The 113,532-nt window shown below is 71.1% G+C and carries 103 protein-coding genes and 2 riboswitches (1 of these 105 cut by a window edge); of the genes, 60 read left to right on the top strand and 43 right to left on the bottom strand.

Annotation, left to right across the window (positions count from 1 at the left end; translation table 11 throughout):
* Positions 1 to 115: 115 nt before the first annotated feature.
* Positions 116 to 1,663: a leucyl aminopeptidase gene (locus ACIREI_RS04950; protein WP_403327425.1), complete on the bottom strand. Its 1,548-nt coding sequence runs from the start codon at positions 1,661 to 1,663 to the stop codon at positions 116 to 118.
* A gap of 529 nt (positions 1,664 to 2,192) precedes the next feature.
* Between ACIREI_RS04950 and ACIREI_RS04945 the strand changes: the two genes are divergently transcribed.
* From ACIREI_RS04945 to ACIREI_RS04925, 5 genes are all read left to right on the top strand, one after another.
* On the top strand, positions 2,193 to 4,247 hold the full coding sequence (locus tag ACIREI_RS04945; RefSeq protein WP_403327423.1) for a hypothetical protein: 2,055 nt from the start codon (positions 2,193 to 2,195) through the stop codon (positions 4,245 to 4,247).
* A 102-nt stretch (positions 4,248 to 4,349) separates the two neighbouring features.
* Positions 4,350 to 5,882, top strand: a complete 1,533-nt coding sequence (gene pelF / locus ACIREI_RS04940) for a GT4 family glycosyltransferase PelF (RefSeq protein ID WP_403327421.1) — start codon at positions 4,350 to 4,352, stop codon at positions 5,880 to 5,882.
* Entirely contained in the window at positions 5,879 to 7,387 is a 1,509-nt protein-coding gene (locus ACIREI_RS04935) for a hypothetical protein (RefSeq protein WP_403327419.1), read from the top strand. Before pelF ends, ACIREI_RS04935 begins: the two co-directional genes overlap by 4 nt.
* Complete coding sequence (locus ACIREI_RS04930) at positions 7,384 to 8,034, top strand: spherulation-specific family 4 protein (RefSeq protein WP_403327417.1); 651 nt, start codon at positions 7,384 to 7,386, stop codon at positions 8,032 to 8,034. The genes ACIREI_RS04935 and ACIREI_RS04930 overlap by 4 nt, the downstream gene beginning before the upstream one ends.
* Positions 8,031 to 8,831, top strand: a complete 801-nt coding sequence (locus ACIREI_RS04925) for an endo alpha-1,4 polygalactosaminidase (protein WP_403327415.1) — start codon at positions 8,031 to 8,033, stop codon at positions 8,829 to 8,831. The genes ACIREI_RS04930 and ACIREI_RS04925 overlap by 4 nt, the downstream gene beginning before the upstream one ends.
* A gap of 3 nt (positions 8,832 to 8,834) precedes the next feature.
* On the opposite strand, the gene ACIREI_RS04920 is transcribed toward ACIREI_RS04925, so the two are convergent.
* Entirely contained in the window at positions 8,835 to 9,632 is a 798-nt protein-coding gene (locus tag ACIREI_RS04920) for an adenosylcobinamide-GDP ribazoletransferase (protein ID WP_403328043.1), read from the bottom strand.
* Positions 9,633 to 9,705: 73 nt separating this feature from the next.
* Here ACIREI_RS04920 and ACIREI_RS04915 point away from each other — a divergent pair, with 73 nt between their 5' ends.
* Complete coding sequence (locus ACIREI_RS04915) at positions 9,706 to 10,464, top strand: hypothetical protein (protein WP_403327413.1); 759 nt, start codon at positions 9,706 to 9,708, stop codon at positions 10,462 to 10,464.
* On the opposite strand, the gene ACIREI_RS04910 is transcribed toward ACIREI_RS04915, so the two are convergent.
* Positions 10,410 to 11,105: a hypothetical protein gene (locus tag ACIREI_RS04910; RefSeq protein WP_403327411.1), complete on the bottom strand. Its 696-nt coding sequence runs from the start codon at positions 11,103 to 11,105 to the stop codon at positions 10,410 to 10,412. The two genes, ACIREI_RS04915 and ACIREI_RS04910, sit on opposite strands and share 55 nt — an antisense overlap.
* Positions 11,106 to 11,202: 97 nt before the next feature.
* Complete coding sequence (gene cobT, locus ACIREI_RS04905) at positions 11,203 to 12,327, bottom strand: nicotinate-nucleotide--dimethylbenzimidazole phosphoribosyltransferase (protein ID WP_403327409.1); 1,125 nt, start codon at positions 12,325 to 12,327, stop codon at positions 11,203 to 11,205.
* Positions 12,328 to 12,543: 216 nt separating this feature from the next.
* Here cobT and ACIREI_RS04900 point away from each other — a divergent pair, with 216 nt between their 5' ends.
* Positions 12,544 to 13,359: a class I SAM-dependent methyltransferase gene (locus ACIREI_RS04900; RefSeq protein WP_403327407.1), complete on the top strand. Its 816-nt coding sequence runs from the start codon at positions 12,544 to 12,546 to the stop codon at positions 13,357 to 13,359.
* Positions 13,360 to 13,407: 48 nt separating this feature from the next.
* On the opposite strand, the gene ACIREI_RS04895 is transcribed toward ACIREI_RS04900, so the two are convergent.
* Entirely contained in the window at positions 13,408 to 14,610 is a 1,203-nt protein-coding gene (locus tag ACIREI_RS04895; RefSeq protein WP_403327405.1) for a bifunctional adenosylcobinamide kinase/adenosylcobinamide-phosphate guanylyltransferase, read from the bottom strand.
* A 113-nt stretch (positions 14,611 to 14,723) separates the two neighbouring features.
* On the opposite strand from ACIREI_RS04895, the gene ACIREI_RS04890 reads away from it, so the two are divergent.
* Positions 14,724 to 14,936, top strand: a complete 213-nt coding sequence (locus ACIREI_RS04890; protein ID WP_403327403.1) for a hypothetical protein — start codon at positions 14,724 to 14,726, stop codon at positions 14,934 to 14,936.
* 52 nt (positions 14,937 to 14,988) lie between these two features.
* Here the strand turns inward: ACIREI_RS04890 and ACIREI_RS04885 are convergent, their stop codons facing one another.
* From ACIREI_RS04885 to ACIREI_RS04875, 3 genes are all read right to left on the bottom strand, one after another.
* Positions 14,989 to 16,074, bottom strand: a complete 1,086-nt coding sequence (locus ACIREI_RS04885) for a trypsin-like peptidase domain-containing protein (RefSeq protein ID WP_403327401.1) — start codon at positions 16,072 to 16,074, stop codon at positions 14,989 to 14,991.
* A 170-nt stretch (positions 16,075 to 16,244) separates the two neighbouring features.
* Complete coding sequence (locus ACIREI_RS04880) at positions 16,245 to 16,946, bottom strand: class I SAM-dependent methyltransferase (RefSeq protein ID WP_403327399.1); 702 nt, start codon at positions 16,944 to 16,946, stop codon at positions 16,245 to 16,247.
* A gap of 83 nt (positions 16,947 to 17,029) precedes the next feature.
* Positions 17,030 to 17,659, bottom strand: a complete 630-nt coding sequence (locus ACIREI_RS04875) for a DUF3043 domain-containing protein (RefSeq protein ID WP_403327397.1) — start codon at positions 17,657 to 17,659, stop codon at positions 17,030 to 17,032.
* A gap of 292 nt (positions 17,660 to 17,951) precedes the next feature.
* Here ACIREI_RS04875 and ACIREI_RS04870 point away from each other — a divergent pair, with 292 nt between their 5' ends.
* The 6 genes from ACIREI_RS04870 to ACIREI_RS04845 all read left to right on the top strand — a co-directional run bounded on the left by ACIREI_RS04870 (position 17,952) and on the right by ACIREI_RS04845 (position 26,927).
* Positions 17,952 to 18,728 (top strand): PspA/IM30 family protein, encoded by a 777-nt coding sequence (locus ACIREI_RS04870; protein ID WP_302003819.1) that lies wholly within the window; start codon positions 17,952 to 17,954, stop codon positions 18,726 to 18,728.
* A 46-nt stretch (positions 18,729 to 18,774) separates the two neighbouring features.
* Positions 18,775 to 19,053 (top strand): hypothetical protein, encoded by a 279-nt coding sequence (locus ACIREI_RS04865; protein WP_403328041.1) that lies wholly within the window; start codon positions 18,775 to 18,777, stop codon positions 19,051 to 19,053.
* 183 nt (positions 19,054 to 19,236) lie between these two features.
* Positions 19,237 to 20,409, top strand: a complete 1,173-nt coding sequence (locus tag ACIREI_RS04860) for a sensor histidine kinase (protein WP_403327395.1) — start codon at positions 19,237 to 19,239, stop codon at positions 20,407 to 20,409.
* Between the two features lie 84 nt (positions 20,410 to 20,493).
* Positions 20,494 to 21,177 (top strand): response regulator, encoded by a 684-nt coding sequence (locus ACIREI_RS04855; RefSeq protein ID WP_403327393.1) that lies wholly within the window; start codon positions 20,494 to 20,496, stop codon positions 21,175 to 21,177.
* 180 nt (positions 21,178 to 21,357) lie between these two features.
* Complete coding sequence (locus ACIREI_RS04850) at positions 21,358 to 24,489, top strand: efflux RND transporter permease subunit (RefSeq protein WP_403327391.1); 3,132 nt, start codon at positions 21,358 to 21,360, stop codon at positions 24,487 to 24,489.
* A gap of 122 nt (positions 24,490 to 24,611) precedes the next feature.
* The gene (locus ACIREI_RS04845) at positions 24,612 to 26,927 is read left to right on the top strand and encodes a PQQ-binding-like beta-propeller repeat protein (RefSeq protein ID WP_403327389.1); all 2,316 of its coding nucleotides are present in this window, start codon (positions 24,612 to 24,614) and stop codon (positions 26,925 to 26,927) included.
* Positions 26,928 to 26,948: 21 nt separating this feature from the next.
* On the opposite strand, the gene nadA is transcribed toward ACIREI_RS04845, so the two are convergent.
* Entirely contained in the window at positions 26,949 to 28,133 is a 1,185-nt protein-coding gene (gene nadA / locus ACIREI_RS04840) for a quinolinate synthase NadA (RefSeq protein WP_403327387.1), read from the bottom strand.
* Between the two features lie 328 nt (positions 28,134 to 28,461).
* On the opposite strand from nadA, the gene ACIREI_RS04835 reads away from it, so the two are divergent.
* On the top strand, positions 28,462 to 28,818 hold the full coding sequence (locus ACIREI_RS04835; RefSeq protein ID WP_403327386.1) for a HesB/IscA family protein: 357 nt from the start codon (positions 28,462 to 28,464) through the stop codon (positions 28,816 to 28,818).
* A gap of 69 nt (positions 28,819 to 28,887) precedes the next feature.
* On the opposite strand, the gene ACIREI_RS04830 is transcribed toward ACIREI_RS04835, so the two are convergent.
* Both ACIREI_RS04830 and ACIREI_RS04825 read right to left on the bottom strand, forming a co-directional pair.
* Positions 28,888 to 30,612 (bottom strand): hypothetical protein, encoded by a 1,725-nt coding sequence (locus ACIREI_RS04830; RefSeq protein ID WP_403327384.1) that lies wholly within the window; start codon positions 30,610 to 30,612, stop codon positions 28,888 to 28,890.
* Between the two features lie 151 nt (positions 30,613 to 30,763).
* Positions 30,764 to 30,973 carry a hypothetical protein gene (locus ACIREI_RS04825; RefSeq protein ID WP_302001302.1) on the bottom strand — a complete coding sequence of 70 codons (210 nt, stop codon included), beginning with the start codon at positions 30,971 to 30,973 and terminating at the stop codon, positions 30,764 to 30,766.
* 131 nt (positions 30,974 to 31,104) lie between these two features.
* On the opposite strand from ACIREI_RS04825, the gene ACIREI_RS04820 reads away from it, so the two are divergent.
* Positions 31,105 to 32,079 (top strand): carbohydrate kinase family protein, encoded by a 975-nt coding sequence (locus ACIREI_RS04820; protein WP_403327382.1) that lies wholly within the window; start codon positions 31,105 to 31,107, stop codon positions 32,077 to 32,079.
* Positions 32,080 to 32,099: 20 nt separating this feature from the next.
* Here ACIREI_RS04820 and ACIREI_RS04815 read toward each other — a convergent pair whose 3' ends face one another.
* Complete coding sequence (locus ACIREI_RS04815; protein WP_403327381.1) at positions 32,100 to 33,476, bottom strand: cysteine desulfurase/sulfurtransferase TusA family protein; 1,377 nt, start codon at positions 33,474 to 33,476, stop codon at positions 32,100 to 32,102.
* 289 nt (positions 33,477 to 33,765) lie between these two features.
* On the opposite strand from ACIREI_RS04815, the gene coxB reads away from it, so the two are divergent.
* The 4 genes from coxB (at position 33,766) to ACIREI_RS04795 (ending at position 38,253) form a co-directional block, all read left to right on the top strand.
* Positions 33,766 to 34,731 carry a cytochrome c oxidase subunit II gene (coxB, locus tag ACIREI_RS04810; protein ID WP_403327379.1) on the top strand — a complete coding sequence of 322 codons (966 nt, stop codon included), beginning with the start codon at positions 33,766 to 33,768 and terminating at the stop codon, positions 34,729 to 34,731.
* Positions 34,728 to 36,464: a cytochrome c oxidase subunit I gene (gene ctaD / locus ACIREI_RS04805; RefSeq protein WP_403327377.1), complete on the top strand. Its 1,737-nt coding sequence runs from the start codon at positions 34,728 to 34,730 to the stop codon at positions 36,462 to 36,464. Before coxB ends, ctaD begins: the two co-directional genes overlap by 4 nt.
* Entirely contained in the window at positions 36,461 to 36,859 is a 399-nt protein-coding gene (locus ACIREI_RS04800) for a cytochrome c oxidase subunit 4 (protein WP_128429252.1), read from the top strand. Before ctaD ends, ACIREI_RS04800 begins: the two co-directional genes overlap by 4 nt.
* 131 nt (positions 36,860 to 36,990) lie before the next feature.
* Positions 36,991 to 38,253: an Ig-like domain-containing protein gene (locus ACIREI_RS04795; RefSeq protein WP_403327374.1), complete on the top strand. Its 1,263-nt coding sequence runs from the start codon at positions 36,991 to 36,993 to the stop codon at positions 38,251 to 38,253.
* A 21-nt stretch (positions 38,254 to 38,274) separates the two neighbouring features.
* Here ACIREI_RS04795 and ACIREI_RS04790 read toward each other — a convergent pair whose 3' ends face one another.
* The gene (locus ACIREI_RS04790) at positions 38,275 to 38,676 is read right to left on the bottom strand and encodes a hypothetical protein (RefSeq protein WP_403327372.1); all 402 of its coding nucleotides are present in this window, start codon (positions 38,674 to 38,676) and stop codon (positions 38,275 to 38,277) included.
* Positions 38,677 to 38,821: 145 nt separating this feature from the next.
* On the opposite strand from ACIREI_RS04790, the gene ACIREI_RS04785 reads away from it, so the two are divergent.
* The 6 genes from ACIREI_RS04785 (at position 38,822) to ACIREI_RS04760 (ending at position 46,043) form a co-directional block, all read left to right on the top strand.
* Positions 38,822 to 39,442 (top strand): heme-copper oxidase subunit III, encoded by a 621-nt coding sequence (locus tag ACIREI_RS04785; protein ID WP_019756799.1) that lies wholly within the window; start codon positions 38,822 to 38,824, stop codon positions 39,440 to 39,442.
* Between the two features lie 80 nt (positions 39,443 to 39,522).
* On the top strand, positions 39,523 to 40,335 hold the full coding sequence (locus ACIREI_RS04780) for a c-type cytochrome (RefSeq protein WP_403327371.1): 813 nt from the start codon (positions 39,523 to 39,525) through the stop codon (positions 40,333 to 40,335).
* The gene (locus tag ACIREI_RS04775; protein ID WP_403327370.1) at positions 40,332 to 41,381 is read left to right on the top strand and encodes a Rieske 2Fe-2S domain-containing protein; all 1,050 of its coding nucleotides are present in this window, start codon (positions 40,332 to 40,334) and stop codon (positions 41,379 to 41,381) included. The genes ACIREI_RS04780 and ACIREI_RS04775 overlap by 4 nt, the downstream gene beginning before the upstream one ends.
* A complete protein-coding gene (locus tag ACIREI_RS04770; RefSeq protein WP_403327368.1) occupies positions 41,378 to 43,015 on the top strand; it encodes a cytochrome bc complex cytochrome b subunit in 1,638 nt (545 codons plus the stop codon). The genes ACIREI_RS04775 and ACIREI_RS04770 overlap by 4 nt, the downstream gene beginning before the upstream one ends.
* Positions 43,016 to 43,280: 265 nt before the next feature.
* Positions 43,281 to 44,345 carry an anthranilate phosphoribosyltransferase gene (gene trpD, locus ACIREI_RS04765; protein WP_403327366.1) on the top strand — a complete coding sequence of 355 codons (1,065 nt, stop codon included), beginning with the start codon at positions 43,281 to 43,283 and terminating at the stop codon, positions 44,343 to 44,345.
* 84 nt (positions 44,346 to 44,429) lie between these two features.
* Positions 44,430 to 44,546, top strand: a riboswitch (SAM riboswitch).
* Between the two features lie 129 nt (positions 44,547 to 44,675).
* On the top strand, positions 44,676 to 46,043 hold the full coding sequence (locus ACIREI_RS04760; protein ID WP_403327364.1) for an aminotransferase class V-fold PLP-dependent enzyme: 1,368 nt from the start codon (positions 44,676 to 44,678) through the stop codon (positions 46,041 to 46,043).
* On the opposite strand, the gene ACIREI_RS04755 is transcribed toward ACIREI_RS04760, so the two are convergent.
* From ACIREI_RS04755 to ACIREI_RS04725, 7 genes are all read right to left on the bottom strand, one after another.
* On the bottom strand, positions 45,998 to 47,197 hold the full coding sequence (locus ACIREI_RS04755) for a glycerate kinase (RefSeq protein ID WP_403327362.1): 1,200 nt from the start codon (positions 47,195 to 47,197) through the stop codon (positions 45,998 to 46,000). The two genes, ACIREI_RS04760 and ACIREI_RS04755, sit on opposite strands and share 46 nt — an antisense overlap.
* Before the next feature lie 8 nt (positions 47,198 to 47,205).
* Positions 47,206 to 48,621 carry an SLC13 family permease gene (locus ACIREI_RS04750; RefSeq protein ID WP_403327360.1) on the bottom strand — a complete coding sequence of 472 codons (1,416 nt, stop codon included), beginning with the start codon at positions 48,619 to 48,621 and terminating at the stop codon, positions 47,206 to 47,208.
* A gap of 57 nt (positions 48,622 to 48,678) precedes the next feature.
* On the bottom strand, positions 48,679 to 49,341 hold the full coding sequence (locus ACIREI_RS04745; protein WP_403327358.1) for a response regulator transcription factor: 663 nt from the start codon (positions 49,339 to 49,341) through the stop codon (positions 48,679 to 48,681).
* A gap of 16 nt (positions 49,342 to 49,357) precedes the next feature.
* The gene (locus ACIREI_RS04740; RefSeq protein WP_403327356.1) at positions 49,358 to 50,845 is read right to left on the bottom strand and encodes an ATP-binding protein; all 1,488 of its coding nucleotides are present in this window, start codon (positions 50,843 to 50,845) and stop codon (positions 49,358 to 49,360) included.
* Positions 50,781 to 51,074, bottom strand: a complete 294-nt coding sequence (locus ACIREI_RS04735) for a small secreted hydrophilic protein (protein WP_403327354.1) — start codon at positions 51,072 to 51,074, stop codon at positions 50,781 to 50,783. The genes ACIREI_RS04740 and ACIREI_RS04735 overlap by 65 nt, the downstream gene beginning before the upstream one ends.
* Positions 51,075 to 51,174: 100 nt before the next feature.
* Positions 51,175 to 51,456 (bottom strand): Lrp/AsnC family transcriptional regulator, encoded by a 282-nt coding sequence (locus ACIREI_RS04730; protein WP_031483291.1) that lies wholly within the window; start codon positions 51,454 to 51,456, stop codon positions 51,175 to 51,177.
* A 42-nt stretch (positions 51,457 to 51,498) separates the two neighbouring features.
* Positions 51,499 to 52,275, bottom strand: coding sequence for a rhomboid family intramembrane serine protease (locus ACIREI_RS04725; RefSeq protein WP_403327352.1), 777 nt, complete (start codon positions 52,273 to 52,275; stop codon positions 51,499 to 51,501).
* 160 nt (positions 52,276 to 52,435) lie between these two features.
* Here ACIREI_RS04725 and ACIREI_RS04720 point away from each other — a divergent pair, with 160 nt between their 5' ends.
* The 5 genes from ACIREI_RS04720 (at position 52,436) to ACIREI_RS04700 (ending at position 57,795) form a co-directional block, all read left to right on the top strand.
* Positions 52,436 to 52,675, top strand: a complete 240-nt coding sequence (locus ACIREI_RS04720; RefSeq protein WP_403327350.1) for a hypothetical protein — start codon at positions 52,436 to 52,438, stop codon at positions 52,673 to 52,675.
* Positions 52,676 to 52,712: 37 nt separating this feature from the next.
* Positions 52,713 to 54,056, top strand: a complete 1,344-nt coding sequence (locus ACIREI_RS04715) for an NYN domain-containing protein (RefSeq protein WP_403327348.1) — start codon at positions 52,713 to 52,715, stop codon at positions 54,054 to 54,056.
* Positions 54,057 to 54,267: 211 nt separating this feature from the next.
* A complete protein-coding gene (locus tag ACIREI_RS04710; RefSeq protein WP_403328039.1) occupies positions 54,268 to 55,302 on the top strand; it encodes an NlpC/P60 family protein in 1,035 nt (344 codons plus the stop codon).
* Positions 55,303 to 55,533: 231 nt separating this feature from the next.
* Positions 55,534 to 56,547 carry an NlpC/P60 family protein gene (locus ACIREI_RS04705; protein ID WP_403327346.1) on the top strand — a complete coding sequence of 338 codons (1,014 nt, stop codon included), beginning with the start codon at positions 55,534 to 55,536 and terminating at the stop codon, positions 56,545 to 56,547.
* Between the two features lie 54 nt (positions 56,548 to 56,601).
* Complete coding sequence (locus ACIREI_RS04700; protein ID WP_403327344.1) at positions 56,602 to 57,795, top strand: hypothetical protein; 1,194 nt, start codon at positions 56,602 to 56,604, stop codon at positions 57,793 to 57,795.
* On the opposite strand, the gene ACIREI_RS04695 is transcribed toward ACIREI_RS04700, so the two are convergent.
* Positions 57,783 to 58,313: a PadR family transcriptional regulator gene (locus ACIREI_RS04695; protein ID WP_403327342.1), complete on the bottom strand. Its 531-nt coding sequence runs from the start codon at positions 58,311 to 58,313 to the stop codon at positions 57,783 to 57,785. The two genes, ACIREI_RS04700 and ACIREI_RS04695, sit on opposite strands and share 13 nt — an antisense overlap.
* Positions 58,314 to 58,402: 89 nt before the next feature.
* Here ACIREI_RS04695 and ACIREI_RS04690 point away from each other — a divergent pair, with 89 nt between their 5' ends.
* Positions 58,403 to 59,719, top strand: a complete 1,317-nt coding sequence (locus ACIREI_RS04690) for an MATE family efflux transporter (RefSeq protein WP_403327340.1) — start codon at positions 58,403 to 58,405, stop codon at positions 59,717 to 59,719.
* On the opposite strand, the gene ACIREI_RS04685 is transcribed toward ACIREI_RS04690, so the two are convergent.
* Positions 59,680 to 60,954 (bottom strand): glycosyltransferase 87 family protein, encoded by a 1,275-nt coding sequence (locus ACIREI_RS04685; RefSeq protein WP_403327338.1) that lies wholly within the window; start codon positions 60,952 to 60,954, stop codon positions 59,680 to 59,682. The two genes, ACIREI_RS04690 and ACIREI_RS04685, sit on opposite strands and share 40 nt — an antisense overlap.
* A gap of 81 nt (positions 60,955 to 61,035) precedes the next feature.
* Between ACIREI_RS04685 and ACIREI_RS04680 the strand changes: the two genes are divergently transcribed.
* A complete protein-coding gene (locus ACIREI_RS04680) occupies positions 61,036 to 62,178 on the top strand; it encodes a glycosyltransferase family 4 protein (RefSeq protein WP_403327336.1) in 1,143 nt (380 codons plus the stop codon).
* Positions 62,179 to 62,378: 200 nt separating this feature from the next.
* Complete coding sequence (locus ACIREI_RS04675) at positions 62,379 to 63,965, top strand: GMC oxidoreductase (RefSeq protein ID WP_403327334.1); 1,587 nt, start codon at positions 62,379 to 62,381, stop codon at positions 63,963 to 63,965.
* Positions 63,966 to 63,984: 19 nt separating this feature from the next.
* On the opposite strand, the gene ACIREI_RS04670 is transcribed toward ACIREI_RS04675, so the two are convergent.
* Positions 63,985 to 65,781, bottom strand: a complete 1,797-nt coding sequence (locus ACIREI_RS04670; protein ID WP_403327332.1) for an AMP-dependent synthetase/ligase — start codon at positions 65,779 to 65,781, stop codon at positions 63,985 to 63,987.
* A 296-nt stretch (positions 65,782 to 66,077) separates the two neighbouring features.
* On the opposite strand from ACIREI_RS04670, the gene ACIREI_RS04665 reads away from it, so the two are divergent.
* The 6 genes from ACIREI_RS04665 to ACIREI_RS04640 all read left to right on the top strand — a co-directional run bounded on the left by ACIREI_RS04665 (position 66,078) and on the right by ACIREI_RS04640 (position 71,844).
* A complete protein-coding gene (locus ACIREI_RS04665) occupies positions 66,078 to 66,875 on the top strand; it encodes a metallophosphoesterase (protein ID WP_403327330.1) in 798 nt (265 codons plus the stop codon).
* A 143-nt stretch (positions 66,876 to 67,018) separates the two neighbouring features.
* Entirely contained in the window at positions 67,019 to 67,459 is a 441-nt protein-coding gene (locus ACIREI_RS04660; protein ID WP_403327328.1) for an SRPBCC family protein, read from the top strand.
* 649 nt (positions 67,460 to 68,108) lie between these two features.
* A complete protein-coding gene (locus tag ACIREI_RS04655) occupies positions 68,109 to 69,287 on the top strand; it encodes an ArsA family ATPase (RefSeq protein ID WP_403327326.1) in 1,179 nt (392 codons plus the stop codon).
* A gap of 57 nt (positions 69,288 to 69,344) precedes the next feature.
* Positions 69,345 to 69,845, top strand: a complete 501-nt coding sequence (locus tag ACIREI_RS04650; protein ID WP_403327324.1) for a DUF5304 domain-containing protein — start codon at positions 69,345 to 69,347, stop codon at positions 69,843 to 69,845.
* Positions 69,846 to 69,958: 113 nt separating this feature from the next.
* Positions 69,959 to 70,912, top strand: a complete 954-nt coding sequence (locus ACIREI_RS04645) for an ROK family glucokinase (RefSeq protein ID WP_403327323.1) — start codon at positions 69,959 to 69,961, stop codon at positions 70,910 to 70,912.
* 173 nt (positions 70,913 to 71,085) lie between these two features.
* Positions 71,086 to 71,844, top strand: a complete 759-nt coding sequence (locus ACIREI_RS04640) for an endonuclease/exonuclease/phosphatase family protein (protein WP_403327321.1) — start codon at positions 71,086 to 71,088, stop codon at positions 71,842 to 71,844.
* Here the strand turns inward: ACIREI_RS04640 and ACIREI_RS04635 are convergent.
* Both ACIREI_RS04635 and ACIREI_RS04630 read right to left on the bottom strand, forming a co-directional pair.
* A complete protein-coding gene (locus ACIREI_RS04635; protein ID WP_403327319.1) occupies positions 71,841 to 72,494 on the bottom strand; it encodes a hypothetical protein in 654 nt (217 codons plus the stop codon). The two genes, ACIREI_RS04640 and ACIREI_RS04635, sit on opposite strands and share 4 nt — an antisense overlap.
* The gene (locus ACIREI_RS04630) at positions 72,487 to 73,266 is read right to left on the bottom strand and encodes an alpha/beta hydrolase (RefSeq protein ID WP_403327317.1); all 780 of its coding nucleotides are present in this window, start codon (positions 73,264 to 73,266) and stop codon (positions 72,487 to 72,489) included. Before ACIREI_RS04630 ends, ACIREI_RS04635 begins: the two co-directional genes overlap by 8 nt.
* Positions 73,267 to 73,471: 205 nt before the next feature.
* Here ACIREI_RS04630 and ACIREI_RS04625 point away from each other — a divergent pair, with 205 nt between their 5' ends.
* From ACIREI_RS04625 to ACIREI_RS04605, 5 genes are all read left to right on the top strand, one after another.
* Entirely contained in the window at positions 73,472 to 74,233 is a 762-nt protein-coding gene (locus tag ACIREI_RS04625) for a lysophospholipid acyltransferase family protein (RefSeq protein ID WP_403327315.1), read from the top strand.
* Positions 74,234 to 74,277: 44 nt separating this feature from the next.
* On the top strand, positions 74,278 to 75,507 hold the full coding sequence (gene macS / locus ACIREI_RS04620; protein WP_403327313.1) for a MacS family sensor histidine kinase: 1,230 nt from the start codon (positions 74,278 to 74,280) through the stop codon (positions 75,505 to 75,507).
* Positions 75,504 to 76,196 (top strand): response regulator, encoded by a 693-nt coding sequence (locus ACIREI_RS04615; protein ID WP_403327311.1) that lies wholly within the window; start codon positions 75,504 to 75,506, stop codon positions 76,194 to 76,196. Before macS ends, ACIREI_RS04615 begins: the two co-directional genes overlap by 4 nt.
* A gap of 138 nt (positions 76,197 to 76,334) precedes the next feature.
* Positions 76,335 to 77,363 carry a 6-phosphofructokinase gene (locus ACIREI_RS04610; RefSeq protein WP_403327309.1) on the top strand — a complete coding sequence of 343 codons (1,029 nt, stop codon included), beginning with the start codon at positions 76,335 to 76,337 and terminating at the stop codon, positions 77,361 to 77,363.
* A gap of 61 nt (positions 77,364 to 77,424) precedes the next feature.
* Positions 77,425 to 78,420: a 2-hydroxyacid dehydrogenase gene (locus ACIREI_RS04605; RefSeq protein WP_403327307.1), complete on the top strand. Its 996-nt coding sequence runs from the start codon at positions 77,425 to 77,427 to the stop codon at positions 78,418 to 78,420.
* Here the strand turns inward: ACIREI_RS04605 and ACIREI_RS04600 are convergent.
* Together ACIREI_RS04600 and ACIREI_RS04595 are read right to left on the bottom strand one after the other, a co-directional pair.
* Positions 78,372 to 80,279: an anthranilate synthase family protein gene (locus ACIREI_RS04600; protein ID WP_403327305.1), complete on the bottom strand. Its 1,908-nt coding sequence runs from the start codon at positions 80,277 to 80,279 to the stop codon at positions 78,372 to 78,374. The two genes, ACIREI_RS04605 and ACIREI_RS04600, sit on opposite strands and share 49 nt — an antisense overlap.
* A gap of 115 nt (positions 80,280 to 80,394) precedes the next feature.
* On the bottom strand, positions 80,395 to 80,451 hold the full coding sequence (locus tag ACIREI_RS04595) for a trp operon leader peptide (RefSeq protein ID WP_071528813.1): 57 nt from the start codon (positions 80,449 to 80,451) through the stop codon (positions 80,395 to 80,397).
* Positions 80,452 to 80,547: 96 nt separating this feature from the next.
* Here ACIREI_RS04595 and ACIREI_RS04590 point away from each other — a divergent pair, with 96 nt between their 5' ends.
* Both ACIREI_RS04590 and ACIREI_RS04585 read left to right on the top strand, forming a co-directional pair.
* A complete protein-coding gene (locus ACIREI_RS04590; protein WP_403327303.1) occupies positions 80,548 to 81,900 on the top strand; it encodes a class II 3-deoxy-7-phosphoheptulonate synthase in 1,353 nt (450 codons plus the stop codon).
* Positions 81,901 to 82,056: 156 nt separating this feature from the next.
* Entirely contained in the window at positions 82,057 to 82,281 is a 225-nt protein-coding gene (locus ACIREI_RS04585) for a bacterioferritin-associated ferredoxin (protein WP_403327301.1), read from the top strand.
* A 22-nt stretch (positions 82,282 to 82,303) separates the two neighbouring features.
* Here ACIREI_RS04585 and bfr read toward each other — a convergent pair whose 3' ends face one another.
* Positions 82,304 to 82,780, bottom strand: a complete 477-nt coding sequence (gene bfr, locus ACIREI_RS04580) for a bacterioferritin (protein ID WP_030051286.1) — start codon at positions 82,778 to 82,780, stop codon at positions 82,304 to 82,306.
* 176 nt (positions 82,781 to 82,956) lie between these two features.
* On the opposite strand from bfr, the gene ACIREI_RS04575 reads away from it, so the two are divergent.
* Entirely contained in the window at positions 82,957 to 83,589 is a 633-nt protein-coding gene (locus tag ACIREI_RS04575; RefSeq protein ID WP_403327299.1) for a sulfite oxidase-like oxidoreductase, read from the top strand.
* 19 nt (positions 83,590 to 83,608) lie between these two features.
* On the opposite strand, the gene ACIREI_RS04570 is transcribed toward ACIREI_RS04575, so the two are convergent.
* The 6 genes from ACIREI_RS04570 to thiO form a co-directional block, all read right to left on the bottom strand.
* The gene (locus tag ACIREI_RS04570) at positions 83,609 to 84,094 is read right to left on the bottom strand and encodes a DUF4396 domain-containing protein (protein ID WP_403327297.1); all 486 of its coding nucleotides are present in this window, start codon (positions 84,092 to 84,094) and stop codon (positions 83,609 to 83,611) included.
* A 77-nt stretch (positions 84,095 to 84,171) separates the two neighbouring features.
* Positions 84,172 to 85,065, bottom strand: coding sequence for a deoxyribonuclease IV (locus ACIREI_RS04565; RefSeq protein WP_403327295.1), 894 nt, complete (start codon positions 85,063 to 85,065; stop codon positions 84,172 to 84,174).
* Between the two features lie 83 nt (positions 85,066 to 85,148).
* Positions 85,149 to 87,092 carry a Stk1 family PASTA domain-containing Ser/Thr kinase gene (gene pknB / locus ACIREI_RS04560; protein WP_403327293.1) on the bottom strand — a complete coding sequence of 648 codons (1,944 nt, stop codon included), beginning with the start codon at positions 87,090 to 87,092 and terminating at the stop codon, positions 85,149 to 85,151.
* Positions 87,093 to 87,211: 119 nt separating this feature from the next.
* A complete protein-coding gene (locus ACIREI_RS04555) occupies positions 87,212 to 88,006 on the bottom strand; it encodes a thiazole synthase (RefSeq protein WP_403327292.1) in 795 nt (264 codons plus the stop codon).
* Positions 88,007 to 88,009: 3 nt separating this feature from the next.
* Entirely contained in the window at positions 88,010 to 88,231 is a 222-nt protein-coding gene (gene thiS / locus ACIREI_RS04550; RefSeq protein ID WP_403327290.1) for a sulfur carrier protein ThiS, read from the bottom strand.
* On the bottom strand, positions 88,228 to 89,394 hold the full coding sequence (thiO, locus tag ACIREI_RS04545) for a glycine oxidase ThiO (protein ID WP_403327288.1): 1,167 nt from the start codon (positions 89,392 to 89,394) through the stop codon (positions 88,228 to 88,230). Before thiO ends, thiS begins: the two co-directional genes overlap by 4 nt.
* Positions 89,392 to 89,503, bottom strand: a riboswitch (TPP riboswitch). It overlaps the preceding gene by 3 nt.
* A gap of 52 nt (positions 89,504 to 89,555) precedes the next feature.
* Here thiO and ACIREI_RS04540 point away from each other — a divergent pair.
* The 6 genes from ACIREI_RS04540 to ACIREI_RS04515 all read left to right on the top strand — a co-directional run bounded on the left by ACIREI_RS04540 (position 89,556) and on the right by ACIREI_RS04515 (position 95,148).
* Positions 89,556 to 89,906: a hypothetical protein gene (locus ACIREI_RS04540; RefSeq protein WP_403327286.1), complete on the top strand. Its 351-nt coding sequence runs from the start codon at positions 89,556 to 89,558 to the stop codon at positions 89,904 to 89,906.
* A 32-nt stretch (positions 89,907 to 89,938) separates the two neighbouring features.
* A complete protein-coding gene (locus ACIREI_RS04535; protein WP_403327284.1) occupies positions 89,939 to 91,180 on the top strand; it encodes an NAD(P)/FAD-dependent oxidoreductase in 1,242 nt (413 codons plus the stop codon).
* Positions 91,181 to 91,257: 77 nt separating this feature from the next.
* Complete coding sequence (locus tag ACIREI_RS04530) at positions 91,258 to 91,629, top strand: Rv2175c family DNA-binding protein (protein ID WP_058925820.1); 372 nt, start codon at positions 91,258 to 91,260, stop codon at positions 91,627 to 91,629.
* Positions 91,630 to 92,265: 636 nt separating this feature from the next.
* Positions 92,266 to 92,928, top strand: a complete 663-nt coding sequence (gene thiE, locus ACIREI_RS04525; RefSeq protein ID WP_403327282.1) for a thiamine phosphate synthase — start codon at positions 92,266 to 92,268, stop codon at positions 92,926 to 92,928.
* A gap of 255 nt (positions 92,929 to 93,183) precedes the next feature.
* Entirely contained in the window at positions 93,184 to 94,107 is a 924-nt protein-coding gene (metF, locus tag ACIREI_RS04520; protein WP_403327280.1) for a methylenetetrahydrofolate reductase [NAD(P)H], read from the top strand.
* 57 nt (positions 94,108 to 94,164) lie between these two features.
* Positions 94,165 to 95,148: a hypothetical protein gene (locus tag ACIREI_RS04515; RefSeq protein WP_403327278.1), complete on the top strand. Its 984-nt coding sequence runs from the start codon at positions 94,165 to 94,167 to the stop codon at positions 95,146 to 95,148.
* Positions 95,149 to 95,189: 41 nt separating this feature from the next.
* Here ACIREI_RS04515 and ACIREI_RS04510 read toward each other — a convergent pair whose 3' ends face one another.
* The 5 genes from ACIREI_RS04510 to ACIREI_RS04490 all read right to left on the bottom strand — a co-directional run bounded on the left by ACIREI_RS04510 (position 95,190) and on the right by ACIREI_RS04490 (position 101,369).
* Positions 95,190 to 96,701 (bottom strand): phytoene desaturase family protein, encoded by a 1,512-nt coding sequence (locus ACIREI_RS04510; RefSeq protein ID WP_403327276.1) that lies wholly within the window; start codon positions 96,699 to 96,701, stop codon positions 95,190 to 95,192.
* A 67-nt stretch (positions 96,702 to 96,768) separates the two neighbouring features.
* Positions 96,769 to 97,383 (bottom strand): DUF4126 domain-containing protein, encoded by a 615-nt coding sequence (locus ACIREI_RS04505; protein WP_403327274.1) that lies wholly within the window; start codon positions 97,381 to 97,383, stop codon positions 96,769 to 96,771.
* 461 nt (positions 97,384 to 97,844) lie between these two features.
* A complete protein-coding gene (locus ACIREI_RS04500; protein ID WP_403327272.1) occupies positions 97,845 to 98,474 on the bottom strand; it encodes a TetR/AcrR family transcriptional regulator in 630 nt (209 codons plus the stop codon).
* A gap of 23 nt (positions 98,475 to 98,497) precedes the next feature.
* On the bottom strand, positions 98,498 to 100,582 hold the full coding sequence (locus tag ACIREI_RS04495; RefSeq protein ID WP_403327270.1) for a YhgE/Pip family protein: 2,085 nt from the start codon (positions 100,580 to 100,582) through the stop codon (positions 98,498 to 98,500).
* Entirely contained in the window at positions 100,554 to 101,369 is an 816-nt protein-coding gene (locus tag ACIREI_RS04490) for an ATP-binding cassette domain-containing protein (RefSeq protein ID WP_403327268.1), read from the bottom strand. The genes ACIREI_RS04495 and ACIREI_RS04490 overlap by 29 nt, the downstream gene beginning before the upstream one ends.
* Before the next feature lie 166 nt (positions 101,370 to 101,535).
* On the opposite strand from ACIREI_RS04490, the gene ACIREI_RS04485 reads away from it, so the two are divergent.
* From ACIREI_RS04485 to ACIREI_RS04475, 3 genes are all read left to right on the top strand, one after another.
* A complete protein-coding gene (locus ACIREI_RS04485) occupies positions 101,536 to 102,108 on the top strand; it encodes an SAV_6107 family HEPN domain-containing protein (protein WP_403327266.1) in 573 nt (190 codons plus the stop codon).
* 263 nt (positions 102,109 to 102,371) lie between these two features.
* A complete protein-coding gene (locus ACIREI_RS04480) occupies positions 102,372 to 103,199 on the top strand; it encodes a methyltransferase (protein ID WP_403327264.1) in 828 nt (275 codons plus the stop codon).
* Positions 103,200 to 103,491: 292 nt separating this feature from the next.
* Positions 103,492 to 103,884: a DUF3040 domain-containing protein gene (locus ACIREI_RS04475; protein WP_302001368.1), complete on the top strand. Its 393-nt coding sequence runs from the start codon at positions 103,492 to 103,494 to the stop codon at positions 103,882 to 103,884.
* 731 nt (positions 103,885 to 104,615) lie between these two features.
* Here the strand turns inward: ACIREI_RS04475 and ACIREI_RS04470 are convergent.
* From ACIREI_RS04470 to ACIREI_RS04455, 4 genes are all read right to left on the bottom strand, one after another.
* The gene (locus ACIREI_RS04470; RefSeq protein WP_403327262.1) at positions 104,616 to 107,000 is read right to left on the bottom strand and encodes a DUF3488 and DUF4129 domain-containing transglutaminase family protein; all 2,385 of its coding nucleotides are present in this window, start codon (positions 106,998 to 107,000) and stop codon (positions 104,616 to 104,618) included.
* The gene (locus ACIREI_RS04465) at positions 106,997 to 108,370 is read right to left on the bottom strand and encodes a DUF58 domain-containing protein (protein WP_403327260.1); all 1,374 of its coding nucleotides are present in this window, start codon (positions 108,368 to 108,370) and stop codon (positions 106,997 to 106,999) included. Before ACIREI_RS04465 ends, ACIREI_RS04470 begins: the two co-directional genes overlap by 4 nt.
* On the bottom strand, positions 108,370 to 109,410 hold the full coding sequence (locus ACIREI_RS04460; protein WP_403327258.1) for an AAA family ATPase: 1,041 nt from the start codon (positions 109,408 to 109,410) through the stop codon (positions 108,370 to 108,372). The genes ACIREI_RS04465 and ACIREI_RS04460 overlap by 1 nt, the downstream gene beginning before the upstream one ends.
* Positions 109,411 to 109,669: 259 nt before the next feature.
* Complete coding sequence (locus ACIREI_RS04455) at positions 109,670 to 110,281, bottom strand: beta-class carbonic anhydrase (protein ID WP_403327256.1); 612 nt, start codon at positions 110,279 to 110,281, stop codon at positions 109,670 to 109,672.
* Between the two features lie 365 nt (positions 110,282 to 110,646).
* On the opposite strand from ACIREI_RS04455, the gene rsmH reads away from it, so the two are divergent.
* The 3 genes from rsmH to ACIREI_RS04440 all read left to right on the top strand — a co-directional run.
* Complete coding sequence (gene rsmH / locus ACIREI_RS04450) at positions 110,647 to 111,648, top strand: 16S rRNA (cytosine(1402)-N(4))-methyltransferase RsmH (protein WP_403327254.1); 1,002 nt, start codon at positions 110,647 to 110,649, stop codon at positions 111,646 to 111,648.
* A 78-nt stretch (positions 111,649 to 111,726) separates the two neighbouring features.
* Positions 111,727 to 112,296: a septum formation initiator family protein gene (locus ACIREI_RS04445; protein ID WP_403327252.1), complete on the top strand. Its 570-nt coding sequence runs from the start codon at positions 111,727 to 111,729 to the stop codon at positions 112,294 to 112,296.
* Positions 112,297 to 112,301: 5 nt separating this feature from the next.
* Positions 112,302 to 113,532, top strand: partial view of a peptidoglycan D,D-transpeptidase FtsI family protein gene (locus ACIREI_RS04440; RefSeq protein WP_403327250.1) — the 5' portion only. 719 nt of this gene lie beyond the right edge of the window; 1,231 of the gene's 1,950 nt are visible here — the first part of the coding sequence; its start codon is at positions 112,302 to 112,304; its stop codon lies beyond the right edge, outside the window.

The raw sequence follows: 113,532 nt of genomic DNA, 5'->3' as shown, positions 1-113,532 counted from the left end.
CCACACCGAACGAGACGCCGGGCCGGTGTGTGAGACGCCCCACGTTCAGTTGAGCGGGCACGGCAGAGGGGGCTCCGCCCTACCCGCGCGCGGAGCCCCCTCATGCGGAACGACGTCAGCCCAGGTCGCCGGCAGCCGTCAGTTCGGCCAGCCGAACCAGCGTCCGCACCGCGGACCCCGTACCACCCTTCGGCGTGTACCCGAAGGGACCACCCTCGTTGAACGCGGGACCGGCGATGTCGAGGTGCGCCCAGGTGACGCCCTCACCCACGAACTCGCGCAGGAACAGACCGGCGACGAGCCCACCGCCCATCCGCTCACCCATGTTGGCGATGTCGGCGGTCGGCGAGTCCATCCCCTTGCGCAGGTGCTCCGGCAGCGGCATCGGCCAGGACGGCTCGCCGACCTCCTCGGCCGCCTCCACGATCGCGGAGCGGAAGGCGTCGTCGTTGGCCATGACACCGAACGTCCGGTTGCCCAGCGCCAGCACCATCGCCCCGGTCAGCGTCGCCACGTCGACGATCGCGTCCGGCTTCTCCTGCGACGCCGCCCACAGCGCGTCCGCGAGCACCAGCCGGCCCTCGGCGTCCGTGTTGAGCACCTCCACGGTCTTGCCGCTGTACATGCGCAGTACGTCACCCGGACGCACGGCGGACCCCGACGGCATGTTCTCGGCGAGCGCCAGCCAGCCGGTGACATTCACCTCCAGACCGAGGCGCGCGGCGGCGACGACGGCGGCGAACACGGCGGCCGCGCCGCTCATGTCGCACTTCATCGTCTCGTTGTGCCCGGCCGGCTTCAGCGAGATGCCGCCCGAGTCGTAGGTGATGCCCTTGCCGACGAGGGCGAGGTGCTTGGCCGCCTTGGAGCTCGTGTACGTCAGCTTCACCAGCCGCGGACCGGCCGCCGACCCGGAGCCGACGCCCAGGATGCCGCCGTAGCCGCCCTTGGTCAGCGCCTTCTCGTCGAGCACCTGCACCTTGATGCCGTGCTCCTTGGCCGCCGCCGTGGCGATCGCGGCGAAGGACTCGGGGGTGAGGTCGTTCGGCGGGGTGTTGATCAGGTCGCGGGCGCGGTTGAGCTCCTCGGAGACGGCGATGGCGCGCTCGATCGCCGCCTTGTGCGCCTTGTCGCGGGGCTTGGCGCCGAGCAGCGCGGCCTCGGCGAGCGGCGCCTTGCCGTTCTTCTTGTCCTGGGCGTTCTTGCCGTTGCCCTTGTAGGCGTCGAAGGCGTACGCCCCGAGCAGCACGCCCTCGGCGACGGCGCCGACGTCACCGGCGTCGCCCAGCGGCAGCGCGAAGGCGGCCTTCTTGGAGCCGGCGAGGGTGCGGGCGGCGACACCGGCGGCCTTGCGCAGCGCCTCGCCGTCGTAGGCCCCGTCCTTGGCGTCCTCGGGCTCGGCGCCCAGGCCCACCGCCACGATGAGCGGGGCCTTGAAGCCGGCGGGCGCGGGGAGCTTCGTCACCTCGCCCTCGGCGCCCGAGGCGCCGAGGGTCTCCAGGACGCCGGCGAGCTTGCCGTCGTACGCCTTGTCCACCGCCTCCGCGCCCGGTGCGACAACCAGTGCCCCGGACGTGGACGCGGCGCCCTTGGCGACACCGATCACGATCGCGTCGGCCCGCAGGCCGGGCGCCGCGGCGGTGCTGAGAGTGAGAGCAGTCACGGTGGTGAAATCTCGCTTCCGATGTGAAGTTTGCGATGGCCGAATGGTGTGGGTCGACCGGGCCCGACGGCCGACCCGCAGGGTCGGTCGGCAATCTCCCGCCTGCCCGGCGGCGTCTGGCACGCGCATCTGCCGCGTTGTCGTCGGTCGCCGACGCTCCGCGTCGACTCCCTCCTCCGCCTTGCAGCTGCACGCACCAGACGCCGCCGGGCCCGCCCTCCGGGCGGACGGCGGGAGATTGCCGACCGACCCTAGTTCCGACCTACGGGTGCGGTAGCAGCGGGGCCTTCCCCGGTACGGCGAACACTCGGGATGAGCCTACGCTCGTGTGAGCGTTCGCTCATTCCTGCGGGCGTTCACCTGTCGGTGGCGTCGTGGTCATTTCTTGATCCACGCCCTCGGTGAGCTGAGTCACACTCGTCTGGTTCCGGTGAGCGATCGGCTTGCCGCTTTGCATGATTTCCACGAATCCCCCGCCGATTCGTCGCAAGCGGCCATAAGGGGATCTTCTGGGGGAAGGGGCACGTCAATGGCGCGCAGTGCGCACCGATGGAGAAACCGCAGAAACGTCGTCGCCGCCCTGGCGGCCGCGGGTCTGCTGTCCCTGGGCCTGGCGGCCCCGGGCGCCGCGGCGGCCGGGGCGCCGCGCATCGATCTCAGGGTGCTGGTCGTGGACAACGGCGACAGCCCGGTCCGGGCCATCACCGCCCAGCTGAAGAGCACCGGCATCCCGTACACCACCGTCGACCTGACCGACGCGAACCGCCCGACCATCACGGCCGCGTTCCTCAGCGACACGGTGAACGGCACCCCCCGGGCCAAGTACCAGGGCGTCGTCCTGCCCAACGAGGCGCCCTTCGGTGCGGGCTCCGCCGAGCAGACCGCGCTGGAGAGCTACGAGCGGACCTACGGCATCCCGCAGGTCGACGCCTACACCTGGGCCCACCCGGGCGTAGGCCTCGACTACACCAGCGAGGGCGGCTGGGCCGGCACCCTCGACGGGCGGGCGGCAGCCGTCACCACCGAGGGCAGGGCGGGGTACTTCGGCTATCTCGACGGCGCCTTCACGTTCGAGGACAACGACGCCTCCGTCCAGGAGAGTTACGGCTTCGCCGCCAGGCCCCGTACGGGCTTCACCAGCTATGTCGACATTCCCGTGCCCGCCGGCTCCGGGCGCGGCAGCCTGATCGGCGAGTACAGCCACGACGGGCGCCGCGAACTGGTCGTGACCTTCGCGTACAACCAGTACCAGCAGCAGTTCCGGGTCCTTGCCCGCGGCATCGTCGAATGGCTGACCCAGGGCGTGCACCTGGGGCAGGCGCGCAACTACTTTGCCGTGCACGTCGACGACGTCTTCGCGCCGGACAGCCGCTGGGACACCGAGCACAACTGCACCCCCGGTGACTTCGACTGCGTAGGCGGTGACGGCGAGGGGACCACGCCGATCCGTATGACGGCCGAGGACGCGGTCCACGCCGCCAAGTGGCAGCGGGAGCACGGCTTCACGCTGGACATGGTCTACAACGCCGGCGCCGGTGAGCAGTGGAAGAGCGAGAACGGCGGCACGGACGCGCTCACCGGCCAACTGCTGGCCGACAAGGCGCAGTACCGCTGGATCAACCACACCTACACGCACCCGTTCCTCGGCTGCGTCCAGGACACCTCGACCGTGCCCTGGAGCTGCGCCGAGAACGCCGACGGCTCGACGCGGTACATGAGTCGCGCGGACATCTCGGCCCAGATCCGCGACAACCACGACTGGGGCGTCGCCAAGGGGCTCCCGCTCGACCGCACGGAGCTGGTGACCGGCGAGCACTCGGGCCTGAAGACCCTGCCCCAGCAGCCCGACGACAACCCCAACCTGGCCGGCGCCCTCGCCGACAACGGCGTCAAGTGGACCGCCTCCGACAACTCCCGTGAGCCCGACCAGCGTGCGGTCGGCGCCGCGCTGACCGTGCCCCGGCACCCGATGAACGTGTACTACAACGTGGGTACCGAGGAGGAGATGGTCGACGAGTACAACTGGATCTACACCTCCCAGGCCGACGGCGGCAGCGGCGTCTGCGAGACCAACCCCGCCTCCACCTGCCTGGCCGACCCGCTGGACCCGGCCACCGGATACGACGAGTACATCGTCCCGCTGGAGGCCCGCACCGCCCTCGGACACGTGATCGGCAACGACCCGCGCCCGCACTACGCCCACCAGTCCAACCTGGCCGAGGACCGGACGCTGTACCCGGTCCTGGACCAGGTGCTCGCCGACTACCAGGCTCTCTTCGCCGACAACACCCCGGTGCAGAACCTCGCGCAGCGCGCCCTCGGCACCGAGCTGCAGCGCCGCGCCGCCTGGCAGACAGCTCTCGCCAACGGCTCCGTCACGGCGTACCGCATCGGCGACGCCGTCACCGTCAAGGCCCCGTCCGGGACCCAGATCCCGGTGACCGCGCCGGAAGGGACCACCAAGCAACTCCTCCTCGGCACCACGGCGTTCGGGACGCCGTACGCGGGAGAGCGCTCGGGCTGGACCACGCCCGCGCCGCTCCAGACCGCTCTCAAGCTGAAGCTGCCGTCGTCAGTGTCGTAAGCACAGCGCCACGGCGCACCCCGGTCACCTCACGACCGACCGACCCACCGGGGTGTGCCTCCGGCCGTAGCACCACCTTTTGTTCCACAGGGGGGAACCCGCATGATGCCCACGGGCCGTCATGTCACCATGCTCACCGAAGGCACCTATCCGCATGTCCACGGCGGGGTCAGCACCTGGTGCGACCAGCTCGTCAAGGGCATGCCGGAGGTCGACTTCCACATCGTGTCGCTCACCGGGACCGGCCGCGAACCCGTCACCTGGGAGCTGCCGCCCAACGTCTACCGGCACACCTCCGTACCGACCTGGGGCCCGCGTCCGGGACGCAGAAGGGCGCCGTACGGCAGGGCCCGGCGCCGTTTCACCGACGCCTACGAGCGTTTCCTGCTCTCCTTCCTCGATCCCGCGGGTCCCGAGTCCCACACCGACTTCGGCGAGGCCCTGTACGCGCTGGCCGAACTCGCCCGCGACGGGCGCCTGTCGGCGGCGTTGCGCACCGAGTCGGCGCTGCGGTCGCTGATGTGGATATGGACGATGCCGCATCTGCCGACCGCGGCCGCCCGCCCCACCGTCCACGACGCCCTGACCGCCACCGACCTGCTGGAACACGCCCTGCGCCCCCTCGGCGTCCGCATCCCCGAGGACTCCGTCGCCCATGCGGTGAGCAGCGGCCTCGCCACCCTCCCCGCGCTCGCCGCACACCAGTTGGACGGCGTGCCCTTCCTCCTCACCGAGCACGGCATCTATCTGCGCGAGCGCTATCTCGGTTACCGCAGCGACGCCCAGCGCTGGCCGGTGAAGGCGTTCATGCTCGGCTTCTACCGTGAGCTGAACTCACTCGGGTACCGGGCGGCCGACCTGATCACCCCCTGCAACCAGTACAACCGCCGCTGGGAGGAGCGCGGCGGCGCCGACGCCGACAAGATCCGCACGGTCTACAACGGCGTCGACCCGCACGCCTTCCCGCACGCCGGTCCCGAGCCCGAGGTCCCCACCCTCACCTGGTGCGGCCGCGTCGACCCCATCAAGGACCTGGAGACCCTGCTGCGGGCGTACGCCGATGTCCGCGCCGAACTCCCCGAGACCCGCCTGCGCCTGTTCGGGCCGGTCCCGCCCGGCGGCGAGGCCTACCGCACCAAGCTGGAGAAACTCGCCGCCGAACTCGGCGTCACGGACGGCCTCACCTTCGAGGGCCGCATCAGCGAGGTCTGGCGCGCCTACGCCGCCGGCCACGTCGTCATGCTGTCGTCCATCTCCGAGGGCTTCCCGTTCTCCATCATCGAGGCCATGTCCTGCGGCCGTACGACGGTCTCGACGGACGTCGGGGGAGTGCGCGAGGCCGTCGGCGACACCGGTCTGGTGGTCCCGCCGCGCGAGCCGGAGAAGATGGCGGCCGCCGCGCTGGCGTTGCTCAGGGACGACGAACGGCGCCGCGAACTGGGCGAGTTGTCCCGCCAGCGCGTGATCGACCGCTTCACGCTCCGCCGCTCCGTGGACAATTTCCGGACGATTTACCAAGAGCTCGCGGGCAGCCCCGAGGTGTACGAGCCCACGCTGGAGACGGTCACCGACTGGACCCTCGAACTGCGCGACCCCTGGTACGAGAAGGTCGCGACGGACGGAACCGGCTGGTGAGCGGAAGCCTCTGGATGCCGCCCGGCTCCCGCCCCGACACCCTGCCCGCGATCCCGCGCCAGCGCACCGCACCCAGCTGGGCGCAGCCCGACCCCATCGACGAACTCGCCGAACGCCTCGACGACTTCATCGCCGCCGCCGTCCACCCCGACGAGATCGCCGCGCTGCTGGAGTCCGACGGCCTGTCGGACGACCAGATACGCGAGCGCTACGGCGTGAAGAACTCCTTCGCGCTGGCGGAGGAGCTGTACGAACGGGTCGAGCGCCGTTATCCGGAGCCGGAAGGGCCGGTCCACGACCCCTGGCAGGTGGGCCTGCTCGGCTGTCTGCTGAGGGGTGTCGTCTTCGCCCTCCCGGGCCTCGGCTACGTCCTCGGCGCACCCCTCCTCGCCGGCTCGCGGGACGACTTCGGCCTCCCCGCCGGCACGGTCCCGCTGCTGGCCGGGGCCTTGGCCGGCTGGACCTGGAACCAAGGGCTCGCCCACCGGGCGTACTCCTGGCTGGGGCTGGGCGACCGCCCCGCGAGCCGCCGCTCACTGCTGCGGGGAGCACCGGCGGGCGCCTTGCTGGGCTCCCTGGTCGCGTTCGCCGTGGCCGGTACGGATCAGCTGGTGGCGGTCGCCTTCGCAGCGGGCCAGTCCGTGTACCTGGGCGCGGCCACGGTGCTGCTGGTCATGGGCCGCGAACGGGCCCTGCTGGCCGCCCTGTTGCCGATGGCGGTGGGCGCGGTCTTCGCCATGATGGAACCCATGCCGGACGCAGCGAGGCCGGTTCTGCTGTTGGGTTCGCTGACGGTGGTGGTGCTCCTCGGCCTACGCGAGGTAGCGCCCCTGAAGGGGCGCGGGGCTGTATCGACATGCGACTCCGCCGCGGGGCGCGACCAGCCACAACGCACCCGCAGACGACCGACGGCAACGGGCCCCCGTCTCTCCGCATCCCTCCCGTACGCCGTCTTCGGCCTGGCCACAGGGGTCCTGGTCCTCTACGCAGCCCTGGGAGACGTCCTCGTCGGCGAGCAGCACAGCGCGATCGCTGCGCCCGCCGCGGTCGCCCTGACCCTCAGCATGGGCCCCGCCGAATGGCTCCTTTACCGCTTCCGCAGCAGCGGCCTCGCGGGCCTGCGCTCCAGCAGCACACCGAGGGCGTTCCGGCGTACCACGGTGATCACCGTCCTGAAGTGCCTCTCCGGCTACCTGATCGCCCTGCTCGCCCTCAGCCTCACCACCTCGGCCCTGTGGCCGCACGCCCCCGGCATCACCGGCGTCCGCCTCGCCGGACTGCTCCTGCTGGGCGTGGTCCTGTGGACGGGCCTGCTCCTGCAATCCTTCGGCGCGGTGCTCAGTGCCGCGACGATCTGCTGCGGGGCCGCGCTCGCCCAGACGGTGGCCGTGGTGACGCACTCGGGCAACCCGCACTGGGTCGGCCTGATCGTGCACGGGGCGGCGGCGGTGGCCCAAGCGGCCCTCGTCTGCGCCCTGTTGGGGAGGGCGACCGCCCACCGATGAGAGACCTGCTGATCCCCTATTACGAGCACCCGTCCGTCCGCCCCGCCGAATGGGACGCGATCATCAAGGCCGCGCCCCGCCTGTACGGGGTCGTCCTCAACCCGGCCAGCGGCCCCGGCGAGACGCCCGACCCGGCGTTCGCCGAGGTCGCGGCCAGGTTGCGCGGCGCGGACGTGCGGGTGCTCGGCTACGCCGACACCGACTACGGCCGCAGGCCGACCGCCGACGTCGTACGCGACATCGCCCGGCACCGCGACTGGTACGCCGCGGACGGCGTCTTCCTCGACCAAGTCGCCGCGGGCCGCGAGGAGTTCGCGTACTACCAGCGGCTCGCGACGGCGGCCTGGGGCGCCGGCTGCGGCACGCTCGCCCTGAACCACGGCACGGCACCGCACCCGTCGTACGCCAGGATCGCCGACCTCCTGGTCACCTTCGAGGGCACCTGGGAGTCGTACACCCGGCTCGGTCCCCAGCAGTGGCGGGGCGACGGCGGAGTGCGCCTGTGCCATCTGGTGTACGGCGTCCCGGCCGGGGTCGACCTGGCGGAGCCGGCCCGCGCCCGCGGGGCCACCGTGCACTGCGCGGTACCGGGGATGGGCGATCATCCTTGGGGTACGTTGCCGCACACTCTGGAGCCCGCTCGGTGAGACGCCTCATTCCGCTGGTCGTTCTGCCTCTTCTCCTCCTCGCGGGCTGTACGTCGGCCCCTGACGGCGCCGAGGACGCCGAGGGCGGTCCGAGCGGCTCGCGCTGGCAGCCGCGGCCGGGCACGGCCTGGCAGTGGCAGCTGCGCGGCCGTATCGACACCGGCGTCGACGTGCCGGTCTACGACATCGACGGCTTCGACCAGTCCGAGAAGACCGTCGCCGCGCTGCACCGCGAGGGCCGCAAGGTCATCTGCTACCTCTCCACCGGCGCCTGGGAGGACTGGCGCCCCGACGCCGGGAAGTTCCCCAGGTCGGTGATCGGCAAGGGCAACGGCTGGGAGGGCGAGCGCTGGCTCGACATCCGCCGCCTGGACGTCCTGGAACCCCTGATGGCGGCCCGTATCGACATGTGCCGTGACAAGGGCTTCGACGCGGTGGAGCCCGACAACATGGACGGCTACAAGAACCGCACGGGCTTCCCGCTGAAGGCCCGCGACCAGCTCCGCTACAACCGTCTGATCGCCACGCTGGCCCACGAGCGGGGCATGGCGGTCGGCCTGAAGAACGACCTGGACCAGATCCCGGAGCTGGTGGACGACTTCGATTTCGCGGTCAACGAGCAGTGCGCGCAGTACGGGGAGTGCGCGGCCCTGAGCCCCTTCGTGAAGGCCGGCAAGGCGGTGTTCCACGTCGAGTACGAGGTCCCCACGCGCAGCTTCTGCGCCGAGTCGCGTCGCCTGAAGCTGAGTTCGATGCTGAAGAAGTACGAGCTGGGGGTGTGGCGACGGGCGTGCTGAGGCTCAGGTGCCCAGGGTCAGCACGACGAGCGCGGTCGTCGCCGCCGTCTCCGCGAGCCCTCCGAACACGTCCCCGGTGACGCCGCCGAAGCGGCGCGTGCAGTGCCGCAGGAGCAGCTCGGCGGCGGCGAGCGCGGCGAGGACCGCGAGGGCGGTGCGCGCGATGTCGTACGCCCCCAACAGCGCTCCCGCCGCGGCGGCGACGCCGGTGACGGCCAGGGCGACGGCCACCGCGCTCCGTACGGGGACGACGCCGGCCACCGCGGCCCCCAGCCCCTCCGGGCGCGCGGCGGGCACCCCGGCGCGGGCGGCCAGGGTGAGCGCGAGGCGGGCGGCGACGGCCGAGACGACGGTGGCGAGGGCGCCCCGGGCCCATGAGGCGCCGTACAGCTGGGAGAGGGCGGCCACCTGCGCGAACAGCGCGAACACGAGCGTGAGGACGCCGAACGGCCCGATGTCCGACTGCTTCATGATCCGCAGCGCGTCCTCGGCGGGCTTGCCGCTGCCGAGCCCGTCGGCGGTGTCGGCGAGCCCGTCGAGGTGCAGCCCCCGGGTGAGTACGGCCGGGACGGCGGCGGCGACGACGGCGGCGAGGAGGGGACCGGCACCGAGGAACAGCAGCACCAGCGCGACGCACGCGGCACCGCAGCCGAGGGCCACGCCGACGAGCGGGGCACACAGCATCCCGCCGCGCGCCGCTTCCCGGTCCCAGCGGCTCACCTTGACGGGGAGCACGCTCAGGGTGCCGAAGGCGAAACGGAGACCGTGGACACGGAGTCCGTGCGGGGGCGGCGGGGTCATGGACACGCCCGCAGACTAGCCCGGACGCCGTACCCGCCAGGCGGCCCACCCCTGCCCCCGACACACTGAGACCATGGGTGACTGGTGGCAGCGCAACATCATCGAACCGGGCAAGCTCCCCCTGCTCCTGGCGCTGACCGCCTTCGTGGTCACCTTCCTCGTCACCCGCCTCATCACCCGCCTCATCCGCGCGGGCAAAGGGCCCTTCCGCAACATCGAGACCGGCGCCGTCCACATCCACCACGTCGTCCCCGGAGTCGTCCTCACGGTCCTCGGCGGCTTCTGCGCGGTCGCCGGCGGACAGCGCGGCTTCGGTGCGGCCGTGGCCGCCGTGGTCTTCGGCATGGGCGCCGGTCTGGTCATGGACGAGTTCGCGCTGATCGTGCACCTGGACGACGTCTACTGGACCGAGGCGGGCCGCAAGAGCGTGGAGGTGGTCGTCCTCACCGCCGCCCTGGCCGGCCTGTTCCTCCTCGGCTTCGCACCCTTCGGGGTCAACGACCTCAGTGACGACGAGCTGCAGGACCGCGGGTCGGTGATCAGTACGGTCCTGGTGAACTTTCTCTTCGCCCTGATCGCCCTCGCCAAGGGCAAGGCCCGCATCGCGATCTTCGGGATGATCGTCCCCTTCATCGCCTTGTTCGGAGCCATCCGTCTGGCCCGCCCCACCTCCCCATGGGCGAAACGGTTCTACCGCCGCCGCCCGCGCGCCCGCGCCAAGGCGCAACTGCGCGCCTTCCACCACGACCGGCGCTGGGCCGGCCCCAGCCGCAAGGTTCAGGACTGGATCGGCGGCGCGCCCGACGCGGACCGGGCCCTGGAACGCCGCTGACGCGTCGCCGACCACGCGCACAGCACCAGCACCGCCGCGATCGCCGCCAAGTGCTCCTTGCCGGCGAGGTTCTCCTCCAGCGCGACCTCGACCACCATCGCCACGATCACCGCGGCGCCCGTGACATACGCGCCGTAGCGCCATCCGAGGAACACGGCGAGGCCCACCACCGCAGCCGACGGACCCGTGTCCACCACCCGGGCGTCCGAGGCGGGCAGCCCGATCGGGTGGCCCGGGCCGAGCGCGATGCCCACGCGCGCGTACAGGGTTCCGGCGACGGTCGCGACGTACGCGATGACGAGCGTCCGCCACCGGCCCAGACAGAGCTCGGCGATCCCGAACACGAGCAGGATCTGCGCGAGCGCACCCCACACCGGCAGGTCGAGGGCGGGTACGAACAACGACAGTGGCGTCCGCAGGAGCGCCTGCCACAGCGGATCCTCGGCCCGCACCGCCCCGAGGTCCTGTACGACCCGGTATCCCCAGGGCTGGTTCTGCACGACCTGCACGAGCCCCGTCAGGCACACGGCCCCGACGGTCATCGGCACGGCCCGCCACCGCCGCTCCGCCCACGGCCCGCGCACGGCGAGGTACAACGCCCCCCACTCGGCACGGGCCCAGCGGCCGAGGGTGTTCCTCATGGGTGGGGATCATAGGGCCACAACCGCGACGAACCGCCCTTTTACGTTCCGTCGCGACCGCGCAGCCCGGCGGTGCCGAACCGCGCGCGCACCACCGTCACTCGGCCACCGGCTCCTCGGCTTCCCGCGTCCCCGAACCCTCCGGCGTCCCCGAATCCTCCACCGGCTCTGGGTCCTTCGGCTTCTCGGGCAGCTCCGCGGCCAGCGCGGCGGCGGCCTGCACCATGGGGAGCGCGAGCAGTCCTCCGGCCCCCTCCCCGACCTTCACGCCCGGGTCGAGCAGCGGCTCCAGGGCCATCCGGTCCAGCGCCTTGGCCTGTCCCGGCTCCCCGCTGTTGTGCGCGGCCAGCCACCAGTCCGGCGCCCGGAACGCGATCCGCTGCCCCACCAGCGCACAGGCGGCGACCACGACCCCGTCCAGCACGACCGGCATCTTCCGCACCGCACTCTGCAGCAGGAATCCGGTGATCGCGGCGAGATCGGCCCCGCCCACCGTCGCGAGCAGCTGCAGCTGATCCCCGAGCACGGGACGCGCCCGGCGCAGGGCGTCCCGGATCGCCGCGCACTTGCGCATCCACACCAGGTCGTCGATGGCCAGGCCGCCGCGCCCGGTGACCACGGAGGCATCGGTCCCGCACAGCGCCGCCACCAGCACCCCGGCCGCCGTGGTGCCGCCGACGCTCACATCGCCGAGCACCACCAGATCCGTACCGGAGTCGGCCTCCTCGTCGGCCACCGCCACCCCGGCCCGGAAGGCGGCCTCCGCCTCCTCCAGGGTCAACGCGTCCTCGACGTCGATACGACCACTGCCGCGCCGCACCCGATGCCGTACGACGGCCTCCGGCAGCGACTCCGGGTCGCAGTCCAGCGCCATGTCGACGACCCGTACCGGAACCCCGAGCCGCCGCGCGAGCACGGACACCGGCCGGCCGCCCTCGAGGATCTCCCGCACCAACTCCACGGCGCCGCCCGCAGGTCGGGCCGAGACGCCCAGCTCGGCGACGCCGTGGTCAGCGGCGAACAGCACGACCCGCGGCTGCTCGATCGGCCGCACCGGTACGGCGGACTGTGCCGCCGCCAGCCACTCACCCAGGTCGTCGAGGCGGCCCAGTGCCCCGGGCGGCACGATCTGACGCTCACGGCGCGCCTCGGCGTCACGGCGCACCCCACCGTCGGGGCGCTCGATCAGATCACTGAAGTCGTCGAGATTAAGCGAGCTCATTCGCCGAACAGTACCGGCACCGGTCGAACAGAACGGCGCCACATGGTCACCAGGGCCTCCGCCACGTCACCGCCGCATCCGCGTGACGTCGTTGCACCCAAGATCGCCATCCCATACGTTCCGTTTTGCAGTGGATTGTCGGGGCATGCTCGCACCGTCCTGCCGTATGCCCCCCGTACGCCCCCGCCCTACGCCCTCGCGCCCGGGAGCCGCCCCATGACCGCGACCGCACCTCCCGAAAGAGCGCGCGCCGAATGCGCGTTCACCCTCGCCGCATGCCGGGAGCAGCCCTACGTCCCCCGGCACCTGGGGCTCACGCGGCTGCCGTCCCGCCGGCTGAGGGCAGCGGCCCGCGCGGCGCTCGCCTTCCCCGAGCCGGAGAGCTGGCTGGACGTGGGCACGGGGTACGCCCGCTTCCCGGAGGTGGCGAAGGAGCTCTTCCCGTACACGGCGTTCGACGGCCTGGACCCGACCTACCGCGTCCTGCACGCGCGCGTGGCCGAGCGCGTGGAGGAGGCCCACGTCGGCAATCTGACGGACGCCCGCATCAGGGCCCGGCTGCGCGCCCGCTACGACATCGTCAGCATGTTCCGCCACCTGGAGCACACCCCGGACCCCCGCGAGGAGCTCCGCGCCGCCCTCACGGTCCTGCGGCCCGGCGGCCACCTCATCCTCGAACTCCCCGACCCGCGCTGTGTGTTCGCCGTGCTGCTCGGCAGAGGGTGGACCCCGCACAGCCGCCCCGGCCACCTGCACCTGCTGCCCCTGGAAACGCTCCGCCAGGAACTGGAGGCCCTGGGCTGCACGGTCCTCTCCACGGACCGCCGGACCCCGCACATCCCGTACGACCTCGCGGCCACGACCTCGCGGACGCTGGCGTTCTTCCTGCCCTCGCCGCTGTCCCGGATGTGCGCGCCCCTGGTGGCCGTGGCCTGGGCGCTCGACCACCTCCTGGCCCCCGTACTACGCCACACCCGCTTCTCGAACACGTACCGCGTCATCGCCCGCAAGGAGCCCACCGCACGGACCTGAGGCCCGGTCATCGAAACCCCGCCCGACCGGCCCCCGCGGCCGCAGGGCCTAGCCCCGCAGCACCAGCGCCTGCCCCGCCACCACCAGCACCACCTGCTCGCACTCCCCGGCGAACGCGGCGTTCAGCCGGCCCAGCTCGTCCCGGTAGCGCCGCCCCGACGCCGTGGCGGGCACGATGCCCGACCCCACCTCGTTCGATACGGCGACCACGGTCCGCCGAGTTGAGCGCACCGCCTGTGTCAACTCCCGTACCCGCTCCCGCAGCGCGCGCTCCCCGCCGTCCGCCCACACCGCGTCGTCCCACGCCCCGACGGAGTCCATGGCGTCCGTCAGCCACAGGGACAGACAGTCGACGAGCAACGGCGCCCCGGCCTCGGCCAGTAGCGGCACCAGGTCGCACGTCTCGGCCGTACGCCACGACCCCGGCCGCCGCTCCCGGTGCGCGGCGACCCGCGCCGCCCACTCGTGGTCGCCGCCCCGCGTGCCCCCGGTCGCCACGTACAGCACGTCCGGGAAGGCCTCCAGCCGCCGCTCCGCCTCCACCGACTTCCCGGACCGGGCCCCGCCCAGCACCAGCGTCCGCCGCGGCACATCCGGTACGTCCTCGTACGCCCCCACCACCAGCGTCGCCCCGTCCGGCACCGCCCGCGCACCCGCCGCGGCCAGCCGCCGCCGCAACTCGGCGCCCGGCGGCACGTCATGGTCCAGATGGACGGCGACCACATCCGTCGTCGGCCCGATCGCGCCCACCGCCCGCAGCTTGGCCAGGGCGTCCGGCCGCCCCACGACATCGGCGACCACCATGTCGTACATCCCGACGGACCCCTCCTCGAGGCCGGCCGGCGCACCCCCCGGCGGCAGGTACAGCAGCCGCTGCCCGTCCGGCCCGGTCACCGCGTACCCGGTGCCCGGCGAGTCCATCGCCACCGCCCGCACCCGATGCCCCGTCAGCAGCGCCAACTCCCGCCCGTCCGGCACCCGCCCGGGCTGCGGCACCCCCGCCGGCACCTCGACGGCGGGCCCGTCGTGCGGATGCGACAGCAGCACCTGCCGGACGCCCGCCAGGGAACGCCCCGCCCGAGCCGCCGCGAAGGCCGCCCCGGGCGTCAGATCGAGCAACAGCCCCCCGTCCACGAGCAACGCGGTGGCCGCCCGCGCGTCATCGCCGAGCGCGCCCGCACAGGCCGCACACGGACAGTCGGGGCGGGGGAGTCCCGCGGGGGCACCGGTGCCGAGCAGAGTCAGTTCCACAGAACCGATTTTCGCGTGTCCCCGCAGGTCTCGCGCATCCGACTAGGCTCAGGGCAGCAGCCGGACCATGATCCGGCTGCTGCTCTGCACGTGCTGACACCTTGGAGGCGTACATGGCGGCATGGACGTGGCGGTTCGAGAAGGCCGACGGGGCTGAGGTCCAGCCCGCGGTGCAGCCCGAGGAGTTCACCACCCAGGGGGACGCCGAGTCCTGGGTGGGGGAGAACTGGAAGGCGCTGCTCGAAGGCGGCGCGGACCAGGTACGGCTGTTCGAGGACTCCACCGAGATCTACGGGCCGATGAGCCTGCACGCCGAGCAGGCCTAGGCGCGGAGGGGGCGAGGGCCACACGCTCGTCCGGCCCTCGCCCGCCCTCCCGTCACTGCTCACCCAACGTCACATCCACCGTCTTCTCATCGCCGTCGCGCGTGTACGTCACCGTCGTCCGCTCACCCGGCCTGTCGGAGGCGAGCTCCTCGGCGAGCGAGTTGATGGTGGTGATGTCCGTGTCACCGAGCCGGGTGATGACGTCCCCGGGCTCGATTCCGGCCTTGTCGGCCGGCCCGCCCGCCATCACCTCGACCACGGCGACGCCCGCGACCTGGTAGTCGTCGTCCACGACGGTACGACCCGTGATGCCGAGCGCCGCCCGGCCCGATTCGGTGACCCTGCCGTCCCTCACGATCTGGTCGGCGATGGTCCGCACGGTCGACGCCGGGATCGCGAACCCGATGCCGGGCGCCGCGCCCTCGCCTCCGCCGGGTTCGGTGGCCGCGAGGGTCGGGATGCCGATGACCCGGCCGTCGAGGTTCACCAGGGCACCACCGCTGTTGCCGGGGTTGATGGCGGCCGACGTCTGCACCATGTTGGCGATCGTCGCGCCCGTACCGCCCTGGCTGCGGCCCTCGGTGACGGTCCGTCCGGTCGCCGAGACGATGCCCTGTGTCACGCTGGACGACAGCCCCAGCGGCGAGCCCATGGCCAGTACGATCTGCCCGACCTCGACCTTCGCCGAGTCCCCGAACGCCGCCGCCTTCAGCCCCTGCGGCGCTTTGTCGAGCTTGATGACCGCGAGGTCCTGCTGCGGGTAGGAGAAGACGAGCCGTGCCGTGAAGGTGTTCTCGCTGTTGGCGGTCGTCACCCGGAAGCTGTCCTCGTTGCCCACGACATGCGCGTTGGTGACGATGTGCCCCTGGCCGTCGTAGACGACGCCCGAGCCCAGATCGTTCCTGGCCTGGATCTGGACGACCGACGGCAGCACGTCCTTGATCACCTTCAGGTAGCCGTCCTGCAGATCGTCGACCGCCCGCGGGGCGACGGCCTGCGCGGCCTGCGTGGTCGAGCCCTCCTCCTCGCGCGAGCGCGAGGACGGGGAACCGGAGCACGCGGAGAGAAACCCGAGGCAGCACAGCACGGCGACGGCCGCGACGACCGGCCGCAGGGCACGGAAACGGCGAGCATCCATGCCCCGAGTCTCACCGCGGAACCAGGCTCCGGCCTGTGATGCTCACCCGAACGAGCCCGGTCCCCGTCTTACCCGGGCCCTGTCGTTCGGATTAGCCCGGCGTCGCGGGCTCTGGCACGCGCTCCCTCAGAGGGGGCTCGGCTCGGCTTGGCCGGTCCGCCGGACAGGCCCTAGCCGCGCACTCCGCACAGATGCAGCAACGCCGCGACGCTCCGATACGGATCCGTCTTCCCGGCCCGCTCCTCGACCGCCAGCAACGCCTCCACGTCCGCCGGGATCTCCGCCCCGTCGACAGCCGTGTCGGTGAACACCCGCACGCCGTACCAGGTCTGCAGCGGCGCCCCGATGCCGGCGAGCGTCGCCGTCAGCTCGGCGAGCCGGTCGGCGCGGACGTCGAGCCCCAGCCGATTCCGGTACGCGGTGGTGTCGAAGGCGTCCAGCGCCGCCGCCCAGTCGCCGGCGAGTCCCGGCCGCATGGCCAGCGCGTCGCCGTTGCGCACGAGCAGCGACAGCAGCCCGCCCGGCGCGAGCATCCGGGCCAGCCCGGCCAGCAGCGGATCGGGCTCCTCGATGTACATCAGCACGCCGTGGCACAGCACGACGTCGAAACTGCCCGGCAGGAAGTGGACGCCGGTGTCCCGCCCGTCCCCCTGGACGATACGGACCCGCTCCCGGATCCCCTCGGGCTCACCGGCGAGCTCTTCGCGGGCCGCCGCGATCATCTTCGGGTCCTGCTCGACGCCGGTCACCTGATGCCCGGCCCTGGCCAGGCGCAGCGCCTGCGTGCCCTGGCCCATCCCCACGTCGAGCACCCGCAGCCGCTGCCCGACCGGGAACCGCCCGGCTATCTGCTCGTCGAGCTGCCGGGCCACCAGCTCCTGTCGTACGACATCACGCAGCCCGCCCAGCTTGCTCAGCCACGCGTCGGCCGCACCCCCGGTGAAAGCAGCTGTGCTCAGGGCCGCTCTCCGCGCTTGACCTGCGGCTTCGGCAGCCGAAGCCGGCGCATCTGCAGCGAGCGCATCAGCGCGTAGGCGACGGCACCGCGCTTGTGCTCGTCCGGGAAGCGCTCGGCGAGCCGCTTCTTCAGACGGACGCCGGTGACGACCGAGTCCAGCACGATGAGCACGATCACGATCAGCCACAGCAGCAGCGCGATGTTCTGCAGCGCGGGCACCTGCACCATGCTCAGCACGAGGATGACCACGGCCATCGGCAGGAAGAACTCCGCGATGTTGAAGCGCGAGTCGATGAAGTCACGCGCGAACTTGCGGACCGGGCCCTTGTCGCGGGCCGGCAGATACCGCTCGTCGCCCCCGGCCAGCGCCTGGCGCTGCTTCTCCAGGGCGGCCCGGCGCTCTTCGCGCTGGCGCTTGGCGGCCTCCTTGCGCGTCATCGACGTGTTGGCCACGCTGCGACGCTGCGACTGGGCCTCACTGCGCTTGGGCGTGGGGCGGCCCTTCGGGGCCTCGGGGTGACGGGTCTGATTGGAGTCGGTCACCAGCGCCTTGTCGGCGGCCTGGGCCTTCTCTTCCTTGGCACGGCTACGGAACACAAAACCCAAGGGTACGGGGTGGCGGCGCATGGACGTCAGTCCGGTGGGGAACGATCCGGCAACACCAGTCGTCGTAGGGGGACAGAGGGGACGTTGCAGACGGTTCGTCCGGCGGCCATCGGGAACCACCCATGAGCCACCCGGGAGTCACCTACTCCTTACGCCGGAGCGGGAGCGTCAGCAGTCGTCCTTGGGGATGAGCGCATCCGTCCCCGAACAGTGCGTCAATGGATGCAGGGCCCGTACTGTGGGTTCTGTCGCAGAGCTGGAGCTGGACGTCAGAAGGGGGCGCGCGAAGCCCATGAGCGGTGTCATGAAGCGTATGGGGATGATCTTCCGCGCGAAGGCGAACAAGGCCCTTGACCGGGCCGAGGACCCGCGCGAGACCCTCGATTACTCGTACCAGAAGCAGCTGGAGCTGCTCCAGAAGGTCCGCCGCGGCGTCGCCGACGTGGCCACCTCGCGCAAGCGCCTGGAACTCCAGCTCAACCAACTCCAGCAGCAGTCGTCGAAGCTGGAGGACCAGGGGCGCAAGGCGCTCGCGCTGGGCCGTGAGGACCTGGCCCGGGAGGCGCTGTCCCGCCGCGCCGCCCTTCAGCAGCAGGTGACGGATCTGGAGACGCAGCACTCGACGCTGCAGGGCGAGGAGGAGAAGCTCACCCTCGCGGCCCAGCGCCTGCAGGCGAAGGTCGACGCCTTCCGCACCAAGAAGGAGACGATCAAGGCGACGTACACGGCGGCCCAGGCCCAGACCCGCATCGGCGAGGCGTTCTCCGGCATCTCGGAGGAGATGGGCGACGTCGGCCTGGCGATCCAGCGCGCCGAGGACAAGACGGCACAGCTTCAGGCCCGCGCCGGCGCGATCGACGAACTCCTCGCCTCCGGCGCCCTCGACGACCAGTCCGGCATGCACAAGGACGACATCCAGGCCGAGCTGGACCGGCTCTCCGGTGGTACGGATGTAGAGCTGGAGCTGCAGCGCATGAAGGCGGAGCTGGCGGGCGGTTCGTCGGGCGGCCAGCAGGCCATCGAGGGCGGCAACGGCCAGTCGCAGTCCCAGCAGCAGCCGCAGGACACCCCGCGCTTCGACAAGCAGTAACCGAGCCGACGGCGGGGCCCACGCCGAGGAGGCCGAGATGGGCGACATGATCGTCCGGATCATGGGTGAAGGGCAGGTGAAGCTGTCCGACAGCCACCTGCCCGAGCTGAACAAGCTCGACGACGAGCTCCTGGTGGAAATGGAGAACGGCGACGGCCCCGGCTTCCGCCGCACCCTCGACGCCCTCCTCGCCAAGGTCCGCGAACTCGGCGAGCCCCTGCCCGACGACTCCCTGGAGCCGTCGGAACTGATCCTCCCGTCTCCGGACGCGACCTTGGAGGAGGTCCGGGAGCTGCTGAGCGACGACGGCTTGATCCCGGGTTGAGCCACATCAGCCCGTCCGGCGTTTGAGGACGAGGCCCGTCAGGGCCGAAGCGGGGGCCTGGGGGCGGCAGCCCCCAGCAGACGCGCACTGCGACGCCGGGCACACACCACAAGGAACCCCCAGTTGGCCCCCGTCCCAAGCCCCGCAGGGAATCGCGTTCGGCGGCACCTCAAGGCGCACCCCATGGCGCTGGACGCCGCGTTGGCGGTGGGCGTGCTGGCCTGCATGGTGGCCGGCTCCTTCGTGGACCCGCACGGGAAGAACGGGGTCACCTGGGGCCTGCGCACCCCGGACGTGCTCAGCCTCCTGCTCATCACCCTCGGCGCCGCGGCCCTGGTCTTCCGCCGCCGCGCCCCCATGATCGTCCTCGCCCTCACCGGCACCTTCTCCCTCATCGAATGCGTCAGCGGCGACCCCCGCGCCCCGGTCGCGATGTCCGCGGTCATCGCCCTCTACACCGTCGCCTCGACCACCGACCGCACCACCACCTGGCGTGTGGGCCTGCTCACCATGACCGTCCTGACCGGGGCCGCGATGCTCGCCGGCACCCTGCCCTGGTACGCCCAGGAGAACCTCGGCATCTTCGCCTGGACCGGCATCGGCGCCACCGCGGGCGACGCGGTCCGCAGCCGCCGTGCCGTCGTCGCCGCCATCCGTGAGCGGGCCGAACGGGCGGAGCGCACCCGTGAGGAGGAGGCCCGCCGCCGTGTCGCCGAGGAGCGCCTGCGGATCGCCCGGGACCTGCACGACGTCGTCGCCCACCACATCGCCCTCGTCAACGTGCAGGCCGGCGTCGCCGCCCACGTCATGGACAAGCGCCCCGACCAGGCCAAGGAAGCCCTCGCCCACGTACGTGAAGCGAGCCGCTCAGCGCTCAACGAACTGCGCGCGACGGTCGGCCTGCTCCGCCAGTCCGGCGACCCCGAGGCCCCCACCGAACCGGCCCCCGGCCTCGCCCGCCTCGACGAGCTCGCGGGCACCTTCCGCAGCGCGGGCCTCCAGGTGGAGGTCGCCCGCGCTGACCAGGGCACCACGCTCCCCGCCGCCGTCGACCTGGCCGCCTACCGCGTCATCCAGGAGGCCCTCACCAACGTGCAGAAGCACGCGGGGCCGGAGGCGAAAGCCGAGGTCAGCGTCGTCCGCGTGGGGCCGAACATCGAGATCACCGTCCTCGACGACGGCGCCGGCGAGGACAGCGCCCCCGACGGCGGCGGCCACGGCCTGCTCGGCATGCGCGAGCGCGTCACCGCCCTGCGCGGCACCCTCTCCACGGGCCCCCGCTACGGAGGCGGCTTCCGCGTCCATGCGATCCTGCCGGTCAAGAGCCGCACCCGCGCCGCGGAAGACGCCGGATGACGACGCCGCGGGGAACTCACCCGCACCCCGCGGCAGTTCTCGTATGACGAAGCCGTTCACCTCGTGCCCCGCGGAGGACCCCGCATGACCATCCGCGTCCTGCTCGCCGACGACCAGGCCCTTCTCCGCAGCGCCTTCCGGGTGCTGGTCGACTCCGAGCCCGACATGGAGGTCGTGGGCGAGGCGTCCGACGGGGCGGAGGCGGTGCGGCTGGCCAAGGAGGAGCGGGCGGACGTCGTCCTGATGGACATCCGGATGCCCGGTACCGACGGCCTCGCCGCCACCCGCATGATCAGCGCCGACCCGGCCCTCGCCCATGTCCGCGTCGTCATCCTCACCACCTTCGAGGTCGACGACTACGTCGTGCAGTCGCTGCGCGCCGGCGCCTCCGGTTTCCTCGGCAAGGGCTCCGAACCCGACGAACTGCTCAGCGCCATCCGCGTCGCGGCCGGTGGCGAGGCCCTGCTGTCCCCGGCCGCCACCAAGGGGCTGATCGCCCGCTTCCTCGCCCAGGGCGACGGCGCCGACGGCGATGGTGACCCCGCCCGCGCCGAGCGGCTAGACGCGCTCACCGTCCGGGAGCGCGAGGTCCTGGTCCAGGTCGCCGGCGGGCACTCCAACGACGAGATCGCCGAGCGCCTGGAGGTCAGCCCGCTGACCGTGAAGACGCACGTCAACCGGGCCATGTCCAAGCTCGGCGCCCGCGACCGGGCACAGCTGGTGGTGATCGCGTACGAGTCGGGGCTGGTACGCCCAAGGGTGGAGTGACCTCCGCCCGGGTGTACTGCGCCCGGAGTATGCGCCGGATAAGGAAATGGACCTGGGGCCTAGGAAACCGGGGTCCCCGATGGCTCAGGGTGTAAGGGCGGGCGCTCACATGTGCGCCACAGACGCCCCTACCACGTCCGCTGCCCACTTCTGCGCTCAACAGAAGAGAGACCCTGACCCATGTCCTGGCTGTCGAGATTCAGCCTCGCCCAACGTGCCCTGATCGGCCTGATGTCGATCATCGCGATCGCCTTCGGCGCCATCGCGATACCCCAGCTCAAGCAGCAGCTGCTGCCCTCCATCGAACTGCCCATGGTGTCCGTGCTGGCGCCGTACCAGGGCGCCTCACCGGACGTGGTCGAGAAGCAGGTCGTCGAGCCGATCGAGGACAGCCTCGAAGCCGTCGACGGCATCACCGGCGTCACCTCCACCGCCAGCGAGGGCAACGCCGTGATCATGGCGTCCTTCGACTACGGCCCCGACACTCAGCAGCTCGTCGCCGACGTCCAGCAGGCCGTCAACCGGGCTCGCGTCCAACTGCCGGACGATGTGGACCCGCAGGTCATCGCCGGTTCCACGGACGACATCCCGACCGTCGTCCTCGCCGTCACCTCCGACCAGGACCAGCAGGCCCTGGCCGACCAGCTCGACCGTACGGTCGTGGCGGAGCTGAAGGACATCGACGGCGTCGGCCAGGTCACCGTCGACGGCGTACGTGACCTCCAGGTCACCGTGGAGCCGGACGACGCGAAGCTGGCCAAGGCGGGCCTGACCTCGGCCGCTCTCTCCCAGGCCCTGCAGGCGGGCGGCGCCACCGTCCCGGCCGGCTCCTTCGACGAGGGCGGCGACAACCGCACGGTCCAGGTGGGCGGCGGCTTCACCTCGCTGGAGCAGATCAAGGACCTGAGGGTCACCGGCGAGGGAACCTCCGGGAAGAAGCCGGTCCGCCTCGGTGACGTGGCCACCGTCAAGCAGGAGCAGGCCCCGGCCGACTCCATCACCCGCACCGACGGCAGGCCGTCCCTCGCGCTCGCGGTCACCATGGACCGCGACGGCAGCGCGGTCGCCATCTCGGACGCGGTGCGCGACAAGCTGCCGGAGCTGCGCAAGGACCTCGGCTCGGGCGCCACGCTCACCGTGGTCAGCGACCAGGGCCCGGCCGTGAAGAAGTCCATCGACGGCCTGACCACCGAGGGCGCGCTCGGCCTGCTCTTCGCGGTCCTCATCATCCTGGTCTTCCTGGCGTCGATCCGCTCGACGCTGGTGACCGCGGTGTCCATCCCGCTGTCGGTGGTCCTGGCGCTGATCGTGCTGTGGACCAGGGACCTCTCCCTGAACATGCTGACGCTCGGCGCGCTGACCATCGCCATCGGCCGCGTCGTCGACGACTCGATCGTGGTCCTGGAGAACATCAAGCGCCACCTCGGCTACGGCGAGGAGCGCGAGGAGGCCATCCTCAAGGCGGTCCGCGAGGTGGCCGGAGCGGTCACCTCCTCCACCCTCACCACGGTGGCCGTCTTCCTGCCCATCGGCCTGACCGGCGGCATGGTGGGCGAGCTGTTCGGCTCGTTCAGCCTGACGGTGACGGCCGCGCTGCTGGCGTCGCTGCTGGTCTCCCTGACGGTCGTGCCGGTGCTGTCGTACTGGTTCCTGCGCGCCCCGAAGGGCACGCCCGAGGACGCCGACGAGGCCCGCCGCAAGGCCGAGGAGAAGGAGGCCAAGAGCAGGCTCCAGCGCTTCTACGTCCCCGTCCTGCGGTTCGCGACCCGCCGCCGCCTCACCAGCGTGCTGCTCGCGATCGTCGTCCTCATCGGCACGTTCGGCATGGCGCCGCTGCTGAAGACGAACTTCTTCGACCAGGGCGAGCAGGAAGTCCTCACCGTCAAGCAGGAGTTGAAGCCGGGCACCAGCCTGGCGGCGACCGACGAGCAGGCGAAGAAGGTCGAGAAGCTGCTCGCCGACACCCAGGGCGTCAAGGACTACCAGGTCACGGTCGGCTCGTCCGGCTTCATGGCCGCCTTCGGCGGCGGCACCGACACCAACCAGGCGTCGTACCAGGTGATGCTGGCGGACTCGGCGTCGTACGACGAGGTGCAGGACCGCATCGAGGCGGGCCTGAAGAAGCTCGACGGCATCGGTACGACCACCATCGCGGCCGGTGACGGCTTCGGCGCCCAGGACCTGAGCGTCGTCGTGAAGGCGGCCGACGCGGGCGTCCTGCGCACGGCGGCCGAGCAGGTCCGGGAGGCGGTGGCCGGCCTGGACGACGTCACGGACGTGACCAGCGACCTGTCGCAGAGCGTGCCGCGCATCTCGGTCAAGGCCAACGACAAGGCGGCCGCGGCGGGCTTCAACGACCAGACGCTCGGCATGGCGGTGGCCCAGGCGGTCCGCGGCAACACGGCGGCCCAGGCCACCCTCGACGACACCGAGCGGGACATCGTCATCAGGTCGGCGAAGCCCGCGAAGACGCTGAAGCAGCTTCAGGACCTGTCTCTGGGCCCGGTGAAGCTGGGTGACATCGCGGACGTGAAGCTGGTGGACGGCCCGGTCTCGATGACCCGGATCGACGGTCAGCGTGCCGCCACGATCAGCGCCAAGCCGACCGGCGACAACACCGGCGCGGTGAGCGCGGACCTTCAGGCCGAGATCAACGGGCTGACGCTCCCGGCGGGCGCGACGGCCGAGATCGGCGGTGTCTCACAGGACCAGGACGAGGCGTTCGCCAACCTGGGCCTGGCGATGCTCGCGGCGATCGCGATCGTCTTCATGCTGCTGGTGGCGACCTTCCGCTCGCTGGCCCAGCCGCTGATCCTGCTCGTGTCCATCCCGTTCGCGGCGACCGGCGCGATCGGCCTGCTGGTGGCGACCGGCACCCCGATGGGCGTCCCCGCGATGATCGGCATGCTGATGCTGATCGGCATCGTGGTGACGAACGCGATCGTCCTGATCGACCTCATCAACCAGTACAGGAAGCAGGGTTACGGCGTCGTGGAGGCCGTGATCGAGGGCGGTCGGCACCGGCTGCGCCCGATCCTCATGACGGCCCTGGCGACGATCTTCGCCCTGCTCCCGATGGCCGCGGGCGTCACCGGCGAGGGCGGCTTCATCGCCCAGCCGCTGGCGGTGGTCGTCATCGGCGGCCTGATCACCTCGACCATGCTGACGCTGCTCCTCGTCCCGACGCTCTACACGATGCTGGAGCTCCGCAAGGAGCGCCGGGCGAAGAAGCGGGCGGCGAAGAAGGCCAAGAAGGCCGGGACGCCCGCTCAGCCGAAGGAATCGGGGGAGCCCGAACCCGCGGGCGTGTGACGTCCCTTGTCGTACGGCGGCCGGGCCCCTGATCCACGGAGATCGGGGACCCGGCCGCTGCCGTACCCGGGGTTACGTATTCTGTGGCCTCGAACTGATCTGCGGCGGAAGGGGATTCGCGCGTGCCGCTGCACAGGGACGACCCGAAGTCGGTCGGCGGCTACAAGCTGGTCGACCGGCTCGGGGCCGGAGGCATGGGAATCGTCTACCGGGGCAGGGCGCGCTCGGGCCGCGAGGTCGCCGTCAAGGTGGTGCACGCCCAGTACGCCGAGGACCCCGTCTTCCGCACCCGCTTCCGGCAGGAGATCGAGGCCGTCCGCAAGGTGAGCGGCGCCTTCACCGCACCGGTGGTGGACGCCGACCCGGAGGCGGTACGGCCCTGGATGGCGACCCAGTACGTGCCCGGCCGCTCGCTCGCCGACCGCCTGCGCGAGCGGGGCCCGCTGCGCGGTACCGAACTGCGGCAGCTCGCCCTGGGGTTGGTGGAGGCGCTGCGGGACATCCACCGCGCCGGGGTCGTGCACCGGGACCTGAAGCCGGCCAACGTCCTGATGGCCGAGGACGGCCCCCGCGTCATCGACTTCGGCATATCCCGGGCGGCGCAGAACCACCAGACCCTGACCGAGACCGGCCAGATGATCGGCACCCCGCCCTTCATGTCCCCGGAACAGTTCACCGACGCCCGCACGGTCGGCCCCGCCTCCGATGTCTTCTCGCTCGGGGCGCTGCTGGTGTACGCGGTCACCGGGCGCGGCCCCTTCGACGCGGACAGCCCCTACCTGACGGCCTACCGGGTGGTCCACGACGAACCCGTCCTGGACGGGCTGGCGCCGCAGCTGCGCGCCGTACTGGAGCGCTGCCTGGCCAAGGACGTGCCGGACCGGCCCGGACTCGACGATCTGGCACGGGAGTTCGCGGCCGTCCTGCCCGAGCCGGCGGACGGCGACCCGCAGACCATGTCCCTGCGCCTGGACACGCTGAGCGCGCTGCGCGAGCCGGACGCACGGGGCGCGGGCGGGGAGACCGGCCCCGGCAACGGCACCGACACGACGGCCGGCCCCGGCTCCAAGAGCCTGTTCGGCCGGGCACACGGCACCCGCTTCGGCCGCCGCAGGCGCATGCGTCCGCTGTGGGCCGCGACCGGCACGGTCGGCGCCCTCGCCCTGGGGCTGACCGGGTATGCGCTGGTCGGCCCGGACTGGGAGGACAGCGGCGGCGGGGCCCTACTCGAATCGTCCGCGTCCTCTGCGCCGTCCTCGTCCTCCTCCCGCTGGCCGGCGCCGCCCGACGGCTGGCGGGCCTGGCAGACGACGGTGAACGAGACGGCACCGCTCGGCACGCCCAAGGCGATCGCGGACACCACTTTCGAGGGCGACTCCGCCTGTGTGCTGCACGACCTCGCCGCCTACTGCGCGGGCCAGGGCGTTCTCCCGGTCCGCCTGGACGGCCTGACCGGCAAGACGGTCTGGCGCGCCGACCTCGCACCCGCCGGCGTTGACGGCGCGGAGTACTGGGCCCAGCTCCTCGGCGTCCGCGAGGGCGCGCTGCTCGTCCGGCAGAGCATCTCCAGAATGGACAGCACGACCGAAACGACCCACGTGGTCGCCCTCGACACCAAGACCGGCGCCAAGCTGTGGTCCCGCGAGGTGAACGACGACAACGTCGACCTGACCCTCTCCGGCGACCTGGTCCTGACCGCCGAGGCCGACGGCCGGACGATGACGGCCCGGTCGCCTCGCACCGGCGCCGCGCGCTGGACCATGAAGGTGCCCGACGGCTACTTCTGCGAGTTCTCGACGGTCGACACGGACCTGTACGCCCACTGCACCCTGGACGATCCCGAGAAGGCCCTGCTCCTGGCGGTGGACCGGACCGACGGCTCGGTACGGCGCATCGAGGTGCCGTACGCGAGCCGCCTCCTCGGGGGCGTCGACGGCCGGCCCGCCGTGCTGGTGTGGGCCGACGACAGCGAGCCGGCCTCGGGGGGCTCGGCGCACGGCCGGCTCCTGCTGATCGACCCGGAGACGAACACCCGCAGCACGACCAAGCTGGCCAAGGCCTACGACGGAGAGCCGACGCTGGCGGGCGGCACCCTGTGGATCGTGTCGGCCAACGGCCGGGTGACCGCCGTGTCGGCCCGCACGGGCAAGGAGCTGTGGCAGACCCCCACCAGCCTGGAATCGGCGGGCAAGGCGGCGTACGACACCCGCACGCGCACCCTGTACATGTCCAGCAGCAGCGGCCGGGTGGCGGCCCTCGACGGGCGCAAGGGCACGCTGCTGTGGGAGACGCTGCCGCGGGTCACCCACGTGTACTCCGGCGGCACCGTCGGGCCCGAGGTGCTGCTCAACGAGGGCTCGCTCGTCGTCACCGCGCCCGACGGCACCGTCTTCGGTCTGGACCCCGCGCACCCCGAGCGGGAGCCGGCTTCGGGGTGAGCACAAGGTCCACGGCAGTGGTTACGGCAGCGCCAGCATCCGCTCCAGCGCCAGCTTCGCGAACGCCTCGGTCTCCTTGTCGACCTCGATCCGGTTGACCAGGTTGCCCTCGGCGAGGGACTCCAGGGTCCACACCAGGTGGGGCAGGTCGATGCGGTTCATCGTCGAGCAGAAGCAGACCGTCTTGTCGAGGAAGACGATCTCCTTGCCCTCCGGCGCGAAACGGTTCGCCAGGCGGCGTACGAGATTCAGCTCGGTCCCGATGGCCCACTTGGAGCCGGCCGGGGCGGCCTCCAGGGCCTTGATGATGTACTCGGTCGAACCGACGTAGTCCGCCGCGGCGACGACCTCGTGCTTGCACTCGGGGTGGACGAGGACGTTCACGCCCGGGATGCGCTCGCGCACGTCGTTCACCGAGTCCAGGCTGAAGCGGCCGTGCACCGAGCAGTGACCGCGCCACAGGATCATCTTCGCGGCGCGCAGCTGGTCGGCGGTCAGCCCGCCGTTCGGCTTGTGCGGGTTGTAGACGACGCAGTCCTCCAGGGACATGCCCATGTCCCGCACCGCGGTGTTGCGCCCGAGGTGCTGGTCGGGCAGGAAGAGCACCTTCTCGCCCTGCTCGAAGGCCCAGTCCAGGGCCCGTTTCGCGTTGGACGAGGTGCAGATCGTGCCGCCGTGCTTGCCCGTGAACGCCTTGATGTCGGCGGACGAGTTCATGTATGACACCGGGACCACCTGCTCGGCTATTCCGGCCTCGGTCAGCACGTCCCAGCACTCGGCGACCTGCTCGGCCGTCGCCATGTCGGCCATCGAGCAGCCGGCCGCGAGGTCGGGCAGGACCACCTTCTGGTCGTCGGAGGTCAGGATGTCCGCCGACTCCGCCATGAAGTGGACGCCGCAGAACACGATGTACTCGGCTTCCGGGCGCGCGGCCGCGTCCCGGGCCAGCTTGAAGGAGTCGCCGGTCACGTCCGCGAACTGGATGACCTCGTCGCGCTGGTAGTGGTGGCCGAGCACGAAGACCTTGTTCCCGAGCTTCTCCTTGGCCGCGCGGGCGCGCTCGACCAGGTCCGGGTCGGACGGCGAGGGCAGGTCGCCGGGACACTCGACGCCGCGCTCGCTCCTGGGGTCGGCCTCACGGCCGAGGAGCAGCAGGGCGAGGGGCGTCGGCTGGACGTCGAGCTCCGTGGTCTGGGCGGTGGTCACGACACGCACCCTTTCTGTTCTGCGGCTCGCCGGGACCGGAAGATCCGGACCCGGCGGGTCATGCGGGACACCTTCATCGACTTCTCGTCGAATTGACGCTATCTATCATAACCGGTTCACGTCAGTTTGACGATGGCCATCATGTCGATGTGACGTGAATCCCGATGACGGGTCCGCGTATTCCCCATTGAGGCGTTTTCCGCTTCGCGCGCCGTGTGCGAGCATGAAGAAGGACCGATAAGACAAGCGCCCGGCCCGGAATGAATCCGCGGCCCCGCCGGTTGCAACCGTCGGCAAGCAGTCTCCGTACAACCCGGGAGAGATGTAGATGTCCGTATCGGACGAGACCAGCACCGTCACCGACGGCATCGTCCTGACCGACGCCGCCGCGTCCAAGGTCAAGGCCCTGCTCGACCAGGAAGGCCGTGAAGACCTCGCCCTGCGCGTCGCCGTCCAGCCCGGCGGCTGCTCCGGCCTGCGCTACCAGCTCTTCTTCGACGAGCGTTCCCTCGACGGCGACGTGGAGAAGGACTTCGGCGGTGTGAAGGTCGTCACCGACCGCATGAGCGCCCCGTACCTGGGCGGCGCCACCATCGACTTCGTGGACACGATCGAGAAGCAGGGCTTCACGATCGACAACCCGAACGCGACGGGCTCCTGCGCCTGCGGCGACTCCTTCAGCTGAGCCCAGCCGAAACGCAGAAAGGCGGCGACCCCCTCCGACGGGGCCGCCGCCTTCCCGTATCCGCGGCCCTTACCGGGCCCCGGACGTCTGCGGTGCGTCCGGGATCCGTGCCCCGGGCTTCTCCAGGGGGATCGCCTGGCCGTCCGTGCCGACCACCTTGCGGTCACCGAGCGGCTCGTCCAGCTGCACCGTCTTGTGGAACACCTTGGCGATCAGGATGCAGACCTTGTCCGGCTGCGAGGTCTCGGTCACCCGGACCGTCACCTCGTCGCCGCTCTCGCTCGCCGTCACCTTGTAGTCGGCGCACACCCCGCCCGTGAAGGCGACGGTCAGCTCCGAGCCCTCGGCCGTGTAGCCGTCCACCGTCACGTTCCGCGTGACCGGCGCCGAGGTCGGCTCGTCCTTCGGCTCGGTCGGCCGCGGGGTCGGCTGCCCGCTCGGCTCCCCGGACGGCGTGGCGGAGACCAGGTACTTCGGGTCGACCGCCGGATACGTCACCGTGAAACCGTCCCGCGCGCCCGGTGCCCGCACCTCGAACAGCCAGGACGGCACCAGCGTCTGCCGCGTGTCCACGGAGTGCGAGGCCAGCCCGAACACCGCCTTCTCGACCATGACGGTGTCCTTCGCCGGCGCCCCGGTCGAGGCCTCCGACCCGCAAGGCGCCTCAAGGCGGTCCTTCAGCGGTACGGGGCTGGCGCAGCCGCCGATGCCCATGCGGTGGTCGGTCCCCGGCGCCGCGTTCATCAGCCCGAGCGTCTTCTCGGCATCCAGCACGGGGTACGTGTCACCCTTCACCGGCGCCTTCAACTGGCCGCTCCCGCCGACCACTTCACCCTGGGCGCTCACCGTGATCCCGGTCGTCCAGCCGTACGTGGGCAGCCCGCCGATCAGGGGGCTGGCGTTCACGACCCGCTGGGCGCCCATGAGCTGGCTCGCGTCGAGCTTCGCGTCGTCCTGACCCACCGCCTTGAGGACCGGCGCGGCGGCCTTCTTCGCGGCGGCCTCGCTCACCGGGTCGGCGGCCGGATCCGCGGCGCCCTTGTCGCAGACGGTGGTGCTCTCGCAGTTGTCGGTGCCGGGGGCGTACCGGTAGAACGTCCAGGTCCCCGGCGCCTGCTTGTTCACCTGCAGACTGGGCCCCGCCCCGTCCTGCGCCCCGACCTTCCAGGTCTGCCCCTGCACCACCGGCTTCCCGTCCACCCCGAGCGCCTGGGCCAGCCGGGCCACCTCGTCCGCACCGACCTCACCCTGAGCCCGGTACACCGGCGCCGACCTGGGCCCGTCCGCCAGCTCCCCGTCGGCCTTGTAGGTGACGCCGTACGGGTTGGGCTCCCCGGGGGCTATGCCGCCGATATCGCCGGTGCCGCCCTCGGTGTAGCCGTCGAGGTGGAGCGGCGGGGGAGTGCCGTCGCCGGACGCCCCCGACGCCGTACCCCCGTCCGACCCGCCCGACGCGCTCGCGGCGAGGTAGGCCCCACCGCCCCCGACGAGCAGTACGGCGGCAGCGACGGAGGCGATGATCGCGGGGGAGCGGCGTCGACCGGAATCGCCGGCTCCGGCCTCTTCACGAGTGGCCTCTTCGTGAGCGGGCCCTTGAGGAGCGGCCTCTTCACGAGCGGGCTCGTCCGCGGTCCCCGTGGCCTCGGCGTCGGGACCGGTGGCGCCGTCCTCCACGGCACCGGAAGCCTCGGCACCGGAAGCCTCGGCACCGGCGGCGGTCTCCTCCCGGGCGCCCTGCTCCTCGGCGGAGCCGTCGGCGCCCGGGTCGTCGTTCTCGGGTCGCTCGGTGTTCACCGCATCGCTCCTTCGGCTGCGCACATGTCCCATGACCCTGACCGGACCCTGCCAAAAAGGTCGGTCCACGGGGTCGTATCCCGCATCCCCTTTACGGGGGACAGCGATGGGACGCAGCGGGGGAGCGCGCGGTTCCCTGAAAGGCGCCGATTCAGTCGCCGTAGTCCGACATGGCGTCCAGCAGCCGTGCCGACTTGGGCGGCACGGTCACTCCATGGATGAGTGAGGGGGAGACCGGACGGGAAAGGACACGGTCGGGAGCGGTCCAGTGGGGAGCCATCCGCGCGCAGTCACCGCGCAGCGACGCCAGGTCGCCCTCCAGGTCGATCGGAGCCGGGGCGTGGACCTCGATTTTCGTCATAACGGAACCGTAGGCACGCCGAGACCCGCGAAGAAAGATCTACTATCGGGTAGTTTCGTCTGCTTCAGAGTCCTGGTCACGAACGGTAGCGTGGACTGTCAACCTCACCTCCCCGCAGGAGACTCCACGCCGTGCGCATCGCAGTCACCGGCTCCATCGCCACCGACCACCTCATGACCTTCCCCGGTCGCTTCGCCGACCAGTTCGTCGCGGACCAGCTGCACACGGTCTCGCTCTCCTTCCTGGTCGACAACCTGGACGTACGCCGGGGCGGCGTAGGCGCGAACATCGCCTTCGGCATGGGCCAGCTGGGCACGAAGCCGATCCTGGTCGGCGCCGCCGGCTCCGACTTCGACGAGTACCGGGCCTGGCTGGACCGGCACGGCGTCGACACCGGCTCGGTCCGCATCTCCGAGACCCTGCACACCGCCCGCTTCGTCTGCACCACCGACGCCGACCACAACCAGATCGGCTCCTTCTACACCGGTGCGATGAGCGAGGCCCGCCTGATCGAGCTGAAGACCGTCGCGGACCGCGTCGGCGGCCTCGACCTGGTCCTCATCGGCGCCGACGACCCCGAGGCGATGCTGCGCCACACCGAGGAGTGCCGCTCCCGCCAGATCCCCTTCGCCGCGGACTTCTCCCAGCAGATCGCCCGTATGAACGGCGACGAGATCCGGATACTGCTGGACGGAGCGACGTACCTCTTCTCGAACGAGTACGAGAAGGGGCTCATCGAGTCCAAGACCGGCTGGACGGATGAGGAGATCCTGTCCAAGGTCGGCCACCGGGTCACGACCCTCGGCTCGCGCGGCGTACGCATCGAGCGCGAGGGCGAGGACCCGATCGAGGTCGGCTGCCCCGACGAGGAGCGCAAGGCCGACCCCACGGGCGTCGGCGACGCCTTCCGCGCGGGCTTCCTCTCCGGCCTCGCCTGGGGCGTCTCGCTGGAGCGGGCCGCGCAGGTCGGCTGCATGCTGGCGACGCTCGTCATCGAGACCGTGGGCACGCAGGAGTACCAGCTGCGCCGGGCCCACTTCATGGACCGCTTCACCAAGGCGTACGGGCATGACGCCGCCGCCGACGTCCAGGCGCACCTGGGCTGACTCCCCGCCCTTCGGGGCGTTCAGCTCACCCGGCGGACCAAGTACGCCGTCCCTTGGTCCGCCGGTTCCTCACCGACGTACTCCTGTCCCCGCATCGCGCACCACGCCGGGATGTCCAGCCGCGCCGCCTCGTCGTCCGCGAGCACCCGGACCGTGCCGCCCACGGGCACCTCGCCGATGACCTTGGCCAGCTCGATGACCGGAAGCGGACAGAGCTTGCCGATCGCGTCCACGACCAGGACGTCCTCCCGTACGACAGTGCTGGGCACCGGCGCCCCGAGCTTCTCCCGTACGGACGCCACGGCCCCCGGCAGCACCTCCAGGAACCGCTCGACGTCCTCCGCCGCCGTCCCGAACGGCAACGACACCCGCACGTTCCCCTCGCTCAGCACCCCCATCGCCCTCAGCACATGGCTGGGCGTCAACGTGCTGCTCGTACAGGACGACCCGGAGGAGACCGAGAAGCCGGCACGATCCAGCTCGTGCAGCAATGTCTCCCCGTCGACATAGAGACAGGAGAAGGTGACGACACCGGGCAGTCGCCGCACGGGATCGCCGACCACCTCCACATCCGGCACCAGCCGCGGCACCCGCGCCCGGATCCGCTCCGTCAGCTCCCGCAGCCGTACCGCCTCTTGGGCCGCCTCGGCCTGTACGGCCCGCAGCGAGGCCGCCGCGGCGACGATCGCCGGGATGTTCTCGAACCCGGCCGCCCGCCCCGACTCCCGCTCGTCCGCGGGCCCTTGCACCGCGAACCGCACACCTTTGCGCACGACGAGCAGTCCGACCCCCGAGGGCCCGCCCCACTTGTGAGCACTGGCCGTCAGCAGCGACCAGTCGCCTTCGACCCGCCCCCACCCCAACGACTGCGCCGCATCCACCAGCAACGGCACCCCGGCCTCCCGGCACACCCCGGCCACCTCAGCCACCGGCTGCTCGGTCCCCACCTCGTGGTTGGCGGACTGGAGACAGGCGAGCGCGGTGTCAGGCCGCAGGGCTTCCGCATACGCCCCCACGCTCACCGCCCCGGCCCGGTCCACCGCGACCTGTGTGACGGTCCCGCCATCGCCTTCGTGCGCATCAGCCGCATGGAGCACAGAGGAGTGTTCGACGGCAGACACGATCAGGTGGCGTCCGACCCGCCGCCGCCCGGCCAATACGCCCGCGACACCCGAGTGGACGGCTCTCGTCCCCGATGAGGTGAACACCAACTCATCGGCTCTGCACCCCACGGCCTCGGCAGCCGCCTCCCGAGCCGCGTCCAGCAACAACCGCGCCCGCCGCCCCTCCCGATAGAGACGGGCGGGATCAGCCCACCCCTCATCGAGGGAGGCCTGGAGACCCTGCCGGGCAACGGGATGAAGAGGAGCACTGGAAGCAGCGTCAAAGTAGCCCACATGGCAACGCTAAACGTCCGGTGACTGCAACGTCCTCCTAGGGGCGCGGGGCAGCGACATCAGCGGCTCCGCCGCGGGGCGCGATCAGCCACAAACAACCCGCAGCCGCCAATCAAGCGAACCCCCCACTCCAGTAGGCCCCCCTCCCCGCGAACCCCCGGAGGGCGTCGGCTAGGGTTTGGTCCGCATAAACATCCAAACCCCTGCCCGACGCAGGGCGGCGACCGACCAGCGAGAAGGCCAGGCCGCAGCCATAACCGCGCGGGCGAGACTCTCGGGAAGGCGCTACGTGAGTCCCAACGGCTCCGACCGCTCGCCGCGGCGCCCGATGCGGCGGAAGCTGCTGCAGGCAATGACTGCGGGCCTGGTCCTGGCGACAGCCACCGGTTGCTCGTACAACTGGGAAGACTTCCCTCGCCTTGGTATGCCCACCCCGACCACGGAAGAGGCTCCGCGGATCCTCTCCCTGTGGCAGGGTTCCTGGGCGGCGGCGCTCGCCGTCGGCGTGCTGGTGTGGGGCCTCATCCTGTGGAGCGCCATCTTCCACCGGCGCAGCCGCACCAAGGTCGAGGTTCCTCCGCAGACCCGGTACAACATGCCGATCGAGGCGCTGTACACGGTGGTCCCGCTCATCATCGTCTCGGTCCTGTTCTACTTCACGGCCCGCGACGAGTCGAAGCTCCTCAGCCTCAAGGACAAGCCCGACGTCACCGTCAACGTCGTCGGCTTCCAGTGGAGCTGGTGCTTCAACATGATCGAGAACGTCGACGGTTCCACCGGCGACGCCAAGACGGCCAAGGAACTGGCCGCGATCCCGGACCGGTTCAAGGAAGACTTCCCGGCGAACGCCGGCGGTGTCTACGACTGCGGCACCCCCGGCACCCGGAACCCGCAGACGGGCAACCCGGGCCCGACCCTGTGGCTGCCCAAGGGCAAGACGGTCCGCTTCGTCCTCACCTCGCGTGACGTCATCCACTCCTTCTGGGTGGTGCCGTTCCTGATGAAGCAGGACGTCATCCCGGGCCACACCAACGCCTTCGAGGTGACCCCCAACCGTGAGGGCACCTTCCTGGGCAAGTGCGCCGAACTCTGCGGCGTCGACCACTCCCGGATGCTGTTCAACGTGAAGGTCGTCTCCCCCGAGCGCTACGAGCAGCACCTCAAGGACCTCGCCAAGAAGGGGCAGACCGGTTACGTTCCCGCCGGCATCGCGCAGACGAGCCACGAGAAGAACCGGGAGACGACAAACCTGTGAGCATCCTCAACGAACCCCAGGGTGCCGCGGCAGCTGAGGACTCGTACGAGAACGAGCTGCCGGTCAGGCGCAAGCAGCCCGGCAACGTCGTGGTCAAGTGGCTCACCACCACCGACCACAAGACGATCGGAACGCTGTACCTCGTCACGTCGTTCGCGTTCTTCGTGATCGGCGGCGTGATGGCGCTGCTCATGCGCGCCGAGCTCGCCCGGCCTGGTCTGCAGATCATGTCGAACGAGCAGTTCAACCAGGCGTTCACGATGCACGGCACGATCATGCTGCTGATGTTCGCGACGCCGCTGTTCGCCGGCTTCGCGAACTGGATCATGCCGCTGCAGATCGGCGCGCCGGACGTGGCCTTCCCCCGGCTGAACATGTTCGCCTACTGGCTGTACCTGTTCGGCTCGCTCATCGCGGTGGGCGGCTTCCTCACCCCGCAGGGCGCGGCCGACTTCGGCTGGTTCGCCTACGCCCCGCTGTCGGACGCGGTCCGCAGCCCGGGCATCGGCGCCGACATGTGGATCATGGGTCTGGCCTTCTCCGGCTTCGGCACCATCCTCGGCTCGGTCAACTTCATCACCACGATCATCTGTATGCGCGCGCCCGGCATGACCATGTTCCGCATGCCGATCTTCGTGTGGAACGTGCTGCTGACCGCGGTGCTGGTCCTGCTGGCCTTCCCGGTCCTGGCGGCCGCGCTGTTCGCGCTGGAGGCGGACCGCAAGTTCGGCGCCCACGTCTTCGACGCTGCCAACGGCGGGGCGCTGCTGTGGCAACACCTCTTCTGGTTCTTCGGCCATCCAGAGGTGTACATCATCGCGCTGCCGTTCTTCGGCATCATCTCCGAGGTCATCCCGGTCTTCTCCCGCAAGCCGATGTTCGGCTACATGGGTCTGATCGCGGCGACCATCGCGATCGCGGGTCTGTCCGTGACGGTGTGGGCGCACCACATGTACGTCACCGGCGGTGTGCTGTTGCCGTTCTTCTCCTTCATGACGTTCCTCATCGCCGTCCCCACCGGCGTGAAGTTCTTCAACTGGATCGGAACGATGTGGAAGGGCTCGTTGTCCTTCGAGACACCGATGCTCTGGGCGACCGGCTTCCTGATCACCTTCACCTTCGGTGGTCTGACCGGCGTCATCCTGGCCTCGCCGCCGATGGACTTCCACGTCTCCGACTCGTACTTCGTGGTGGCCCACTTCCACTACGTCGTCTTCGGCACCGTCGTCTTCGCGATGTTCTCCGGCTTCCACTTCTGGTGGCCGAAGATGACCGGCAAGATGCTCGACGAGCGCCTCGGCAAGATGACCTTCTGGACGCTGTTCATCGGCTTCCACGGCACCTTCCTCGTCCAGCACTGGCTGGGCGCCGAGGGCATGCCGCGTCGTTACGCCGACTACCTCGCGGCCGACGGCTTCACCGCCCTGAACACGATCTCGACGATCAGCTCGTTCGTGCTCGGCGCGTCGCTGCTGCCCTTCTTCTACAACGTGTGGAAGACGGCCAAGTACGGCAAGCCGGTCGGCGTCGACGACCCGTGGGGCTACGGCCGCTCGCTGGAGTGGGCGACGTCCTGCCCGCCGCCGCGGCACAACTTCCTCACTCTGCCGCGGATCCGTTCCGAATCCCCGGCGTTCGACCTGCACCACCCTGAGATCGCCGCCCTCGACCAGCTCGAGAACGCACCTCACGGTGAGAAGGCTCTGGCTGGTGGCAAGGAGGCCGGCAAGTGAAGGTTCAGGGCAAGATGTTCATCTGGCTGAGCGTCTTCATCCTCGCCATGGCAGTCGTCTACGGCGTGTGGTCGAAGGAGCCGGCCGGCACGACGGCCCTCTTCCTGGCCTTCGGTCTGTCCATCATGATCGGCTTCTACCTGGGCTTCACGGCCCGGCGGGTCGACACGGGCGCCCAGGACAACAAGGAGGCCGACGTCGCGGACGACGCCGGCGAGGTCGGGTTCTTCAGCCCGCACAGCTGGCAGCCGCTCTCCCTCGCGATCGGTGGCGCGTTCGCCTTCCTGTCGATCGCGATCGGCTGGTGGCTGATGTACTTCTCGGCGCCGCTGATCCTCATCGGCATCTGGGGCTGGGTCTTCGAGTACTACCGCGGTGAGAACCGCACCCAGTAACACGAGCTGAGCTCATCAGGAGCCCGGACACTCCGTCAGGAGGGTCCGGGCTCCTGCTTTTGCAGCAATCGACGTCACCCGTACGCGCTACCCGGCGCGCCGGGGGTGACATGGCTTCTTAGCGTGAGGCCATGAGCCAAATACCGCGTACGAGCACCGTCATAGGCTGCTCGCTCCTGCTGATCGCGATAGGCGCGAGCGCCGTCGGCTGCAGCAGCGACGGCAACCCGCTGTCCGCCGAGCCCTACGACGCGGCCGATCAGATCGCCTTCAACGGCCCCACGGGCGACGGCAAGAAGGCCGACCCCGACAAGCCCCTGGAGATCACCGCGGAGGACTCCGACGGCCGCATCACGGACGTCACCGCCAGGGACGCCGCAGGACGCTACGTCGCGGGCGAACTCTCCGCCGACGGCACCCGCTGGCACAGCACCACCCCGCTGGCCGCCAACGCCCGCTACACGGTGCGCGTGAGCACCGAGGACGAGGACGGCGCCCCCGGCCGCAAGGTCCTCACCTTCGACACCAGCAGGCCGACGACCCAGAAGCACCTGACGGTGGAGTTCGGCCCCAAGGCGGGCACCTACGGCGTGGGCCAGCCCGTCACGGCGAAACTGAGCCAGCCCGTCAAGGACAAGAAGCAGCGGCAGACGGTCGAGCGGGCCCTCAAGGTCGACTCCACGCCCGCCGTGGAGGGCGCCTGGCACTGGGTGGACGACAAGGAACTCCACTACCGCCCCAAGGAGTACTGGCCCACCCACGCCACGATCCGGGCCCGCAGCAACCTCGAAGGCGTCAAGATCAGCGACCGCCTCCGGGGCGGCAAGGTCAAGCCCCTGACCCTCACCATCGGCGACCAGGTCATCGCCGTCACGGACGCCGCGTCCCACCAGCTGACGCTCTACCGCAACGGCGAGGAGGTCAGGTCGATACCGGTCACGACCGGCAAACCCGGCTTCGAGACCCGCAACGGCGTCAAGGTCGTCCTGGGCAAGGAGTACTTCGTACGTATGCGCGGTACCAGCATCGGCATAGCGGAGGGCTCCGCCGACTCGTACGACCTACCGGTCTACTACGCCACCCGCGTGACCTGGAGCGGCGAGTACGTCCACGCCGCCCCCTGGTCGGTCGGCTCCCAGGGCTACGCCAACGTCAGCCACGGCTGCACCGGCATGAGCACCGCCAACGCCGAGTGGTTCTTCGACAACGTCCGCGAGGGCGACATCGTCAAGGTCATCAACTCGTACGGCAACACGATGGAACCGTTCGGCAACGGCTTCGGCGACTGGAACCTGCCCTGGAAGAAGTGGCGGGGCGGCAGCGCGCTGGTGGGCGGGACCCCGGACGGCCCAAGCCCGTCGGAACGGGCAAGGCTGCGTCCCCAGAGCGTATGAGAGGGCCCCTCCCACCAACTCCTAGGCGCTCTGAAGCCTCTTCGTCCGCAACAGGGAAGCCAGGGCCCCCGCGAACTCCACCGGCTCCACGGGCAACGTCACCGCCGCCTCGGCCCGGCTCCAGGTGGCCAGCCACGCATCCTGAGGCCGCCCGATCAGCAGCAGCACCGGCGGGGCGTTGAACACCTCGTCCTTGATCTGCCGGCAGACCCCCATGCCGCCCATGGGCACGGCCTCACCGTCCAGCACACAGACGTCGATGCCCCCCTTGTCCAGCTCGCGCAGCACCGCGGCAGGCGTCGCACACTCCACGAACTGCACCACCGGCACGTCCGGAGCGGGCCGGCGCCCGGTGGCCAACCTCACCTGCTCGCGGGTGTTGGAGTCGTCGCTGTAGACCAGCACCGTGGCGGTCGGCTGCATTGTTCCTCCGTGACGTCTGCGTCGTAAGGACAGGCCCGTTGCGCCGGATGCTACTCCCTTGAACACCACGTCAACACCGGTATGAACGGGGAAGACACTCCGAACGGCACCCCCCGGAGTGAGGGCGGGATAAGCGACCGACATAATGTCGGTCGTGGCGACAGCAACGACAGTAGACAAGGGTCACGCGCACCCGTCGGTCAATCGACCGAACCTCACCAGCGTCGGAACCATCATCTGGTTGAGTTCCGAGCTGATGTTCTTCGCGGCCCTCTTCGCGATGTACTTCACCCTGCGATCGGTGACCGGTCCGGACTTCTGGCACGAGAAGGCGGACGCCCTGAACTTCCCGTTCTCGGCGACGAACACCACGATCCTGGTGCTCTCCTCCCTCACCTGCCAGCTCGGCGTCTTCGCCGCCGAGCGCGGTGACGTCAAGAAGCTCCGGGGCTGGTTCATCGTCACCTTCATCATGGGTGCGATCTTCATCGGCGGTCAGGTGTACGAGTACACCGAGCTGGTCAAGCACGAGGGCCTCTCGCTCTCGTCCGACCCGTACGGCTCGGTCTTCTACCTGACCACCGGCTTCCACGGCCTGCACGTGACGGGCGGTCTGATCGCCTTCCTGCTGGTCCTCGGTCGCACCTACGCGGCGAAGAGGTTCACGCACGAGCAGGCGACCGCCGCGATCGTCGTGTCCTACTACTGGCACTTCGTCGATGTCGTCTGGATCGGCCTCTTCGCCACGATCTACATGATCAAGTAGCCGGGCCCGATCCCGCGCGCGTTCCACAAACGCACATACCGCAAGCATCGACGCAGAAGATCCTGACACCGGGGTAATCCGTGAAAAAGCTCTCCGCACGACGACGCCATCCGCTGGCGGCGGTCGTCGTCCTACTCCTCGCGCTGGCGTGCACGGGGGGGCTGTACGCCGTGTTCGCACCCGCGGACAAGGCGCAGGCCGAGGAATCCGCCCAGTCCCTCACCATCGAGGAGGGCAAGAAGCTCTACACCGTCGGCTGCGCCAGCTGCCACGGAACCGGCGGTCAGGGCACCTCTGACGGTCCGAGCCTGGTGGGCGTCGGCGCCGCAGCCGTCGACTTCCAGGTCGCGACGGGGCGTATGCCGGCCGCCACCTCCCAGGGCGCCCAGGTCCCGAAGAAGAAGAACATCTACTCGCAGGCCGAGATCGACCAGCTCGCGGCGTTCATCGCCTCGCTGGGCGCCGGCCCGTCCGTCCCGACCGAGGAGCAGTACGGCTCCGAGGGTGCGGACATCGCCAAGGGCGGCGAGCTCTTCCGCAACAACTGCGCCCAGTGCCACAACTTCACGGGCAAGGGCGGCGCGCTGACGAAGGGCAAGTTCGCACCGACGCTCGAGGATGTCGACCCGAAGCACATCTACGAGGCCATGCAGACCGGCCCGCAGAACATGCCGTCGTTCCCCGACACCACGCTGTCGGAGCAGAACAAGAAGGACATCATCGCGTACCTGCACGCGGTCAACAGCGACGAGACGGTCAACCCGGGTGGTCTGGAGCTGGGCGGCCTCGGCCCGGTCAGTGAGGGCCTCTTCGCCTGGATCTTCGGTCTCGGTGGGTTGATCGCGGTCGCCGTCTGGGTCGCCGCTCGGACCGCAAAGGCCAAGAAGTCATGAGTAGCCAAGAGATTCCAGAAGAGAACCTGCCCGCTGAGCAGGACGCCCGCGTCGCGGTGGCGGACGAGAAGCACCCGTTCGCCGACCCCGGCCTGCCGCCCCACGAGCACCGGATCCAGGACATCGACGAGCGGGCCGCCAAGCGGTCCGAGCGCGCGGTCGCCCTGATGTTCACGGTGTCGATGCTGGCCACCGTCGGCTTCATCGCCTCGTTCGTCACGATCCCGCACGACAAGTCGGTCTTCGTCTTCCCGATCGGGCACCTCAACGCGCTGAACTTCGCGCTGGGTCTGACCCTCGGTACGGCGCTGTTCTGCATCGGTGCGGGCGCGGTCCACTGGGCCCGCACCCTGATGTCCGACGTGGAGGTCGCGGACGATCGGCACCCGATCGAGGCGTCGCCCGAGGTCAAGGCCAAGGTCATGGCCGACTTCAAGCAGGGCGCCAAGGAGTCCGCGCTGGGTCGCCGCAAGCTGATCCGCAACACGATGTTCGGCGCGCTGGCCCTGTTCCCGCTCTCCGGTGTCGTCCTGCTGCGTGACCTCGGTCCGCTGCCCGGGACGAAGCTCCGCCACACGCTGTGGCGCAAGGGCGCGTTGCTCGTCAACATGAACACCAACGAGCCGCTGCGTCCCTCGGACGTCGCGGTCGGCTCCCTCACCTTCGCCAAGCCGGAGGGCCTGGAGGAGCACGACCACGAGTTCCAGACCGAGATCGCCAAGGCCGCCCTGATGATCGTCCGGCTCCAGCCCGCCGACATCAAGGACAAGCGCGAGCTCGAGTGGTCGCACGAGGGCATCGTCGCGTACTCGAAGATCTGCACCCACGTCGGTTGCCCGATCTCCCTGTACGAGCAGCAGACGCACCACGTGCTCTGCCCCTGCCACCAGTCCACCTTCGACCTCTCCGACGGTGCCCGAGTGATCTTCGGCCCGGCCGGCCACGCCCTGCCGCAGCTGCGTATCGGCGTGAACGACGAGGGCTACCTCGAGGCGCTCGGCGACTTCGATGAGCCCGTCGGTCCTGCATTCTGGGAGCGCGGATGAGCACCACAGAGACCACAGAGTCCCGCTCTCGCGGGAAGGCACCGGCCGGCGAGCGCGTCGCCGACTGGGCGGACGGCCGGCTCGGGATCTACTCCCTGGCCAAGGCCAACATGCGCAAGATCTTCCCCGACCACTGGTCGTTCATGTTGGGCGAGGTCTGCCTCTACAGCTTCATCATCATCATCCTCACGGGTGTGTACCTGACCCTGTTCTTCCACCCGTCGATGAACGAGGTGGAGTACCACGGCAGTTACGTCCCGATGCAGGGCCAGCTGATGAGCGAGGCCTTCAAGTCGACGCTGGACATCAGCTTCGACGTGCGCGGTGGTCTGCTGATCCGGCAGATCCACCACTGGGCGGCGCTGATCTTCCTCGCCGGCATGTTCGTGCACATGATGCGCGTGTTCTTCACGGGCGCGTTCCGCAAGCCGCGTGAGATCAACTGGCTGTTCGGCTTCCTGCTGTTCGTCCTGGGCATGTTCACCGGTTTCACCGGCTACTCGCTCCCGGACGACCTGCTCTCCGGCACCGGTGTCCGCTTCACCCAGGGCGCGATCCTGTCCATGCCGATCGTCGGCACGTACATCTCGATGTTCCTGTTCGGCGGAGAGTTCCCCGGCGACGACTTCGTTGCCCGGTTCTACTCGATCCACATCCTGCTGCTGCCGGGCATCATGCTCGGCCTGGTGGTCGCCCACCTGATCCTGGTCTTCTACCACAAGCACACGCAGTTCGCGGGCCCCGGAAAGACCAACAAGAACGTCGTCGGCATGCCGCTGCTGCCGGTCTACATGGCCAAGGCCGGAGGCTTCTTCTTCCTGGTCTTCGGTGTCATCGCGGTGATCGCGGCGATCGCACAGATCAACCCGGTCTGGGCCATCGGCCCCTACCGTCCGGACCAGGTGTCCACGGGCGCCCAGCCCGACTGGTACATGGGCTTCGCCGAGGGCCTGGTCCGCTACATGCCGGGCTGGGAGATCAACCTCTGGGGTCACACGCTGGTGCTCGGTGTGTTCATCCCGCTGGTTCTCTTCGGTCTGGTGCTGGCGGCGATCGCGGTCTACCCGTTCATCGAGTCCTGGGTCACCGGCGACAAGCGCGAGCACCACATCCTGGACCGTCCGCGCAACGCCCCGACGCGCACCGCGTTCGGCGTCGCCTGGATCACCGTGTACATGATCGGCCTGGTCGGCGGTGGCAACGACCTGTGGGCCACCCACTTCCACCTGTCGATCAACGCGGTCACCTGGTTCGTCCGGATCGGCTTCTTCGCCGGACCGGTCATCGCCTTCATCGTCACCAAGCGGATCTGCCTCGGCCTGCAGCGCCGGGACAAGGACAAGGTGCTGCACGGCCGCGAGTCGGGCATCATCAAGCGCCTGCCGCACGGTGAGTTCATCGAGGTGCACGAGCCGCTCAGCCAGGACGCGCTGTACACCCTCACCGCGCACGAGCAGTACAAGCCGCTCGAGATCGGCCCGACGGTCGACGAGAACGGCGTCGAGCGCAAGGTGAAGGGCTCCGAGAAGCTGCGCGCCAAGCTCAGCAAGTCGTACTTCGACGAGGACGGCCAGATCCCGAAGCCGACCGTCGAGGAGTACAAGGAGATCACGAGCGGCCACGGCCACCACTGAGCTCCGCTGGTAGTGCCGCGTTTGGTAGTGCCGCGTTGTGCCGGTTGTCGTCTGCGGCGCCGTCGTGGCTGGTCGCGCAGTTCCCCGCGCCCCTTCGGGGGCGCGGCCGGAGCGCGACCTCGCCAGTACTGCTCAGCCACGCCACGGTTGAAGGGCCCCGTCCGTTGTACGGACGGGGCCCTTCGCCGTGCCCCGTGGCTGGATAGGGTGGACCCCGTTGAGACCCCCGTCCCGTAGTGCGGGACACCTGACCCTGGAGCGGCTTATGAGCGCTGTGACCCCCGCTGGAGGCGACATCGCGGCGGGCCGTTCCTGGCCCGAGGTGCTGAGTGCGCTGCTCGGCGGACAGGACCTGAGCGCCGGCGACACGGCATGGGCGATGGACCGCTTCATGAGCGGTGAGGCCTCGGACGCCCAGATCGCGGGCTTCATGGTGGCCCTGCGGGCCAAGGGCGAGACGGTCGAGGAGATCAACGGTCTCGTCGAGGCGATGTACGCCCACGCCCAGCCGCTGGACATCCCCGGACCGGCCGTCGACATCGTCGGCACGGGCGGCGACCGCGCCAAGACGGTCAACATCTCGACGATGTCCGCCATCGTGATCGCGGGCGCCGGCGCGAAGGTCGTCAAGCACGGCAACCGGGCATCGTCCTCGGCGAGCGGCTCGTCCGACGTGCTGGAGAAGCTCGGCATCAACCTCGACCTGTCGCCGGAGGGCGTGGCGCGGGTGGTGGACGAGGCCGGGATCACCTTCTGCTTCGCGGCCAAATTCCACCCCTCGATGCGGTTCGTCGGTGGCGTACGGCGGGACCTGGGCATCCCGACCTCCTTCAACCTCCTGGGCCCGCTGACCAACCCGGCCCGCGTCACCGCCTCGGCCGTCGGCTGCTTCGACACCCGGATGGCGGGGCTCATCGCCGGCGTACTGGCCGAGCGCGGCTCGTCGGCGCTGGTGTTCCGCGGCGACGACGGCCTCGACGAGCTCACGACGACGGCCACGTCCCGGGTGTGGCTCGTGCGCGACGGCAAGGTGACCGAGGAGGCCTTCGACCCGCGCGACGTCGGCCTCGACCTGGTGCCCGTGGAGGCGCTGCGCGGCGCCGACGCGTCGTACAACGCGGAGGTCGCCCGACGCCTGCTGGACGGCGAGACGGGGCCGGTGCGGGACGCCGTACTGCTCAACTCGGCGGCGGCGCTGGTGGCGTTCGAGCAGACGGACGCTCCGCTCACGGAGCAGCTCCGGCTCGGCATGGCGAAGGCGGCGGAGTCGATCGACTCGGGTGCGGCGAAGCGGACGCTGGAGCGCTGGGTGGCGGCCAGCAACGCCTGACCCGGCACATGTGACGCAGGGCGCAGTCCAGGATCCGGACTGCGCCCTTGCGCATCGAAGATCGTATGGCAGGATGTTGGACCAGGTCATGAGTGACAGTCATGAGGCCCCGGCCGACTGTCCGGCAACCCTCCGTCCGTGGCGGGGTGCCCCGGGTGAAGACCAGGCCGTAGGCAGTGAGGTCTACGGCAAGCGCGGGCCCCTCTCGAAACCAGGGGTCCTGGTCGTTCGAGGGAGTCTTCCGTGAGCAAGCGAATGCGATAGGGCCGCCGAGCCCCGCCTCCGCACACCCTTCTTCACTTTCTTCTTTCCTCTCACGGGAGTTCCGTCATGTCTGTCTCCAGCGCTGCCCTCGACCAGAGCATTTGCGCCCCCCTGCCCGTTCTGGGCCGTGATGTCACCGTCCCGCTCGTGACCGGTGGCGAGGTCACCTACGCCGCGCTCGACTACGCCGCCAGCGCCCCAGCCCTCCAGCGCGTCTGGGACGACGTCGCCGCCTACGCGCCGTACTACGGCAGCGTCCACCGGGGCGCCGGGTACCTCTCCCAGCTCTCCACCGACCTGTTCGAGAACGCCCGCAGGACGGTCGCCGAGTTCCTCGACTGCCGGGACGGCGACCAGGTCGTGTTCACCCGGTCCACCACCGACTCGCTGAACCTGCTCGCCGCCGCCCTCCCGGCCGACTGCCAGGTCTTCGTCTTCGAGACCGAGCACCACGCCTCCCTGCTGCCGTGGACGAACGCGCAGGTCACCTACCTCAACGCGCCCCGCACCCCGAGCCAGGCCGTCGAGACCCTGGAACGCGCCCTCGCCGACCGCGACCCGTACGGCCCGGCCCTGGTCTGCGTCACCGGCGCCTCGAACGTCACCGGTGAGCTGTGGCCGGTGCGGGAGTTGGCGGCGGCCGCGCACGCGCACGGCGCCCGGATCGTCCTCGACGCCGCGCAACTCGCCCCGCACCACCCGGTGAGCGTCCAGGACCTCGACGTCGACTGGGTCGCCTTCTCCGGGCACAAGCTCTACGCCCCGTTCGGCTCGGGTGTCCTGGCCGGCCGTGCCGACTGGCTGCGCGCGGCGGAGCCGTACCTCGCGGGCGGCGGCGCCAGCCGCAAGGTCTCCCGCCGCGAGGACGGGGGAGTGGACGTGGAGTGGCACGAGAGCGCCGCCCGGCACGAGGCCGGCTCCCCGAACGTCATCGGCGCCTACTCCATCGCCTCCGCCTGCAAGGCCCTGACGGAGGCGGGCTTCGACACGCTCGTCGCGCGTGAGCAGTACCTGATCGAGAAGGTGCGGGCAGGGCTCGCCGAGGTCCCCGAGGTGCGGATCCTCTCCCTCTTCGGTGACGACGCCCCGCGCGTCGGCGTGATCTCCTTCGTCGTCGACGGCTGGAACAGCTCCCACTTCGCCGCCGCCCTGTCCGCCGAGTACGGCATCGGGGTGCGGGACGGGCTGTTCTGCGCCCACCCGCTCGTGCGGACGCTGCTGGGCAGCGCCCCGCAGACGCAGGGCGAGTGCGGTGCGCCCGAGGCGGCGCCCGGCGAGAAGTCCCTCAACGCGATCCGGGTGAGCTTCGGGGCCGGGACGCCGGACGAGCACGTCGAGCGGTTCGTGAACGCCGTGAAGGAGCTCGTGACGGTGGGTGCGCAGTGGAACTACCGCACGGAGGACGGGCGTTGCGTGCCGGACACCTCCGCGTGAGCCGGTAGCCGGGCACCCAGCAGGATCATCCGCAGGGCGCGTTCGGTGGCGTCCGTGAGGAGTTCGGAGGCCCGCACGAGGGCCTCCGCCAGGGCCATCGGCGCCGGCAGGATGCCGCTGAAGGCGTCCACGCCGGGCACGGCGTGCGCGCCCTCGCCGAGTGTGCCCGCCAGGGCGAGCACCGGACGGCCCGACAGCTTGGCCCGGCGGGCCACCTCGGCCGGGACCTTCCCGCGGGGCGTCTGGTGGTCCATGGCGCCCTCGGCGGTGACGACCAGGTCGGCGCGGGCCAGCCGGGCGTCCAGGTCGAGGTGGGCCAGCAGCACCTCGAAGCGGGGGAGCAGCCGGGCGCCCAGCGCGGCGAGGCCGGCGCCCAGGCCACCGGACGCGCCGGTGCCGGGACCGCCGTACAGGTCCGTGTCCACGACACCCAGGTCACGGGTGAGGACGCGCGCCCAGTTCTCCAGCCCCGCCGACAACTGCTCCACCTGCGCGGGCGTCGCCCCCTTCTGCGGGCCGAAGACACGGGCCACGCCGCGCTCGCCGCACAGCACGTTGTACGGGTTGCAGGCGACGAGCAGCTCGACGTCCCGCAGGCGCGGGTCCAGGCCGGACGGGTCGATCCGGGCCAGCCTCGTCAACTCTCGGCCACCGCGAGGGAGTTCGAAGCCGTCGGCGTCCAGGAGCCGGGCGCCGAGGGCCTGGAGCGCGCCGGCGCCCCCGTCGGACGTACCCGAGTCACCGCAGCCGATCAGGATGCGCCGTACGCCCGTGTCGAGCGCGGCGCCAAGGAGTTCGCCGACGCCGTACGTCGTCGTGGCGCCCGGGTCGCGCAGGGCGCGCGGGACCAGGGAGAGGCCCGCGACCGCGGCCATCTCCACGACCGCTGTGTCGCGGTCGCGGGAGCCGAGCAACGCGAAGTGGGTGCCGATCGGCTCGCCGACGGGGCCGGTCGCGGGCAGTGCGACGAGCCGTCCGCCGGTCGCGGTGGCCAGCGCGGCGGCCGTGCCCTCGCCCCCGTCCACCAGGGGAATCAGGTCCAGTTCGGCGTCCGGCAGGACCCGGCGGACGCCGTCGGCGATGGCGTCGGCGGCGGCCTGGGCGGACAGGGACTCCTTGAAGCCACTGGGGGCTACGACGACTCGGGTCAGCATCAGATCTCCTAGCGCAGCACGGGTACGCCGAGCAGTGGCCACACCGCGACGGCGAAGAGCAGGACGAGGGCGGCCGTCAGCGGGGCCAGGACGGCGGACAGGCGCAGCAGATCGCGCGGGGTGTAGGTGGGCGTTCCGGGGATGTCGGAGAAGAGCGTGACCGGCTTCGCGGACGCCGGAAGCGTGTGGCAGAAGCCGGCCGCGGCGGTGGACGCGAGCGCGGCGGCCACCGGATTGACGCCGGCGCCCACGGCCGCCGCGACGACCAGCGGAACCAGCACCGAGGAGCGGGCCGAGCGGGACTGCAGGACCAGGTGGGCCGCCGTGCTGACCACGATCACGACGGCCAGGAACAGCAGCGGACTGATGCCCGTGGGGAGCCCGTCGACCAGCCACTTCGCCGCTCCCGAGTCGGCGAGTGCCACGCCCATCGCCATCGTCGCCGCCATGAACAGCAGCAGCGACCAGGGGACCGTCTTCAGCGCGTCCTTCAGGTGCACGGTGCCCAGGGCCGGGGAGGCCGCCACCACCGCGCCGATCAGCGCGACGACCGCGGGCGGCACCCGGTGCAGCGGCTCGCTGCACCACAGCAGCACGACCGTGCCGAGCAGCAGCGCGCACCGCTTCTCGGCCTGCGACCAGGGGCCGGTGACCGGATCGTCGCTGTGCTCCTGGATCTGCTCCGGGGTGATGTGCACGGGGCCTTTGCGGTCCGCGCGCCGAGTGGTCGTCAGGAGTACGGCCTCGGCGGCCAGATGGGACGAGGCCACGGCCAGCGGCAGGCCCAGCAGCAGCCATTCCGTGAAGCCGATCCGCTCACCGGTCGCCTGCCACAGCACCGACACGGTGATCAGATGCGCGCCCGCCCCGATCAGGGTCGCCACCGCCGACAGCAGGATCACGGTCGGGAACAGCAGGGCCAGCATCACCACCAGCCGCTTGCGGTCGGACAGCACCTTGGCGAGTGCCAGGAACACCGGCAGGGCGAGCGCGGCCCGCCCGGAGGTGGCCGGCACCGCGAACGCCGTGACGACCAGGGCGGCCGTGGTGAGGTGCACGAGCTGCCGTACGGTGCGCGCCCCGCCGACCAGGAACGCCGCCGCCCGGCCCGCCAGCCCCGTCCGGGTCACCGCGGCCGCGAGCACGAAGGCGCAGATCAGCAGCCACACCGTGGAGTCACCGAGGGTGCCGAAGAGCGTGTCGCTGCTGATCACCCCGGTCACCGTCAGCGCGAGCCCCGCGCCCAGCGCGATGTACGTGTCGTCGACCGGCGTCGCGATCCAGGCGCAGGTCGCCAGGGCGAACACGGCGAGGGTGAGGCGGGCGTCGGCGCCGAGTCCGGGGAAGTTGCCGGGCACGGCGAGCAGCGCGCACAGGGAGAGCGCCACGCAGAGGGCCGCGCTCAGACGGAGGTTCAGGGTCACGTCATCGAGGGTTCACCTCGGCGGTGAGCGCTCGATGAGCCGTACATGAAGGAGACTTCACGCGGACAGGCGGTACCCCACGCCTCGCACCGTCTCGACCCGTTCGGCGCCGAGCTTCTTGCGCAGCGCCCGCACGTACACGTCCACGATGTTGGAGCCGGGATCGAAGTCGTAGCCCCACACGTGCGACAGGATCTGCTCGCGGGACAGTACCTGCCCCGGATGCCTCAGGAACAGCTCCAGCAGCACGAATTCACGGGCCGTCAGGTCCACGGTCCGCTCATCGGCCCGAGCCCGCCGTGTGCGCAGGTCCAGGGTCAGCGAGCCGGACCGCAGCACCGTCACCTCGGGCGCCCTGGCCGCCGTACGCAGGCGCAGCCGGACCCGGGCGAGCAGTTCCTCGAAGCGGAACGGCTTGGTCATCCAGTCGTCGGCGCCGCCCTCCAGGCCGGCCACCGTGTCGCGTACGGAGTCGCGGGCGGTCAGCACGATCACCGGGACCGTCACCCGGGACTCGCGCAGTTCGCGCAGCACCGTGAAGCCGTCCCGGCCGGGCAGGCCGATGTCGAGGACGACCAGGTCGAAGCCGCCGGTCAGGGCGTATTCGTACGCCGCCTCGCCGTCGCCGACGACGGTCGTGGTGAAGCCGTTGGCGCGCAGGCCCTTCTCGACGAAGGAGGCGATCCGGTCCTCGTCCTCGACGATGAGAATGCGGTTCACGTGCCTACCTCTTCGTTCATGGGCGGGTCCCTTCCAGGGTCAGTACGAAGGTGGCGCCGCCGCCCTCGGTGGGGTGCAGGCGGATCCGGCCGCCGTGGGCCTCCGCGATCGCCCGGACGATCGACAGGCCGAGTCCGGCGCCCGAGCCCTGGGCGCCGCGCCGGGCGGTGCCGCGCCGGAAGCGTTCGAAGATCACCTCGGCGTCCTGCGGCTGGACGCCGGGTCCGCAGTCGGCGACGTACAGCTCGACGTCCTGGCCGTCGACGCGGGAGCCGATCCGTACGGTCTGCCGGGGCGCGGTGTGCTGTACGGCGTTCTGGGCGAGCTGGACCATCGCCTGCGTGATGCGCTGCGGGTCCAGCTCGGCCTCCACGTCGGCCACTTCGGCGAGCTGCCAGTCCCGCTCGCCGAGGGTGCGGGCCTTGACGTAGACGTCGGCGGTGAGTTCGGCGACCTGGACCGGCTCCGGGGTGACGAAGTCGGGGCGCTCGGCCTTGGCGAGCAGCAGCAGGTCCTCGACGATGCGGCTCATCCGGTCCAGCTCGTCGGTGACGAGCCGTATCGTCTCCTCGCGCTCCACCGGGTCGTCGCCCATGAGTTCCAGATGCCCGCGCACGATGGTGATCGGGGTGCGCAGCTCGTGGCCCGCGTCGTCGACGAACTCCCGCTGGGCGGCGAAGGCGCGCTCCAGCCGGTCGAGCATCGCGTTGAACGTCTCCGCGAGCGCGGCGATGTCGTCCCGCCCGTGCACCGGGATACGGCGGGTGAGGTCCTGCTCGGTGAGCTGCGCCGCCGCGGTGCGCACCAGCCGCACGGGCTTGAGGATCCGCCCGGCGACCGCCCAGCCGATGCCGGTCGTCATCAGCAGGGCGACCCCGGAGATGGCGAGCAGGATGCGGAACTCCTCGTTCACCGCGGCCTGTTCACGTCCCGGGTGGAAGGCCACGACGAACGCGGCCTCCGCCTCGCCGCCGGCCCGGGCGACGGTGACCTTGGCCCAGCGGATCTCGCCGGAGGACCGGTGCAGCGTGCCCGCGGGGTCGGGCGAGTCGAAGATACGGCGGCGGGCGTCGGCGTCCTCGTGGAGGGGGACGGCGACGGGGATGTCACGCGGCTGGCGGAACTGCGCCGGGCTCGTGCCCGGGCGGCCCACCAGGCCGATCAGCTCCTCGTCCGGGTCGGCGTACTGCCGTACCAGGAACTCGATCAGCAGCCGGGACGGGTCGGTGAACGGGCGGCCGGTCTCGGGGTCGACGCCCCGCTCCTCGAAGTTGGCGAACTCGCCGGCCTCCTGGGCGAGCAGCCCGTTCACCCGGTGGTCGACGTCCCGCAACAGGATCGAGCGCGTGGTCGTCGCCACGGACACCAGTCCTACGGCCATGACGAACAGCAGCCACAGCAGAATGCGGACCCGGGCGGAGATCCGCCGGCGCACGGGCTCAGCCGTCGTCCCCGGGCTCGCCGCGGTCGTCGTCCTGGGTCTCCCGGTCGGGGGCGTCGTCATCGTCGTCACTCGCGGGGCTGTCGGTCACCGGAGGCCGGGAGACGACCTCGTCGCTCGGTGTCGGGGTGGGCCGGGTGGGCGTCGGTGTGGGCGAGCCGCTGTCCAGCTCCACCTTGGCCGGGACCTTGGGGGACTCAGGGTTGTCGGTGAGGGCGAAGCTGGTCGCGGCGATACCGAGCGGAATCGCCACTACGGCGGCCAGGGTCGCGATCCGGTGCGAGAAGACCATACGGCCGATCCTGCCCCCGGCACCCGGAGGTGAGGATGAGCCCAGGATGAAGAACTCTTCATCATCGGGCCGGGGGGCACGCACCCCGGCCGTGGGTGCGCTAGCTGTCCAGGCCGATGGCGAACGCGGCCTCGATGTCGTGCTGCGAGTACGTCCGGAACGCCACATGCGTGTCCGTCGCCTCCACGCCGGGAATCTTGCTGATCCGGCCCGGGATGACCTCGGCGAGGTCCTCGTGCTGCTTGACCCGGACCATGGCGATCAGGTCGTACGTACCGGTGACCGAGAAGACCTCGGTGACGCTCTCCAGCGAAGCGATCCGCTCCGCGATCTCGGGAATCCGGTCCACGCTGGTCTTGATGAGGACGATCGCGGTGATCACGGCTGGTTCTCTCCCTCGGAGGCCATTGCTGGGGCTCTCACCCTACTCGTGGTCCAGCCGGCCTGGCTTTTCTGCCGGGGGTCCGGGGGTTGGCCCCCGGGAAGACACAGCAGTCGCAGGCCTGAACCGGGCCCACGCGTAGCCGAAGCCCAGTCCGAAGCCCACCAGGTGCGCCAGATACGCCACCCCCGGCCCCTGGTCCGCCCGGCCCGCCGCCACCCACTGCAGGGCCACCCAGAAGGGCAGCACGACCCACGCCGGGAAGCGCAGCGGCAGGAAGAGCAGGAACGGCAGCAGGCTTGTCACCCGCGCCCCGGGGAAGACGAACAGGAACGCGCCGAGGACGGCCGAGATCGCCCCGGACGCGCCGACCAGGGACTGGGTGGAGTCGTCGTTGGCGGCCGCGTAGCCCAGCAGGGCGAGGTAGCCGCAGCCGAGGTAGAACAGCGTGAACTGGACGTGGCCCATCCGTTCCTCGGTCATCACCCCGAAGACGTAGAGGAAGAGCATGTTGCCGAGCAGATGCACCCAGCTGCCGTGCACGAAGAGGGCCGTGGCCGGGGTGAGGGCGGCGCGGGGCGCGCCCTCGAACAGCTCGGCCGGCACCACACCCCAGCGGTGGAAGTAGGCCCGCTGCGCGGCGAGCAGCCCGTCGCCGGAGCCGTACGCCGGATTCAGCCCCGCCGCCGGGCCCATCAGGAAGAGCAGACAGCACAGGGCGATCAGCCCGTACGTCACCGGCGCCGACGACCGGAAGACCGATCGGCCCACTCTGCCGCACCGACCCCCGAAACGCGCCACGCTCCAGTCGCTGATCATGGACACAGAGCATGACGTAAGGGGACGCAGTCGCACAGACCGCCTCGCCGCCGTGAACGGCCGAGCGGCGAGTACCCGCCAGGCCGTAGGGTTACGAGCCACACGCACCGGCGAGCTCCGGGGCGTATCACCGACACTAGAAGGAAGGCGAACAGTCACGATGACGGTTCCCCTGCCGACCGCCACGACGCGGTGGCGCTGCACCCTCTGCGGCAACCTCACGCGCTTCGACGTGACGCGCTCGTCCAAGGTCGTGGAGTACGTCCACCTGGATCTGGCCGGCGAGCCGAAGGTCGAGGAGCGCGAGGTGCTCAGTGAGACCATCGAGTCGGTGCGCTGCCGCTGGTGCAACGCCGTGGACAAGGTGGAACTCGTGGACAGGCCGGGTGCCGACTCCTGACGGGAGCGGAGCCCGCACAGGCATTGGGGTGTGACGGATGGTGGAGACACAAGGCGGGGGGCCGGGCGACGGCGCCGCCGAGGTGCTCGACCGTCCGCTGCCCGACGGTGTACGGCGCAAGGTCGTACAGATCGTGTCCGACGGGTTCGGCGGGCTGACCGTCGGCGAACTGCCCGCGCAGCTGCGGCAGTACGCCCGGTTCGCCCCGAACCGCCGGGCCAAGTTCGCCGGCAACGCCATGGCGGCGGCGCTGGAGACCGATCCGCTGTTCCGCCAGCGCATCGGGGAGAAGTTCAGAGAGGCCCAGCCGGAGCTCTCCGGCGCTCTCGACTCAGGTTCGGCGCCTCCGGCCGCGGATCCGCTCGACGTGGCGGCCGCGGCCTATGTTCTGCGGCCCACCGGCTGGGTCAAGCTGGTCACCGCGGCCGGCGAGGAGGCCCAGCGGGCCGACGCCGAGCGCGCCGACGAGGAGAGCCGCGCCGAAGTGGAGCGGCTGCGCGAGGAACTCGCCCACGCCCGTGAACACACCCGGGCCGAGACCGAGCGGCTGCGTACCGAACTGGACGCGGCGAAGAAGGAAGCCGAATCGCTTCACCGCAAGCTGCGCTCCGCCCTCAGTGACGTCAAGCGCGGCGAGGCCGCCCTGCGCAAGATCCAGGGCGAGATCGAGGCCGTACGCGCCGAGGGCCACGCCCAGGTCTCCGCGGCCGAGAGCGAGACCCGGCGCCTCAAGGCGCGGCTCGCGGAGGCCGAGGCCGCCCTGGAGGCCACGCGCAGAGCGGCCCGCGAGGGGCGCAGCGTCGAGGACATGCGCGTACGGCTGCTCCTGGACACCCTGCTGGACGCCACCCAAGGGCTGCGCCGCGAGCTGGCGTTGCCGCCGGTCTCCGTGCGGCCCGCCGAGACCGTGGACGCGGTCGAACCGGGACGGATGACCCCGAAGGACATCGCCGCGCGGGCGCTGTCCGAGAACGACCCCGCGATCCTCGACCAGCTCCTCGCCCTGCCGCAGGCCCATCTGGTGGTCGACGGCTACAACGTCACCAAGACCGGCTATCCCCAGATGCCCCTGGAGAAGCAGCGTTTGAGGCTGCTCGGCCAGCTCTCGCAGCTCGCCGCCCAGACCGGCGCCGAGGTGACCTGTGTCTTCGACGGGGCGGAGCTGGCCGCGCCGGTGCTCCTCGCGCCGCCGCGCGGTGTGCGGGTGCTGTTCTCCAAGCCGGGCGTGACCGCCGACGAGCTGATCCGCCAGCTGGTGCGCGCCGAGCCGCCGGGCCGTCCGGTCATCGTCGCCTCCACCGACCGCGAGGTGGCGGACGGAGTCGCCCGCGCCGGGGCGCGGCCGGTGGCTTCTGCGGTGCTTCTCAAGCGCCTGTCCTGAAAACGCCAACGTACGGGCGCAATGCCCGAATTGGTGGAGCAGACGCGCAACGCAGTGTCAAGCTCGCCTCACTCCATGTGAGTTGTGTGTAAAGAATGACAGGTGTGACGAGAATTTTCGTGTGAGGATTTGATCTGATCACAACTGGGTCACTAGGGTCTGGCGTCGAACCTCCGAGCGGGTGATCACTCACAAGAAGGGTTTCACCTCCGTGGCGTCCCACCGTCGACCGAAGCAGCCCAGCCGAGCACGTGTGACCGTGCTGACCACCGCCGCCGCTGCTGCCGTGGCCATCAGTTCGCAGGCCGCCAACGCGGCACCCAGCGAGAAGCCGAGCAAGGACGAGGTCAAGGCCAAGGTCGACAAGCTCTACGAGGAGGCCGAGCAGGCCACCGAGAAGTACAACGGGGCCAAGGAGAAGCAGGAGAAGCTCCAGAAGGAGATCTCCACCATCCAGGACAACGTGGCGCGCGGTCAGGAGGACCTGAACCAGCTGCGCGACGCGATGGGCCTGGCGGCCGCCGCCCAGTACCGCACGGGCAGCATCGACTCCTCCCTCCAGCTGTTCCTGTCGTCGAACCCGGACGACTACCTGGACAAGGCGTCCACCGCCGACCAGCTCAGCGCCCAGCAGGTCGAGTCGCTGAAGAAGATCCAGGAGAAACAGCGCGAACTCGCCCAGGAGCGGGCCGAGGCCGCCGAGAAGCTCAAGGACCTCGCCTCCACCCGCACCGAACTGGGCAAGAAGAAAAAGCAGGTCCAGTCCAAGCTCGCCGAGGCGCAGCGGCTGCTCAACACCCTGACCGCCGCGGAGAAGGCCGCCCTCGCCGCCGCGGACGCCCGCGCCAGCCGCTCCGCCGCCGACCGCGTGGACCTCGGCAACACCGGCGCCGCCTCCGGCCGGGCCATGGCCGCCTTCCAGGCCGCCCAGAGCCAGATCGGCAAGCCGTACGTCTACGGCGCCACCGGCACCGCCTCCTACGACTGCTCGGGCCTGACCTCCTGGGCCTACGCCCAGGCCGGCGTCTCCATCCCGCGCACCTCGCAGGCCCAGGCCAACGCCGGTACCAGGATCTACTCGCAGAGCCAGCTCAAGGTCGGCGACCTGGTCATCTTCTACGGCGACCTGCACCACGTCGGCCTGTACGCCGGCAACGGCCAGGTCCTGCACGCCCCGCGCACCGGCACGGTCGTCCGCTACGAGTCGATCAACAACATGCCGTTCCAGTTCGGCGTCCGGATCTGATCCCGGCTCCACGCCCGCAAGATCAACACGGCGTGCCGCCCGAACGGGCGAATCACGACAACCCGCGCTGACCCCACGCCCCGCCCATGACCTGCGTCATAGGCGGGGCGTCACTTTGTGTGCCCGCAGAGGTCGTTGGTCGGCATCGTCGCACGGGGTTACTGTCTGCCGCGTTTCCCTCGATGCAGGGGGACAAGTCCGTGTCCGCCAGCGGAAGGAGAGCGGCTTCCCGTGGGGTCTCATCGTCGCCTTGCACCGTCCGGGTTCGACCGGGGCGCCGGTGCAGCGCTCTGTGTCATGTCAGCCGCCGCCACGGCCCTCGGGGTCGTACCGGCCACGGCCACGCCGCACGACGACACCCGCGCCAAGGTGGACCGCCTCTACGAAGAGGCCGAGAAGGCAACCGAGGCCTACAACAAGGCCGACGAGCGGGCCGACAAGCTCCGCGAGCAGGTGACCGACGCCCAGGACCGGATCGCCCGGCAGCAGGAGAGCATCAACTCCATGCGGGACGCCCTCGGTCTGCTGGCCGGTGCCCAGTACCGGTCCGGCGGCATCGACCCCGCCCTCGCCCTGCTGCTCTCCGACGACCCGGCCGACTACCTCGACAAGGCCGCCCGGATCGCCCGGATCAGCGCCCACCAGGCCGGCGAGCTCGAGGACCTCCAGGACGCGATGCGCCTCCTCGCCCAGGAGCGCGCCGAGGCGGCCGGGAAACTCGTCGCACTGGAGAAGAGCCGTAAGGTCGTCGCCTCCCACAAGCGGATCGTCGAGCGCAAACTCGCCCAGGCGCGCAGGCTGCTCAACTCCCTCACGCAGGCCGACCGCGCCGCCTACGACCGTGCCTCCCGCTCCGGCCGCGACGTCATGCCCGACTTCGGGAGCATGGCCGCCCCGTCGGGCCGCGCGGCAGCCGCCCTCGCCGCCGCCCACTCCGCGCTGGGCAAGCCGTACGTGTGGGGCGCCAACGGCCCCTCGGGGTTCGACTGTTCGGGCCTGATCCAGTGGTCGTACGCCCAGGCCGGCGTCTCGCTGCCCCGCACCTCGCAGGGGCAGCGGTACGCAGGCCGGCAGGTCCCGCTCTCCGAGGCCCAGCCCGGCGACGTGGTCACCTACCGGGGCGACGCCAGCCACGTCGGGATGTACGTGGGCAACGGCCAGGTGATCCACGCGCCCTACCCCGGCGCACCCGTGCGCTACGACCCGGTGGGCATGATGCCGGGGGCGACGATCACCCGGGTCTGACGTGGGGGCGGCACGGGTCTGACCGCCGCGCCCGCGTCGCCGTACGATCGGGAAATGGCTGGTCGAAGGCGGGCGTCGGGAGTGCGGGTGGTCCTCGCGCTCTGTCTGCTGCTGGTCTGTCTGGTGGGCTGCGGCGGGCGGTCCGGCACCGGGAGTGCCACGGCCGAGGTGCAGCGCGTTCTCGACCGGCGGGCGGCCGCGCTGCTCGACCGCGACGAGGCGGCGTTTCGCCGGACGGGTGTGTCGGCCGGGTTCGACAACCTGCGCGCGGTGCCCCTCGCCGACTGGTCGTACCGCCTGACCGGCCTGCACCGCACCGGCGACACGGCCACCGCCGAGGCCGAGCTCCGCTATCGCGTCGAGGGCCACGACCGGGCCCCGGTCAGCGCCGGCCGCACGCTGAGCCTGAGCCGGGACGCGCGGGGCGAGTGGTTCGTCGAGGCCGAGCGACCCGCCGCCAAGTCCGCCGAGCAACTGTGGGACCAGGGGAAGGTGAGCGTCGTACGGGGCGACGCCGGCCTCGTCCTCGGCGTCGGGCAGTCCGAGGCGGTGCTGCGGTCGTACGCGGAGCTGGCGGACGTCGCGGTGCCGGCCGTGTCGCAGGCGTGGGGCACGGACTGGGCCCGGCGTGTCGTGGTCCTCGTACCGAAGTCCCTGGACGGCATGGCCGGGCTGCTCGGCTCGCCCGCGTCCTCCTATCGCGGGATCGCCGCCGTCACCACCGGCGAGACCGGCGCTCCGGTGAAGGCGCCCGCCGACCGGATCATCGTCAACCCCGACGCGTACGGCGTCCTGGGGAAGGTGGGCAAGCAGGTCGTCCTCACCCACGAGACCACGCATGTCGCCACCCGTGCCGACACCACCGCCGCCACCCCGCTGTGGCTCTCCGAGGGCTACGCCGACTGGGTCGGCTACCTCGGCAGCGGCCGCTCCCCGTCCCAGGCCGCGCCCGAGCTGTGGCGTGCCGTGTCCGAGGGGACGGGGCCGCAGGAGCTCCCCTCCGACGCGGACTTCGGCTTCACCGGCGACGCGAACAAGCTGGCGCGTGCCTATGAGAGCGGCTGGATGGCCTGCCGGATGATCGCGGACCGCTGGGGCGAGGTCAGGCTCGGCGAGTTCTACCGGGCCGTGGGCGCGCACGAGCGGCGGGAGGGCGCGGTCGAGGGGGCGTTGAAGGACGTGCTGGGGACGTCGTCGGCGGAGTTCACCGCGCTGTGGCGGGAGTATCTGCGGTCTCAGCTCGGCTGATCGAGCCGCGCGACGGCCTCCGTCAGCCACGCGCGCTCCGCCTCGCCCGTCGCCCGGGCCACCCGCAGCATGCCCTGCCGGAACAGGTCGTCCGCCTCCTCCGCCCGGACCGGCCTGCCGTCCTCGTAGAAGAAGCTCGTGGGCGCGGTGAGGAACTCCAGTCGGCGGCGCAGCACCTCGGCCTGTTCCCGGCGGTCCGGCAGGTGGCGCAGGAAGGACAGGACCGTGTTGAAGCGCACCTGGTCCGTGATCTCGATCGGCTTGGGGTGGCGCAGGCGTTCCAGCAGGTCCTCGCGGCCCTTGTCGGTGAGGGAGAGGATCCGCCGCGGGGCGGCGCTCGCGCCCGGTTCCGCGTGCTCGTCGAGCTTGCCCGCCTTGATCAGGCGTGTGATCGCCGGGTAGAGGGCGCCGTCGCTGACGGGGCGGACATGGCCGCTCAGCGCCTTGATGCGCGCCTTCAACTCGTAGCCGTGCAGGGGCTCTTCGGCCAGGAAGCCGAGGATCGACAGCTCCAGCATGGTCCTCCTTGCGGACGTGATGAGCCCATGGTACCTCTTATCGAGCTACCTCGAATCGAGGTACCGTCGGGTGTCGAGGGGGCCGGATCGTGAACGCGCACCGCAAGCAGGTCGTCTCGCTCGCCCAGCCCGTCTACTTCTCGCTCCTCGCCTCCGTGGCCGCCGGGATCATCAACACCGTCTGGGTGTCCCGGCTCGGCGGTCCGGCCGTGGCCGCCGTGGCGGTCGCGACCAACACCGAGAACGTCCTGCTCGGGGTGGCGCTCGTCTTCGGCTCCGGTACGACCGTGCTGGTCGCGCAGGCCAGGGGCGCGGGGGACGCCGGTGCCGTACGGGCCGCCGTCCGCGGGGGATGGGCGGTGTGGGCGCTTCTCACGCCGGCGGTCGTCGTGGGCGGGTTCCTGCTGCGGGAGCCGCTCGCGCGGCTGGTGCTCGACGGGGGTGCGGCTCAGCCGCTCGCGGTGGACTACCTCGCGATCGCGCTGCCGGGGACGGCGGTCTTCTTCGCGCAGCAACTGGTCGACGGGATCCTCAAAGGCGCCGGCGACACCAGGACCCCGATGCGGCTCGCGCTGCTCGCGAACGGTCTGATCCTGGTCTGCGACCCGTTCCTCATCCAGGCCCACGGCGTCCAGGGCGCCGCCGCCTCGACCGTGCTGTGCAGGAGCCTCGCCCTCGGGGTGGGGCTGGTCGCGCTGCGGCGGAACCGGCTGCTGCGGGCGGCCGCCGGGGCGCGGCCCGCGCGGTCGCTCGCCGGTGCGGCGTGGCGGACGCTGCGGACCGGGCTGCCGATGTCGGCCGACTTCACCGTGCGGCAGGCGGGCGCGCTGGTGCTGGTGGCGATCGTGGCGCGGCTCGGGGTGACGGCGGTGGCCGCGTACGCGATCGCGTACAAGGTCATGTACGTCGCCACCATGGGCTTCTACGCGGTGCGCCAGGCCGCCGCCATCCACACCGCGCACCTGTTCGGCGCCGGGCGGGACGCGCGGGGTGCGATCGGGCGGCAGGCGGTGCTGGTCGCGGGGGTCTTCGCGCTTGCGGCGGCCGTCCTGCTGGGCGTGACCGCGCCCTGGCTCATGGCCGCCTTCGGCGCCGGTCCCGACGTCGTCCACGCCGGAGTGCTCTTCCTGCGCTGCGTCGGGCCCTACCTGCTTCTGATGGCCTGCTTCATCGCGCTCGGCGGGGTCTTCGAGGGGAGCGGGGGAGCGCCGGTGCTGCTGCGGGTGACCGTGCTCGGTACGGCCGTACAGCTGCCGCTCGCGTACGGGCTGTCCGGCCTCGGGCTGCCGGGTGTGTGCCTGGCGCTGGCGGTCGCCATGGGAGTGCAGTGCGCGGGGGCGCTGCTGCTGTTGCGCAGGGCCCGGCGTCAGGAGGGCAGTGACGTTTCCTTGGCGCGGGTCGCCTGAGCCGGTACGGGGAGCGGGGCGCTGCGGGGCACCGTCGAGCGCCACAGTGCGCGGGCGGCGAGGAGGGTGGCGAGGACCAGCAGGCCGTTGCGGAGGAACAGCAGGGTGACGCCGAGGGCGTCGCTGGCGACGACGTGCGAGAACCAGACCGGGAACTCCAGGACCGTCACGAAGGACGCCACGAGGACCAGGCCGGCGGAGAGCGCCATACGGCTGCCGCGGAAGCACAGGCACACGGCCGCGAGGCCGACCAGCCACACCAGGTACTGCGGGCTGATCACCCGGCTGGTCGTCACGAACATCAGCACCGCCACGAAGGCCGCGTCGGCGAGCGTGTGCGACAGGAACCGCCTCGCCCTCAGCCGCCACAGCAGCAGCCAGCCGAAGGCGAGCCCGCTCAGCGCGAGGGCGGCGGTGCTGACGACGTCGACGTGCGGCCCGAGGAACTCCACCGAGCCGTAGTTGAGCAGCACCTGGCCGTCCCAGCCGAAGTGCCGGGCCACATGGAAGACCAGCGCGCCCAGCGACTCCACCTCGGTGCCGCGGTCCCGCTGGAAGGTCAGGAAGGCGAAGGCGCCGGGCATGGCGAGGGCGAACAGCGCGGCCAGGGCGCCGACGGTCAGCGCGGCCGACGCCCAGGCGCCGCGCCTGCGGGCCGCGACCAGCAGCAGCACCGGCCACACCTTCAGCATCGCCCCGAAGGCCGTCAGCGCGCCCATCACCCTCGGATGCCGGGCACCCGCGAGCAGGGCGGCCACCGCGACGGCGGTGACCATCACGTCGTAGCGCGCGTACACGGTCGGTCCGAGCAGCGGTACGCCCACCACCCACACCCAGGCCCCGCGCAGCGTCCGGCCCGGGCGCAGGCCCGCGTACAGCAGGAGCAGCACCACGACCAGGTCGGCGCAGAAGGCGAGGACGAAGAACGCCGAGGGGTAGTCCAGCCAGAACACCAGCGCGGGGGAGAGGATCGCGAGCGCGGCGGCGGGCGGGTACTGCCAGGTGACGTCGTCCAGCGGGAACGTTCCGGTGCGCAGCACCTCGTACCAGCCCTGGTAGATCACCGACACGTCACTGGTGACGTCCGGGCCCGGAAAGACGTACACCTTGAACACGAAGAGCAGCAGAACCAGCCTGGTCAGGCCCCAGACCCCCAGAAGCCACGCCAGGGACCGCCGCGTGTCCGTCGTCTCCACCCAGATCCCCTGCCGTTCGCTCCCGCCGTGCGGGAACATGATGTCCCCTCCAGCTGTGTGCGGGCCACACACATGGCCGAGCCCCAGCTGTGAACAGCGGCTTCGGTAAGGTCTGCGGCGATGCACAAGACGCTCATCGTGACCAACGACTTCCCGCCCCGCCCCGGCGGCATCCAGGCCTTCCTGCACAACATGGCGCTGCGGCTCGACCCGGAACGGCTGGTCGTCTACGCCTCCACCTGGAAGCGCGGCCGCGAGGGCGCCGAGGCCACCGCCGCCTTCGACGCCGAGCAGCCCTTCACGGTCGTACGGGACCGTACGACGATGCTCCTGCCGACGCCCGCGGCGACCCGGCGCGCGGTCGGGCTGCTGCGCGAGCACGGGTGCACGTCGGTGTGGTTCGGGGCGGCGGCACCGCTCGGCCTGATGGCCCCGGCCCTGCGCAAGGCGGGCGCCGAACGGCTGGTGGCCACGACCCACGGCCACGAGGCGGGCTGGGCCCAGCTGCCCGCGGCCCGGCAGCTGCTGCGCCGGATCGGGGAGTCGACGGACACGATCACCTACCTCGGCGAGTACACGCGCTCGCGGATCGCCGCCGCCCTGACGCCGGAGGCCGCCTCGCGGATGGTGCAGCTGCCGCCGGGGGTCGACGAGAAGACCTTCCACCCCGGATCGGGCGGCGACGAGATCCGGGCGCGGCTGGGCCTGACGGACCGCCCGGTGGTCGTCTGCGTCTCCCGGCTGGTCCGGCGCAAGGGGCAGGACACCCTGATCCAGGCCATGCCCCGCATCCTGGCCGCCGAGCCGGACGCGGTGCTGCTGATCGTCGGGGGCGGCCCGTACGAGGCGGACCTGCGGCGGATGGCGCGCGAGACGGGGGTCGCCGACTCCGTCCGGTTCACCGGGCCGGTGCCCTGGTCCGAGCTGCCCGCGCACTACGGCGCCGGCGATGTCTTCGCGATGCCGTGCCGGACGAGGCGGCGGGGGCTCGATGTGGAGGGCCTCGGGATCGTCTACCTGGAGGCGTCGGCGACGGGATTGCCGGTGGTGGCAGGGGATTCGGGCGGGGCGCCGGATGCCGTACTCGATGGCGAGACCGGCTGGGTCGTCAGGGGTGGCTCCCCAGAGGAGGCCGCCGACCGCATCGTCACACTCCTGGGAGACCCGGAGTTGCGCCGCAGGATGGGCGAGCGGGGCAGGGAGTGGGTCGAGGAGAGATGGCGCTGGGACTTGCTCGCGGAGAGCTTGAAAACGCTGCTGTAGGGCAACGCCCTTCTTTTAGGGGTGCGGGGCTGTATCGATATGCGGCTCCGCCGCGTGGGCGCGATCAACCACAAACAACCCGCACTCGCCAACAATGAATCCGCTGCACCCCACTAGGCGGAACCAGAAAGTCCGCACATGCTGCGCACATGACATCAAACCTGATGCAGCGTCAGCTGACAAGACGTCAAATCCTCGGAATGGCGGCACTGCAGACCGCAGCCACCCTCGGCTTCACCCGCATCGCCCTCCAGTCCGCCCAAGCCGCCCAGCCCGACGCAGTCGAATCCGCGCCCGCCATCGTCATCGGCTCAGGCTACGGCGGCGCCGTAGCCGCCCTCCGCCTCGGCCAGGCCGGCATCCGCACCCTCGTCCTCGAAATGGGCCGCCTCTGGAACACCCCCGGCCCCGACGGCAAGGTCTTCTGCTCCACCAGCGCCCCCGACCAGCGCTCCATGTGGTTCCGCACCCGCACCGAGGCCCCGCTCGCCACCTTCCTGTGGCTGGACGTGGTCAACAAGGACATCGGCCCCTACCCCGGCGTCCTGGACCGCGTGCACTACGACCACATGTCCGTGTACGTCGGCCGAGGCGTCGGCGGCGGCTCCCTCGTCAACGGCGGCATGGCGGTCACCCCCCTCCAGTCCTACTTCGCCGAGCAGTTCCCGACCGTGGACACCGCGGAGATGTACGGCACCTACTTCCCGCGCGCCCGCTCCATGCTCGGCGTCAACACCATCGACCCCGCGTGGTTCGAGTCGACCGAGTGGTACCGCTTCACCCGGATCTCCCGCACCCACGCGACCAACACGGGCTTGAGGACCACCTTCGTGCCCAGCGTCTACGACTTCGCCCACATGCAGCGCGAGGCGGCCGGTACGGCGACCAGGTCGGCGCTGGCCGGCGAGGTCATCTACGGCAACAACCACGGCAAGCGCACCCTCGACAAGACCTACCTGGCATCCGCGCTCGGCACCGGGAACGTCACCATCCACACCCTGGAGAGGGCGAGGTCGATCAGCAGGGCGGCCGACGGGACGTACCTCCTGACCGTCGACCGGATCGACAACACCGGCACGGTCGTCGAGACCAAGGAGTACGGCTGTACGTACCTCTTCCTCGGCGGCGGCAGCATCGGGACCACCGAACTCCTCGTCCGCGCAAGGGAGTCCGGCACGCTGCCGGCCCTGGACGCGAGCGTCGGCGCCGGGTGGGGGACCAACGGCAACGTGATGCTCGGGCGGGCCAACCACCTGTGGGACACGGTCGGGGAGAACCAGTCGACCATGCCGGTCATGGGCATCGACGACTGGGCCAACACCGCCAACCCCGTCTTCGCCGAGATCGCTCCCTTACCCACGGGACTGGAGCACTGGGTCAGCCTCTATCTGGCGATCACCAAGAATCCGTCGCGGGCGTCGTTCTCGTACGACAGCGGTACGGGAGCCGTGAAACTCGGCTGGAGCGCCGCCCAGAGCGCGGTGTCGGTGAGCATGGCCAAGAAGCTGTTCGACCGGATCAACCGGGCGAACTCCACGATCTACCGGTACGACCTGTTCGGCTCGTCCAACAAGGTCTTCGCCGACGACTTCACCTACCACCCGCTGGGCGGCTGTGTACTGGGCAAGGCGACCGACAACTACGGCCGGGTGAAAGGGTATTCACGCCTGTACGTCACCGACGGCTCGCTCGTGCCCGGGTCGATCGGGGTGAACCCGTTCGTGACGATCACCGCGCTCGCCGAACGCACGATGGCGCGGGTCCTCGTGGAGGACACCGCGCCATGACGCTTTTCCGGAAGGGGCCCTACTTCTGGTAGATCGCCTCGATCTCGTCCGCGAAGTCCTTCGCCACGACGTTGCGCTTGAGCTTCAGCGACGGCGTCAGATGGCCCGAGTCCTCCGTGAACTGGGAGCAGAGAATGCGGAACTTCCGCACCGATTCCGCCTTCGACACCGCGGCGTTGCCGTCGTCGACCGCCGACTGGATCGCGGCCAGCAGGTCGGGGTCCTCGTGCAGCGACGCCGCGGTGGAGCCCGTCGGCTTGCCGTGCTCGACGGCCCAGCGGCCCAGGAACTCCTCGTCGACGGTGACCAGCGCGCCCACGAACGGCCGCCCGTCGCCCACCACCATGCACTCCGCGACCAGCGCGTGTGCCCGGATACGGTCCTCGATCACGGCCGGCGCGACGTTCTTGCCGCCCGCGGTGACGATGATCTCCTTCTTGCGGCCGGTGATCCTGAGGTAGCCGTCCTCGTCGAGGGTGCCGATGTCACCGGTGTGGAACCAGCCGTCGGCCAGCGCCTCCTCGGTCGCGCCCGGGTTGTTCCAGTACTCCTTGAACAGGTGCTCGCCGTGCAGCAGCACCTCCCCGTCGTCCGCGATCCGCACGACCGAGCCGGGCAGCGGCTGGCCGACCGTGCCGATCTTCTGCCGGTCCCAGGGGTTGAAGGCGGTGGCGGCGCAGGACTCGGTCAGGCCGTAGCCCTCCAGGACCGTGAAGCCGATGCCGCGGAAGAAGTGCCCGAGGCGCTCGCCCAGCGGGGCACCGCCGGAGATGGCGTACTCGCCCTTGCCGCCGAGCACCGCGCGCAGCTTGCTGTAGACCAGCTTGTCGAAGACCTTGTGCTTGATCTTCAGGCCGACCGGCGGGCCGGACGGGGTGTCCAGCGCCTTGCTGTAGGCGATCGCGGTGTCCGCGGCCTTGTCGAAGATCTTGCCCTTGCCGTCGGCCTGGGCCTTGGCGCGCGCCGAGTTGTAGACCTTCTCGAAGACGCGCGGGACGCCCAGGATCAGCGTCGGGCGGAACGAGGCCAGCTCGTCGGTGAGGTTCTTGATGTCCGGGACGTTGCCCAGCTTGATCGGCGCCATCATGGGCGCGACCTGCACGAGGCGGCCGAAGACGTGCGCGAGCGGGAGGAAGAGCAGGACCGAGCACTCGCCGGTGCGGAACAGCGGCCGCAGGCGCTCCACGATGTTCCCGCACTCGGCGAAGAAGCTGCGGTGGGTGAGGACACAGCCCTTGGGGCGGCCGGTCGTCCCGGACGTGTACACGATGGTCGCCGGGTCGTCGGCCTTCGCCAGCGAGCTGCGCTCCTCGACCGTCGCGTCGCTGATGTCCTGCCCGAGCCGGCCCAGCTCCTCGACCCCGCCGGCCTCGATCTGCCAGACGTGCTTGAGGGCGGGCAGCCGGTCGCGCACCGACTCGACGGCGGCGGTGTGGCCGTCCAGCTCCGTGATCATGGCCGTCGCGCCCGAGTCACCGAGGATCCACTGCACCTGCTCCGGCGAGCTGGTCTCGTACACCGGCACGGTGACCGCGCCCGCCGACCAGATCGCGAAGTCGAGCAGGGTCCACTCGTAGCGGGTGCGGGACATCAGGCCGACCCGGTCGCCCGGCCGGACCCCGGCCGCGATGAGCCCCTTGGCCGCCGCGCGGACCTCGGCGAGGAAGGCGGTGGCCGTGACGTCCTGCCAGGCGCCGCCCACCTTGCGGGCGATGACGGCGACGTCCGGATGCTGCGCGGCGTTTCTGCGGACGATGTCGGTCAGATTGCCGTCCGCAGGGACCTCGTACAAAGCCGGAAGGCTGAACTCGCGCAAGACTGCTGCTCCTCATAGGGCGCCGGCGCCACGACGTTGTGTGATGCGACGGTGCGGTCCAAGGCTCGGGCAAGTGCTCTGGGATTCACATGTTGAAATCCAGAGCACGACTGGACCGACCGGACGTTACCCGCCGGTATGGCTTCTTCGACAGGGGGGTCCGGCGAGATGTTCGCTGCGTCACACGGATTGGTGTTTCTGCGCGCACAGTAGTCGAGCGGTCTGACGACTGGCCAGTAACCATCGGTTCGCCCGCCACTGTTCACGTATGCCGCACACGCTTACCCTTGATCGCCATGGCACCCACACCGACGGGAAACCGCAGGACGCGCGTACACGTGGTCAGTGATGTGCACGGCAACGCCGGCGACCTGGCCAGAGCCGGTGAGGGTGCCGACGCCCTGATCTGCCTCGGCGACCTGGTGCTGTTCCTGGACTACGCCGACCACTCGCGCGGCATCTTCCCCGACCTGTTCGGCGTGGAGGCCGCCGACCGCATCGTGGAACTGCGCACCGCCCGGCGCTTCGAGGAGGCGCGGGAGTTCGGGGCGCGGCTGTGGGCCGGGATCGGCTCGGACCGGAGTGCGGTGATCGAGAAGGCGGTGCGCAAGCAGTACGCCGAGATGTTCGCGGCGTTCCCCGCGCCGACGTACGCGACGTACGGCAATGTCGACATGCCCCCCCTGTGGCCGGAGTACGCCGGGCCGGGCACGACCGTGCTGGACGGGGAGCGGGTGGAGATCGGGGGGTGGGTCTTCGGGTTCGTGGGCGGGGGTCTGCGGACGCCGATGCGCACGCCGTACGAGATCAGCGATGAGGAGTACGCGGCGAAGATCGAGGCCGTGGGGGAGGTGGACGTGCTGTGCACGCACATTCCGCCGGAGGTCCCGGAGTTGGTGTACGACACGGTGGCGCGGCGCTTCGAGCGGGGGAGCCGGGCGTTGCTGGAGGCGATCCGCCGGACGCGTCCGCGTTATTCGTTGTTCGGGCATGTCCATCAGCCGCTGGTGCGGCGGATGCGGATCGGGGCGACGGAGTGCGTGAACGTGGGGCACTTCGCGGGGTCGGGGAAACCGTGGGCGCTGGAATGGTGAGCGAATTCGGGTGGCGTGGGCGTTTTCGCGACGATGGCGCAGGTGGGGGTGGAGTCGGCCGGTCGGGCGCGCGGTAGCCTTCACGCTGCGCACCCGTGCGCACCACGACTTCTTACCGGCCCGCATCTGGAGGAGCCACGGCGATGGCGGAACACACCAGCTCGAGCATCACGATCGAGGCGGCACCGGCCGACGTCATGGGGGTGATCGCCGACTTCGCCCGCTACCCGGACTGGACCGGTGAGGTGAAGGAGGCGGAGGTCCTCAAGACCGACGGCCAGGGCCGTGCCGAGCAGGTTCGCCTCGTCATGGACGCCGGCGCGATCAAGGACGACCAGGTGCTGGCGTACACCTGGAGCGGTGAGCACGAGGTGTCCTGGACGCTGGTGAAGTCCCAGATGCTGCGGTCGCTCGACGGGTCGTACATCTTGAAGTCGGCGGGGGCCGGGGCGACCGAGGTCACTTACCGGCTGACGGTGGATGTCAAGATTCCGATGCTAGGGATGATCAAGCGCAAGGCGGAGAAGGTCATCATCGACCGGGCGTTGGCGGGGCTGAAGAAGCGGGTGGAGTCGGGCAAGTAGTTCCTTGCCCCGCCGCCCCTACCCGTCCCGTCCCCCAGGGGCTGCCGCCCCTTCGACCCCGCGTCCCTGGGGGCCTGCGGCCCCCAGACCCCCGCTTCGGCCCTGAACGGGCCTCGTCCTCAAACGCCGGACGGGCTGGGTGGGGCGGACGGCACCTTGTCCGAGACCGACGATCCCCCCGGCCCCACGCACCCGCCGCCCAGCTGCGGGAGCTGCAGGGGGCCATGATGCCCGGCCGAGCCGCCCAGCCGTGGTGCTCAGCGATGCCGTCGCACGGGACCGCGCCGCTCAGCGTGGCGCCAAGCGGCGTCAGCCCCCCGGCTGTGGCGTCCAGCCGAGCCGCCCAGCCGCGACGGCCGTACCTGGCTGTGGTGCCCGGCCGAGCCGCCAGCCGCGACAGCCGCCACCTGGCCGTGGCGCTCAGTGATGTCGTCAAGCTGGGGTAGCGGCAGGGGGGCCGTGGCGGCCAGCCCTGTCGCCAGCCGCCGTAGCCGCACCCAGCCGCGGACAATCCTGCCGCCCAGAGCGGCACGGGTGGGCCCGGGCGGTGCCCCGGCGGCGCCGGGCTGCGCGACCCGCCCCCGCCCAGCCTCCACGCCGCGCACCTGCCGATCGGGTTGAACCCCCGCGTCCGTTAGCGTTCACCCCCATGCGCACGATCCTGATCACGGGCCCTGGCGGCAGCGGCCGTACCACCGTCGCCGCCGCCACCGCGCTGGCGGCGGCGAACAACGGCACCCGCACCCTCGTCCTCAGCGCCGACCGCACCGACACGCTCGGTGCCGCACTCGGCGTGGCCACCGGCGCGACCCCCGCCCGGGCCACCGACACCCTCACCGCATGGCGCCCCGACGCCGCCACCGGCTTCCGGGACGACCTCGCCGCCTTCCAGGAACGTGCCACCGCCGCCCTCGACCTCCTCGGCGCCTCCCGGCTCGACCCGGACGAGCTCACCCCCCTCCCCGGCGCCGAGGAGCTCGCGCTGCTCCGTGCGCTGCGGGACGCCGCCCTCGCCGAGGCCCATGACCTGCTCGTCGTGGACCTGCCGGCCACCCCGCACGCCCTCGCCCTGCTCTCGCTTCCCGAGGAGCTGCGCCGCTACCTGCGCCGGCTGCTGCCGTCCGAGCGGCAGGCGGCCCGGGCCCTGCGGCCGGTACTGGGGCGGCTGGCCGGCGTTCCGATGCCCGCGGAGTGGCTGTACGAGACCGCGGCCCGTTGGGACGTCGAGCTCGCCGCCGTCGAAGCCGTCGTCGCCGACCGCGACACCGTCGTACGGCTGGTCGCCGAGCCCGGCCCGGGCGGCGCCGACGCCGTGCGGACCGCCACCCTCGCCCTCGCCCTGCGGGGCCTGCGCCCCGACCTGCTGGTCGCCAACCGGGTCCTGCCGGAGGCGGAGGCGCCGGCGGGCAGCTGGCTCGCCGGGCCCGTCGCCCAACAGCGCAAGGTTCTGGAGGAGTGGGGGGACAAGGGCCACGACGTCCACCACATCGCGCATCTCGGACGGGACCCCCGTGGCGCCGACGACCTCACCGCCCTCGCCGTGTCCGCCGTCAACGACAGCTCCTCCACGGTCGAGTGGCCCGTCACCGACCGCCTCGCCGAGGACGGCGTCCTCGTCTGGGCCGTCCCGCTGCCCGGCGCCGTACGCGACGAGCTCGACCTCGTCCGGCGAGGCGACGAACTCGTCGTCACCGCGGGACAGTTCCGGCGTATCGTGCCCCTGCCGTCCGCCCTGCGCCGGTGCGGTGTGGACGGGGCCGCGCTGCGCGACGGCGAGCTGCGGATCCGGTTCGCGCCGGATCCCGATCTCTGGCCGCGGACCCGGTGAAGCAGGTACGCCCGTTCGGGTAACGTCGTAGAGACGAACCGTAGTCAGGAGTCCGTCATGAGCGAAGAGCTCCCCCCGTCCGACGCCGAAGAGCACGAGGCGATCGACGAGGTACGGGCCGACGAGGTGCGGGCGAGCGACGCCGACGCCTGGGCGACCGCGTGCGCCGAGGACCTCGCGGCGGAGAAGGCCCGCCGCCGCGCCCAGCACGGCCCGCCCCCGGGCTCGGCCGCCGAGGAACTGCGCAAGCTCGTCGACGCCGTCGCGGACAAGCTGTCCACCCTCCAGTCCCCGCTGCTCGGCGCGGTCGCCGGACCCGCCGCCCAGCAGGTGGTCAAGCAGGTCGTGGAACAGGCCAAGGCCGCCGTCGAGCCGGTCATCGAGCGCAACCCGGACGTCTTCGATCATCTGGCTGCCGCGGGCACCGAACTCCTCGCCGCCTACCGCTCCGCCGTCCAGGCCCAGGAACGACGCTGGACCACCGGCGACCAGGATCCCGGCGAGCGCCGCGACCGGGGCGACGACGCCGGTCCCGGCGAGCGCATCGACCTGGACTGAAGGCCCGCGACCACCCCTCAGCCGGGCTGCCCAGCGGGCGGACGACGAGGCCCTGACGGCAGGGCCTCGGGTACCGTTGGCCGTAGCGGGGCTCGACCGAAACTGAGGGATTCATGGGACTCACCATCGGCGTCGACATCGGCGGCACGAAGATCGCGGCCGGCGTGGTCGATGAGGAAGGCAACATCCTCTCGACCCACAAGGTGCCGACCCCGGGCACGCCCGAGGGCATCGTGGACGCCATCGCCTCCGCGGTGGAGGGCGCGCGCGCCGGACACGAGATCGTCGGCGTGGGCATCGGTGCCGCCGGATACGTCAACCGTCAGCGTTCCGAGGTCTACTTCGCCCCCAACATCGACTGGCGCAACGAGCCGCTGAAGACGAAGGTCGAGGCCCGCGTGGGCCTCCCGGTCGTCGTCGAGAACGACGCCAACGCGGCCGCGTGGGGCGAGTACAAGTTCGGCGCGGGCAAGGGCCACCGCAACGTCATCTGCATCACGCTCGGCACCGGCCTCGGCGGCGGCATCATCATCGGCAACAAGCTGCGCCGCGGGCACTACGGCGTGGCCGCCGAGTTCGGCCACATCCGCATGGTGCCGGACGGCCTGATGTGCGGCTGCGGCTCGCAGGGCTGCTGGGAGCAGTACGCCTCCGGGCGCGCCCTCGTCAGGTACGCCAAGCAGCGCGCCAACGCCACCCCGGAGAACGCCGAGATCCTGCTCGGCATGGGCGACGGCACCCCCGACGGCATCGAGGGCAAGCACATCTCCATGGCCGCCCGCCAGGGCGACCCGGTCGCCGTCGACTCCTACCGGGAACTCGCCCGCTGGGCCGGCGCCGGCCTCGCCGACCTCGCCTCCCTCTTCGACCCGTCCGCCTTCATCGTCGGCGGCGGCCTCTCCGACGAGGGCGAACTGGTCCTCGACCCGATCCGCAAGTCCTACAAGCGCTGGCTGGTGGGCGGCAACTGGCGCCCGGTCGCCGACGTCATCGCGGCCCAGCTGGGCAACAAGGCGGGCCTGGTGGGCGCGGCGGACCTGGCCCGCGAGCCGGATCCGATCATGTAAGGGCCGCTTTTCGGCCAAGGGGACTGATCCGACCCCTGAGGGGCGCGGGGCTGTATCGATGTGCGGCTCCGCCGCGTGGGCGCGACAAGCCGCACACAACCGGAAGTCGCCCAGCAACCTCGCGCCCCCAGCTATTCGGCGCCCGGACCCCGGGCCCGGCTAGATTGACCCGCATGGAGACGTCCCCCTCGCCGCTCCCCACCTCCCGTACCGAGCCCGACGGTTCAGCCGTCATCCGTGTCCTCAGCTACAACATCCGCTCGATGCGCGACGACACAGCCGCCCTCGCCCGCGTCATCCACGCCTGCGATCCCGACCTGGTCCTGATCCAGGAAGCCCCCCGCTTCTTCCGCTGGCGCAAGAAGCTCTCCCGCCTGGCCCGCGCGGCGAACCTCGTCATCCTCACCGGCGGCGCCACGGCAGCGGGACCAGCCATCCTGTGCAACCTGCGGGCGACCGTCGAACGCACGGAGGACGTCCTCCTCCCCCTCACCCCCGGACTCCACAGGCGCGGCTTCGCCACGGCCGTGGTCCGATTCGGCGGCGCCCGCCTCGGCGTCCTCAGCTGCCACCTCAGCCTGCAGAAGGACGAGCGCTACGAACAGGGCGGCATGCTGCTCGACCGCCTCGCCGCGATGGGCGTGGAGCACGCCGTCGCGGGCGGCGACCTGAACGAACGCCCCGCCGGCCGTACGTTCCTCCGGTTGGCCGACGGCCTCCAGGACTGCTGGGTCACCGCACCCTGGGGCAGCGAGTACACCTCGACCCCGGCCGACCCCCACCAGCGCATCGACGCGATCTTCGCCACCAAGGGCATCGAGGTACTCGGCTGCGGGGTCCCCGTGGGCCACCCCGGTGTGACGGAGACAGACCTGAGGGCGGCCACGGACCACCTTCCGGTCCTGGCCGCCCTCAAAGTCCCTGTGTCCTAGACGACCGCGCCCCGCCCCGGATCGTCGTCCTCGTCGTCATCCGTCTTCATCCGCATCACCAGCGTGGCGAACCCGCCCAGGAACCCGCCGATGCCGAGCGTCGCCAGCCACCACGTCATGTCCCAGCCGAGCAGCACGGCGAGCAGCAGCAGGACCGGCCCGCCGATCACCGCGAGCCAGGCGAACTTCGCGGTCGCGTCGGCGGTGGGCAGCGGCGGCGGTTCTGGCGGGACGAAATGGCCCTCGTCGTCGGCGTCGAAGTCGTCCTCGGTCGGCTCGGGCACGCTGTAGTCGCGCGGGCCGACGCCGGGGGCGAAGGAGACGGAACTGCCCAGCGGCTTGGAAGGCTTGTCCTCCCGGCCCGCCTCGGGCTCGTCCGCCTGCTTGACCTTCGAGCTCTTGTCGCCCTTGTCGTCGTTCGGCTCGCCGTCCGTCCCGCCGCTCGCCTCGCCGTTCGTCTCGGTCTCCAGCAGCGCCAGGTCCTCGACCGACTTGAACGGCTTCGAACCCGGCGGGTCCGGCGGCTCATCGCCGTATCCGGCGACGATGGCGGCCCAGGCGGCGTCCTCGTCGAACGGGACGTGCTGCTCTTCCGGCTCGCGGTCGTCGCTGTCCTCGCGCCTGTCGCGGTCGGAGCCGTGCTCAGCCACGTGCGGTCGTCCCTTCTCTGCCGACGCCGGTTGCGAGCCGGTCGATGAAGCCGATGCTCTCTACGAAGATCCGGTCCGCGTCATGGTCCAACGTCGCCACGTGATAGCTCTGTTCCAGCACGACCTCCGTTACGTCCGTGGACGACACCCGGCTCAGTACCCGGGCCGAGTCCGCCGGCGGCACGGTGTGGTCCTGTGCGCTGCGCAGGAGCAGCAGCGGCTGGGTGACCTGCGGCAGCTCGCCGTCGACCAGGCGGAAGAAGTTCCGCAGGGAGTGGGCCGCGTGCAGCGGCACCCGGTCGTACCCGATCTCGATGCCGCCCTCCTTCGCGATGTCGCCCGCGACCCCCGGCACCGTACGGACGAGGTGGCGGGACACCGGGAGGGTGTACGCGTACAGGCCGTGCACCTTGTTCGCCGGGTTGACGACGATGACGCCGGCGACGTGCTCCCCGTGCTTCGCGGCGAGCCGCAGTGCCAGGGCCCCGCCCATGGACAGGCCGGCGACGAAGACCCGCTCGCAGCGGTCGCGGAGGTTGCGCAGCTCGCGGTCCACCTCGGCGTACCAGTCCTGCCAGCCGGTGAGCCGCATGTCCTCCCAGCGGGTGCCGTGGCCCGGCAGCAGCGGTAGCGAGACGGTGAGCCCGCGCTCGCCGAGATACTCCGCCCAGGGGCGCAGCGACTGGGGGGAACCGGTGAAGCCATGGCAGAGCAGAACCCCGATCTCCCCGCCCTCATGGCGGTACGGCTCGGCTCCAGGAAGGACCGGCACCTTACGGTCTCCTGTTCGTGAGAAGGACGGACATGACGGACATGAGCGAGAGGAGCGACATGAACCCACGCGGCACAGCCGCATATCGATACAGCCAGGTGTGCTTCACCGTACGCGACCGTACTGACACCGACCAGGGCCGTCGGACTCTTTGACAGTGGCCCGGGTTAAGGTCTGATCGACAGACACAGGAGGCACTCGGTTGTTGTACGGCGCGATGAAGGTGGCCATCGGGGGACCGTTGAAGGTCGCTTTCAGGCCCTGGGTGGAGGGGCTGGAGAACATTCCCGCCGAGGGCCCCGCGATCCTGGCGAGCAACCACCTCTCCTTCTCGGACTCGTTCTTCCTGCCCGCGGTCCTCGACCGCAAGGTGACCTTCATCGCGAAGGCCGAGTACTTCACGACCCCCGGCGTCAAGGGCCGGATGACGGCCGCGTTCTTCAAGGGCGTCGGCCAGCTGCCCGTGGACCGCTCCGGTGCGCGCGGCGCGGGCGAGGCGGCCATCAAGAGCGGCATAGAGGTCCTCGAACGCGGTGAGCTGTTCGGCATCTACCCGGAGGGCACGCGCTCGCCCGACGGCCGGCTCTACCGGGGCAAGCCCGGCGGCCTCGCGCGCGTGGCACTCGCCACCGGGGCGCCGGTCATCCCGGTCGCCATGATCGACACGGAGAAGATCCAGCCGCCGGGCCAGGTCATGCCCAAGCTCATGCGGCCGGGCATCCGGATCGGCAAGCCCCTGGACTTCCGCCGCTACCAGGGCATGGAGCACGATCGCTTCGTCCTGCGCGCGCTGACCGACGAGGTCATGTACGAGATCATGAAGCTCTCCGGCCAGGAGTACGTCGACATGTACGCGACCGCCGCCAAGCGGCAGATCGCGGAGGCGGCGAAGGCCGAGAAGGAACAGGCGAAGAAGGAACAGGCGAAGAAGACCAAGAAGGCGGACGAGGAGCGGCCGGGCGACTAGGCAGGGCAGTCCGGGCGAGCGATTCGAAAACAGGGGTGGGGGGAATGGCCAAGCGCGAGCGGGTCATGAGGATGTCCGTCGAGCAGCCGCTGTGGCGCGCGCTCGCCGGCTACCGGGTGCTGACCATGGTGTATGCGATCGGGCTCTTCATCAGCGCCCACGACGAGGTCGCGCGCCCCTGGGTGGCCATCGCCTACTTCGCCGTCCTGGCCGTCTGGACCCTCGCCACCCTGCCCAGGGTGGCGAACGCCGCGAGCTGCACCAAGCGCTTCCTCGCCGTCGACCTCACCATCGCCCTGGCCGGCATCCTGCTCACCCGGCTCGCCGAGTCGCCCGAGCGGATCGACGCCGGAGCCCCGACCCTGCCGTCGATATGGACCGCGGGCGCCGTGCTCGCGTTCGCCATCAAGGGCGGCTGGCGCTGGGCCGCCTTCGCCTCCACGCTGGTCGCCGCGGCCAACCTGATCGAGCGCTCCGGAGTGCCGACCCGCGACACCATCCACATGGTGCTGCTCGTGTGGATCGCCTCCATCGCCATCGGCTACGTCGTCGAGGTCGCCCGAGCCTCCGAGCGCACCCTCGCCCGGGCCCTGGAGATCGAGGCGGCGACCCGTGAGCGGGAGCGGCTCGCCCGGGACATCCACGACAGCGTGCTCCAGGTGCTCGCGATGGTGCAGCGGCGTGGTGCCGTCATCGGCGGTGAGGCGGCCGAGCTGGGCCGGATGGCCGGCGAGCAGGAGGTGGCCCTGCGCACCCTGGTCTCCGGCGGCCTCGTCCCCGTGTCGCGGGCGTCGGAGGACGCCGCCGAGGGGGCCGTCGTACGGGCCGTGGACGAGCCGGACGACGCCGACGGCCCCGTCGATCTGCGGGCCCTGCTCGCCCCGTACGCCGGCGCCAAGGTGAGTCTGGCCGAGCCCGGCGCGCCCGTGCCGCTGGCCCCGGACGCCGCGCGGGAGCTGGCCGCGGCCGTGGGGGCCGCCCTGGACAACGTCCGTAAGCACGCGGGGGAGCACGCGCGCGCGTGGATCCTGGTCGAGGACGAACCCGACGCGGTGATCGTCACCGTGCGGGACGACGGCCCCGGCATTCCCGCGGGACGGCTCGCGCAGGCCGAGGGCGAGGGGCGGCTCGGCGTCGCCCTGTCGATCCGGGGGCGGCTGCGGGACCTCGGCGGCAGCGCCGAGCTGATCTCGGTGCCGGGGCAGGGCACCGAAGTGGAACTGAAAGTACCGAAGGACAGCGGCGCTTCACGGGGGAAGGCGGAGCAGCGATGACGGACACCGCGAGCGGACAGCAGGGCCCGATCAAGGTCATGGTCGTCGACGACCACCCCATGTGGCGCGACGCGGTCGCCCGCGACCTGGCCGAGTCCGGCTTCTACGTGGTCGCCACCGCGGGCGACGGCGACCAGGCCGTACGCCGCGCCAAGGCCGCCGCCCCCGACGTCCTGGTGCTCGACCTCAATCTGCCCGCCAAGCCCGGCGTCCAGGTCTGCAAGGAGCTGGTGGGCCACAACCCGGCCCTGCGCGTCCTCGTCCTGTCCGCGAGCGGCGAGCACGCCGACGTCCTGGAGGCCGTGAAGTCGGGCGCCACCGGCTATCTGCTGAAGTCGGCCTCGACGGAGGAACTCCTGGACGCGGTGCGGCGTACGGCCGTCGGCGACCCGGTGTTCACGCCCGGCCTGGCCGGACTCGTCCTCGGCGAGTACCGCCGCCTCGCCTCCGAACCGGCGCCCGCCGCACAGGACGCCGACCAGCCGGGGGCCCCGCAGCTCACCGAGCGCGAGACCGAGGTGCTGCGGCTGGTCGCCAAGGGACTGAGCTACAAGCAGATCGCCGAACGCCTGGTCATCTCCCACCGCACGGTCCAGAACCACGTCCAGAACACCCTCGGCAAGCTCCAGCTGCACAACCGGGTGGAGCTGGTGCGGTACGCCATAGAGCGCGGCCTCGACGACGAGTGATCCAACAGCCGCCCGATTGACGGCACGTAAACCAAACACCCGGCAGTTCACCGGAATTGCCGCTCCGACCCATCCCGCTGTGACCTGGATCACCATTAGCGTGACCTCACCAGGCAACCGCGGCGAAGGGACATTTCCATGCGGGTCGGAGTACTGACCGGAGGCGGCGACTGCCCCGGTCTCAACGCCGTCATCCGGGCCGTCGTCCGCAAGGGCGTGCAGGAGTACGGCTACGACTTCGTCGGCTTCCGGGACGGCTGGCGAGGTCCGCTCGAGAACGACACCGTCCGTCTCGACATCCCCGCCGTGCGCGGCATCCTGCCCCGCGGCGGCACCATCCTCGGCTCCTCGCGCACCAACCCGCTGAAGCAGGAGGACGGCATCCGCCGGATCAAGGAGAACCTCGCCAAGCAGGAGGTCGAGGCGCTCATCGCCATCGGCGGCGAGGACACCCTCGGCGTCGCCACCCGCCTCTCCGACGAGTACGGCGTGCCCTGCGTCGGCGTGCCGAAGACCATCGACAACGACCTGTCCGCCACCGACTACACCTTCGGCTTCGACACCGCCGTCGGCATCGCGACCGAGGCCATCGACCGGCTGCACACCACCGCCGAGTCCCATATGCGGGTCCTGGTCTGCGAGGTGATGGGCCGTCACGCGGGCTGGATCGCCATCCACTCCGGCCTCGCCGGCGGCGCCAACGCCATCCTCATCCCCGAGCAGCGCTTCGACGTCGACAAGGTCTGCGCCTGGATCACCTCGCGCTTCAAGGCGTCGTACGCCCCCATCGTGGTCGTCGCCGAGGGCGCCATGCCGAAGGACGGCGACATGGTCCTCAAGGACGAGTCGCTGGACTCCTTCGGGCACGTCCGGCTGTCCGGGGTCGGCGAATGGCTGGCCAAGGAGATCGAGAAGCGCACGGGCAAGGAAGCCCGTACGACGGTCCTCGGGCACATCCAGCGCGGGGGCACCCCCAGCGCCTTCGACCGCTGGCTCGCCACCCGCTTCGGACTGCACGCCATCGAGGCCGTCCGCGACGGCGACTTCGGCAAGATGGTCGCCCTGCGCGGCACGGACATCGTCCGCGTCCCGATCGCGGACGCCACGGCCAAGCTGAAGACGGTGGATCCGAAGCTGTACGAGGAGGTCGGGGTGTTCTTCGGCTGACGGGCATCTGAGGGGTGTGGACCGTATATTCGGCCCACACCCCTATGCATCGGGAGCAGTCGTGGAGATTCTCGCCTTCGGGGTCCAGGCGGACGAGAAGCCCCTGATCGAGCGGGCCTTCCGGGGCCACCACGAAGTCCGCTGCCTGGACGTCTTCCTCAACGAGGACACCGCCCCCATCGCCACCGGCCACGAGGTCGTCTGCACCAGCGTCAACTGCGACCTCGGCCACCGGGTCCTGCGGACCCTCGCGGCCGGCGGGACGCAGATGGTCGCCCAGCGTTCCACCGGCTTCAACAACATCGACCTCGACGTCGCCGAGCGCCTCGCCATGACGGTCGCCCGGGTCTCGTACTACTCGCCCCACTCCGTGGCCGAGTTCGCCTGGGCCCTCGCCATGGCGGTCAACCGCCGTATCGTCCGCGCCTCCACGCGCACGCGTGACTTCGACTTCCGTCTCGACGGCCTGATGGGCCGCGACATGTACGGCCGCACCGCCGGAGTCCTCGGCACCGGCAAGATCGGCGAGGCCTTCAGCCGCATCGCCCACGGCTTCGGCATGAAGCTGCTCGGCTGGGACGTCGCCGAGAACCCCGCCTGCATGCAACTCGGCATGCGCTACGTCCCCAAGGAACAGCTCCTCGCCGAGTCCGACCTGGTCAGCCTGCACGTGCCGCTGATGCCGGAGACCCGGCACCTCATCGACGCGGATGCCCTGAAGCTGATGAAGGACGACGCGATCCTGATCAACTCCAGCCGAGGCGGCCTCGTCGACACCGCGGCCCTCGTCGCCGAACTGCGCGAGGGCCGCTTCACGGGCGTCGGCCTCGACGTGTACGAGGCGGAGGCCGGTCTCTTCTTCCTCGACAAGTCCCTCCAGGCCGTCGAGGACGACACCCTGGCCCGCCTCGTCACCTTCCCGAACGTCCTGGTCACCTCCCACCAGGCGTACTACACCGAGGACGCCGTCGGCCAGATCGTCGAGACGACCCTGAAGAACGTCCTCGACTACAGGGCGGGCCGCCGCTCCGAGAACGTGCTGGTCCCCCGCAGCTGACCCACCAGCTCCCGTACGACGGAGGCGCCGTTCAGGGTGAGGACCGACTCGGGGTGGAACTGCACGCCGGCGACTGCATTCATTGGCGCGCCTCCGGCACGACCCAGCCCGCGCAGCGCATGCACCTCCCCGTTGCCGGCCCGGCTGACCTCGACGCCGTGCGCGGCGAGCTCCCGCAGGGCCTCGTCGTCGCAGCGCGCCACGAAGCTGTTGTAGAAACCGACCGTCTCCGGCCGCCCGAACAGGTCGATCGTCGTCTGCGCCCCCTGGTACGGCACCTCCTTCCGTACGATCTCCAGCCCCAGCTCGGCCGCGATCAGCTCGTGCCCGAGGCAGACGCCGAGCACGCCGTGCCGGTGGTCGCGGATGACCTGGGCGGTGAGCTCGCGCAGGAAGCGCATCTTGGGGTCGGTGAGGTCGGAAGGATCACCGGGCCCGGGGCCCAGCACGACCGGCCCCTCGTGCGTGAGCACCGCCTCCCGCAGCCCGTCCTCGTCGTACCGCCGGACGGTCACCTCCAGCCCGCTCGACCGCAGCACGTGCGCGAGCATCGCCGTGAAGGTGTCCTCGCCGTCGACGACCAGGGCGTGTCCGCTCAGCTCCGCGGACCGCTCCTGCATCCGCAGCCAGAACGGGGCGAGGGAGGCCCTGCGCCCGTCGAGGGCGGCACGCACGCGTGGGTCGTCGGTGAGACGTACGCGCGCGTGCTCCGCACGGGGCCGGGAGGGCCGTACGCCGAGAGCCGCCAGTACCCCCGCCGCCTTCGCGTGGGTCTCCGCGACCTCGCTCGCCGGGTCCGAGCCGCGCACCAGCGTGGCGCCGACCGGTACCCGCAGCCCGCCGTGCGCGTCGATGTCCGCCGTGCGGATGAGGATGGGGGAGTCGAGGGTCTGGGCCCCGCCGGAGTCCCGGCCGATCAGGGCCAGCGCCCCCGCGTAGTAGCCGCGCCCGCCGGCTTCGTGCCGCTCGATCACCCGGCAGGCGTTCTGCACGGGCGAGCCGGTGACCGTGGCCGCGAACATGGTCTCCTTCAGGACCTCGCGCACATCCAGCGAGGACTTCCCGCGCAGCTCGTACTCGGTGTGCGCGAGATGCGCCATCTCCTTCAGCCGGGGCCCGACCACGACCCCGCCCATGTCGCCGACGGTGCACATCATCTTGAGCTCCTCGTCGACGACCATCGACAGCTCCTCGATCTCCTTGCCGTCGGCGAGGAAGTCGAGCAGATGCTCGGGGGTGGGGCCCTCGGCGGGATAGCGGTACGTCCCGCTGATCGGGTTCATGACCACGGTCCCGCCGGACATCCGCACATGCACCTCGGGGCTCGCCCCGACCAGCGTCCGGTCCCCGGTGTGCACGACGAACGTCCAGTACGCGCCCCGCTCCACCTCCAGCAGCCGCCGGAACAGTGCCAGCGCGTCGGCCCGTCCGAACCCCGGGATCTCACCCTCGTACGTCCGCCGGATCACGAAGTTCGCGCCCTCGCCCCGCCCGATCTCCTCCCGCAGGACGCGCCCGACGATCTCCGCGTACTCCTCGTCGGCCACGTCGAAGCCGCCGCCCTCGACGCGCACGTCATGCGCCGGGAGCTGGGCGAGAGCCTCGGCCAGGGGGAGGTCGTACGACTCCTCCGGCGTCAGCACCACCAGCGGTGTGCCGTCGTCGCGGACGTCGAAGCCGCGCTCGCGGATCTGCCGGAAGGGGACGAGCGCCAGGCCCTCGTCGGGGAGGTCGGCGAGCCGGTCGTACGTGGTGACCGGGCCGATGAGGACCTCGACCGTCTCGTGGTCCTGGCCCGGGGTGCGGCGGCGCAGCAGGGCGAACGGGCGGGGGTCGTCCGGCAAGCCGAGCAGGTTCATGGGTCCGTGCTCCTTCTCAGTGAGACTCGGTGGTACTCAGTCGGAGAGGAACGGACCCCGGAAACGCCGAAGGCCGCCCCTCGGGCGGCCTTCGCGAAGTCTTGCGTACGCGCAGTCAGTGGGCCGCCGGATGAGCGGTCCACCACCAGTTCTGGGTCGAGTGCGCGAACATGCGAGGCACCCTACCCCATGTCCGAGTCGTGTACCCCGCGTCTCATTTGCTGGGCATGGGGCTGGACGCCCGACACGACCCCGTAATGTTGAGGGCGTGACCGTGAACGCTAAGACCAGCGCGAGCGCTGGCAACACCTGGCGAGACCTGCCCGCGGCGCAGCAGCCCGAGTACCCCGACACCGAGGCTCTGCGCGCAGTGATCGCGGACCTCGAGTCGTATCCGCCGCTCGTCTTCGCGGGCGAGTGCGACCAGCTGCGCGCCCGGATGGCGGCCGTCGCCAAGGGAGAGGCGTTCCTCCTCCAGGGCGGCGACTGCGCCGAGGCCTTCGACGCGGTGTCCGCCGACCAGATCCGCAACAAGCTCAAGACCCTGCTGCAGATGGGCGCCGTGCTGACGTACGCCGCCTCGGTGCCGGTCGTGAAGGTCGGCCGCATCGCCGGCCAGTACTCCAAGCCGCGCTCCAAGCCGACCGAGACCCGCGACGGCGTGACCCTGCCGACCTACCGCGGCGACTCCGTCAACGGCTTCGACTTCACCGAGGCCGCCCGCGTCCCGGACCCCGAACGCCTGAAGCGGATGTACAACGCGTCCGCGTCGACGCTGAACCTGGTGCGCGCCTTCACCACCGGCGGTTACGCCGACCTGCGCCAGGTGCACGCCTGGAACCAGGACTTCGTGAAGTCGTCCCCGTCCGGCCAGCGCTACGAGCAGCTGGCCCGCGAGATCGACAACGCGCTGAACTTCATGCACGCCTGCGGGGCCGACCCGGAGGAGTTCAAGACCGTCGAGTTCTACTCCTCGCACGAGGCGCTGCTGCTCGACTACGAGTCGGCGCTGACCAGGGTCGACTCCCGCACGGGGCAGCTGTACGACGTCTCGGCGCACATGGTGTGGATCGGTGAGCGCACCCGGCAGCTGGACCACGCGCACATCGAGTTCGCGTCCAAGATCCGCAACCCGATCGGCATCAAGCTCGGCCCGACCACCACGGCCGAGGAGGCGCTGCAGTACATCGAGCGCCTCGACCCGGACCGCGAGCCGGGCCGGCTGACCTTCATCGTCCGCATGGGCGCCGACAAGGTCCGCGACAAGCTCCCCGAGCTGGTCGAGAAGGTCACCGTCTCGGGTGCGACGGTGGCCTGGGTGACGGACCCGATGCACGGCAACACCTTCGAGGCGGCCTCGGGTCACAAGACCCGCCGCTTCGACGACGTGCTTGACGAGGTCAAGGGCTTCTTCGAGGTCCACAAGGCCCTGGGCACCCACCCGGGCGGTATCCACGTGGAGCTCACCGGTGACGACGTCACCGAGTGCGTGGGCGGCGGCGACGAGATCTTCGTCGACGACCTGCACCAGCGCTACGAGACGGCCTGCGACCCGCGGCTCAACCGCAGCCAGTCGCTCGACCTGGCCTTCCTCGTCGCCGAGATGTACAGGGACCAGTAACCGGTTCGGTTATTACCCGCAGGTGGGGTGGGGCGCGGATCACATACGATCCGCGCCCCACCCCACTTTTACGGTTCCTGTGTGGCGGGTAAGGTTAGGTTAGCCTCACCGATCAAGGGGATGGCACGACATCGATCCCGGCGGGAGGTGGTCCGCGTGTACGTCTGCAGTTGCTTCGGTGTCACCGAGCAGCAGGTCAAGCAGCACGCGGAGAACGGTGCCTGTACGCCCCGCCAGATAGCGTCCGCCTGCAAGGCGGGAACCGACTGCGGGTCGTGTGTACGTCGTATTCAGGCGCTCCTGGGCAGGGGTGCGTGCCCGCGCCGTGAGCTGGCCGACCAGGGCCAGCCGGTGCTCACCGACCTGGCGGACGCGGCCTAGCTCGCGTCGGTTCGCCGGCTCCCTAGCTCGGCTGCTCGATCTGCTGCGCGAGGTAGAGCGCCTCACCGAGCTTGTCGATGAGTTCCAGCTGCGTGTCCAGGTAGTCGATGTGGTGCTCCTCGTCCTCGAGGATCGACTCGAAGAGGTTCGCGGACGTGATGTCGCCCTTGGTGCGCATGACCTCGATACCGCGCTTGAGGCGGTCGATCGCCTCGACCTCGACCTGCCGGTCGGCCTGGAACATCTCCGTGACCGTCTGGCCGACCCGGACGTGGAACAGACGCTGATAGTTGGGCAGGCCGTCCAGCATGAGGATGCGCTCGGTGATCTTGTCCGCGTGCTTCATCTCATCGATGGACTCTTCACGCGTGTACTTGGCGAGCTTCGTCCAGCCTTTGTTGTCCTGGATCCGGTAGTGCAGCCAGTACTGGTTGATCGCCGTCAGCTCGCCGGTCAGCTGCTCATTGAGGAATTCGAGGACCTCGGGGTCGCCCTGCATCGCAGAGGCTCCTTCCACGCGGGGGAACTGGCAGGTTGCGCCGCATGATTGCACCGGCAGCGAAGATCGTCCAGTAAGTCTTCACTTAGTAAGTAAGGGCATGCTTAGTCCGTTATGAGGTGAATTGTTGAGGGGTATGGTCAGGTGCACTGCCCCAGGTCTGTCAGGATGGAGTCATGGGTCAGCCGGTGGAGCGCGAAGGTGGAGCAGCAGCACACTCCGAGCTTCCGCCGGGACAGCGGGTGCAGCGCGGCTGGCCGGTCACGCACTACGGTCCGGTCCCCAAGTTTCGCCCCGAACGCTGGGAGTTCAGGGTTTTCGGCGCCACCGCCGACGGCGAGAAGCACTGCTGGACCCATGAGGAGTTCACGGCGCTGCCGTACACCACCGTCGTCGCCGACCTGCACTGCGTCACGAAGTTCAGCATGCTCGGCGCGGAGTGGGGCGGAATTCCGGCCCGTACGATCCTGGAGATCGCGCCGCCCGCACCGGCCGTCACTCATGTGATGGTGTGGGCCGAGTACGGCTTCAGCTCCAACCTCCGCCTCTCCGACTTCGCCGCCGAGGGCGCGATCTTCGCCACCCACAAGGACGGCGAACTGCTCACGGCGGAGCACGGTTTCCCCCTCCGTCTGGTCGTCCCCCATCTGTACGCCTGGAAGGGTCCCAAGTGGGTCCGCGGCGTGGAGTACATGACCGCCGATCGCCGTGGCTTCTGGGAGGAGCGCGGCTACCACAACATCGGCGACCCTTGGAAGGAACAGCGGTACTCGTACCAGGAGGAGCCCGGGGACGGGCCCGAGCTCTGACTCCTCCTGGCGGGGCCGGTCAGTGGTACTGGTGCACCACCGCGTGCCCCTTGCCGCGGCCGATCATCCACTTGTTGACCGGCGCCGTGGCTACGAAGGCGACCGCGAGGGCGATGGCCAGCGCACCCCAGAACAGCAGGTCGTCCAGGCCAGCGTCCATCGCGCCGGGCCACAGGACGAGTACGCCGTTGTCGACCAGCTCCATCACGGCGATCGACAGTGTGTCCGCGGCCAGGGCGACCCTGACGGCCGCCCGGAAGCCGACGCCCGCCTTGAGTACGCCGCGCAGCGTGAGTGCGTAGCCGAAGAAGAACGCGAGCGTGATCGCCAGTATCAGCGTCGGGACGTCGCCCCAGCCGAGCGCGGTGCCGATCACCATGCCGAGCACCTCGCCGATGGCACAGCCGGTGAGGCAGTGCAGGGTGGCCTGGACGGCCATGCTCCAGGTGCTGGTGGCGGCCGTCTCGTGGTGGTGCGTGTGTGCCGCGTGCGCTTCGTGCTGCATGATCTGCCCCCAATGTCAGGTTACGGCTCCTGCATCGAGTACGAACCAGATACCCCCCGGGGGTATTCCTCGGCGGGTTACGCGTCCCGAAGTTTCTTCAGCCGCTCCACGTCCGCCGCATGGCCTTCCTTCCCGCCGGGTGTCTCGATGATCAGCGGTATGCCCGCGGTGGCCGGGTGCGTCATCAGCGCCCGGAACGGGTCCTCGCCGATGTGACCCGCGCCGATGTTCTCGTGCCGGTCCTTGTGCGCGCCGACGACGTCCTTGGAGTCATTGGCGTGGATCAGCTTCAGCCGGCCTTCGCCCACGGTGTCCACCAGCAGGTCGAGGGTCTGGTGCATGCCGGAGGGGCCGGTCAGGTCGTGGCCGGCGGCGAAGATGTGGCAGGTGTCCAGGCATACGCCCAGCTTCGGATGGGCGTCCAGCGCCTCGAAGTACGGCCCGAAGTCCCAGGTCCGCGAGCAGAGCGAGGCGCCCTGCCCGGCGGTGGACTCCAGGAGCAGATACGGGTCGTCGTCGTGGGTCAGCTCCTCGAGCAGCGGCAGCAGGTGCTGCCGTACCTGCTTCAGGGCCACCGAGCGCTCCCGGCCGCCGGTCGCGCTGCCCGTGTGCACGACCACGCCGAGCGCCCCGATCTGCCGCCCGCGCCGCAGCGAGTGCCGTAGCGACTCCACCGACTTCTCGACCGTCGCCTCGGTGTGCGAGCCGAAGTTGATCAGGTACGGCGCATGCACATATGCCGGGATCGACTCGGCCTCGCACACCGCGCGGAACTCCTCGTCCTGGCGCGGATTCCCGGTCGGCGTGGCCCAGCCGCGCGGGTTGGCGACGAAGACCTGGACCGTCTCGGCCTTGAGGTCGTGGGCGTAGGTGAGCCCGACGGAGTGGAGACCGCCGGCCACGGGGACGTGGCCACCGATGGGGTTGCGGGAGGGGCCCGAGGGGGCGGTTCCGGACTGCTGACTTCTCACCTGTCCAGGGTGTCATGCTGCCCGGACCGCCCGATCACCGGCCGGTGACGGCCTTGCTCGACGGTCGCCCCCGGTGGCTTTCGTCACCGGATGGTGATCGTGATCGTCGATCCCTTCGGCGCCGTGTCCCCGCCCTTCACGGACTGCTTCTTGACCGTGTCGCCGAACAGCCCGAGCAGACCACGGTCCTCGTCGACCGCGAAGCCGGCGGCCTCCAGCTCGGCCCTGGCGTCGTCGACGCTGTCACCGACCACGTCCGGGACCTCGATCATCTCGGGGCCCTTGGAGAGTGTCAGCGTCACCGTGTCGCCCTCGGCGGCCTGCCCGCCGTCGGTCGGCGACTGCCGGGCGACCTGGCCCGCGTCGAAGTCGGAGTTGACCCGCGCGGAGGCGACCTTCACCTTCAGGCCGGACTCCGCCAGCTCGGCCTTCGCGTCGGCCAGGGTCTCGCCGGTGACGTCCGGGACGTCCACGGGCCTGCCCTTGCTGACGGTGAGCGCGACCGCGGAACCGGAGCGGACCTTGGTGCCGGTCTCGGGGTCCACGGAGATCACGGAGCCTCGGGTGACGTCGTCGCTGAACTCGCGGGTCACCATGCCCGGTTGGAGTCCGCTCTCCTTCAGTTCGGTCCTCGCCTTGGCCAGCGGGTATCCCTGAAGGTCGGGCACCTTCACGGTCTTCGGCCCCGCCGAGATGACCAGGTTCACCGAGTCGTTGTGCCGGATGCGGGCGCCCGTCTCCGGGTCCGTGCTGATGACGGTGCCGCGCCTGACGGTGTCGCTGTAGGCGCGCTCCACCTTGCCGAGCTCCAGCCCGGCCTCCTCCAGCCGGTCCTTGGCCTGCGTCTCGGTCTTGGACAGCAGTGGCGGGACCTCGGTGAACTGGCCGGAGTTGATGTACCAGACGCCGACGCCGAGACCGAGGACCAGCAGGACGGTGGCGACGATGACGAGCGGGCCGCGCGGCGCACGCGGGGTCCGCGACCGGCGCCGGGGCGGCGGGGGCGGCGGAGTCTCCAGGCGGCTGGTTCTGTTGAAGACGGCTTCGGGACCCGGCTCGTCCTCGTTCACGGGCAGCGGGCGCTGGATGTTCAGCGCGCGCGGGATCACGCTCGTCCGGTCGTCGGCGTTGCTGTGCTGCGCCGTGAGCGCCTGCGGCGGCACCGCGTCCAGCTGGTCGGCGCTCAGCGCGGTGCGCGTCTCCCGCGCCTGCGCGAGCAGCGCCACGGCGTCGTACGGGCGCAGGTCCGGGGTGCGCGCGGTGGCCGACGCGACCAGTTCGTCGAGCTCGTACGCCAGCCCCGGCACGATCGCGGAGGGCGGCGGGACGTCCTCGTGCAGGTGCTTGTAGAGCACCACGGCGGGGGAGTCGCCGTCGTGCGGCTTGTCGCCGGTGAGCATCTCGTAGAGGACGACACCGCACGCGTACACGTCGACGCGGGCGTCGGCGGCGCCGGGCTGCTCGATCTGCTCGGGCGCGAGATAGGAGACGGTGCCGAGCACGGCGCCGGTGGTGCTGGTCACCGTGTCCACGGACCGCACGAGCCCGAAGTCGGCGACCTTGACCCGCCCGTCGTCCCCTATCAAGACGTTCTCGGGCTTCATGTCCCGGTGCACGAACCCCGCGCGGTGCGCGGCGCCGAGCGCGGCCAGCACCGGCTCCAGGATGTCGAGGGCGGCGCGGGGCTGGAGCGCCCCGCGCTCGCGCAGGACGTCGCGCAGCGTGCAGCCCGCGACGTACTCCATGGCGAGATAGACGTACGACCCGTCGGTGCCCTGGTCGAAGACCTGCACGACATTGGGGTGCGCGAGCCGGGCGACGGACTTCGCCTCCCGGATGAACCGCTCGACGAACACCCCGTCCACCGCCAGCGCGGGATGCATCACCTTGAGCGCGAGCACGCGGTCGAGGCGGGTGTCCAGGGCCCGGTAGACCGTGGCCATCCCGCCGACGGCGATCCGCGCGTCCACGCGGTACCGGCCGTCGAGCACCTGCCCGACCAGAGGGTCCTGAAGGGTCGTATCCACGCAGGTGAGTGTACGAGCCGACACTGACACGCCCGCCGGTTCGGGCGGGATCGGGGCGGGACTGCAGCCGAGCTGTGACGGACGCCTCATGGGCTGAAAGGCCTTCGTCGAACAGGCGTTCAGAATGCGGGGCGTTCCGGGTCCAGCCGTGCGATGCCCTCCACCGGGGACGACGCCTCCGCGAAGTGCCGCCGAGGAATCCGCCCCGCTCGGTACGCCAGCCGCCCCGCCTCCACCGCGTGCCGCATCGCGTCGGCCATGAGTACCGGCTCCTGCGCCCGAGTCACCGCCGAGGCGAGCATCACACCCGCGCACCCCAGCTCCATCGCGAGCGCCGCGTCCGACGCCGTACCGGCGCCCGCGTCCAGAATCACCGGCACGCGCGCGTGCTCCACGATCAGCTGGAAGTTGTGCGGGTTGCGGATGCCGAGCCCCGAGCCGATCGGGGAGCCGAGCGGCATGATCGCGGCACACCCCACGTCCTGAAGCTTCCGCGCCAGCACAGGGTCGTCATTCGTGTACGGCAGCACGGTGAACCCGTCGTCCACCAGCGTCTCCGCGGCGTCCAGCAGCTCGATCGGATCCGGCAGCAGTGTCCGCTCGTCGGCGATGACCTCCAGCTTGATCAGATCCGTACCGAGCGCCTCGCGCGCGAGGCGGGCCGTCAGCACGGCCTCACCCGCGGTGAAGCACCCGGCCGTGTTGGGCAGCACCCGGATGCCGAGCTTCTCCAGCACGGACAGGACGGACCCGTGCACCGACGGGTTCACCCGCCGCATCGCGACCGTCGTCAGCTCCGTTCCGGACGCCACGAGCGCCCGCTCCAGGACCTCCAGGCTGGGCGCTCCGCCCGTGCCCATGATCAGGCGGGACGTGAAGGACGTGTCCCCGATGACAAAAGGATCGTCGGCCATGGTTCAGCCTCCTTGGACGGCGGTGAGGACCTCGACGCGATCGCCCTCGGAGAGGGACGTCGACGGCCACTGCGCGCGCGGTACGACGGTTTCGTTGAGGGCGGCGGCCACTCCGGAGGGCGCCGCGGTGAGGGACTGCACGAGCGTGTCGAGAGCCGTGCCGGGCTCGATCTGCCGACGCTCGCCGTTGACCGAGATGGTGACCGGGGTGACGGGGAGGTTCATGCGGGCTGCTCCGTGAGTGCGGCGGCGCTGAAGCGCCTGGGCGTGAACGGGCGGGCCTCGTCCGGGAGTTCACCGGTGGTCAGGGCGTGCGCCAGGGCGTCGCCGGTGACCGGCGTGAGCAGCACGCCGTTGCGGTAGTGCCCGGTGGCCAGCAGCAGGCCCTCCAGTTCGGTCGGGCCGAGCAGCGGCGCGTTGTCGGGGGAGCCGGGGCGCAGGCCCGCGCGGGTCTCCGTGAGCGGCAGTTCCGTGATGCCCGGTACCAACTCGTGGGCGTCGCGCAGCAGTTCGTACACCCCGCCCGCGGTCACCGTCGTGTCCCAGCCCAGCTCCTCGCTCGTCGCCCCGACGACCAGCTCCCCGCTCGCGCGCGGCACCAGATACACCTGGCTGCCGCGCACCACGGCCCGCACGGTCCGGCTCAGGAACGGCGCGTACCGCTTCGGCACGGTCAGCCGCAGCACCTGCCCCTTCACCGGGCGCACCGGCGGCAGTACGTCGTCGGGGACCCCGGGCAGCCGCCCGCTGAGGCTGCCGGCCGCGAGGACGACCTGGCCCGCGCGCAGCTCGGTGCCGTCCGGCGTGGTGACCCCGGCCGCCCGGTCCCGTACGACGTCGAAGCGCTCGGCCCACGTCCGGTGGAAGACCACACCGGCCCGCTCGCACGCGGCCACCAGCGCCCCGGCCAGCCGCCGCGGATCGATCTGGTGGTCGCCGTCCACGCGCAGGCCCCCGCGCACGCCCGGCGCGAGCATCGGCTCCAGGCGCCGGCACTCCCGCCCCGAGAGCCACTCCGAGTCCAGCCCGGACTGGCGTTGCAGCGTGTGCAGTTCGCGCAGGTGGGCGCGGTCGTCGGAGTCCAGCGCGACCGCGAGCGTGCCGCACTGGCGGTAGCCGAGGTCATGGCCGGTGAGGTCGGTGAGCTCGGCCGCGAAGTCCGGGTAGCGGCGGGCCGAGGCGAGGTTCAGGCCGAGCAGGGTCTGCTCGCCGTGGTGCAGTTCCGTGACGGCGGCCAGCATTCCCGCCGCCACCTGGGCGGCGCCGCCGCCCGGCTCGGGGTCCACGACGGCCGTCGTGAACCCGCGCTGCGCGGCCCGCCACGCCGTGACCAGGCCGATGATGCCGCCCCCGATGACAAGGACGTCTGACGTTCGCGTACGCGACATGGGCGTCCAGCCCCTCCCTTCGCCGGCATGACCCGGATCAGGTTCGTACGGTCGGAGGCCGCCAGCCTCCCTCTCAGCCCGGTGCGTCCGGGCTCCCGCGAGTGCTCTACGTTGGCCACCCTAGCCCGCCGCCACATGTCTCAGTAAGGGAGCCCGTGCCCATGGCCCGCTCGCTCGACGGTCTCGTCCTCGCCCCCGTCGCGGACCAAGCCCCAGGTCAGGTGGGCACGCGTACCCGGTTCACGTACCACGAGAAGGACGGCAAGATCTGGGCCGAGTACGCGGGCGGCGATGTCGTACGCGGGTATCTCGTGGGCGGCCGCGAAGGCGACCGGCTGGACTTTCGGTACGTGCAGCTCAAGCGGGACGGGGCGACGTCGTCGGGCCACTGTGTGTCCACGGTGGTCGAGCTGGCCGACGGGCGGGTGCGCCTGGAGGAGAGCTGGGAGTGGGAGTCGCAGGCCGGCCAGGGGACGAGCGTTGTGGAGCAGGTCACTGAGCACGCCCCCTGACTGACGAACAGTCAGTTGTCTATGGTGATCAGGTGAGCGAGCAGACGCAGCAACGGGGCACGTCACAGGCGCGGCGCGTGGTCGTCGCCGGCGCGGGCATGGCGGGGGTGCAGACCGCGGTCGCCCTGCGCGAACAGGGCTTCACCGGCACCGTCACGCTGATCGGCGCCGAGCCTCACCAGCCGTACGACCGGCCGCCCCTGTCCAAGGCCGTGCTGCTCGGCAAGGCCGAGGGCTCCGCCTTCGACGTCGACTTCGAGGCGCTCGGCATCGAACTGCGGCTGGGGCGCGAGGTACTGGGCGTGCGCACCGCCGACCACGAACTGGACACCGAGGCCGGGCCCGTCCCGTACGACGTCCTCGTGCTCGCCACCGGCGCCGAACCGATCCGGCTGCCGGGCGCGGAGGGCGTCCCCGGCGTGCATCTGCTGCGCACCCTGGACGACGCCGAGCGGCTGCGGCCGGTGCTCGCCCGGCAGCACGACATCGTGGTCGTCGGGGCGGGCTGGATCGGCGCGGAGTTCGCCACGGCCGCGCGCGAGGCGGGCTGCGCGGTGACGGTCGTGGAGGCCGCCGACCGGCCGCTCGCGGGTGCGCTGCCCGCCGAGGTGGCCGCTCCGATGACCGCCTGGTACGAGGACAGCGGGGCGGTGCTGCGCACGCACGCGCGCGTGGAGCGCGTCGAGCCCGGCGCGGTGATCCTCGACGACGGCTCCCGGCTGCCCGCGGGCGCCGTCGTGGTCGGCATCGGGGCGCGGCCCGCCACGGCCTGGCTGGCGGGCTCGGGCATCGAGCTGGGCGCGCACGGCGACGTCGTGGCCGACGACCACCTGCGCACCTCCGTAGCGGACGTCTACGCGGTCGGCGACTGCGCCTCCTTCCCCTCGGCACGGTATGGCGAGCGCCTCCTGGTCCACCACTGGGACAACGCCCTCCAGGGCCCGCGTACGGTCGCCGCCAACATCCTCGGTGAGGCCACCGGTGAGCCCCCGGCGGTCTACGACCCCGTGCCGTACTTCTGGTCCGAGCAGTTCGGCCGCTTCGTCCAGTACGCCGGCCACCACGCCGCCGCCGACACGACCCTGTGGCGCGGCGACCCGTCGGGCCCGGCCTGGACGGTCTGCTGGCTGAAGGACGACCGCCTGGTCGCCCTGCTGGCGGTCGGCCGACCGAGGGACCTGGCACAGGGGCGGCGGCTGATCGAGGCGGGTACGCCGATGGATCCGGCGCTGCTGGGGGACCCGGCGCGCCCGATGAAGGCGGCGACGGCGTAGGGCCGAGAGCGGGGCGTAGGCCCTGGTCGGACGGGCCTGACTTCCGACTGTCAGTGGCAGATGGCAGGCTTGTTTCCGTGACCGAGATTGACGCAAAGATCGATGCTCTCGTCCCCGCCTGGCTCACCCTGCCCGACATCGCAGAAATGCTCGATGTCGAGGTGACCCGCGTCCGGCAGCTGGTCAAGGACGGCCAGCTCATCGCCGTACGCCGTGGTGAGAACCGCGCACTGCACGTCCCCGCCGCCTTCATCGACGGGGCCGAGCAGAAGGTCGTCAAGGGCCTGTCCGGGACCCTGACGCTCCTGCGGGACGACGGCTTCACGGACGAAGAGATGCTGGAGTGGCTCTTCACCCCCGACGAGAGCCTGCCCGGCACCCCCGCGCAGGCCCTCAGCGAGAATCGCGGCACGGAGGTGAAGCGCCGCGCCCAGGCGCTCGCCGTCTGAACCGAACGCCCTGATCCGAACGCCCCACTCCGAACATCGTCCGGTGCATGGACCGGGCTCCTGCGGGCCGCGGTCGCGGTTGACTGCGGCCCGCAGGGAGCCAGGGCCGGGGCCCGGAGTGTGTGGTGAGTGGCGTGCGCACGCGCCGGCCGTCGCGCGGTCGCAGGGGTTGGGCCACGGCCGTCCGGCTGACGACCGGGCACGTGACACCACCCCGCTCCCTGCACAGGCATGAGGCATCGGACAGGGCATCCAGACACCAGCCAGGCCGCCCCGTGACCGTGCGCCGGGCCCACCTCCACGTCTGGGGCGGGGGCCACACCCACCCGCGGCATGGGCAGTCAGGCGCATGCCGTCCAGGTCCGGTGGGCTGCCACGTCGGGTGCGGGACCGGCGTCGCCGCCACACGCGGCAATGTGCCCTCGCGGGGGTTGGGGCACACGCCCGGGCAGTGCCAGGGCGCCATACCCCGTCCGGCTCCGGACCCATCCGGCCTGCCGCGGGGCACCGCCCCACCCGTACCAAGAGTCACCGACCAGCACCGGCCCGCGACGCGGCGCCACGCTCCGGCTACCGTGCCACCGTCCGGCACCAGCCCGAAGTCCGCCCGCCAACCCGATCAACAGGGGGCACCGTATGTCCGACACCGCCACCGCAGGCACCGCCCGTGCCCAGCTCGCCGACGCCCGGCTCTACCTCTGCACGGACGCCCGCAAGCAGCGGGGCGACCTCCCGGAGTTCCTGGACGCCGTCCTGGCCGGCGGCGTCGACATCGTGCAGCTGCGCGACAAGGGCATGGAGGCGGCCGAGGAACTGGAGCACCTGAAGGTCTTCGCCGAGGCCTGCGCCCGGCACGGCAAGCTCCTCGCGGTCAACGACCGTGCCGACGTCGCCCACGCCGCCGGCGCCGACGTCCTGCACCTCGGCCAGGGCGACCTCCCGGTTCCGGCCGCCCGCGCGATTCTCGGCGACGACGTCCTCGTCGGCCGCTCCACGCACTCCGAGTCCGAGGCCACGGCGGCCGCCGTCCAGGAGGGCGTGGACTACTTCTGCACCGGCCCCTGCTGGCCCACCCCCACCAAGCCCGGCCGCCACGCCCCCGGCCTCGACCTGGTCCGGCACACCGCCGCCCTCGGCACCGACCGTCCCTGGTTCGCCATCGGCGGTATCGACCTCGGCAACCTCGACGAGGTGCTGGAGGCCGGCGCCCGCCGCGTCGTCGTCGTACGGGCGATCACGGAGGCGGGCGACCCGGGCGCGGCAGCGGCGGAGTTCGCGAAGCGGCTGCGGCAGGGGTAGGTGGCGGCTGCGGGAGATGCCGGGGCGGGGCCTGCCGGCTGGCCGGTCCTTCGTAGTGCGGCGTCTCAGATCGGACCCGCCCTGTCTCAGCCAGTGGACAGTTGGTCTGCGATCCCCGGTCTCGGGGCTCTGTCTGGCCCGCCGCGGGGCTTTTTGATGGCCCATGTTGTCCAAAGAGTGGACAACAACCCGACAAATCGGGCAGATGTCCGGCATTCGGTTGGGAGACCGGGAACCCCTGGCTAACCTGCGAGTATGGCCCTCGGCACCGCATCCATCAGGTCGGACCACGCTCGTACCGTGCGCGAGATGCTCGCGACCGGCAAGACGACGTATTCGTTCGAGTTCTACGCCCCCAAGACCCCGAAGGGCGAGCGGAACCTGTGGAACGCGCTGCGCCGGGTCGAGGCCGTCGGACCCGACTTCGTCTCCGTGACCTACGGCGCGGGCGGTTCCACCCGCGCGGGCACGGTCAAGGCGACCGAGGCGATCGCCTCGGACACCACGCTCACACCGATCGCGCACCTCACCGCGGTCGACCACTCGGTGGCCGACCTGCGCAACATCATCGGGCAGTACGCCGACGCGGGCATCCGCAACATGCTGGCGCTGCGCGGTGACCCGCCCGGCGACCCGCTGGGCGAGTGGGTGCCGCACCCCCAGGGCCTCGCCTATGCCGCCGAACTCGTCGAACTGATCAAGGCGTCCGGCGATTTCTGCGTCGGCGTCGCGGCCTTCCCCGCGATGCACCCGCGCTCCGACGACTGGGAGGCCGACGTACGTCACTTCGTCGACAAGTGCCGTGCGGGCGCGGACTACGCGATCACGCAGATGTTCTTCGAACCGGAGGACTACCTGCGCTTGCGTGACCGAGTCTCGGCCGCCGGCTGCGACACCCCGATCATCCCGGAGATCATGCCGATCGCCAGCGTACGGACGCTGGATCGGATCCCTTCGCTCACCAACGCAGCCTTCCCGGACGCCCTGAAAGAGCGGATCCTCACAGCAAAAGACGATCCGACCGCTGTACGCTCGATCGGAATCGAGTTCGCCACGGAGTTCTGCGCGCGGCTGCTGGCCGAGGGAGTGCCCGGACTGCACTTCATCACGCTCAACAACTCCACGGCGACCCTGGAAATCTACGAAAACCTGGGGCTGCACCACCCACCGCAGGCCTAGACCGGCCGTACCGGAATACGTCACACTGCGTAGGCGGCCACTGGGAGAGGGGCGTACATGGGCTGGACGGTCCTCTACATCGCGTTCGGCGTCGTCGCGCTGTGGCTGCTGGGCGAGGTGCTGCTGCAGTACAAGGCACGTCTGCGCTGGCGACTGCTCGCCTTCGTCGGCTTCCTCGGCGTCGTGGTCGGGGTGCTGATCCCCTCCGTCGTCGTCATCGGGCTGGGTGCGGCCGCGTTCGCGGTCGGCCAGACCTACGTCACCCTGTCGTTCCGCCGCGGCTTCTCGGCCGGCTGGGCGGTCTCCGCACCGGCCCTGGGGCCCCTGGCCGCAGTCAAGCGCCGCCGTGGCCGGCCGGACCGACAGGAGCCGACCCTGGAGGTCTCCGACCTCGAGGCGACCGAGGGCGCTTTCCCCGGTCACGACAGCACGTACGGTCACGACGACGCCAAGTACGGCCAGGACGACGCCGGTTACGGCCAGGACGACTACGACCGCGACGACGTCTTCACCCCCTCGCGCCAGAATCGGCCCGCGGCCGCCGACCCGAGCGGCGTCTACGAGCCGCAGCCCCTGCCCGAGGACACCGGCTCGTACGGCATATACAGCGACGCCGCCCATGCCGCGGCCGACCAGCACTATGCGTCCGCGGGGCAGCCCCAGGACCAGTACGCGACGGCCGACCAGAGCTATGCCTACGACGGCTACTCCGGCTACGACGAGCAGCAGTACGGCTACGACGCCACCGGCCAGCAGCAGTACACCGCCTACTCCGACCCGTACATCGGTGCGCAGACCTACGGCGACACCTCGTACGACGCCTATGGCCAGCAGCAGTACGGCCAGCAGGGCTACGGCCAGGACCAGTACGCCACCGGCACCTACGGCGAGACGACCCCGCCCGGCGGCGTCTGGGTCCCGCAGCAGCGCACCGACGAGCCGTACGGCGGTGAGCTCCCGCCGGAGCAGCAGTACCCGTACCAGGGCGACGGTCAGCAGCAGGGCCAGGGGCACGGGTACGACGAGCAGTACCGCTTCTGACAGCCCGCGCGGCGTCCCTCGCGAGGCGCCCTACGCGGGCCTCACTGCGAGCCCCGGAACTCCGGCCCCTCCACGATCAGGCCGGCCACCAGCGCGCCCGACATACCGGCGTGGGGGAGCCCGCCGCCCGGATGGGACCAGCCGCCGACCGTGAACAAGCCGGGTATGCGGGTGCTGTTGGAGGGGCGCAGGAAGGTCCCCTCCGCTGCTGCCAGCGCCGGCGCCGGTACGCCGCCGCCCTCGGCTCCCGTCTCCCGCCGGGTGTCCACCGGCGTACGGACCTCGCGCCACAGCGTCCGCTCACGCAGTCCGGGTATCGCCCGCTCGGCGGCCGTCACCATCCGGTCCGCGAAGGCGTCGGCGGCACCGGCCGCGGTCCAGTCGTACAGCGTCTGTGACGGCACCGTGGCCGTGAGGACCACGGACTCGTGCCCGTCGTCGGGGCGCAGTGCCGCATCGTCCGGGCGGTCGATGCGGACCGTGGGGTCGGTGGGCGGCTCACCGAGCCCGAAGGCGTCCAACTCGGCCTGCCGGTCCGGGGCGTGCACCACCGTGCGGTGCGCGGTGCCCGCCTCGCGCGCGCCGCGCAACGCCAGACAGACCACGATCCGGCCCGGACACATGCCCTCGGGGTTGGAGCCGACCTCCTCCGCCTCGTACAGCTCACGGCCGCGCACCAGGTCGCTCAGGCGCCACGGTCCGGTGCCGACGACCATGTCGGCCTCCGTCACCGACCCGTCGGCCAGCTCCAGCCCCGCCGCCCGGCCGTCCTTCTCCAGGACCCCGACCACCTCGGCGCCGAAGCCGAACTCGACCTTCCGGGCCACGCACCGCTCGTACACCGCCCGCGCCAACTCCCGTATGCCGCCCCGCACATACCAAGTCCCGAAGGCGTGCTCCAGGTAGGGCAGCACCGCCGCGCTCGCCGGGGTCTCGCGCGGGTCCAGGCCGTACGCGAGCGCGTGGCTCTCCAGCAGGGCGATGAGCCGGGGATCGCGCAGCTCCCACGCGCCGACCTCGGCGAGTGTGCCGGCCCGGCGCGTGCGCAGGAGTCGCTTGTGGGGGACCGCCGGATAGGGCTCCCGCTCGGCCAGCACCTGCCAGTTCGGCCACAGCGGCTCCTCCAGCAGTGGCCTGCGCGTCCGGTCCCAGGCCTCGCGTGCCCGGACGAGGAAGTCGCCCCAGCGGTCGCCGGTCCCGGCCCCCAGCGCCTCGTCCAGGGCGGCCACCACGCCCGCGCGCGAGGCGTTCGGCAGCCGGACCTCGGTGCCGTCGGCGAAGACGTGTCGCGCGGACGGGTCGACCTGGACCAGCTCGACGCACGCCTCCAGCGGCTCCTTGCCGGTCTTGATGAACAGGTCTCGGTACACGGCCGGAAGCGGGAGCAGCCCGGGCCCCGTGTCGAAGCCGAAGCCGTCGCGCTCGAAGCGGCGCACCGCTCCGCCGTACGTCTCCGTACGCTCGTACACCGCCACCCGGTGGCCCGCGACGGCCAGCCGGGCAGCGGCCGCCATCGCGCCCATCCCGGCGCCGATCACCGCAATCCGTGCCATGCGTGGGACTTTATCGGCCACCACTGACAACGGCTCGCGGATCTGGGCCTCGGCGGTCGGGCGGAGCTCAGCCGGGCCGCTGCCCCACCGCTTGTGCGAGCCGTTTCTCCGCCCGGCGCTCGGCCCTGCGGCGCCGGAAGCGGCGGATCCGGGAGACCAGGAAGAAGAGCAGCAGCACTCCGGCCAGCAGCAGGGCGCCCGCGACGACCGCCGCGGCGGCGGGGTAGAAGATCGCGAGGCTGATCAGGGCCCCGACCCCGAGATCCTCGGCGAGGCTCACCACGACGTTGCTGAACGGCTCGGGCGAGGTGTTGACCGCCATCCGCGTCCCGGCCTTGACCAGGTGGCTCACCAGTGCCGTGGAACCGCCGACCGCGCCCGCCGCCAGCTCGGGCAGCGACCCGCTCTGACCGGCGAGCAGCGCGGCGACGACCGCCCCCGCGACCGGCCGGATCACGGTGTGCACGGAATCCCAGGCCGAGTCCACGTACGGAATCTTGTCGGCGACGGCCTCGCAGACGAACAGCACGCCGGCGGCTATCAGGACATCGGGTCGCTGCAGCGCCTCGGGCACCTCGTCACTCACGCCGGTGGCGCCGAAGACGCCGAGCAACAGCACCACGGCGTAGGCGTTGACGCCGCTGGCCCAGCCGCTGGTGAACACCAAAGGGAGTATCGACACGGAGGCGATCGTAACCAGTCGGCAACGGAGCGTCCTGGGGGTGAGTGCGCAGCTCTGAGTACGCGTACCTAGCCGGTGAGATGAGTACGGACGCGGATGGGCCGCGACCTGCGTGAACGAGAGAGTGGAGGCACGGAGAAGGGGATCGGCTCCGGCACCGGCGACACGGGGCGCCGGAACGGAGCGACCCCGGATCCGCTCCTTCCGCCGGCCCGGCGTCGGCGGGAGCGAGACCGGGGGACCCGGGGGAACGACCGAACGGGGGTCCGACGGGGGGCACGGGGGAGTACGGGGGAGTACGGGGGAAGGAAAGAACGGGGGAACGGGGGAGCACGAGAAGGCGCCGGTTCGAGAGTGGCCCGCGGGGGACGCGGCCACTTTCGGACCGGCGCTTTCGTGTGCGCCCGACGTATGTGCCCGATGTATGTGCCTGACGCCGCGGTGTGCGTGGCGCTGCCCCTTCAGCGCCGGCCGCTCACCCTGCCCTGCAACAGCCGGGACAGCGCCGCGTGCACGTCGTCCAGGGAGCGTTCCGGCTGGAAGGACTTCCAGTCCAGCGCGGCCACCAGGACCATGCCGACCAGGGCGGAGGCGGTCAGCGCGACGTCGATCTCCTCGCTGAACTCGCCGTTCGCCACGCCGTCGCGCAGCACGCCCTCGACGACCGCCACGGCCTGCTGCCGGACCACCATGAGCGTGGACTGCCAGGCCCGGTTCGTACGCCACAGCTCGGCGACGTAGAGCTGGGTGAAGGACGGGTAGCGGTCGATGAAGACGAGGCCCGCGCGGACCATCGCGTCCAGGGCGTCCACCTTGCTGCCGCCCTCGCGTTCGGTCTGCTCGGCCGCTTCCCGCAGGGAGGCGGTGAGGAGTCCCACTCCGTGGCGCAGCAGCTCCTCGAAGAGGACCGACTTGCTGGCGAAGTTGTAGTACACCGTGCCCTTCGCCACCCCGGCCCGCTCGGCGATCTCGTCAACCGTGGTGGCGGAGAAGCCCTGTTCGGCGATGAGGGTGACGGCCGCCTCGTAGAGCTTCTGCCGGGTGGCCTCACGGCGCGTGCTGCCGCCCGACGCGGCGTTGCTGCTTTCCATGGCCCTGATTGTGCCGCGCGCGCTCACAGGCTCAGCTCCGGGTGCAGCCGGTCGAGCGTCCACACCTGTCGGCGACGGGCCGACAGCGCCGTCAGCGCGAGGGCGGCCGCGGTGAACGCGACGAGCACCACGCACGCGTGCCACACCGGTTCCAGACTGCCGCCCGTGATGAGCCTCCTGAGCGCCTCCACGACGTAGCTCATCGGCAGGAAGGGGTGGAGCGCGTTGAAGAAGCCCGGGCTGGTCTGTACGGGGTACGTGCCGCCCGCGGACGTCAACTGCAGCATCAGCAGGGCCAGGACGAGGATCCGCCCCGCCGCTCCGAAGCGTGCGTTCAGCCACTGCACGATCGCCGCGAAGCACGCCGTCACCAGGAACAGGAAGCCCACCGTCCCGGCCGCCCGCACCATCTCCAGCCCGACCGCCCAGTGCAGAACCGACATCAGGGCCACCGTCTGCAGCACCCCGATCGCCACCACGGACAGCCAGCCGGCCAGCGCGATCCGCCATGCCGAGGCGCCCGCGGCGAGCGCGCGCCGGTTCATCGGCGTGATCAGCATGTACGCCACCATCGCGCCCACCCACAGGGACAGCGGGATGAAGTACGGGGCGAAACCGGTGCCGTAGTTGGGCGCCTTGTGCATGTCCCGGGAGACGAGCTGGACCGGGTCGGACATGACCTCGGTGCGCTGGTCGCGGGCCTTCTTGTCGTAGTCGGGGATCTGCTCCGCGCCGTCGTGCAGCCCGTCCGAGAGCTTCCCGGAGCCGTCGACGAGCTTGTAGATGCCGCCGTTGAGGTCGTACGCGCCGGTCTTCAGCTCACCCACGCCGGCGTCCAGATTCGCCGCGCCGGTCCTGGCCGTGCCGAGGCCGGAGTGCAGCTTCTTGGCGCCCGCGGCGACCTTCGCGGCTCCCTGGTTCAGCTTGTTGATCCTGGTGACGGCGTCGTCGAGGTCCTCGGAGAGGCGGGGCGCGCGGTCGGCGAGCGCCTGGGACTGCTTCTGGAGGGTGGCGAGGTTCTTGTCGAGCTTCTTCAGGTCCCCGTCGTGGTCGGCGATCAGTGTGTTGAGGTCGTCGGCGATCGTCGCCACGTCCGCGGCCGACGCCTTCGCCTTCTTCAGGTCGGGGCAGGCCGGGTCGGGCAGTACGGCGTCCTCGCAGCGCGCCTTGTAGACCGCGTTCAGCACGTCGGAGGCGGCATGGGCGCCCTTGGCGGCGCCAGGAGCGTGCTCCACCAGGTCGTCGAGGTTGTCGCGGATCGCGCCCGAGGTGTCGGCGACGAGCCGGGCGGTGTCCCCGATGGTCTTCTCGTTGTCCTGGAGGAACGGGCCGATCTTCTTGTCGACTCCGTTGACCCGGTCGGCGAGCGTCTGCGTGCCCTCGGCGACCTGCTTGGAGCCGCTCTCCAGGTCACCCGCGCCCTCGTTGAGCCTCTTCAGGCCCGTGGACAGCTTGCCGCTGCCCTTCTTGGCGTCCTTCAGCCCGTCGGCGAGGTCCTTGGAGCCCTTCTCCGCCTTGCCGATGCCGCCTTCGAGCTTGTCGGCGCCGTTCGCGGCCTTGACCGTCGCCCCATGGATGTCGGAGAACGAGACGAAGATCCGGTCCAGGAACGACCGCGACGCCTTGGTGGACGCAGCCTCGCGCACCTCGCTGAAGACCGTCCGAGAGATCTGCCCGACGATGTAGTTGTTCGCGTCGTTGGTACGCACCTGAAGGGCGCCCGTCTCCGGCGCGTCGCCCGCGCTGGAGGCGATCCGCGCGCTGAAGTCGGCCGGCATGGTCAGCGACAGGTAGTAGGTGCCGTTCTCGACACCCTTCTCGGCTTCGGCGGCACTCACCTCGTGCCAGTCGAAGACGTCGCTCTCGCGCAGCCCCTTGGTGATGTCGTCGCCGGCCGAGAGCTTCTTCCCGTCGGCGGTCGCCCCCTTGTCGTCGTTCACCAGCGCCACGGGGATGCGGTCGAGACGGCCGTACGGGTCCCAGAACGACCACAGGTACAGGGCGCCGTAGAGCAGGGGGAGCACCAGCAGCGCGACCAGGGCGGCACGCGGCAGCTTCCCCCGGCCGAAGCGCCTCAGCTCAAGCGCGGCCAGCCTCGGTGAGCGCATCGGCGGCCTCCTTTCCGTCGGTTTCCGGTCCGTCGGTTTCCGGGGTTTCCGGGGCGGCTGACGCCGCGTCGGTCTCCTGGCCGTCGGCCGTCGGCGCGGTGGACACCTTGACGGTGTCGTCGGGGGCCTCGCTGCACACCGCCACGACCGTGGTCCCGGCCTCGGCGATCGACTTCAACAGCGCCCAGGCCTCGGCCCGTTCGGCGTCCGAGAGCTTGAGGTCGGTGTCGTCGACACCGAGCACGCGCGGGCGCGCGATCAGGGCCAGCGCAATGGACAGTCGCAGTGCCTCCAGACGCTCCAGATCGCGTACGGCGGTACGGGAGCCCTTGGGCAGGGAGTCCCGGTCGAGCCCGGCGGCCGTGAGCGCGGCGTCGATCCGCGCCCGCGCCTCGGTCCTCCGCTCGGCACGCGGCCGCAGCAGCCCGCGCCAGGAGTCGCCGAACCGCCGCTGCAGCAGCGCCCGTTCGTGGAGGTGCTCGGCGACGGTCAGGGCCGGGTCCAGGTCGGTCACACCCGGAACGTGGGCCAGGGCGCTGATACGCCGTACCGCCGCCATGCGCTTGGGCAGCCCGGCCGCGCCCACGGTGGCGGTTCCCTCGGTCGGCTTCATCCGGCCCGTGAGGGCCAGCAGCAGACAGGTACGTCCGGTGCCGGACGGCCCTTCGATCGTGATCAGTGAGCCGGGCTCCGCCTCGAAGGAGACCCCGCGGAACGCCCATCCGCGGGGCCCTTCGAGGCCGAGGCCCAGGGCCGTGACGCCGACTCCGGCCACGGTTCCCCCCATCCCGCCCCTCCTCTTTTGAACTGACTGGTCAGTGCAAAAGCTAGTCCGAACTCTCGACCGATGCAAAACACCAGGTCAGAACGGATTGTCAGTGCCATACCTCACGATGGGCACATACGGCATCCCGTATCGGGCGTGCCGTCACACAGACGACAGGAGGTTCGTCATGGCCAACTACCCCGCAGCAGCCGCCCGCCGGCGCCGCGCCACCGGCCCTGCCCCCTCACTGACCGGCCCGGCGAGCGACGTGCACCCCGTGCTCCGCCGGGCCACGGCCCCGCCCGCCGCCCTCGACCTGCTCGCCCAGGCCCGTGCCGGACTGGACGAGGCCGCCGTCCTGGAAACGCCGAACGAGCGCTATGCCACGGCCCACCTCGCCGCCCTGCGCACTGCCGCCGCCGTGCTCGCCGCGCGCGGACGCCCCGAGCCCACCTCCAAGCGCCGGCCCCGCATCAGGAGCGCCTGGGAAGTGCTCCCCGAGATAGCGCCCGAACTCACCGAGTGGAGCGCGCTGTTCGCCTCGGGCGCCCGGCGCCGCGCCCGGGCGGAGGCGGGCATCCAGGGCGCGGCCAGCCGCCGGGACGCCGACGACCTGATACGCGACGTGGCGATGTTCCTGCGCCTCGTCGAGCGGATGCTGGTGCTCCAGCCGGTCCTGCCCCAGCCGCGACCGGACACCGACGCGGAGGGAACCGACGGCTCTCGTCACGCGCGCGAGGAGATGCCGGACGCGGGCTGACCGCCCTGCTGTCCGCCCTTGCTGTTTGCCGGCGGGTCGGGCGGCGTCGCGCGGCACGGCCATGGCCGGTCGGCGGTGCCGTGATGGCCCGTCGCGCGGCACCGTGCTGGCCCGTCGAGCGGCACCGCGATGGCCGGGCGGGCCGCCGTAGGCAATAGGGTGGAGGGCGCCTGAAGCCTTCCTGCTCCCGTGACCCGGGGTGGGGAGGCAGCCCGATCGCTCCGCCGTGCAAGTGGCGGTGCCGCGCCGAGGAGTCAACTGCCGTGTCGGACCCGATGCGCCCGCCCGTCTCCCACCACCACCCTCAAACGACGTCGCTGCGCTCCGGCACCCCTCGCCCCCGCGCCGCCCTCCGTACAGCCGTGGTGTGGGAAGTCCTCCGGGATGCCCTGGACCGCCGCGTGAAGGCCACGGGGCGCCAGGTGCTGGACGTCCTCGACACCGGAGGCGGCAGCGGCAACTTCGCGGTGCCTCTCGCCCGGCTCGGCCACCGCGTCACCGTCGTCGACCCCAGCCCGAACGCGCTCTTCGCCCTGGAGCGGCGCGCCGCAGAGGCCGACGTGGCCGACCGGGTGCGGGGCGTCCAGGGTGATGCCCACGGCCTCTTCGATGTGGCCGAGCGCGGCGGGTACGACGTCGTGCTGTGCCATGGCGTCCTGGAGTACGTCGACGACCCCGCCGAGGGCGTCCGCAACGCGGTGGCCGCCCTGCGTGCCGAGGGCGTCCTCAGCCTGCTCGCCGCCGGACTGGGTGGCGCGGTGCTGGCGCGGGCGCTCGCCGGCCACTTCAAGGAGGCCAAGCAGGCCATGGAGGACCCGGACGGCCGCTGGGGTCAGGGCGACCCGGTGCCGCGCCGCTTCACCGCCGAGCAGCTCACCGGGCTGGTCGAGGGCGCGGGCCTTCGGGTCGGTGCCGTGCACGGGGTGCGGGTCTTCGCCGACCTGGTTCCCGGGGTGCTGGTGGACACCGAGCCCGGGGCGCTGGAGGCGCTGCTGAAGCTGGAGGAGGCGGCGGCCGAGCTGCCCGCCTTCCACTCGGTGGCCACGCAGCTCCACGTGCTCGGTGAGACGCGGGAGACCGCCGAGGCCTGAGCCGTCCCCCGTGAGCGGACCGGGAGGGTGCGCCGTTGATCAGGGGGTTGGCTGCACATGGAGTACGCCACAGGCCCCCCGATCGGGCGGTCGGCGCCGTATGATCGAGGGAGACCGTTCCGGCATGACGGGTCGGCTGCTGGGGAATGCAGATCTCAGCGAGTCGGGATGTCCATGGCGGAGCCCGGTTGGCCAATTGGCGTAGAGGGGCGGGTTTCACGGGGGCGATTCCCTGCCTATCCTGAAGGGACCCCCCGGGTCGCCCCGGCGACTGCACGATGAGGAGGACTCCGTGCCGCTCTCGGAGCACGAGCAGCGAATGCTCGAGCAGATGGAGCGAGCGCTGTACGCCGAAGATCCCAAGTTCGCGACAGCGCTTGAGGGAAGCGGGCTGCGCACGTACACCCGGCGACGGGTCTACCAGGCGGTCGCCGGCTTCCTCGTAGGTATCGCGCTCCTCATGGCAGGAATGGTCGCCAAGCAGGTCTGGCTCAGCGTGGTGGGCTTCCTCGTCATGCTGGGCTGTGCGGTACTTGCCGTGACCGGCTGGCGCAAGGCCCCCAAGCCGGGCGAACAGCCTGCGGGCGGCCCGCACGCTCGCCGTCAGCCCCGTCAGAAGCGTTCCATGATGGACCGCATCGAGCAGCGCTGGCAGCGCCGTCGTGACGAACAGGGCGGCCATTAGCTCGACGAGCAGCTCCTGGACACCCAGGGGTGGCCACCGACTCGGTGGCCACCCCCTGATGTATGCACCCGTATGGCTTGGGGGCGGGGAGGAGACGCAGGCCGGCGGGTGACGCGAGCGGGGGCAGGATCCCCGAGGCTGGGGAGCGACAGGGCTGAGCAACGTCCTGAACTGCCCCGTCCTGAGCGAACGGACTCGGCCAATTCCTCAGCCGGGACAAGGTCCCGTTCCACCGACTCCCGGGCGTGGAGCTTCGGGCCGTTGTCCTTGCCTGCCCTGCCTGCCCTGCCTGCCCTGCCTGCCCTTGCCTTCGGCCTGGAGCAGGGCCGCACGGCGTATCGCCGCCGACCTCAGCCGACTACCTCGGTCGAGCCGACCTCGGCAGGTCGCCCAGCCCGCCCGACCCGCATCGGTTGTCTCGGCCCCATCGTCCTCAGCTCCGCTGAGCGAGCCGTCGCAGCTCTGCTGGGGCGGGCACCGCGGCACGCGTCACGTGAGAGCCGGGCGCGAGCGGGGCGGGGGCGGTAGTGGACCTTCGGCTCGGGCGAGGCGCGGGCTGGAGTGGGGCAGCACAGCCGCCCCAGCGGCAGCATCGAGCACGGCGGCCCCAGCCGAGGCATCAGCACCCCGGGCACCAGCGGAGCCACACAGCATCCGCCCCCCACCGAAGCAAACAACCCCGCCCCGGCCGCCCCTCCCATCTCCGCACCCCACCTCACCCCAGCGACCGATCACCCCCGCTGCCCAGGCGTCGACGGCCTGCGCAGTGTCGGGCGGGCGGCGGCTGCGCGGTGCTTGGTGGCGGTCCACCAGTCCGACGCGGCCCAGGCCACCCGCACGCTGGAGCGTGGAGCCAGGACGGCGCGCATGTGTGTCGTCCAGGGGGCCTTGGACTCGAGGTCGGTCAGGACGCGGCGGACATCCTCTGCGAGGCCGGCCGTCGGGCGAGGGACGGGGGCGTAGAGGACCTGTTCCACCGCGTCGGCGATCCGGTGAACCGAGGCCGCGGCCGGTGCGTCGAGGTGGCCCAGGCGGACGATGCGGGCCGCGGTCTTGCGGGGTGTCTGGGAGTCGTCCGGCGGGATGCCGAAGTCCCAGGCGATGTCGGTGAGTTCCTGCCAGACGGCCAAGGTGTGACGGGATACGTCCGCCTCGGTGCGGCCGTGTGCTCCCAGCCGTGTCGCCCTGGTCCGAAAACGCCACAGCATCGGCGCCAACGGGATCAGCAGCGCCGCCAGCCCGGCGAGCGCCCACGCCAGAACGACGTACCACCTCGGGCCGTCGTCGCCCGCGGCGAGCGCGGCCTCGGGGGACTCGCTCGCGCACAGCTGCGGGTTCTGCCCCGCACAGCTCTCGCTCGTCGAGGGCGAGGCGGACGGCCCCGTGCTCGTCGACTGCGTGGGACGCGTCACGTCCGGGAGCGTGGAGCCGGGCGAGTCCGACTGGGTGTACGACGGAACCGAACCACGGGTCGGGGTCGGCTCGAAGCGGGTCCAGCCCACGCCCTCGAAGTACAGCTCGGGCCAGGCGTGCGCGTCCTTCAGCCCGACCGAGACCGTGCTGTCGCCCTGTGGGGTGCCGGGCGCGAAGCCCACGGCGACCCGGGCCGGTATGTCGAGCGAGCGGGCCATCGCCGCCATCGCGAAGGAGAAGTGCACGCAGAAGCCCTGCTTGTCCCGCAGGAACCGGGCGATCGCCTGCCGGCCGCTGCCGACCTTGACGTTGGTGTCGTACTGGAAACCGCCTGTCAGGGCGAAGTAGTCCTGCAGCTTGACCGCCTGCTCGTAGTGGCTGGTCGCGCCCTCGGTGACCTCACGCGCGGTCCGGGCGACCACCGCGGGCAGTGAGTCGGGCAGCTCGGTGAACTCGCGCTTCAGGGCGGCAGGCGGCTCCGGCGCGTCGGCGAGCTGCTTCGCGGTCGGCTGCACATCGAGGCTGCGCACGGTGTACGTCGCCCCGCGTGTGGTCTGGCGGCGGTCGCCGACGACCGTCATCCCCAGCGGTTCGTACCGCCACCTGCCCGCGATGCTCACGCCGCTCGGCGGATAGGGCATCGGCAGCCAGTTCTGGGCGTACCAGTCCGCGGCCGAGATGGTCGTCTCGACCTCCGCGCGCCGGACGTCGGCGCCTAGGCCGATGGGCGTGGGGAACTGGTCCGGCACGGCCTGGATGTCGCGCTTGGACGGCTGCCAGGTGGTGCCGTCGAAGTCGTCCAGGGACACGATCCGCAGATACAGGTTCGAGACGTCGGTCGTGTCGGTCTTCAGGGACAGGACCTCGCGGTCCTCGTCCACGTTCAGACTGTCGCGCAGTGACACCAGCGGGTTCACCGCGGAGATCGTGCCCCCGCTTCCGCTGCCGGAGCCCACGCCCGTGCCCGCGGCGTCCAGCAGGCCGCCGTTCATCGCCGGCAGGGCCAGCGGCACGACCAGGGCGATCCCCAGGGCGACCACTCCGATGCGCCGCCCGGTGCGGACCGGCGCCACCACGCCGCTGGATTCCCCGCCCGGTGTCCGTGGAGCGCCGCCGAAGACCCGCCCCCACTGCGAGAGCCGGTCGCGGCCCTCGGCGAGGAGCAGCATCAGATAGCCCGCGGCGGCGACCAGGAACCACAGCCAGTCAGCGCCGCCGTCGGCCAGCCCGGCGGCCACGGAGTACAGCGCCAGCAGGGGCAGCCCGGCCGGGGCCGCGCTGCGGAACGTCACCGCGAGGGTGTCCACCGCCAGGCCGATGATCAGGACCCCGCCGATGAGCATCAGCCGGATGCCGTCGGACAGCGGCGCCGGGATCGAGTACCGGCTCACGTCGTCCGCGCCGGCCTGCAACAGGTCGGCGAAGTGACGGAAGGCCTCCGGGCCGGGGATCACTCCGATGATCGCCTGCTGGTTAGCGAAGGTCAGGGTCAGCAGCATCAGCGCGACGAGGGCTTGCGCGGCCACCGTCAGGGGCCGTGCCAGCGGCACCCGCCGGGTCACCATGCCCACGCCGGTCTGGATCGCCAGCAGGAAGATCGCCTGAATCAGCCAGGTGACCGGAGAGACCAGCGGCAGCAGGGCGCAGGACGCCAGCAGTGTGGCCGCCGCGGCGCACAGCGCCATCCGTGTCCGCCCGCTCATGCCGGTCCCCCCTCACCCCGCGCGCCGGTGGTCGCGGCGGCGTCCGTACGCGCTCGGTCCGCCTGGCGCCACAACTCGTTCAGCGAAGCGCCCCGCGGCACGCTCAGGGCCGTCCAGCCCGCCTCCCGCAGCAACCGCAGCCGCTCCTCGCTCCTGTCCAACGTGCCGGGCACATCGGTCGGTTCCCGCACCCAGGCCCCGCTGTCCAGCACGAAGGCCACCGCGCCCCCGCTGCGCTGGCGCATCTTGGCGGCCACCGCCGCCTGCTCCTCGTCGAGGTCGCCGAAGAAGGCGACCAGCAGCCCTTCGTTGCCGCCGCGCAGCACGTCGTACGCCCGCGACAGGCCCGTACCGTCGGAGTGGTCGATCACCGCGAGGGTGTCCATCATCAGCCCGGCCGCGTCCGCCGATTCCTGGCTCGCGCCCGCGAACCCGTCGGCGCCCTCGCCGGGGACCGAGCTTCCGGTGTCGGTCAGCAGCCGTACCGAAAAGCCCCGCTCGAGCATGTGGACCAGCACGGACGCCGTACCCGACACGGCCCACTCGAAGGCCGAGTCCGGGCCCGCGCCCTGGAAGGCCAGGCCCCGGGTGTCCAGCAGCACCGTGCAGCGGGAGCGCTGCGGCTGCTCCTCGCGGCGCACCATCAGCTCGCCGTAGCGCGCGGTGGAGCGCCAGTGCACGCGGCGCAGGTCGTCGCCGTAGCGGTAGCCGCGCGGGATGATGTCGTCGTCGCCGGCCAGGGCGAGCGAGCGGTTGCGTCCGTCGCCGTAGCCCTTCGCCTCGCCGCTGAAGCGCACCGGCGGCAGCGGCTCCACGCGCGGGATGACGGTCAGGGTGTCGTACGCCGAGAAGGAGCGGGTCAGCTCGCACATGCCGAACGGATCGCTCAGGCGCAGCTGCAACGGGCCCAGCGGGTAGCGGCCGCGCAGGTCGGAGCGGACCCGGTAGGACACCTCGCGGCGGCCGCCCGCCTCCACCCGGTCCAGCACGAAGCGGGGGCGCGGGCCGAGCACGTACGGCACCTGGTCCTGGAGCATCAGCAGGCCGGTGGGCAGCCGGGAGACGTTGTCCATCCGCAGATGGACGCGGGCCTCGCTGCCCGCGGGCACGCGCGCGGGGGAGAGCCGGCGGCTGCCCGCGACCCGGTAGCGGGTGCGGTAAAGCACGGTCGCGCAGACCAGCGGCAGCACGGCGAGCAGCAGCCCGACGCGCAGCAGGTCGCTCTGGCCGAGGACGTAGGCGCAGACGGCGGCCGCGACACCGGCGGCCAGGAAGGAGCGGCCGCGCGTGGTCAGACCGGCCAGTGCCGTGCGCAGCCCGCTGTTCTCACCGCGGTCCGGCTCCGCCTGGCCCGTACTGCCGGAGGTCATCACAGCCTCCGCGGCGGCTGCTGGCCGTAGGCCTGAGTGCCGTGGCCCAGGCCGCCGAAGCCGCTCTGCTGCTGGGGCGCGGCGGGCACCGGGGTGCGCTGCAGGATCTCCTGGACGACCTGCTCGGACGTACGGCGGTTCAGCTGGGCCTGCGCGGTGGGCAGCAGACGGTGGGCCAGGACGGCCACGGCGAGGGCCTGCACGTCGTCCGGCAGCGCGTACTCCCGGCCGCTGAGGGCCGCCGACGCCTTCGCCGCGCGCAGCAGATGCAGCGTCGCGCGCGGGGAGGCGCCGAGTCTGAGGTCCGGGTGGGTACGGGTGGCGGCGACCAGATCCACCACGTACCGCCGGACCGGTTCGGCGACATGGACGCCGCGCACAGCCTCGACCAGCTTCACGATGTCGTGGGCGTGTGCCACCGGCTGGAGGTCCTCCAGCGGGGAGACCCCGCCGTGCACGTCCAGCATCTGCAGTTCGGCGTCCACGCTGGGGTAGCCGACGGAGACACGGGCCATGAAGCGGTCGCGCTGGGCCTCGGGCAGCGGGTAGGTGCCCTCCATCTCGACCGGGTTCTGGGTGGCCACCACCATGAAGGGGCTCGGCAGCTCGTAGGTCTGGCCGTCGATCGTGACCTGGCGCTCCTCCATGGACTCCAGGAGCGCGGACTGCGTCTTGGGCGACGCACGGTTGATCTCGTCGCCGATCACGATCTGGGCGAAGATCGCGCCCGGCTTGAACTCGAAGTCCTTGCGCTGCTGGTCCCAGATGGACACGCCCGTGATGTCCGACGGCAGCAGGTCGGGCGTGAACTGAATACGCCGAACCGAACAGTCGATGGACCGCGCCAGCGCCTTCGCGAGCATCGTCTTGCCCACGCCGGGAACATCCTCGATCAGAAGATGTCCCTCGGCGAGCAGTACGGTCAGCGAAAGCCGTACGACCTCGGGCTTGCCCTCGATCACTCCTTCCACCGAACTGCGGACACGCTCCACAGTGGCGGTCAGATCAGTGAGGCTCGCTCGATCGTCATAGGTCGTCACCCGGCCCTCCTCGGCCCGTTCTTTCCGGGCCGACGCTCTACGACGCGGACCGGCCCTCCCCTGGAACACGGACACCACGCATGAAACGTTCCGCGTGTTGTCACACCCGCATTCTTGCTGCCGTTACCGATTCGTGTCACTCGCCTGTGGACAACTGCCTGCGATATGTCGGGTCTTACGGCCTTTTAGGCACGCCGGAGCCGGAATTGACAGCGAAACGACAGGTGCGGCGGATGGTTACGCGGGCCCCGTGCGACGGCTAGGCGGGGTCGATCTCGCGCAGCAGACCCGTCTTCACGTCGAAGACGAAGCCCCGCACGTCGTCGTTGTGCAGCAGGAACGGCGAGGTGCGCACGCGCTGCATCGACTGCCGTACGTCCTGGTCGACGTCCCGGAAGGACTCCACGGCCCAGGCGGGGCGCTGGCCGACCTCCAGCTCCAGCTCGGTGCGGAAGTCCTCGGTGAGGGACTCCAGGCCGCAGCCGGTGTGGTGGATCAGGACGATGCTGCGGGTGCCGAGCTTGCGCTGGCTGATGGTGAGCGAGCGGATCACGTCGTCGGTGACGACGCCGCCGGCGTTGCGGATGGTGTGACAGTCGCCGAGCTCCAGGCCGAGCGCGGCGTGCAGGTCGAGACGGGCGTCCATGCAGGCGACGATGGCGACGTGGAGCACGGGGCGGGCGTCCATACCGGGGTCGGTGAAGGCGGACGCGTATCGCTCGTTCGCCTCGACGAGGCGGTCGGTGACCGTGCCGCGGTCGGCTATCGCACCTTGGGGACCAGCGGGAACCGATGCAGAAGTCGTCATACCCATGACGGTACTGGTCACGGCCGAAACGGTCTCGCTGTGAGAGGGGACAAAGAACGCCATCGAGCCTTGTTGTGAGCTAACCCACAGGGGTGGCGTGATTGCGCCCATACGAGCGATTTTCCGCACTGCGCGGCTTCGCCCGAACCCGAATCGGCGACGCGCAGGCCGGTTGATTGACCGCGAGACAGGGTGGACTAAAGTGACGCGAAGCGGGAGGCGAGAACTCTCCCTGCTGGACTGTTTTTCCCCGGAGACCCCCGCGACTGCCGGAGATCTCCCCACGTGCGCGGCGCGTACGTACGGCTCGGCCTCCTCCCGCTCCCGGCCGGCTGACGCTTCCGGCGCCGGCAGGCCTCCCCTTCACGAGCGGGCGGGGACCCGGCGGTGCGTACCGCCTCGCCGGATCTGAGAGGGCCCAGGATCAAATGGTGCGCGAAGCGCATTCGAACAAGGGTGGTGGTGGGCGACAGGAGGGACAGAGTCGACATGTCCCGGTGATGCTCCAGCGGTGCCTGGACCTGTTGGCCCCCGCTCTGCAGCGGCCGGGAGCGGTGGTCGTCGACTGCACGCTCGGGCTCGGCGGCCACAGCGAGGCTCTCCTTCAGCAGTTCCCCGAGGCGCGGCTCGTCGCCCTCGACCGCGACAAGGAGGCCCTGCGCCTGTCCGGCGAGCGGCTCGCGCCCTTCGGTGAGCGCGCCACCCTCGTCCACGCGGTCTACGACGAGCTCCCCGAGGTCCTCGACAGGCTCGGCATCGCGCGCGTGCAGGGCGTCCTGTTCGACCTCGGCGTCTCCTCCATGCAGCTCGACGAGGCCGACCGCGGCTTCGCCTACGCCCAGGACGCCCCCCTCGACATGCGCATGGACCAGACGACCGGCGTCAGCGCCGCCGAGGTCCTCAACACCTACCCGGCCGGCGAACTCGTGCGGATCCTGCGCGCGTACGGCGAGGAGAAGCAGGCCAAGCGGATCGTGGGCGCCATCGTGCGCGAGCGCGAGAAGGAGCCGTTCAGCAACAGCGCGCGGCTCGTGGAGCTGATCCGCGACGCCCTGCCGCAGGCCGCCAAGCGCACCGGCGGCAATCCGGCCAAGCGCACCTTCCAGGCGCTGCGCATCGAGGTCAACGGCGAGCTCTCCGTCCTGGAGCGGGCGATCCCGGCCGCCGTGCAGGCCCTCGACGTCGGCGGACGGATCGCCGTCCTGTCGTACCACTCGCTGGAGGACCGGCTGGTCAAGCAGGTGTTCGCGGCCGGCGCCGCCACTACCGCCCCGCCCGGGCTGCCCGTGGTACCCGAGCAGTACCAGCCAAGGCTCAAGCTGCTGACCCGTGGTGCCGAACTTCCCACCGAGGAAGAGGTCGCCGAGAACCGGCGCGCGGCACCGGCCCGCCTGCGGGGGGCCGAGCGGATCAGGGAGTCCATCGAATGAGGCGCGTGAGGCAGGGGCGGCTGTCCGGGTCCAGGATTCAAACCCATGAGTTGGAGAACCGGACTCGGGGGAGGACGAGTGAGTAGGAAACCCGAACTGAGGGGTCGGGCGGCCCGGCTCGCGCGGCTCTTTCCCACCGGTGGCGGGCAGGCCGCCCGAGCCCCCTTCGTCCTCCTCGTCGTCGTCCTCCTCGGCGGCGGCCTGATCGGGCTCCTCGTGCTGAACTCCGCACTCAGTGAAGGCGCGTTCGAACTCGACGACCTGAAGAGGGACACGAAGTCCCTCACCGACGAGGAGCAGTCCCTCCAGCGGGACATCGACGCCTACTCCGCCCCCGACGCCCTCCAGCGCCGCGCGCAGGAACTCGGCATGGTCCCCGGCGGCGACCCCGCCTTCCTCGGCCCCGACGGCACGGTCAAGGGCTTCCCCAGCCCTGCGCCCGCCGACCGGACCGGCTACGTCCCCCTCGTCCTCGCCCCCGAGGCCCTCGTCAGCGAGCCCACGGAGCCCCCGGCCCCCACCACTGCGGCCCCCGAGGTACCTCAGTACACGGCCCCCGAAGCCACTTCGGCAGTGCCTCAGTACGCAGCCCCCGAGCAGTTCGTCCCGTCCGCCCAGTCCTCCACGTATCCGACCCCCGGCAGGTGACGGAAGTGCCAGACAGGGAACCGCCGCGCCGCCGCGTGCCCGGACCCGCGAAGCCCGCCCGCTCCGGCGGCGCCCAGCGGCGCCCGGGCCCCGCGGCCCGCCCGGCACGGTCGCGCCCCATGCCCCCCGCCAAGATCCGCCTCGGCAGCCCCCGGCCCCGGCTGCGCATGGTCAGCCTGGCCCTGACCCTCGTCCTGATCGCCTTCGTCGTACGGCTGCTCCAGGTGCAGGCCGTCGACGCGAGCACATACGCGGCCAAGGCCGAGAAGAACCGGTACGTCGGCTACACCCTGGCCGCCGTGCGCGGCGGCATCACCGACCGCAACGGCGTGGCGCTGGCGACCAGCGTGGACGCGTACGACATCACGGCCGACCCCACGCTCTTCAGCCGCGAACAGCTGAAGATCGACGACGGCCCCGAGCAGGCGGCCGCCCTCCTCGCGCCGATTCTCGGCCAGGAGCCGGAGAAGATCATCAAGAAGCTCCGGCCCGCCAACAAGAACCTGCGCTACACCCTGCTGGCGAGCCGCCAGACCCCACAGGTCTGGAAGCAGATCAAGGACCTGAAGTCCGCGCTGGCCACCAAGGCCGAGACCGACAAGAGCACCGTCAACGTCCTCGCGGGCGTCCTGTCGGTCGCCAGCAGCAAGCGCGTGTACCCGAACGGCGATCTCGCCGCCGGGATACTGGGCTGGGTCAACGCCGACGGCAAGGGCGGCGGCGGTATCGAGCAGCAGCTGAACAAGCAGCTGTCCGGCAAGGACGGCGAGATCCGCTACGCCCAGTCCGGCGGCCGCCAGGTGCCCACCGCGGGCTCCACCGAGACGCCCGCCGTGCCCGGCAGCGACGTCGAGCTCACCATCGACCGCGACATCCAGTGGGCCGCGCAGAACGCGATCACCGAGCAGGTGGAGGAGTCCAGGGCGGACCGCGGCTATGTGATCGTCCAGGACACCCGCACCGGCGAGATCCTCGCCATGGCCAACTCGCCCGGCTTCGACCCGAACGACCTCTCCGCGGCCAGCGGCGAGAACATGGGCAACGCGGCCGTCCAGGACGCCTACGAGCCCGGCTCCACCGCGAAGGTCATGTCGATGGCCGCCGTACTGGAGGAGGGCGTGGCCACGCCCGGCACCTATGTCGTCGTACCCAACCGGCTGCACCGCGGCGACCGGCTCTTCAAGGACGACATCGACCACGCGACCTGGTACCTGACGCTCAACGGCGTCCTCGCCA

This window comes from Streptomyces sp. NPDC093591 (assembly GCF_044764885.1).
In the GTDB taxonomy this organism is placed as follows: domain Bacteria; phylum Actinomycetota; class Actinomycetes; order Streptomycetales; family Streptomycetaceae; genus Streptomyces.
The sequence above is the reverse complement of the archived record's forward strand: the minus strand, read 5'-3'. Positions and strand labels throughout refer to the sequence as shown.

Excerpts from the sequence above, each read along its gene's own strand:
- ACIREI_RS04945 (WP_403327423.1), top strand. The coding sequence starts at position 2,193 with ATGGCGCGCAGTGCGCACCGATGGAGAAACCGCAGAAACGTCGTCGCC.
- pelF (WP_403327421.1), top strand. The coding sequence starts at position 4,350 with ATGATGCCCACGGGCCGTCATGTCACCATGCTCACCGAAGGCACCTAT.
- ACIREI_RS04930 (WP_403327417.1), top strand. The coding sequence starts at position 7,384 with ATGAGAGACCTGCTGATCCCCTATTACGAGCACCCGTCCGTCCGCCCC.
- ACIREI_RS04920 (WP_403328043.1), bottom strand. The coding sequence starts at position 9,632 with ATGACCCCGCCGCCCCCGCACGGACTCCGTGTCCACGGTCTCCGTTTC.
- ACIREI_RS04915 (WP_403327413.1), top strand. The coding sequence starts at position 9,706 with ATGGGTGACTGGTGGCAGCGCAACATCATCGAACCGGGCAAGCTCCCC.
- ACIREI_RS04910 (WP_403327411.1), bottom strand. The coding sequence starts at position 11,105 with ATGAGGAACACCCTCGGCCGCTGGGCCCGTGCCGAGTGGGGGGCGTTG.
- cobT (WP_403327409.1), bottom strand. The coding sequence starts at position 12,327 with ATGAGCTCGCTTAATCTCGACGACTTCAGTGATCTGATCGAGCGCCCC.
- ACIREI_RS04900 (WP_403327407.1), top strand. The coding sequence starts at position 12,544 with ATGACCGCGACCGCACCTCCCGAAAGAGCGCGCGCCGAATGCGCGTTC.
- ACIREI_RS04890 (WP_403327403.1), top strand. The coding sequence starts at position 14,724 with ATGGCGGCATGGACGTGGCGGTTCGAGAAGGCCGACGGGGCTGAGGTC.
- ACIREI_RS04885 (WP_403327401.1), bottom strand. The coding sequence starts at position 16,074 with ATGGATGCTCGCCGTTTCCGTGCCCTGCGGCCGGTCGTCGCGGCCGTC.
- ACIREI_RS04875 (WP_403327397.1), bottom strand. The coding sequence starts at position 17,659 with ATGCGCCGCCACCCCGTACCCTTGGGTTTTGTGTTCCGTAGCCGTGCC.
- ACIREI_RS04870 (WP_302003819.1), top strand. The coding sequence starts at position 17,952 with ATGGGGATGATCTTCCGCGCGAAGGCGAACAAGGCCCTTGACCGGGCC.
- ACIREI_RS04865 (WP_403328041.1), top strand. The coding sequence starts at position 18,775 with ATGATCGTCCGGATCATGGGTGAAGGGCAGGTGAAGCTGTCCGACAGC.
- ACIREI_RS04860 (WP_403327395.1), top strand. The coding sequence starts at position 19,237 with ATGGCGCTGGACGCCGCGTTGGCGGTGGGCGTGCTGGCCTGCATGGTG.
- ACIREI_RS04855 (WP_403327393.1), top strand. The coding sequence starts at position 20,494 with ATGACCATCCGCGTCCTGCTCGCCGACGACCAGGCCCTTCTCCGCAGC.
- ACIREI_RS04850 (WP_403327391.1), top strand. The coding sequence starts at position 21,358 with ATGTCCTGGCTGTCGAGATTCAGCCTCGCCCAACGTGCCCTGATCGGC.
- ACIREI_RS04835 (WP_403327386.1), top strand. The coding sequence starts at position 28,462 with ATGTCCGTATCGGACGAGACCAGCACCGTCACCGACGGCATCGTCCTG.
- ACIREI_RS04825 (WP_302001302.1), bottom strand. The coding sequence starts at position 30,973 with ATGACGAAAATCGAGGTCCACGCCCCGGCTCCGATCGACCTGGAGGGC.
- ACIREI_RS04795 (WP_403327374.1), top strand. The coding sequence starts at position 36,991 with ATGAGCCAAATACCGCGTACGAGCACCGTCATAGGCTGCTCGCTCCTG.
- ACIREI_RS04790 (WP_403327372.1), bottom strand. The coding sequence starts at position 38,676 with ATGCAGCCGACCGCCACGGTGCTGGTCTACAGCGACGACTCCAACACC.
- ACIREI_RS04785 (WP_019756799.1), top strand. The coding sequence starts at position 38,822 with ATGTCGGTCGTGGCGACAGCAACGACAGTAGACAAGGGTCACGCGCAC.
- ACIREI_RS04775 (WP_403327370.1), top strand. The coding sequence starts at position 40,332 with ATGAGTAGCCAAGAGATTCCAGAAGAGAACCTGCCCGCTGAGCAGGAC.
- ACIREI_RS04770 (WP_403327368.1), top strand. The coding sequence starts at position 41,378 with ATGAGCACCACAGAGACCACAGAGTCCCGCTCTCGCGGGAAGGCACCG.
- trpD (WP_403327366.1), top strand. The coding sequence starts at position 43,281 with ATGAGCGCTGTGACCCCCGCTGGAGGCGACATCGCGGCGGGCCGTTCC.
- ACIREI_RS04760 (WP_403327364.1), top strand. The coding sequence starts at position 44,676 with ATGTCTGTCTCCAGCGCTGCCCTCGACCAGAGCATTTGCGCCCCCCTG.
- ACIREI_RS04755 (WP_403327362.1), bottom strand. The coding sequence starts at position 47,197 with ATGCTGACCCGAGTCGTCGTAGCCCCCAGTGGCTTCAAGGAGTCCCTG.
- ACIREI_RS04740 (WP_403327356.1), bottom strand. The coding sequence starts at position 50,845 with ATGACGACGCCCCCGACCGGGAGACCCAGGACGACGACCGCGGCGAGC.
- ACIREI_RS04735 (WP_403327354.1), bottom strand. The coding sequence starts at position 51,074 with ATGGTCTTCTCGCACCGGATCGCGACCCTGGCCGCCGTAGTGGCGATT.
- ACIREI_RS04725 (WP_403327352.1), bottom strand. The coding sequence starts at position 52,275 with ATGATCAGCGACTGGAGCGTGGCGCGTTTCGGGGGTCGGTGCGGCAGA.
- ACIREI_RS04720 (WP_403327350.1), top strand. The coding sequence starts at position 52,436 with ATGACGGTTCCCCTGCCGACCGCCACGACGCGGTGGCGCTGCACCCTC.
- ACIREI_RS04715 (WP_403327348.1), top strand. The coding sequence starts at position 52,713 with ATGGTGGAGACACAAGGCGGGGGGCCGGGCGACGGCGCCGCCGAGGTG.
- ACIREI_RS04700 (WP_403327344.1), top strand. The coding sequence starts at position 56,602 with ATGGCTGGTCGAAGGCGGGCGTCGGGAGTGCGGGTGGTCCTCGCGCTC.
- ACIREI_RS04695 (WP_403327342.1), bottom strand. The coding sequence starts at position 58,313 with ATGCTGGAGCTGTCGATCCTCGGCTTCCTGGCCGAAGAGCCCCTGCAC.
- ACIREI_RS04685 (WP_403327338.1), bottom strand. The coding sequence starts at position 60,954 with ATGTTCCCGCACGGCGGGAGCGAACGGCAGGGGATCTGGGTGGAGACG.
- ACIREI_RS04680 (WP_403327336.1), top strand. The coding sequence starts at position 61,036 with ATGCACAAGACGCTCATCGTGACCAACGACTTCCCGCCCCGCCCCGGC.
- ACIREI_RS04675 (WP_403327334.1), top strand. The coding sequence starts at position 62,379 with ATGGCGGCACTGCAGACCGCAGCCACCCTCGGCTTCACCCGCATCGCC.
- ACIREI_RS04665 (WP_403327330.1), top strand. The coding sequence starts at position 66,078 with ATGGCACCCACACCGACGGGAAACCGCAGGACGCGCGTACACGTGGTC.
- ACIREI_RS04660 (WP_403327328.1), top strand. The coding sequence starts at position 67,019 with ATGGCGGAACACACCAGCTCGAGCATCACGATCGAGGCGGCACCGGCC.
- ACIREI_RS04655 (WP_403327326.1), top strand. The coding sequence starts at position 68,109 with ATGCGCACGATCCTGATCACGGGCCCTGGCGGCAGCGGCCGTACCACC.
- ACIREI_RS04650 (WP_403327324.1), top strand. The coding sequence starts at position 69,345 with ATGAGCGAAGAGCTCCCCCCGTCCGACGCCGAAGAGCACGAGGCGATC.
- ACIREI_RS04645 (WP_403327323.1), top strand. The coding sequence starts at position 69,959 with ATGGGACTCACCATCGGCGTCGACATCGGCGGCACGAAGATCGCGGCC.
- ACIREI_RS04640 (WP_403327321.1), top strand. The coding sequence starts at position 71,086 with ATGGAGACGTCCCCCTCGCCGCTCCCCACCTCCCGTACCGAGCCCGAC.
- macS (WP_403327313.1), top strand. The coding sequence starts at position 74,278 with ATGGCCAAGCGCGAGCGGGTCATGAGGATGTCCGTCGAGCAGCCGCTG.
- ACIREI_RS04615 (WP_403327311.1), top strand. The coding sequence starts at position 75,504 with ATGACGGACACCGCGAGCGGACAGCAGGGCCCGATCAAGGTCATGGTC.
- ACIREI_RS04610 (WP_403327309.1), top strand. The coding sequence starts at position 76,335 with ATGCGGGTCGGAGTACTGACCGGAGGCGGCGACTGCCCCGGTCTCAAC.
- ACIREI_RS04600 (WP_403327305.1), bottom strand. The coding sequence starts at position 80,279 with ATGAACCTGCTCGGCTTGCCGGACGACCCCCGCCCGTTCGCCCTGCTG.
- bfr (WP_030051286.1), bottom strand. The coding sequence starts at position 82,780 with ATGCAGGGCGACCCCGAGGTCCTCGAATTCCTCAATGAGCAGCTGACC.
- ACIREI_RS04575 (WP_403327299.1), top strand. The coding sequence starts at position 82,957 with ATGGGTCAGCCGGTGGAGCGCGAAGGTGGAGCAGCAGCACACTCCGAG.
- ACIREI_RS04570 (WP_403327297.1), bottom strand. The coding sequence starts at position 84,094 with ATGCAGCACGAAGCGCACGCGGCACACACGCACCACCACGAGACGGCC.
- ACIREI_RS04555 (WP_403327292.1), bottom strand. The coding sequence starts at position 88,006 with ATGGCCGACGATCCTTTTGTCATCGGGGACACGTCCTTCACGTCCCGC.
- thiS (WP_403327290.1), bottom strand. The coding sequence starts at position 88,231 with ATGAACCTCCCCGTCACCCCGGTCACCATCTCGGTCAACGGCGAGCGT.
- thiO (WP_403327288.1), bottom strand. The coding sequence starts at position 89,394 with ATGTCGCGTACGCGAACGTCAGACGTCCTTGTCATCGGGGGCGGCATC.
- ACIREI_RS04540 (WP_403327286.1), top strand. The coding sequence starts at position 89,556 with ATGGCCCGCTCGCTCGACGGTCTCGTCCTCGCCCCCGTCGCGGACCAA.
- thiE (WP_403327282.1), top strand. The coding sequence starts at position 92,266 with ATGTCCGACACCGCCACCGCAGGCACCGCCCGTGCCCAGCTCGCCGAC.
- metF (WP_403327280.1), top strand. The coding sequence starts at position 93,184 with ATGGCCCTCGGCACCGCATCCATCAGGTCGGACCACGCTCGTACCGTG.
- ACIREI_RS04515 (WP_403327278.1), top strand. The coding sequence starts at position 94,165 with ATGGGCTGGACGGTCCTCTACATCGCGTTCGGCGTCGTCGCGCTGTGG.
- ACIREI_RS04510 (WP_403327276.1), bottom strand. The coding sequence starts at position 96,701 with ATGGCACGGATTGCGGTGATCGGCGCCGGGATGGGCGCGATGGCGGCC.
- ACIREI_RS04500 (WP_403327272.1), bottom strand. The coding sequence starts at position 98,474 with ATGGAAAGCAGCAACGCCGCGTCGGGCGGCAGCACGCGCCGTGAGGCC.
- ACIREI_RS04495 (WP_403327270.1), bottom strand. The coding sequence starts at position 100,582 with ATGCGCTCACCGAGGCTGGCCGCGCTTGAGCTGAGGCGCTTCGGCCGG.
- ACIREI_RS04490 (WP_403327268.1), bottom strand. The coding sequence starts at position 101,369 with ATGGGGGGAACCGTGGCCGGAGTCGGCGTCACGGCCCTGGGCCTCGGC.
- ACIREI_RS04485 (WP_403327266.1), top strand. The coding sequence starts at position 101,536 with ATGGCCAACTACCCCGCAGCAGCCGCCCGCCGGCGCCGCGCCACCGGC.
- ACIREI_RS04470 (WP_403327262.1), bottom strand. The coding sequence starts at position 107,000 with ATGAGCGGGCGGACACGGATGGCGCTGTGCGCCGCGGCGGCCACACTG.
- ACIREI_RS04465 (WP_403327260.1), bottom strand. The coding sequence starts at position 108,370 with ATGACCTCCGGCAGTACGGGCCAGGCGGAGCCGGACCGCGGTGAGAAC.
- ACIREI_RS04455 (WP_403327256.1), bottom strand. The coding sequence starts at position 110,281 with ATGGCGTTCTTTGTCCCCTCTCACAGCGAGACCGTTTCGGCCGTGACC.
- rsmH (WP_403327254.1), top strand. The coding sequence starts at position 110,647 with ATGGTGCGCGAAGCGCATTCGAACAAGGGTGGTGGTGGGCGACAGGAG.